The sequence below is a fragment of the Fibrobacter sp. UWB16 genome, assembly GCF_900215325.1.
In the GTDB taxonomy this organism is placed as follows: Bacteria; Fibrobacterota; Fibrobacteria; order Fibrobacterales; family Fibrobacteraceae; genus Fibrobacter.
The window spans coordinates 518,198-633,540 of record NZ_OCMS01000002.1; the positions used below are offsets into that span (position 1 = coordinate 518,198).

The 115,343-nt window shown below is 47.7% G+C and carries 89 protein-coding genes, 1 tRNA gene and 2 pseudogenes (2 of these 92 running past the window's edge); 62 read left to right on the forward strand and 30 right to left on the reverse strand.

Annotated elements, in window-relative coordinates; genetic code table 11:
* The 6 genes from CRN95_RS07555 to CRN95_RS07580 form a co-directional block, all read left to right on the forward strand.
* Positions 1-2,656: the 3' portion of a TIGR02171 family protein gene (locus CRN95_RS07555; protein ID WP_097020526.1), read on the forward strand. 95 nt of this gene lie to the left of the window's left edge; only the last 2,656 of its 2,751 coding nucleotides appear in the window; its start codon lies beyond the left edge, outside the window; its stop codon occupies positions 2,654-2,656.
* Positions 2,657-2,659: 3 nt separating this feature from the next.
* Positions 2,660-5,404, forward strand: coding sequence for a TIGR02171 family protein (locus CRN95_RS07560; RefSeq protein ID WP_097020527.1), 2,745 nt, complete (start codon positions 2,660-2,662; stop codon positions 5,402-5,404).
* A 2-nt stretch (positions 5,405-5,406) separates the two neighbouring features.
* On the forward strand, positions 5,407-8,358 hold the full coding sequence (locus tag CRN95_RS07565; protein ID WP_097020528.1) for a TIGR02171 family protein: 2,952 nt from the start codon (positions 5,407-5,409) through the stop codon (positions 8,356-8,358).
* A 19-nt stretch (positions 8,359-8,377) separates the two neighbouring features.
* The gene (locus CRN95_RS07570) at positions 8,378-10,171 is read left to right on the forward strand and encodes a hypothetical protein (protein ID WP_097020764.1); all 1,794 of its coding nucleotides are present in this window, start codon (positions 8,378-8,380) and stop codon (positions 10,169-10,171) included.
* An 88-nt stretch (positions 10,172-10,259) separates the two neighbouring features.
* Positions 10,260-11,705 (forward strand): glycosyl hydrolase family 8, encoded by a 1,446-nt coding sequence (locus CRN95_RS07575; protein WP_097020529.1) that lies wholly within the window; start codon positions 10,260-10,262, stop codon positions 11,703-11,705.
* Between the two features lie 340 nt (positions 11,706-12,045).
* A complete protein-coding gene (locus CRN95_RS07580) occupies positions 12,046-14,337 on the forward strand; it encodes a hypothetical protein (protein ID WP_097020530.1) in 2,292 nt (763 codons plus the stop codon).
* A gap of 313 nt (positions 14,338-14,650) precedes the next feature.
* Here the strand turns inward: CRN95_RS07580 and CRN95_RS07585 are convergent, their stop codons facing one another.
* Complete coding sequence (locus CRN95_RS07585) at positions 14,651-19,096, reverse strand: acyl-CoA dehydratase activase (RefSeq protein ID WP_097020531.1); 4,446 nt, start codon at positions 19,094-19,096, stop codon at positions 14,651-14,653.
* Positions 19,097-19,282: 186 nt separating this feature from the next.
* Positions 19,283-20,251 carry an Rpn family recombination-promoting nuclease/putative transposase gene (locus CRN95_RS07590; RefSeq protein ID WP_235002936.1) on the reverse strand — a complete coding sequence of 323 codons (969 nt, stop codon included), beginning with the start codon at positions 20,249-20,251 and terminating at the stop codon, positions 19,283-19,285.
* Positions 20,252-20,410: 159 nt separating this feature from the next.
* Between CRN95_RS07590 and CRN95_RS07595 the strand changes: the two genes are divergently transcribed.
* From CRN95_RS07595 to CRN95_RS07610, 4 genes are all read left to right on the forward strand, one after another.
* Positions 20,411-20,917: a hypothetical protein gene (locus tag CRN95_RS07595; protein WP_235002937.1), complete on the forward strand. Its 507-nt coding sequence runs from the start codon at positions 20,411-20,413 to the stop codon at positions 20,915-20,917.
* Between the two features lie 36 nt (positions 20,918-20,953).
* Positions 20,954-22,699 (forward strand): hypothetical protein, encoded by a 1,746-nt coding sequence (locus CRN95_RS07600; RefSeq protein WP_088629223.1) that lies wholly within the window; start codon positions 20,954-20,956, stop codon positions 22,697-22,699.
* 200 nt (positions 22,700-22,899) lie between these two features.
* The gene (locus tag CRN95_RS07605) at positions 22,900-23,136 is read left to right on the forward strand and encodes an XRE family transcriptional regulator (RefSeq protein ID WP_097020532.1); all 237 of its coding nucleotides are present in this window, start codon (positions 22,900-22,902) and stop codon (positions 23,134-23,136) included.
* 78 nt (positions 23,137-23,214) lie between these two features.
* Complete coding sequence (locus tag CRN95_RS07610) at positions 23,215-24,543, forward strand: TldD/PmbA family protein (RefSeq protein ID WP_097020533.1); 1,329 nt, start codon at positions 23,215-23,217, stop codon at positions 24,541-24,543.
* 88 nt (positions 24,544-24,631) lie between these two features.
* On the opposite strand, the gene CRN95_RS14915 is transcribed toward CRN95_RS07610, so the two are convergent.
* Both CRN95_RS14915 and CRN95_RS07620 read right to left on the reverse strand, forming a co-directional pair.
* Positions 24,632-25,642, reverse strand: coding sequence for a hypothetical protein (locus tag CRN95_RS14915; protein ID WP_200816190.1), 1,011 nt, complete (start codon positions 25,640-25,642; stop codon positions 24,632-24,634).
* Positions 25,643-25,719: 77 nt separating this feature from the next.
* Positions 25,720-27,078 (reverse strand): LuxR C-terminal-related transcriptional regulator, encoded by a 1,359-nt coding sequence (locus tag CRN95_RS07620; RefSeq protein WP_097020534.1) that lies wholly within the window; start codon positions 27,076-27,078, stop codon positions 25,720-25,722.
* A gap of 572 nt (positions 27,079-27,650) precedes the next feature.
* Between CRN95_RS07620 and CRN95_RS07625 the strand changes: the two genes are divergently transcribed.
* From CRN95_RS07625 to CRN95_RS07725, 22 genes and pseudogenes are all read left to right on the forward strand, one after another.
* A complete protein-coding gene (locus CRN95_RS07625) occupies positions 27,651-28,199 on the forward strand; it encodes a DUF4255 domain-containing protein (protein ID WP_159462293.1) in 549 nt (182 codons plus the stop codon).
* The gene (locus CRN95_RS07630; RefSeq protein ID WP_088629217.1) at positions 28,199-28,933 is read left to right on the forward strand and encodes a hypothetical protein; all 735 of its coding nucleotides are present in this window, start codon (positions 28,199-28,201) and stop codon (positions 28,931-28,933) included. The genes CRN95_RS07625 and CRN95_RS07630 overlap by 1 nt, the downstream gene beginning before the upstream one ends.
* A gap of 18 nt (positions 28,934-28,951) precedes the next feature.
* Positions 28,952-30,523 (forward strand): phage tail sheath subtilisin-like domain-containing protein, encoded by a 1,572-nt coding sequence (locus CRN95_RS07635; RefSeq protein WP_097020536.1) that lies wholly within the window; start codon positions 28,952-28,954, stop codon positions 30,521-30,523.
* Positions 30,524-30,539: 16 nt separating this feature from the next.
* Positions 30,540-31,001 carry a phage tail protein gene (locus CRN95_RS07640; protein WP_088629215.1) on the forward strand — a complete coding sequence of 154 codons (462 nt, stop codon included), beginning with the start codon at positions 30,540-30,542 and terminating at the stop codon, positions 30,999-31,001.
* A 10-nt stretch (positions 31,002-31,011) separates the two neighbouring features.
* Entirely contained in the window at positions 31,012-31,473 is a 462-nt protein-coding gene (locus CRN95_RS07645; protein WP_097020537.1) for a phage tail protein, read from the forward strand.
* Position 31,474: 1 nt separating this feature from the next.
* Entirely contained in the window at positions 31,475-31,630 is a 156-nt protein-coding gene (locus CRN95_RS14825; RefSeq protein ID WP_159462294.1) for a DUF5908 family protein, read from the forward strand.
* Positions 31,631-32,266 carry a peptidoglycan-binding protein gene (locus CRN95_RS07650; protein ID WP_097020538.1) on the forward strand — a complete coding sequence of 212 codons (636 nt, stop codon included), beginning with the start codon at positions 31,631-31,633 and terminating at the stop codon, positions 32,264-32,266. It begins immediately after the preceding gene.
* Positions 32,267-32,275: 9 nt separating this feature from the next.
* Entirely contained in the window at positions 32,276-34,066 is a 1,791-nt protein-coding gene (vgrG, locus tag CRN95_RS07655) for a type VI secretion system tip protein VgrG (protein WP_097020539.1), read from the forward strand.
* A gap of 8 nt (positions 34,067-34,074) precedes the next feature.
* On the forward strand, positions 34,075-34,377 hold the full coding sequence (locus CRN95_RS07660; RefSeq protein ID WP_088629211.1) for a PAAR domain-containing protein: 303 nt from the start codon (positions 34,075-34,077) through the stop codon (positions 34,375-34,377).
* Between the two features lies 1 nt (position 34,378).
* Positions 34,379-34,786 (forward strand): GPW/gp25 family protein, encoded by a 408-nt coding sequence (locus tag CRN95_RS07665; protein WP_200816191.1) that lies wholly within the window; start codon positions 34,379-34,381, stop codon positions 34,784-34,786.
* Between the two features lie 16 nt (positions 34,787-34,802).
* The gene (locus CRN95_RS07670) at positions 34,803-37,877 is read left to right on the forward strand and encodes a baseplate J/gp47 family protein (RefSeq protein WP_097020540.1); all 3,075 of its coding nucleotides are present in this window, start codon (positions 34,803-34,805) and stop codon (positions 37,875-37,877) included.
* A complete protein-coding gene (locus CRN95_RS07675) occupies positions 37,877-38,701 on the forward strand; it encodes a hypothetical protein (RefSeq protein ID WP_097020541.1) in 825 nt (274 codons plus the stop codon). The genes CRN95_RS07670 and CRN95_RS07675 overlap by 1 nt, the downstream gene beginning before the upstream one ends.
* On the forward strand, positions 38,698-40,053 hold the full coding sequence (locus CRN95_RS07680; RefSeq protein ID WP_145993975.1) for a hypothetical protein: 1,356 nt from the start codon (positions 38,698-38,700) through the stop codon (positions 40,051-40,053). Before CRN95_RS07675 ends, CRN95_RS07680 begins: the two co-directional genes overlap by 4 nt.
* The gene (locus tag CRN95_RS07685) at positions 40,050-41,159 is read left to right on the forward strand and encodes a contractile injection system tape measure protein (protein WP_097020543.1); all 1,110 of its coding nucleotides are present in this window, start codon (positions 40,050-40,052) and stop codon (positions 41,157-41,159) included. The genes CRN95_RS07680 and CRN95_RS07685 overlap by 4 nt, the downstream gene beginning before the upstream one ends.
* Before the next feature lie 8 nt (positions 41,160-41,167).
* Complete coding sequence (locus CRN95_RS07690; protein ID WP_200816192.1) at positions 41,168-42,502, forward strand: ATP-binding protein; 1,335 nt, start codon at positions 41,168-41,170, stop codon at positions 42,500-42,502.
* Entirely contained in the window at positions 42,499-44,769 is a 2,271-nt protein-coding gene (locus CRN95_RS07695) for a hypothetical protein (RefSeq protein WP_235002939.1), read from the forward strand. The genes CRN95_RS07690 and CRN95_RS07695 overlap by 4 nt, the downstream gene beginning before the upstream one ends.
* 179 nt (positions 44,770-44,948) lie before the next feature.
* Positions 44,949-45,170 carry a hypothetical protein gene (locus CRN95_RS07700; protein ID WP_097020545.1) on the forward strand — a complete coding sequence of 74 codons (222 nt, stop codon included), beginning with the start codon at positions 44,949-44,951 and terminating at the stop codon, positions 45,168-45,170.
* Between the two features lie 187 nt (positions 45,171-45,357).
* Positions 45,358-46,539 carry a hypothetical protein gene (locus CRN95_RS07705; RefSeq protein ID WP_097020546.1) on the forward strand — a complete coding sequence of 394 codons (1,182 nt, stop codon included), beginning with the start codon at positions 45,358-45,360 and terminating at the stop codon, positions 46,537-46,539.
* 165 nt (positions 46,540-46,704) lie between these two features.
* Positions 46,705-47,004 (forward strand): annotated as a pseudogene (locus tag CRN95_RS15145) (DUF4157 domain-containing protein); the annotation flags it as partial.
* Between the two features lie 2,474 nt (positions 47,005-49,478).
* Positions 49,479-50,033, forward strand: coding sequence for a DUF1353 domain-containing protein (locus CRN95_RS07715; protein WP_097020547.1), 555 nt, complete (start codon positions 49,479-49,481; stop codon positions 50,031-50,033).
* Positions 50,034-50,176: 143 nt separating this feature from the next.
* Entirely contained in the window at positions 50,177-52,444 is a 2,268-nt protein-coding gene (locus CRN95_RS07720; RefSeq protein ID WP_097020548.1) for an HD-GYP domain-containing protein, read from the forward strand.
* A 40-nt stretch (positions 52,445-52,484) separates the two neighbouring features.
* Positions 52,485-52,557: transfer RNA gene (locus CRN95_RS07725), tRNA-Arg, on the forward strand.
* A 73-nt stretch (positions 52,558-52,630) separates the two neighbouring features.
* Here CRN95_RS07725 and CRN95_RS07730 read toward each other — a convergent pair.
* From CRN95_RS07730 to CRN95_RS07755, 6 genes are all read right to left on the reverse strand, one after another.
* The gene (locus CRN95_RS07730; RefSeq protein WP_088629202.1) at positions 52,631-53,218 is read right to left on the reverse strand and encodes an L-threonylcarbamoyladenylate synthase; all 588 of its coding nucleotides are present in this window, start codon (positions 53,216-53,218) and stop codon (positions 52,631-52,633) included.
* A 101-nt stretch (positions 53,219-53,319) separates the two neighbouring features.
* Positions 53,320-53,727, reverse strand: coding sequence for a YraN family protein (locus CRN95_RS07735; RefSeq protein ID WP_088629201.1), 408 nt, complete (start codon positions 53,725-53,727; stop codon positions 53,320-53,322).
* Between the two features lie 185 nt (positions 53,728-53,912).
* On the reverse strand, positions 53,913-55,418 hold the full coding sequence (locus CRN95_RS07740; protein WP_097020549.1) for a serine/threonine-protein kinase: 1,506 nt from the start codon (positions 55,416-55,418) through the stop codon (positions 53,913-53,915).
* On the reverse strand, positions 55,415-57,529 hold the full coding sequence (locus CRN95_RS07745) for an ATP-binding cassette domain-containing protein (RefSeq protein ID WP_097020550.1): 2,115 nt from the start codon (positions 57,527-57,529) through the stop codon (positions 55,415-55,417). The genes CRN95_RS07740 and CRN95_RS07745 overlap by 4 nt, the downstream gene beginning before the upstream one ends.
* Before the next feature lie 12 nt (positions 57,530-57,541).
* On the reverse strand, positions 57,542-58,732 hold the full coding sequence (locus CRN95_RS07750; RefSeq protein ID WP_097020551.1) for a pyridoxal phosphate-dependent aminotransferase: 1,191 nt from the start codon (positions 58,730-58,732) through the stop codon (positions 57,542-57,544).
* Entirely contained in the window at positions 58,729-61,146 is a 2,418-nt protein-coding gene (locus CRN95_RS07755) for an MMPL family transporter (RefSeq protein WP_097020552.1), read from the reverse strand. Before CRN95_RS07755 ends, CRN95_RS07750 begins: the two co-directional genes overlap by 4 nt.
* Positions 61,147-61,178: 32 nt before the next feature.
* Between CRN95_RS07755 and CRN95_RS07760 the strand changes: the two genes are divergently transcribed.
* Positions 61,179-62,630, forward strand: a complete 1,452-nt coding sequence (locus CRN95_RS07760; RefSeq protein ID WP_235002941.1) for a BamA/TamA family outer membrane protein — start codon at positions 61,179-61,181, stop codon at positions 62,628-62,630.
* 101 nt (positions 62,631-62,731) lie between these two features.
* On the opposite strand, the gene ruvB is transcribed toward CRN95_RS07760, so the two are convergent.
* Positions 62,732-63,769, reverse strand: a complete 1,038-nt coding sequence (gene ruvB / locus CRN95_RS07765; RefSeq protein WP_097020554.1) for a Holliday junction branch migration DNA helicase RuvB — start codon at positions 63,767-63,769, stop codon at positions 62,732-62,734.
* 38 nt (positions 63,770-63,807) lie between these two features.
* Positions 63,808-64,416: a Holliday junction branch migration protein RuvA gene (gene ruvA, locus CRN95_RS07770; protein ID WP_088629194.1), complete on the reverse strand. Its 609-nt coding sequence runs from the start codon at positions 64,414-64,416 to the stop codon at positions 63,808-63,810.
* Positions 64,417-64,740: 324 nt separating this feature from the next.
* On the opposite strand from ruvA, the gene CRN95_RS07780 reads away from it, so the two are divergent.
* The 4 genes and pseudogenes from CRN95_RS07780 (at position 64,741) to CRN95_RS07795 (ending at position 66,861) form a co-directional block, all read left to right on the forward strand.
* Positions 64,741-64,932, forward strand: a complete 192-nt coding sequence (locus tag CRN95_RS07780; RefSeq protein ID WP_088629192.1) for a hypothetical protein — start codon at positions 64,741-64,743, stop codon at positions 64,930-64,932.
* 137 nt (positions 64,933-65,069) lie between these two features.
* A pseudogene (locus tag CRN95_RS07785) lies at positions 65,070-65,249 on the forward strand (putrescine carbamoyltransferase); the annotation flags it as partial.
* Between the two features lie 73 nt (positions 65,250-65,322).
* A complete protein-coding gene (locus tag CRN95_RS07790) occupies positions 65,323-66,033 on the forward strand; it encodes a type 1 glutamine amidotransferase (RefSeq protein ID WP_072830128.1) in 711 nt (236 codons plus the stop codon).
* Between the two features lie 285 nt (positions 66,034-66,318).
* The gene (locus CRN95_RS07795; RefSeq protein ID WP_088629191.1) at positions 66,319-66,861 is read left to right on the forward strand and encodes a hypothetical protein; all 543 of its coding nucleotides are present in this window, start codon (positions 66,319-66,321) and stop codon (positions 66,859-66,861) included.
* Positions 66,862-67,685: 824 nt separating this feature from the next.
* On the opposite strand, the gene CRN95_RS07800 is transcribed toward CRN95_RS07795, so the two are convergent.
* On the reverse strand, positions 67,686-68,975 hold the full coding sequence (locus CRN95_RS07800) for an FISUMP domain-containing protein (RefSeq protein ID WP_097020555.1): 1,290 nt from the start codon (positions 68,973-68,975) through the stop codon (positions 67,686-67,688).
* Positions 68,976-69,649: 674 nt separating this feature from the next.
* Between CRN95_RS07800 and CRN95_RS07805 the strand changes: the two genes are divergently transcribed.
* Complete coding sequence (locus CRN95_RS07805; RefSeq protein WP_088629189.1) at positions 69,650-71,170, forward strand: hypothetical protein; 1,521 nt, start codon at positions 69,650-69,652, stop codon at positions 71,168-71,170.
* A gap of 92 nt (positions 71,171-71,262) precedes the next feature.
* Here the strand turns inward: CRN95_RS07805 and CRN95_RS14665 are convergent, their stop codons facing one another.
* Positions 71,263-72,723, reverse strand: coding sequence for a hypothetical protein (locus CRN95_RS14665; RefSeq protein WP_141099816.1), 1,461 nt, complete (start codon positions 72,721-72,723; stop codon positions 71,263-71,265).
* A gap of 282 nt (positions 72,724-73,005) precedes the next feature.
* On the reverse strand, positions 73,006-74,706 hold the full coding sequence (locus tag CRN95_RS07815; protein WP_088629187.1) for a fibrobacter succinogenes major paralogous domain-containing protein: 1,701 nt from the start codon (positions 74,704-74,706) through the stop codon (positions 73,006-73,008).
* Between the two features lie 281 nt (positions 74,707-74,987).
* On the opposite strand from CRN95_RS07815, the gene CRN95_RS07820 reads away from it, so the two are divergent.
* Positions 74,988-80,123, forward strand: a complete 5,136-nt coding sequence (locus CRN95_RS07820; protein ID WP_097020557.1) for a hypothetical protein — start codon at positions 74,988-74,990, stop codon at positions 80,121-80,123.
* A 213-nt stretch (positions 80,124-80,336) separates the two neighbouring features.
* On the opposite strand, the gene CRN95_RS07825 is transcribed toward CRN95_RS07820, so the two are convergent.
* Positions 80,337-82,688, reverse strand: a complete 2,352-nt coding sequence (locus CRN95_RS07825; protein WP_097020558.1) for a DUF748 domain-containing protein — start codon at positions 82,686-82,688, stop codon at positions 80,337-80,339.
* A 108-nt stretch (positions 82,689-82,796) separates the two neighbouring features.
* Here CRN95_RS07825 and CRN95_RS07830 point away from each other — a divergent pair, with 108 nt between their 5' ends.
* Positions 82,797-84,464: a glycoside hydrolase family 9 protein gene (locus tag CRN95_RS07830; protein ID WP_097020559.1), complete on the forward strand. Its 1,668-nt coding sequence runs from the start codon at positions 82,797-82,799 to the stop codon at positions 84,462-84,464.
* Between the two features lie 145 nt (positions 84,465-84,609).
* Here CRN95_RS07830 and CRN95_RS07835 read toward each other — a convergent pair whose 3' ends face one another.
* The 4 genes from CRN95_RS07835 to CRN95_RS07850 all read right to left on the reverse strand — a co-directional run bounded on the left by CRN95_RS07835 (position 84,610) and on the right by CRN95_RS07850 (position 87,814).
* Positions 84,610-85,611: an ElyC/SanA/YdcF family protein gene (locus CRN95_RS07835; protein ID WP_159462295.1), complete on the reverse strand. Its 1,002-nt coding sequence runs from the start codon at positions 85,609-85,611 to the stop codon at positions 84,610-84,612.
* A 5-nt stretch (positions 85,612-85,616) separates the two neighbouring features.
* Entirely contained in the window at positions 85,617-86,045 is a 429-nt protein-coding gene (gene rimI, locus CRN95_RS07840) for a ribosomal protein S18-alanine N-acetyltransferase (protein ID WP_088629182.1), read from the reverse strand.
* Between the two features lie 102 nt (positions 86,046-86,147).
* Positions 86,148-86,777 carry a tRNA (adenosine(37)-N6)-threonylcarbamoyltransferase complex dimerization subunit type 1 TsaB gene (gene tsaB / locus CRN95_RS07845; RefSeq protein WP_088629181.1) on the reverse strand — a complete coding sequence of 210 codons (630 nt, stop codon included), beginning with the start codon at positions 86,775-86,777 and terminating at the stop codon, positions 86,148-86,150.
* 2 nt (positions 86,778-86,779) lie between these two features.
* On the reverse strand, positions 86,780-87,814 hold the full coding sequence (locus CRN95_RS07850; protein WP_073424506.1) for a D-alanine--D-alanine ligase: 1,035 nt from the start codon (positions 87,812-87,814) through the stop codon (positions 86,780-86,782).
* Positions 87,815-88,041: 227 nt separating this feature from the next.
* Here CRN95_RS07850 and CRN95_RS07855 point away from each other — a divergent pair, with 227 nt between their 5' ends.
* Positions 88,042-88,962 (forward strand): NAD(P)-dependent oxidoreductase, encoded by a 921-nt coding sequence (locus CRN95_RS07855; protein ID WP_088629180.1) that lies wholly within the window; start codon positions 88,042-88,044, stop codon positions 88,960-88,962.
* 178 nt (positions 88,963-89,140) lie between these two features.
* On the opposite strand, the gene purF is transcribed toward CRN95_RS07855, so the two are convergent.
* Both purF and CRN95_RS07865 read right to left on the reverse strand, forming a co-directional pair.
* A complete protein-coding gene (purF, locus tag CRN95_RS07860) occupies positions 89,141-90,526 on the reverse strand; it encodes an amidophosphoribosyltransferase (RefSeq protein WP_088629179.1) in 1,386 nt (461 codons plus the stop codon).
* Between the two features lie 232 nt (positions 90,527-90,758).
* Positions 90,759-91,694, reverse strand: a complete 936-nt coding sequence (locus CRN95_RS07865; RefSeq protein WP_235002943.1) for a UbiA family prenyltransferase — start codon at positions 91,692-91,694, stop codon at positions 90,759-90,761.
* 210 nt (positions 91,695-91,904) lie between these two features.
* On the opposite strand from CRN95_RS07865, the gene CRN95_RS07870 reads away from it, so the two are divergent.
* The 15 genes from CRN95_RS07870 (at position 91,905) to CRN95_RS07940 (ending at position 103,687) form a co-directional block, all read left to right on the forward strand.
* The gene (locus CRN95_RS07870) at positions 91,905-92,192 is read left to right on the forward strand and encodes a hypothetical protein (protein ID WP_073424502.1); all 288 of its coding nucleotides are present in this window, start codon (positions 91,905-91,907) and stop codon (positions 92,190-92,192) included.
* Complete coding sequence (gene rsgA, locus CRN95_RS07875; protein WP_088629176.1) at positions 92,182-93,390, forward strand: ribosome small subunit-dependent GTPase A; 1,209 nt, start codon at positions 92,182-92,184, stop codon at positions 93,388-93,390. Before CRN95_RS07870 ends, rsgA begins: the two co-directional genes overlap by 11 nt.
* Positions 93,391-93,394: 4 nt before the next feature.
* A complete protein-coding gene (locus tag CRN95_RS07880) occupies positions 93,395-93,805 on the forward strand; it encodes a hypothetical protein (RefSeq protein WP_088629175.1) in 411 nt (136 codons plus the stop codon).
* 1 nt (position 93,806) lies between these two features.
* On the forward strand, positions 93,807-94,445 hold the full coding sequence (locus CRN95_RS07885; protein WP_088629174.1) for a hypothetical protein: 639 nt from the start codon (positions 93,807-93,809) through the stop codon (positions 94,443-94,445).
* 21 nt (positions 94,446-94,466) lie between these two features.
* A complete protein-coding gene (locus CRN95_RS07890; protein ID WP_088629173.1) occupies positions 94,467-95,096 on the forward strand; it encodes a nicotinate-nicotinamide nucleotide adenylyltransferase in 630 nt (209 codons plus the stop codon).
* A gap of 1 nt (position 95,097) precedes the next feature.
* Positions 95,098-96,063: an RluA family pseudouridine synthase gene (locus CRN95_RS07895; protein ID WP_097020560.1), complete on the forward strand. Its 966-nt coding sequence runs from the start codon at positions 95,098-95,100 to the stop codon at positions 96,061-96,063.
* 268 nt (positions 96,064-96,331) lie between these two features.
* The gene (locus CRN95_RS07900; protein ID WP_235002944.1) at positions 96,332-97,123 is read left to right on the forward strand and encodes a DUF3450 family protein; all 792 of its coding nucleotides are present in this window, start codon (positions 96,332-96,334) and stop codon (positions 97,121-97,123) included.
* Positions 97,123-98,682: a MotA/TolQ/ExbB proton channel family protein gene (locus tag CRN95_RS07905; protein ID WP_235002945.1), complete on the forward strand. Its 1,560-nt coding sequence runs from the start codon at positions 97,123-97,125 to the stop codon at positions 98,680-98,682. The genes CRN95_RS07900 and CRN95_RS07905 overlap by 1 nt, the downstream gene beginning before the upstream one ends.
* Entirely contained in the window at positions 98,682-99,314 is a 633-nt protein-coding gene (locus tag CRN95_RS07910) for a MotA/TolQ/ExbB proton channel family protein (RefSeq protein ID WP_073424495.1), read from the forward strand. Before CRN95_RS07905 ends, CRN95_RS07910 begins: the two co-directional genes overlap by 1 nt.
* Positions 99,311-99,715 carry a biopolymer transporter ExbD gene (locus tag CRN95_RS07915; protein ID WP_012819885.1) on the forward strand — a complete coding sequence of 135 codons (405 nt, stop codon included), beginning with the start codon at positions 99,311-99,313 and terminating at the stop codon, positions 99,713-99,715. The genes CRN95_RS07910 and CRN95_RS07915 overlap by 4 nt, the downstream gene beginning before the upstream one ends.
* 11 nt (positions 99,716-99,726) lie before the next feature.
* A complete protein-coding gene (locus tag CRN95_RS07920) occupies positions 99,727-100,368 on the forward strand; it encodes an energy transducer TonB (RefSeq protein ID WP_097020561.1) in 642 nt (213 codons plus the stop codon).
* Positions 100,369-100,561: 193 nt separating this feature from the next.
* Complete coding sequence (locus CRN95_RS07925; RefSeq protein ID WP_235002946.1) at positions 100,562-101,521, forward strand: lipopolysaccharide assembly protein LapB; 960 nt, start codon at positions 100,562-100,564, stop codon at positions 101,519-101,521.
* A gap of 56 nt (positions 101,522-101,577) precedes the next feature.
* Positions 101,578-102,336, forward strand: coding sequence for a hypothetical protein (locus CRN95_RS07930; protein ID WP_088629169.1), 759 nt, complete (start codon positions 101,578-101,580; stop codon positions 102,334-102,336).
* The gene (locus CRN95_RS07935; RefSeq protein WP_088629168.1) at positions 102,333-102,959 is read left to right on the forward strand and encodes a hypothetical protein; all 627 of its coding nucleotides are present in this window, start codon (positions 102,333-102,335) and stop codon (positions 102,957-102,959) included. Before CRN95_RS07930 ends, CRN95_RS07935 begins: the two co-directional genes overlap by 4 nt.
* Positions 102,956-103,687, forward strand: coding sequence for a hypothetical protein (locus tag CRN95_RS07940; protein WP_088629167.1), 732 nt, complete (start codon positions 102,956-102,958; stop codon positions 103,685-103,687). Before CRN95_RS07935 ends, CRN95_RS07940 begins: the two co-directional genes overlap by 4 nt.
* A gap of 113 nt (positions 103,688-103,800) precedes the next feature.
* Here the strand turns inward: CRN95_RS07940 and CRN95_RS07945 are convergent, their stop codons facing one another.
* The gene (locus tag CRN95_RS07945; RefSeq protein WP_097020562.1) at positions 103,801-106,386 is read right to left on the reverse strand and encodes a U32 family peptidase; all 2,586 of its coding nucleotides are present in this window, start codon (positions 106,384-106,386) and stop codon (positions 103,801-103,803) included.
* Positions 106,387-106,403: 17 nt separating this feature from the next.
* Positions 106,404-106,751 (reverse strand): hypothetical protein, encoded by a 348-nt coding sequence (locus tag CRN95_RS07950; protein WP_097020563.1) that lies wholly within the window; start codon positions 106,749-106,751, stop codon positions 106,404-106,406.
* Positions 106,752-106,783: 32 nt separating this feature from the next.
* Here CRN95_RS07950 and CRN95_RS07955 point away from each other — a divergent pair, with 32 nt between their 5' ends.
* Positions 106,784-107,002 (forward strand): hypothetical protein, encoded by a 219-nt coding sequence (locus CRN95_RS07955; protein ID WP_012819879.1) that lies wholly within the window; start codon positions 106,784-106,786, stop codon positions 107,000-107,002.
* Between the two features lie 293 nt (positions 107,003-107,295).
* Positions 107,296-107,925 (forward strand): hypothetical protein, encoded by a 630-nt coding sequence (locus tag CRN95_RS07960; RefSeq protein WP_097020564.1) that lies wholly within the window; start codon positions 107,296-107,298, stop codon positions 107,923-107,925.
* A 58-nt stretch (positions 107,926-107,983) separates the two neighbouring features.
* Here the strand turns inward: CRN95_RS07960 and CRN95_RS07965 are convergent, their stop codons facing one another.
* The 6 genes from CRN95_RS07965 to CRN95_RS07990 form a co-directional block, all read right to left on the reverse strand.
* Entirely contained in the window at positions 107,984-108,247 is a 264-nt protein-coding gene (locus CRN95_RS07965; RefSeq protein ID WP_088629163.1) for a Txe/YoeB family addiction module toxin, read from the reverse strand.
* Positions 108,247-108,516, reverse strand: a complete 270-nt coding sequence (locus CRN95_RS07970; protein WP_088629162.1) for a type II toxin-antitoxin system RelB/DinJ family antitoxin — start codon at positions 108,514-108,516, stop codon at positions 108,247-108,249. Before CRN95_RS07970 ends, CRN95_RS07965 begins: the two co-directional genes overlap by 1 nt.
* Before the next feature lie 171 nt (positions 108,517-108,687).
* On the reverse strand, positions 108,688-110,007 hold the full coding sequence (locus tag CRN95_RS07975; protein ID WP_088659043.1) for an SPFH domain-containing protein: 1,320 nt from the start codon (positions 110,005-110,007) through the stop codon (positions 108,688-108,690).
* Positions 110,008-110,043: 36 nt separating this feature from the next.
* Positions 110,044-110,880 carry an alpha/beta hydrolase fold domain-containing protein gene (locus CRN95_RS07980; RefSeq protein ID WP_235002947.1) on the reverse strand — a complete coding sequence of 279 codons (837 nt, stop codon included), beginning with the start codon at positions 110,878-110,880 and terminating at the stop codon, positions 110,044-110,046.
* A gap of 237 nt (positions 110,881-111,117) precedes the next feature.
* Positions 111,118-111,807 carry a ribose-5-phosphate isomerase RpiA gene (rpiA, locus tag CRN95_RS07985; RefSeq protein WP_235002948.1) on the reverse strand — a complete coding sequence of 230 codons (690 nt, stop codon included), beginning with the start codon at positions 111,805-111,807 and terminating at the stop codon, positions 111,118-111,120.
* On the reverse strand, positions 111,807-112,439 hold the full coding sequence (locus CRN95_RS07990) for a peptidylprolyl isomerase (protein ID WP_012819868.1): 633 nt from the start codon (positions 112,437-112,439) through the stop codon (positions 111,807-111,809). The genes rpiA and CRN95_RS07990 overlap by 1 nt, the downstream gene beginning before the upstream one ends.
* 69 nt (positions 112,440-112,508) lie before the next feature.
* Here CRN95_RS07990 and CRN95_RS07995 point away from each other — a divergent pair, with 69 nt between their 5' ends.
* The 4 genes in view from CRN95_RS07995 to CRN95_RS08010 are tightly spaced (at most 39 nt apart) and all read left to right on the forward strand, a layout consistent with a single transcriptional unit that may run on beyond the window.
* Positions 112,509-113,237 (forward strand): metallophosphoesterase, encoded by a 729-nt coding sequence (locus CRN95_RS07995; RefSeq protein ID WP_012819867.1) that lies wholly within the window; start codon positions 112,509-112,511, stop codon positions 113,235-113,237.
* Positions 113,238-113,699: a 23S rRNA (pseudouridine(1915)-N(3))-methyltransferase RlmH gene (locus tag CRN95_RS08000; protein ID WP_012819866.1), complete on the forward strand. Its 462-nt coding sequence runs from the start codon at positions 113,238-113,240 to the stop codon at positions 113,697-113,699.
* A 15-nt stretch (positions 113,700-113,714) separates the two neighbouring features.
* Positions 113,715-114,206 carry a dihydrofolate reductase gene (locus tag CRN95_RS08005; protein ID WP_088629159.1) on the forward strand — a complete coding sequence of 164 codons (492 nt, stop codon included), beginning with the start codon at positions 113,715-113,717 and terminating at the stop codon, positions 114,204-114,206.
* A 39-nt stretch (positions 114,207-114,245) separates the two neighbouring features.
* Positions 114,246-115,343, forward strand: the 5' portion of a protein-coding gene (locus CRN95_RS08010; protein WP_088629158.1) for a GGDEF domain-containing protein. The gene runs 594 nt beyond the window's last position; only the first 1,098 of its 1,692 coding nucleotides appear in the window; the start codon lies at positions 114,246-114,248; the stop codon falls past the right edge of the window.

The window sequence follows — 115,343 nt, forward strand, 5'->3', positions numbered from 1 at the left end:
TGCCGTTCCGACAAATCCCTCTGTTGTAAATGAGATAGATGGTTTTGTCTTTGTTAAAGCTGGAGGAAATTCAACTTTCCTGGGAACGGATGTAAATGGGGCTCGTACAAGTGAAACTCCTAGGATGAAAGTTCACTTTACGTATAATTTTTATATAAGCAAAAACGAGGTTACTCGTGGCGAATACAACGCCTTGCGAAATGGTGCTGGTGCTGAATGCCATGAAGCTTGCGATGACCAAAGCCCGGTGACGAACGTGTCCTATTTTGATGCCGTGCTTTATGCAAATGCCAAGAGCAAAGCTTATAACCTGGATACCGTTTATACGTACACAAAGGCGACTTTTAATCCCAAGGGCGGTTGCGATGACCTTGATGGACTTGTTTTCCGTGAAGATGTAAATGGTTTCCGCTTGCCGACCGAAGCTGAATGGGTCTATGCTGCAAGTCATGGCTGGAACCCCGAGGCGGGTTGGCATAGCGAAAATTCGGGCTTTGTGGCTCATGATGTAGCGACATCGCCGGCGAACACTTTGGGCATTTACGATATGGCTGGCAACGTTCTGGAATGGGTGAACGACTGGCTTACATATTTTCGTCAAGAGCCTGTCACTAATTTTGTGGGTGGAGCTGATGGCGGTGGCCTTGGAGAACGTGTGGTCAAAGGTGGAAGCTACCGAAATGACCCTTCACTGATCAACATTTATAGCCGTGGAGATATTTATACCGTTGTTTCTTCGGCTAAGGCAGATTATATCGGTTTTCGCTTGGCTTTGGGAGCTATTCCTAATGCGACGATGCTTGATGAACGTGGTTCTGTAAAAGAATCTGTAGTCAATTCGCTGGCTGAAACGAATGATGTTAAGCATCTGACGGGAACGTATGAATCGAAACTTGTATTCCGCAATGATGTGACGGGCAATCTGGCGTTTATCGAATATGGAACAGGATTCAATTCGGTGACAGAAATCAAGGACAGCTTGCAAGTATATCATCCTGATGTTTCTCCTGATGGAAAACGGGTTGCCTTTTGCACGGGAATTGAAGGTGGTGTCCGTCCCTCAAGCGTGTATGTCCGCAATCTGGATGCGACAGGATCTGGACTTGTCAAATTGGACGTCGAAAATGCTGTAATCCCTCGTTGGCGTATTCTTGAGAATGGCGATACCGCGATTGTCTATGTCTCGAGTGCCGCGGACAATAGCGATGATGCTTCGTTTGCGGCGATGAGCACTTGGCAGGTTCCTTTTAATAACGGACAATTTGGAATCCCCAAGAAAATTTTTGACGGAGCGTTTCATGGAGGCGTGAGCGCGGATAAGCAACTTGCGGTAACCGGCTCAAAGCTTTTGCGTGCTAAAATGGCTACAATAAGCAGTGTCGTGTTTAATGGCGTTGATTCCATTTGGTATGGTGGAGAACAGGCTTGCAATGTTTCGCTAGCTAATGACGGTAGCAATAGGACTTTGTTCCTTGATTTTGGCGGCGCTACGGGTGCCCAGTTTGTGGGACAATCTTACAACACCCATGAAAGGCTTTTGGTCATGAATAATCGCGGAGAACTTGTTCAAAGTGTTGCGGCTCCGGCTGGCTATACATTTGACCATACAGAATGGGCTATTGGAGGCTCTAATCTTGCGGTGGCGACACTTGCAAATGTGAATGGCGTCCATCAAAAAATCGTTCTTGTCGACTTTTCGGATGGATCGGTAAAGACTCTTGTGGAAGGCGACGAACTTTGGCACCCTTGCCTCTGGCATTCCAGAAATCGCTTTGACAGTGTGAATCTCGATACGGACAGCGCTGGCGTTTATTATCATCCGTCGGCTTCGTATGGCGCAATTGACCTCCGTGTGAAAATGGAGCGCTTCTGGGAATATCGCGATGAACTCACGGCTGTTGCTTTGGGTTCTTCAAGAACGATGTTTGCACTCTATGATAAAGATGTGAAGTCGCAGCGTATTTTGAACATGGCGTTTTCTTCGGGGCAGGTGACGGGTATGGAATACCTGTTTGAAAACTACGTCTTGAACCATGTAAAGAATCTGAAGGTCGTTGTTCTTGAAATGTCTCCGGCCATGTTGTGGACGGATCGTTACGACACTTGGAGTGAAGTTATTTACAACAGAGTTCCTGGATACAAGTACGATGAAAGTCACGGCTTTTGGGTCGATGGCTTGCCGGATCATTTCTTGGATGCTGTAAAGGCTTCGCCACGCCCTAAGACGGCGATGCTTTTTGATTATGATCTAGAGGACTTTTTGATGCCTTCAAGGAATTGGGGCGAGGCAGTCTGTGTCCGTGATTCGAACGTCCTTACTTTAGATTCGCCTTTGTTGAAAAGAAACCTTAAGACTTTTGAAGATATGGTTCAAAAGGCTCGTGCAAGAGGAATTACTGTTATTGTTACTGTCTTGCCCCAGAATCCGGGATATGCAAAAACGGGAACTTTTGGGATTTATGGCCCAAGGCGCAGTTATGCTATGGAAATTATCAATGAGATTGGGAAACTTGATGTGATCATGTTTGATGAAAATAAGTTTGGTGAGCATGACTATACTAGCGAAATGGCTTACAATACAGATCACCTGAGTGCTCTTGGCGCAAAGCAGTATACGCATAGGCTCGACTCGTTGCTTGCTACATTGGAAAATTGATCTATGCTGAAGTTCTTACTGGCCGCATTTGTTCTTCTTTTGGCATCGTGCTCGGATTCCGAGGGCGTATCTTCGTCTAGTAATTCGCGCTTCTTGCCGGGAATGGTGCGGTTCAGTGCGAAAAAGGATACTGTTTTTTTGGGAACCGATTATCCTTTGGCTAAGGCTACAGAACGCCCGCAAATGAAAGCGTTTTTAGATTATATTTTTTATTTGGGTGAGCATGAGGTGACATGTGGCGAATTTAATACGCTCATGAAATCGTCTTTTAAACTGAATTTGGCCTGCTCAAGTGAAAATATTCCTGCAACAGATTTGACCTATTACGATGCTGTTCTCTTTGCAAATGAACGCAGCAAGGCCGAAGGCTTTGATACGGCTTATACATATGTCAATGCGCAGTTTGATGGCGAAAAACATTGTATAAACCTAGAAGGCTTTGCGTTCCATCCCGAAGTGAAAGCTTATCGCCTGCCGACCGAAGCGGAATGGATTCTGGTCGCTCAAAAAAATTGGAACTTGTCTGCAGGCTGGACTGCCGAAAATTCAGGGTATGAATTGCACGACGTTTGCACCATTGTGGATTCTGTCTCTAAATTCTGCGACCTTGTCGGAAACGCTATGGAATGGGCAAATGACTGGCTCGGAAATTTCCGTGATACGGTGGTGACCAATTTTGTGGGCGCCCCTGATGCGGGCTCGCAGCGAATGCGCGTTGTTAAAGGTGGTAGCTATAGAAATTCCGCAAGCTCCATTGAACTGTATAATCGCGGTGACGTGTATATGGTGACTTCGTCGACTCACAAGGAGTATATAGGATTCCGCCTGGCGTTTGGTGCCATTTCGGAAGCAACTTGGATGAGCTCGGATGGTAGAATTGTGGAATCGCGAATTGTCCCGTTGACTTCGTCTGTAACCATGAAATCCCTGGTGGGGTCTTATCAAGCAAAACTTGCATTCCGTAACGACATTACGGGAAACTTGACTTATATTGACTATTTGAGCGGGTCCCCTTTGGTTAGGGAAATTGCGGATTCGCTTGAAGTCTATCACCCTGATATATCTCCGGATGGAAAAAAAGTGGCCTTCTGTACTGGGCTTGAAGGGGTTCAGGGAACTTCGGAACTGTACGTGCGTGACTTGAATGAATCTGGGACGAATTTGGTTCGCCTAAATGTCGAGAGTGCGGCTATTCCGCGCTGGCGAGTGCTTGAAAATGGCGATACGGTCATTGTCTATGTGACGAATGCTGAAAACAATGAAAATGATAAGACTTTCAAATCGGCCTCTACATGGCAGGTAAAGTTTGCAAATGGCAAGTTCGGTAAACCGGTAAAACTTTTTGATGGTGCTTATCATGGCGGCATAAGCGAAGATAATACGCTAGCTGTTACAGGTTCAAGCCGTTTGCGAGCCCGCATTGCCGAGAAAGGCTCTTCTGTTGCCGAAAACGCCCGAGATACCGTGTGGTACAAATATAAAGATGAGGCTGAACAGGCTTGTAATGCGTCTCTTGCCAAGGATAGTAGCAAGCGGACGTTGTTCCTTGACTTTGGCGGTAAAGCAGGTGTGAAATTTGTTGGAAAAGATTACGGGACGCACGAACGTTTGCTTGTGGCAAAATCTTCTGGTAAATTGGTGCAGTCTGTTGCCGCGCCGAATGGGTACACATTTGACCATAGTGAATGGACCATAGGCGGGGAAAATACAGCTGTTGTAACTCTTGTAAATGGCCAGGGCGCTCATCAGAAAATTGCACTTGTCGACTTGACGGACAGCTCGGTTGTGGAAATTGTCGAAGGGGAGGAACTTTGGCACCCTTGCTTGTGGATTAGGAACAACATTTCTGTCCGTGATAGCGTTCTTGATTTAGACAGCGCTGGCGTTTATTATCTTGAGGGCCAAGATGGAACTCTTGAAGCGATTGGCATAAAGCTTACGGTGATGTGGAAATATAAGGATGATATAGAGATCCTGTGCGTGGGGAGTTCTAGGACTGAAAAAGGCATTGTCGTGACAGAGATGAAATCTGGCTTTGCGACGAATGTCGGGCATATGGGAAATGACTTGAATGCGACGCTGTATGTTGCTGAAAATTATGGCGTGAATCATTTGAAAAAGTTGAAGTACATCGTGATGGCTGTAGATATTGACCTTTGGCTCAACAGGATGGAGTTTTCGGATTTGATATTTACAAAAGCCCCAGGCTACATTTATGATGCAAACCATGATTTCTGGAAAGACAATTTACCGGATTATTTTACGGAAGTCGTAGAAAATGCCGCCAATTATCCGGAAGCCGCAAGGACGAATTTTGTGGAATCCCGCGGGTTCTTTAGCGATGAGGGCGTTGAATGGGGCTCTCCCTTGGTGGAACTCGATTCAAATTGGTCAAAAGCGAATATTGCAAATGTGCAATGGAACTTGAACCGTCTTGAAAAATTTATAATTAAGATGGATTCTCTGAATTTAAAGATTGTAGGGGTAGTTTTTCCACAGAATCCTCGCTATCGTGAAACGGGGTCTTGGGGACGCTATGGACCGCAACGTTCTTTTGCGGAAGAAATTATGGAGACTTTGATGAATATGGAGCATAGGTATTCAAACTTTGTTTTGATGGATGAAAATAAAAATGGGGATCATGACTACTCTGATGAGATGGCCATAAACACAGATCATCTGAGCATTGCCGGTGCACAAAAGCTGACGCATAGGCTTGATTCACTGCTGTTGAAACTAGGAGAGTAACTATGGGCTTCTGTTATAAAAGAAACATCCTTGTCTGGAGCATGTCTGTCTTTGCTCTCTCTTTGATGGCTTCTTGCAATCATTATGATTCTTCGGTAGAAAGTAAAGTCGAGTCTTTTTTGACATGCTCCTCAAAGAAGAATTGCCCTGAAGTCGATTTACAAGATGAATTTATTTTGGTTCGCTCTTCTAAACAAAACGTGGCGTTGGGAACGAATTTGAAATCGGCCAAGGCGAGCGAACGCCCCGAAATGAAAGTCGAGTTTACTTATGACTACCAGCTGGGGCAACATGAAGTTACTTGTGGTGAATTTAATGATTTGATGGGGGGCAAGAAAGGTCGCGTTTCTCTAGATTGCGAAAAGAGAAACTTGCCGGCGGTAAATGTGACGTATTTGGATGCCGTGCTTTATGCAAATGCCAAAAGTAAAGCTGCCGGCATGGATACTGCCTATACTTACTCTTCGTTGGAACTGGATAAAAAAGGCCATTGCGTCTTGATGGAAGGCTTAAAATTTGATCCCGATGTGGATGCTTTCCGTTTGCCGACCGAAGCAGAATGGGTGTATGCCGCGGGTTTAGCGTTTAATGTCGATAATAGCTGGAATGCCAGTAATTCTGATTTTGAATCTCATGAAGTTTGTAAGAAAAAGGATGATAATGGCTTTTGTGACTTGCTTGGAAATGTGACCGAGTGGGTGAATGACTGGCTTGGATCGTTCCGCGAAGAAACGGTTACGAACTTCATTGGCGCAACCAATGGCGGGAGCCATGATGAACGCGTTATCAAGGGCGGTAGCTTTAATAGTATTCCTCAGACAATCAATCTTTATGCACGTGGTGACGTTTATACGGTCACGGAACAAACGGCTTCTAATTATCTCGGATTCCGCTTGGCGTATGGTAAAATTGAAAATGCCGTTTTGCTGAATACGTCGGGAGATGTCGTTTCTTCGAACGTCTCGGTTGTTGTTGGAAAAAATAAGATTTCGTCTATTTTGGGAACGTCGCGAGCAAAGCTTGCTTTCCGCAATGATGTGACCAAAAAGTTGTCCTTTATAGATTTTACGAAAATCACACCGACGGTTGTTGAAATCAAGGATTCGATAGATGTCTATCATCCTGACATTTCGCCAGACGGAAAACGTGTTGCGTTCTGCACAAGCGAAGAAGGTGTCGGCGGAAAGTCGGAAGTCTATGTCCGTGACTTGAATGAATCGGGGAGTAATCTTGTAAAGCTTGATGTGAAGTCAGCAGCAATTCCTCGCTGGCGTGTGCTTGACAATGGAGATACGGTTATCGTTTATGTCACCGATGCGGGAAACAACGAAGATAAGTCTTCGTTCTTTGCAAAAAGTACGTGGCAGGTGAAATTTGCAAATGGAAAATTTGATGGAACGCCTGTAAAGCTTTTTGATGGCGCTTATCATGGCGGTATCAGCGATGATTCGAAATTGACGGTGAGTGGAGCCCGTCTGCTCCGTGCTCGTGTTGCTTCGAAAAAATCGACTGTTGAAGAAAACGCTCAAGATACGATTTGGTATGCAAAAGAACAGGCTTGCAATGCTTCTTTGAATAAAACATCCAAGCAGACCTTGTTCCTTGATTTTATGGGTGAACCTGGAATTGAATTTGTTGGTGAAGATTATAACGTGCATGAACGTATGTTTGTTATTGATAGTACTGGCAAATTGCTCAAGTCGGTGAAGGCTCCTAAAAACTGGGCGTTTGACCATAGCGAATGGGTTCTGCATGATGAAAACAAGGCTATTGCTACGTTGACTAATGTTGATGGCGCTCACCAGAAAATAGTGCTAGTGAATGTTGACGACAATACGATTACAGAAATTGCAGAAGGCGAAGAACTTTGGCATCCTTGTTTCTGGAAATCTGTTAATAATGCATCAAGTGACCAGAAATGGAGTGCCGATAGTGTTGGTCAATACTTAACTCCTAAAAATCAGACGTATTACTTGCTCGCCAATAAAATGCCGATGTTCTGGCTGTTGAAGGATTCTGTAGAAGTTGTGGGGCTTGGAAATTCACACTTGTGGGTGGGCTTTGCGGCTCCTAAAATGAGCAAGCCTTCGATCAATATGGGGATTATCCCGTGTGATATGCATTGTGCCCATTATCTTTTTTCAAATTATGTTTTGAATCATTGTTCTAAACTTAAATATGTTGTTCTTGGCCTTGGAATTGACTGGTGGTGGAATGGTGATGAGCGTACCGATGTCAATATGAGTATGAATAGTGCACTTGGCTATGAATACGATAGAAATCACGAGTTCTATCCGGATGGCGTTGACGATGAGTTCTTGAAACTTATTGCAGAAAATGCATCTCCAGAAGCTGATTATGTCAAGTCCAATCTCGGATGGTACCCCACAACGGAAAATAGTGGATGGTATGATGAAAATGGCGTGGCTGGAATGAGCGGCGATTCTACATGGAGTGATTGCTTGTTTAACAAGAGTCTTGCCCAGTGCCTTGTCAATATGGATCAGGAAACTTGTGTTTCTAATTACCATATGGATGTTTGCGTTGCGGATTCGAGCTTGGATAAGTGCCTTGCAAAATCGGAACTGAGCCAGTGCTCTGCACTTTTCTCTGGTGAATTTGAAAAATTGAAGGATGTTGTTCGCCTGGCTAAAGAAAGGGATATTACCGTTGTTGGAGTCTTGTTCCCGATCAGTCCGTATTACAAGAAGACGGGGGCTTATGGCCGCCATGGCTTACGCCGCAGCCATGCCGAAAAGCTGATCGAAGAAATTGAAAATTTGGCTGATATCCATTCGAATTTTTACCTCATGAATGAAAATAATTTTGGCGACCATGATTACCCGACATCAATGGCAAGTGATTTTGACCATTTGAACAAGGATGGCGCCAAGCGTGTCACTGCAAAAATTGATTCTCTGATTAAATCAATAGACGGCAAGTCGAAAAAGTAAATAGTAGGGTAGGTTGCTTGTGCATTTGTCTTTAGTATTGGTTGCTGCTGCGGTCGCGCTTTTTGCGGTATTCCCGTTGACGGATACCGATATTTGGTGGCATCTGGCCTGTGCGCGCGATTGGGTGACGACTTGGACACCTGTGCGCGAACCCGTTGTGAATGTGCACGAGTATTTCCAGCAGATGGTAGCGTTTGTCTATGACATTGGTGAAGCTCCGTTGTTGGTTGCTTTCAAGGCTTTTTTGTGGGGCCTTGTCTTTGTACTGTTCTTGCTGCCCTCGATGCGCGGTTTTAATTTGAATAAAGAAAACTCAGTTGATTCTAGTGGAGAGATTTCTCCAGTAACGTTTGCTGGGATTGCGGTTCTTCTCTTTATTTTCCGCTATCAATTTGAAATGCGACCGGTGCTTTTGAGCATGCTCTTCCTTGGCATTTATTGGAACGTGTTGCCTTGGCTCTTTTACGGGTGGCGCGAACGTAAGATGGAACGCAGCTCGGTGTCCAAAAAATTTCATCATGTGTTTCACCTGACATTCCGTGATGTGACGAGCTTGTATAAGTTTTTAGGCGTGCTTTTGATCCTTTTTATCCAGTGGATTTGGTGCAAATGCCAGGGACTGTATGTCTTGGGATTGGTCTTGGCATTTGGCTTTTTCTCGTATAGCCTCTGGTTTAGGCGCTGGGTGAGGTTTGGAAAGGTAAGGCTATGGAATGGGACTCGAATTCCGCTCAAGACGATTGCGTGGCAGTTGCTTTTTGTCATTTTGCTGTTTGCGATGCCGTTTTTCCATCATGACGGCCTGAATTTAATTCCCTATCCGTTTGAGCTGTTGGATCGGTTGCTTGGCCTTTCTCCTTCTGCTATAATTTTTTCGAATGAAATTGCGGAAAACCGTTCGCCGATTACGCTTTTGCTAAATGGTGAAAATGTGTTGCAGTCTGCTTTGATGCTTGTATTTTGCGTGGCCGGAATTGTACTTGCTATAGTCCGGTGGTATTTGCAACCCTCGCCGGATTCTTCGTGGCAGTTGTCTTGGCAGACGAATGAACGTGTCGAGGCCATATTTACCCGCAGGCTGCTTCCATCCTGGCTTTTCATCACTGCGATTCTCGCTCTTGTTGCCGAACGCAACTTTGTGCTCTTTTTGCCGGTTTTTGTGGCTATTGTTGTGCATTTTTCGATGCGCCCGTCGACATCTAGTTCGAAACTCAGGAATACTAGCCTGAAAATCAAAAATACAGGCTTGAAACTGAAAAAACATCTTGCTGAAAAGTCTCGAAAGATTGGCTCTAAGTTAAGGCTTAAGGGAAAACTGGCTCAAAAAACTCGCAATTTGGGTCATTCGTTTAGCCCGCTTTTGACATCGGAGTTTTTGCTTGCTGCCGTTGTTTTGGCTTTTGTGCTTGGGCATTGGAGCAAGTCGCTCTCATCTTACGATTCCATGATTGCCTACCAGCGTGTGCCTGTGGGGGCTGCGCATTGGATGATGGAAAATCCGCATCCGGGCAGGTTGTTTAACGATGACCGTGCGGGCGGCTATTTGGCGTTTATGAACCCGCTCGATTCGATATACATCGATGGGCGTTTTATCTTGAAAACGGCAGATTTCTTTGAACGTTACCTGACTTATGCGACCATGCCGCGGCTCTTTTTGGTGGATGCCGATTCGCAAGATATCGATCGCGTGGTGCTCCCGCTCCGCTATTATGCCAGATGGGATAAGTTGATTGCAACCCTTGATTCAAGCGAAAAATGGCACGTAGCGTACCGCGACTCTCTTTTTGTCGTGATGGACCGCACACAGCATTAAAACGTAAGACTAAAAAAATTTAAATTTGGTCGCTAATAATTTATTTTTAGATAGATTTAACGGCCCTGTGTGGGCATTGGAGTTGTGTATGAATCGTTTGGTAAAAATGGGACTTGCCGGTTTGTTCGCTTTCGGGCTTGCCCAGGCTAAGGTCAATTTCCCGTTCCCGCAGATGTCGGATTACGGTGGAAATGCAACGCTTTTGAGCGACAAGGCCAAGGCCTCCGAAGAATTGAAGTCCCAGTTTGCCTACTGGCTCAAAACCATGTACAATGAAAATGGCGATGTTGCTGGTGTCCGTTCTGATCCGGGTTCTGATACGTATTTCTCGGAAGGTGTCGGTTACGGCATGCTTTTGATGGTCTACTTTAGCGATAACACGACGAGCTATCAGCCGCAATTCGACAAGATTTGGAACTTCTACAAGAAGATGATGAACGAAAACGGCCTCATGATTTGGAAGGTTGGTAATCTTTCTCAGTCGTGGGATGCCGGTAACGGTGCAGCACTCGATGGCGATATCGATGCCGCCGCTGCTCTTGCAATGGCTTACTTCCAGTTCGGTGACGAAAAGTACAAGGAAGATGCCAAGAAGCTTATCCAAGCCATGAAAAAGTCTGAGTTCGAATCGAACGGTTTGCATTTGCCAGGCGACAAGTGGGGTGATGCCGCTTTGAACCGCAAGAACCCGGGCTATTTTGATCCGGCCTACATGCCGATTTTTGCCTTGATCGATACGGACAATGCGGAATTCTGGAACAAGACCGCTTACGATGCCAACATGAAGCTTTACGAAGCTAGTTCTGCAGAAGTTACGACGGGCCTCATTGATGACTGGACTGATAAAAACGGCAAGAGCGAAGATGACTACTATAGTTACGACGCTTCCCGCGCTCCGTGGCGCAATGCCAAGGCTGTTTGCTGGCATGGCGATACGCGAGCTCTCGCTCTCGACAAGAAGATGGCTGAATTTGTTTCTACTGTCAGTGCCGCCAACATGAAGGGCCCGGTCCTCAGATCGTCTGGCAGTCTTGGCAATGATCACAACAGCACGTTCGTGACATCCCTCATGACGGCTTTGATTTCTGATGCCAAATATCAGGCTAAGCTCGATGAATACTGGAAGGAAGCGGTTGCTCTCGGTGACGAAAACTACTTCAACCAGTCTCTCAAGCTTTTGAACGGTTTGCTTGTTTCGGGTAACATGCCGAACCTCGCCGCTGCAACGCCTTCGCAGCCGACTTCTAGCTCTTCGACTCCGGCAAGCTCTAGCTCTGGCGAAGGCACGACGGTTTTGCCGACTCTTGCTGCCAAGGCCCCGGTGATGACGCTTGCTGGCAGAACGCTTCAGCTCGATGTCAATGGCGATGTCCGCGTAGATTTGATCTCCATGACGGGTAGCGTGTTGAAGTCGTTTGACAAGAATGCAACGGGCTCTGTCTCTGTTTCGCTGAATGGCGTTCCGAGTGGCCTCTACGTTGTGCGTGTCAAGAACGCTGGTGTTACGAGCCTCAAGAAGATTAAGCTCGACTAAGTGGCTTGATTTAGATTTTGAATCATAAAAGTCCGGGAACATGCGTTCTCGGACTTTTTTGTTCCTTCTGTATGAACTAAAGTATTCTTGACGAACTATTTTGTACAATCTTTGCTTGTAAAGATTTGTTTGCTTTTTTATGGACAGGTGCTCATAAGTAAACTAAAATTATGTTGTCAAATAGTAAAAATAAAATTACATTTTGTGTGATATTGCTCAAATTTTAAAAATTTAAGCGTTTTGTCCATATAATATATAATTTTTGTATGTTTGAAATTATTTTGTATGATTCATTTACTAAATTTGTACGACCTTAAAAACAAACTAAAAGGTCAAATAAATGAAAACAACCAAAATAACAACCCTCTTCTTGGGCTTTGCCTCTGCAATGGCTTTGGCTCAGGAAGGTTCTGCTTGCATTCCGTTCGTCAACGGAACCGGCGATTATACCAAGAATTGTTATAATGCTGGCCTCCTTGAAATGACTGAAGGCAAGTGCTATGCTCTCAACCCGGACCGTTACCGCGATGTTGAAAACCAGCTTTGGATCAACAACGTTGCTACCCAGGAATGGTGGTGGGTTGAAACTCCTTGCATCGCAGAAGTTTCTAGCTCTAGCGAAGAACCGGAATCCAGCTCCAGCGAAATCGTTGAACCGGAATCTAGCTCTAGTGAAATCGTTGAGCCGGAATCTAGCTCCAGCGAAATCGTCGAACCGGAATCCAGTTCTAGCGAAATTGTTGAACCGGAATCCTCCAGCTCCCACGAAGCGCCGGTTTCTAGCTCCAGTGCTGAACCGATCGTTGTTTCGAACTGCATTGAGTTCGTGAACGGTTCTGGCAACTACACTGAAAACTGCTATAATGCAGGCCTCCTCGAAATGGAAGAAGGCAAGTGCTACGCTATCAACCCGGATCGCTATAACGATGTTAAGAACCAGCTCTGGATCAACAACGTTGCTTCTCAGGTCTGGTGGTGGCAGGAAGTTCCGTGCGGTACGGAAATCTCCAGCTCCAGTGCTGAAGAATCTTCCAGCTCTGTCGAAGAATCTAGCTCTAGCGTTGAAGAATCTTCTAGCTCTGTCGAAGAATCTAGCTCTAGCGTTGAAGAATCTTCCAGCTCTGTCGAAGAATCCAGCTCTAGCGTTGAAGAATCTTCCAGCTCTATCGAAGAATCCAGCTCCAGCGAAGAATCCTCCAGCTCTGTTGAAGAATCTAGCTCCAGCGTTCAGGTGGAACTCGTTGAACTTTGTGTTGCTTATGGCAAGACAAAGTTGTCTGCCAGTGTTGTTGCTAATAACTGCTACAACGCTGATTTAAGAAACATGAAGGCGGAAACTTGCTACGCCATTAATCCGGAAATCAAGGCTCAATTTGGCTCTTATTCCGGATACACTCGCGATGTTACCGCTTCTAAAACAAGTGGACATGGAAAAAATAAGAAGTCCATCAACTGGTGGATCGAAACTCCGTGCTACGAAGAAATCGTCGTCTCTAGCTCCAGCGTCGAAGAATCTTCTAGCTCTGTTGAAGAATCCAGCTCCAGTGTCGAAGAATCCTCCAGCTCTGTTGAAGAATCCAGCTCCAGCGAAGAATCTTCCAGCTCTGTTGAAGAATCTAGCTCCAGCGAAGAATCTTCTAGCTCTGAAGAATCTAGCTCTAGCGAAATCGTTGTCGCTAAGTGCATCGAATTCGTGAACGGCTCTGGCAACTTCACTGAAAACTGCTACAACGCAGGCCTCCTCGAAATGGAAGAAGGCAAGTGCTACGCTCTCAACCCGGATCGCTATAACGATGTCAAGAACCAGCTCTGGATCAACAACGTTGCTTCTCAGGTCTGGTGGTGGCAGGAAGTTTCTTGCGGTGATGTGATTGAATCCAGCTCCAGCGAAGAAAGCTCCAGCTCTGTTGAATCCAGCTCTAGCGAAGAATCCTCTAGCTCTGTTGAATCTAGCTCTAGCGAAGAATCCTCTAGCTCTGTTGAATCCAGCTCCAGCGAAGAATCCTCCAGCTCTGTCGAATCCAGCTCTAGCGAAGAATCCTCTAGCTCCAGCGAAATCGTCGTGTCTACTTGCATTGAATATGTGAACGGCACTGGCGACTACGATCAGCATTGCTACAACGCTGGCTTGAGAAACATGGCTGAAGGCAAGTGCTACACCATGAATCCGGCTCGTGTTGCTGAAGGTGTCCCGCAGTGGATTAATGACGATGCCACTCAGGATTGGTGGTGGGTCGAAACCTCTTGTGGTGAAGAACCGGTTGTCGAAGAACCGATCGAAATCGTCTGCAAGGGTGATGACTGCGCTGATCTCAAGCCGATTCTCAAGGAACCGAAGCCGGCTCCGTCTTTCTCTGTTGGCCGCGACAACGGTACTTTGGCTATCGCCGAAGCTGTTGCTTCCAAGGCTAGCATGGCTGTTGCCAACAACATGTTGAGCATTGCAACGACCTCCAACGGCGTGAAGTCTGTGAAGGTCTTTAGCGTTCGCGGCGACATGCTCCTCTCTGAAACATTCTCCGGTGCTGCAAAGACCGTTGACATGGCTCAGTTTGCTGGCAAGGGTGCTGTGATTGTTCGCCTCGTCGAAGGCCGCAAGGTCCTCGCCACGAAGCGCATTGCAGTCCGCTAATTCGCTAACGATTTAATGTCAAAGTGAAAAAGGGCTTCCTCGAAAGAGGAAGTCTTTTTTTTATCGTCATGTTGAGGGACAAAGTCCCGATATACGACACTTGCTACTTAAGTAGCTTAGTGGAGTTATGCCCTTTGGGTAAACATCCAGTTAAATCTTGTAATGAGAAAGCTGGATTTAACTGGATCCTTCCGCTTCGCGTCAGGATGACGAGAATGTGGGATGACGATGCAAAAAAAAGGAACCCCGTCGGGGGTTCCTTTGTGTAATGAAGGGTGATGCCCGCTCAGCGGCGGGCATGACAAACTACTGCCTAGCGACTAACGTTCACCTTGTTCGCACGTTCGAGTTCGCGAGCGTTGATGATGAGCATCTGCAAGCGGTTCTCGATGTTGGCGAAGCTGGTATCCGGATCGTAGTCCAAGCTCAGGATTTGCACGTGCGGGCAACGTTCCTTTACAGCCTTCGTGAGGCCACGGCCACTGATGTGGTTTGCGAGGCAGGCGAATGGCTGCACAATGATGTAGCTATTGATGCCGTGCTTCGAGTTGTAAAGGATTTCTGCCGGGATGAGCCAGCCTTCACCCGTGTTGTACGTCGGGTCGATAATGCCGTCGATGTAGTTCACGAGTTCGAAGCAGTCTGCGTGGTGTTCGTAAAGCTTGAACGACTGCATGACCTTATTGGCGGTTGCTGCGGCGTGTTCAAAGAGCTTTGCGGTAATGCCACCTTCGAGGCGGTCTGAAATCGGATTGGCCGAGAATCCGCGCTTGATCTTTTCGGCGCGCACAACTTCGTCGACGCGGAAGAAGTCCATCATGCCCGGGAGGTAAACTTCCATGCCGTTGTCCATGAGGTAGTCTTCGACATGTCCGTTGGCGCTCGGGTGGAAGTTCATGAGGATTTCGCCGAGCACAGCGACGCGCGGCTTGCGGATGCCCTTCTTGCGGCTTTCCGTGATTTCGACCTTGTTGAATTCCTCGATGCACTGGTGCAGCATTTCGACAAGGCGCTTGGCAGAGCCGAGTTCCGTCTTCTTGAGCGTTGCTGCAGTCTTCATGAGTTCCGGCATCCACTTGCTGTAAATCTTCTTGGTTTCACCCTTGTTGATTTCGTACGGGCGGAGGGCGCGGTAAGCCGTTTCGATAGCGTCCATGAAGGCGAGACCCCAAAGCGTATGAACGCGGAAATCGAGACCCAGCTGGAAGCCCGGATGCATGCCCTTCAGGTCGACACCGGTCGTGATGATGGAAACGTCCTTGTAACCCGCTTCGTCAAGAGCTTTACGGCCAAGCACGGAGTACTGCACAGCGCGGCAGTTTTCGCAGTTCTTGGCAAGGCACATGGAAACTTCTGTCTGCGGAACGTTCGGGTGTTCTTCGAGCCACTTGAGGCATTCGCCGATGTTGATTTGGCAGGGGAAGCAGATGTCGTTGTGCACGTACTTCTTGCCAAGTTCAATAGCGCGTTTGTCTGCAACCGGGAGGTAATCCGAGAGGTAACCCTTGCCCTGAATGTAGCTACTTGCGAGAATGGCGAAAGCGGGGGAGAGGTTCGGCGTCAAGATGATACGCTTGTTCTTGTCGCTTGCCACGTACGGCGTGTGGAACTGCGGTTCGTTCGAAATCGGCTTTTCCGGGAGGTTTGCCGCACGGCGGGCCTTCACGGTTTCGATAAAGCTCTTGATGCGGATGCCCACCGGGCCTCTTGCGTCGCCTTCGTCGAGCTTGAGCATGAGCATTTCCTTGTTGGAATCGCGGTGCATCATGCGCATCATTTCGTCGGTCAAAACGGAGTCATGTCCGCAGCCGAAGCTCACGATCTGGGCAAGTTCAACATGCGGGTCTCTCGAAGCAATCATCGTTGCGCCGAGCATACGCAAGTGGAACGTGTTCTTGATTTCTACGCGGGTGTGGCTCGGCACATCTTGGTCGTACACGCCCGGGAGCGATTCGGTAGTAAGCACCGGAATGCCCATCGCGGTAAAGTGGCTTGCGATGTTGTGGTTGATGAGCAAGTCGGCATGGTAGGGGCGGCCTGCAATCACAACGGCAAAGCTGTCGTTCGCCTTCACGTCGTCGAGAATCTTTTGGCCTTCTTCGAGGAGTGTGGTGCGGTAATTGTTGAGTGCCTTTTCGCCTTCCGTGACGGCCTTGTCCAAAATCTTCTTGTCGATGTTCCAGTTGTCGTGGAACCAGTCGATCGTCTGGCTTCTGCGGAGCTTGGTGTTTGCCCAGTGGAAAATCGGCTGGTCCATCGGGATGCCGTAATTCTTTTCGGGTTCGTCTGTGTTTTGGCAGATGTTCGGGTAACCTTGCACGACCGGGCAAACGGTTGTTGCGTTAAACTTGGTGTGGTCGCTCGGGAGCGAAATCATCATCGGGAAGAAGATGCGATCGACCTTCTTTTCGATGAGGCTGAGCACGTGGCCGTGGACGAGTTTGGCCGGGAAGCAGACCGTATCCGAAGGCACGCTGTGGAGGCCTGCTTCGAACATCTTGTAGTCGCTCTGGCGGCTCACGACAACGGTATAACCGAGGGCCGTGAAGAATGCTTTCCAGTAGGGGAGGCTGTTCCAGAATTCGAGCACGCGCGGGATACCGATGGTCTTTCCGTTTTGCGGCAAGAGAATCTGCGGAGCGTAGTCCTTGACCAAGAGTTGGTTCGTGCGCTTGATCATGTCCGGCACAGCCTGCATCTTCTTGTTGATTTCGGCAATGAGCTTCTTCGTTGCCGGATCGTTCGGGTCGGCGGTAACTTCGCCACGTTCGCAGCGGTTGCCCGTCACAAAGCTCTGGCCGTCACTGAAGGTGACGATGGTACGGGAGCAATGGTTGGTGCAGTACTGGCAGAGCTGACCCGGCTGGTTGTGCCAGCTGAAAGTCTTCATGGCTTCGAGGCCGATAAACTTACTTTGCACGTTCGGGTCGGCGGCACGCTTTTCTTCCATGAACTTCTTCGTGAGGAGTGCGATACCGATAGCGCCCATTTCGCCCGGTCGTTCCGGACGGATGGCCTTGAGACCCGTGTACTGTTCGAAGGCGCGGAGAACGGCGTTGTTCTTGAACGTACCGCCCTGCACCACAACCTTCTTGCCGAGCGTGTTGAGGTTGCGGATGCGGATGACCTTCGTAAAGACGTTGTTGATGATGGAACGGCAGATGCCAGCGATGATGTCTTCGGGCTGCTTGCCGTCGCGCTGTTCCGTGATGATGGAACTGTTCATGAACACGGTGCAGCGGCTGCCGAGCTGAGACGGGCTCTTGGAGTTGAATGCGAGTTCCGCAATCTTTTCCATCGGGATACCGAGGCTGCGAGCGTACGTTTCGATAAATGAACCGCAACCCGAGGAGCAGGCTTCGTTGAGGATGATGCCCGTGACGACACCGTCTTGCACGGAGATGGCCTTCATGTCCTGACCACCGATGTCCAAGATGAACGAGACGTCGGGGCAGAGGCGCTGGGCGGCATTTGCGTGGGCGACGGTTTCCACAGTGTGGTAGTCGGCGTGCACGGCCTTTGCAAAGAGCTGTTCGCCGTAACCGGTTGTACCCACGCCCAAGATGTTGAGCTTCACGCCGTATTCTTCGTAGCGGTCGGCGAGGTCCACCATGGCACGCTTCAAGACGGCGAGCGGTTCACCGTCGTTACTGGCGTAGAAGCCGTCGATGACCTTTTCGTTTTCGTCGATGAGCACGAACTTCGTGGTGGTAGAACCGGCGTCAATGCCCAAGTAGGCGTTGATGGTCGTGCCGGAAGGCGGCTGCGGGTAATGGTTGTCCGCCATCTTGTGTTCTTCGAGGAACAGCTTGTATTCCGCTTCGCTCTGGAAGAAGAGGTCGGAGGCTGCCTTAGCCTTGTTCTCGGCCTGGCGGATTTCGTTAAAGTGCACGAGAGCGTCGAGAGAACCCTCTTCGCGGTACATGCATTCTTGGTTTGCGAACATGGAGCCGTTAGCGAGAGCGGCGCCCATGGCCACGAGCACTTCGGAATGTTCCGGGACGATCGCCTGTTCGTCGGAGATGCCCAAGCGTTCCTTGAAAGCCTTCACGAGAGTCGGGTTAAATGTGAGCGGGCCACCTTCAAAAATGACAGGCGGCTTGATTTCCATGCCCTGGGCAAGGCCACCGATGGTCTGCTTCGCGATGGCGTGGAAACTTGAAAGGGCGATATCTTCCTTGGCGATGCCGTTGTTGAGCATCGGCTGGATGTCCGTCTTGGCGAACACGCCGCAACGGCCCGAGATTTCATAGACTTTTTGGCCACGCTTGGCGTAGCTTTCGAATACTTCCGTCTTGATGCGGAGGAGCTCCGCGACCTGGTCGATAAATGCACCCGTACCGCCGGCGCAGACACCGTTCATGCGCATGTCGGAGGCGATTAGTTTACCGGTGGTCTTGTCCTTTTCGAAGAAGACGACCTTGGCATCCTGACCGCCGAGTTCGATGGCGACCCTGGAATCGGGGTAGGTGGCACGCACCGCAAGTGCGTTTGCGACTACTTCTTGCACAAAGAAGGCGTGAGTGGCCTCGGCGAACGGCTGACCGCCGCTACCGCAGAACGTGACCCTGAAGTTCTTGCCCGGGAAAAGGGCATGGGCTTCGCGCAGGACCTCGTAGACCTTTTTCGCCTGCATGGCGTTATGACGCTGATATGTATAGTGTAAAAGCTTAGATGTCTCGGGATCGACTACAGCAATTTTCACAGTGGTGGAGCCTACGTCGACACCCACCCATAAATCGTTCATAGAAGTATTCATAGTGAAGCCAAATTTAGTTTTTTTTCATTATTTGAAAATGTTTTTTGGCGTTTAAGGCGATAAAACGCGCAATTTGGCGAATTTTAGGTAATTGCTCGCATGTGCAGATTGTTGTAAGGGACCGCGCAAAACAAAAAGAGGCCTGCAGACCTCTTTTTATATGCACTTCAGGGGTGGATTGAGCTGTTATTTGATAGAAAGCGCCTTGGCAACGCTGTCTTCCGAAACACCTAACGAACGAAGATACTCGGCAATTTTCTTGTCGCGAGCGGCTTTTGCAACTTCATTTTTAGCACGTTCTTGTTCTCGTCCTTTAGCTTCTGCTTTGAGCCAAATTTCGGCTTCGATAGCTTCATCAGCGTGTTTATCGAACATATGTTCCTCCAAGGCTTTAAGCAGTTCAGGGCTTATGCGGCTTACGCGCAAACGGTTGAGCGCATCCCTAAAGATCGGGTCCTTCGATTCGGGAACTTCAAGTGGCCCTTGAGACAAGAGTTTCAGCCAGTAGTCCTCGCGTGAACTGATGCTCTTGCGAATCCTCTTAAAGTTCGGTAAATCAATTACAATATATCTATTTTTACTGAAAATGGGAAGAGCCCGATGTGTTGAGTCGCTGTGGTGAACCTCGTCCTCGCTATAGACGGCCCAAGTATCCTTAAAAATATCCTTTGACTTGAGAATTTGGAAATTACAAAGCCAGATGGAAACCGTTTCGGGAAGTTCATAAAAATGAACCTTACGCTCCTTTTCCTCCATCAATTTGAAATACGTTGACCTGTTATATTCGTACTTGCCACGTAACGTCTGGTAAGAATTGTAGAGTTGGAGACGGTCAAGAAAGAATGGATGGCTCCTATTCTGCATCTCTATGTTGAAATAACGGTGATCCTTTGTAGTTACCCACACGTCAAGTCGCGCGGAATCATCTTCCGGCATGAAAACGTCAATGGGCTTTTCGAACTCGTAGTCGAGATCAATGATTTCATGGTCGCGGTCTAGCCCAAGCAAACAATTGAGAATATCACGAATGGAGTCCTTGTCATCCATCAGCACACGGAACGTTTCGCTGTAATACGGAAGCAAGAATTCTTCTCCCTGCGCGTTCGTGACGATGTAGTAGGCCTTCTTTTCTGAAGTCGTATTATTTTCGGTCATTTACTATTCCTTTAGAGGGTTGGTTATGATTTGCCCCCTATACTATTAACACGCTTCAGCAAGCCTTTTGGTCTAAGAAATCTTTGTAAAATATTTTTAGGCAGGAGCGGGGCATGCGTGGACAATTGCAAATGACGTTACTTTTGTATATTCAACTGTATGAAAAAAATTTTGTTGTTCCTAACGATATGCGTTGCGCTTGCGAATGCACAATTCTATTACGACAAGCATGGAGAATGTCGCGGTGCGTATAAGGACAGCTTGGACTACGCGACGCTTGTTGGGCTTGCAAAAAGATTCCATGGCCCGATTTTGGTGAAAAAGCCGGTTGAAGGTGTCAAGCCGAGAAAGAATTTGGAAAAGATTCCTGAAAGTAAAATTCAAAGAACTTTTGAAGTGAACCGTGATTCGTTGCGCAAGGAACTTTGGCTCGAAGTGGAGAAAAACGAAATCGTCAAAATTTGTGTTGACGCGCCTGTTGTCGCATGGGAAATATCATTAAAGGCGATTATATCTAGCGATTCGTGCCTTGCATTTCAAACGCCGACGCTTATTGGTGTTGAAACACTTAGGGTGCATTTCTATAAAGAATACATGCCTTACTACATCAACTTCTATAACGACATATATTCCTACGATATATCACTAGAAACTACTAACTATTAACTAGTAACTACTTCACAAAATTCTATCTTATCTCCCGTGAATAAGAAATACATTATCCCTGTCGTTATTTTTTCGATTTTGTTGTTGCTCCCGTTTGGCGTGCAGGCGGTTGCCGACCTGCGTGGAGAAAAGCGCTTCCAGCCGTTTGACATTTTCAAGGACGTGGTTTACACTCCGATTGTGCGCGAGAAAAAGGTCGCAGCGGCTGCGGACTCGCTCGATGTGAAGTGGCGTGCGGCCCGTGAGGCGATTGCGGCTGGAACAGAGACGGCTGATGCGTTGGAACCTGTGGTTTCTGCGCTTTCGGACTTGGAAGCGGCGGTGCTTTCGGTGAATACGTATGCTGAACTCGATACGGCTGAAGCTCGTTACAAGAGCCTCAAGTTGGCGGATACGCTCCTCTCGAAGTTGGAGGATGAACCGGAATCTTTCCCGCAAGCGGATTCTTGCATCAAGGCTCTCGTGGCTGACCTTGGTCATGTGTCGCTGTGGCGCGCGTTCTTGGATGTGAAGCATTACGGCGTATGGACGAGCCGCTATTTGCGTGCTTTTGAAAACAAGATTGACGACGAAAGTGCTATTGTGTTGGCGTTGCGTCCGAAGTACCAGCTTGCGGTTTGGAACCTCTTTAGCGATCCAGGCGAGAAGGTCGTTCTCGGCGCTGCAGGCGATTGCATCGGCAAGTCGTGCGGCAGGGAAAATGCCAAGCCCGAAGATAAGTGGCTTTTTTACCGCCAGGATGTGGAATTCCTGGTGCAGCCGTCTCCGCTTGATGTGCGCAGTGCAAAGCTCGACAATCCGGTGAAGGCGATTGAAAAGTTCCGTGATCAGCTCAAGGCGAAGGGCGTGGAACTCTTGGTGGTGATTACTCCGGGCAAGCCGAGCATCTATACCGAACGTTTGACGGGGCTCGATGAAAATGCCGCCGGGCTCCAGTCGCACGGCAAGAATATTTTGGATTCGCTCACGCGTGCTGGCTTTAACACGGTTGATTTGTACACGCCGCTGTTGGCTGCAAAGTCCCGCGATTCCGTTGAAGGTTCGCTCTACCTGAACGATGATACGCACTGGACACCGCGCGGTGCTGAACTTGCGGCGGCTGAAATCGCGGCTGCCGTAAATCGTTTGGAATCCGAGGGTAAAATTAAGTTGAAAAAACTCCAGAAGCATGAGGATGGTAGTTATCCTTTGAGTTTTGTAACAAAGGATTCCGTTGCAGACCGTATGGGCGACGTGGGCGAGATGAGCGGCCTCAATAAGTTTGGTGTGTTCAAGGTGCAGAAGGTGACCGGGCACGTCGTGATGCAACAGAATATCAAGATACGAGATGAGGAACTTCCTGAAGATACCGTATGCATTGATTCTGCATATAAAGAATGTATGAATCGGAAAAAGGCTGATAGAAAGGATGCTGAAACGACTGATGTTTTTTGCCTTTTGACGAGCCAAACTGCTTGTGCGTTTAAAGCTATTAAGTACGACACCACAATCACTCCGTTCAAAGACGATTTCCGCAAGTCCGAAATCTTGATTCTCGGTGACAGCTTCAGCCGCATTTACCAGACCGATTCGCCGGTGAACGCCGGATGGATTGCGCACTTCGCGAAGAACATGAACCGCCCGGTCGCATCCATCGTGAGTGACGGTGGCGCCTCGACGCTCGTCCGTGAAAAGCTCGCCCGCAAAGCAAGCGTGCTCAAAGGCAAGAAACTCTTGATTTGGGAATTCGTGGAACGTGACCTCCGCTTCGGCGCCGAAGGCTGGAAAGACGTAGAATTTTAAAAATCGGACGCAGGAATTAAGATGCTGCTGTACTTAGAATCGATGCATAGTGTCATCCTGAGCGGAATGTAATGGAGTCGAATGATCCAGTAAAATTATTCGCTAGAAATAACTAGATTCTTCGTCCTGACGGACTCAGAATGACATTGTTTGCTTCATTTCTAACTATTAACTATTGACCTTTAACTAGTGACTAAGATATGCCAAGACATGGAACACCGACGCCGGGACAGGCGATTCTCGAAGGTATTGAATGGCTCAAGATCGATAAGCCGGAATTTGCACGCAGGGTGGGCGTTTCTGTAGAAATGCTCGACCAGCTCATTGCGGGTGAAATCAGCATCTCGACCGAGATGGCGAATGCGCTTGAATCGGTAACAGGAAGCCCCGCCGCCTACTGGAAAATGCTCGAACGCAAAAGCCGCACTTCTCGATAAATGGGAGATGCCCGCTCGGAGGCGGGCATGACAAATTAGAGTAGTTTTGCCTGACTATATAATTATTATACTTGCGATATGAATATTAAAGATGCCGTTTCTTTTATGTGTGACCTCGCCAAGGGCGAAGCCGAACAGTTCGATGTTATCGCTTCTAACACCCATTCCGAAGGCTTGTCCGTCTTTCAGGGCCAGGTGCAGAATACCGAAATCTCGGATTCCGTAGGTCTCGGGGTCCGCGTCATCAAGGATGGCCGTCCGGGTTACGCGCATACAGAACGCCTCACCGACGAAGCCTTGCGCCAAACGCTCAAGGACGCTCTTTGCCACACGCAGTGGACCGAAAAAATCGACATTACGCTCCCGCAGGCCGTTGAACTCCCGAAGGGCGAACCGAACTACAACCCGGCGCTCGAATCGCTTGACCTTGCGACGATGAAGGACTTCTGCATCGAACTTGAAAAGGCGACTTTTGCAAAGTCCAAGGAAATCGAGAACATCCCGTACCTCGGTGGCGATATCGAAAAGGATTATTCCATCGTCGCAAACAACACGGGGCTTTTTTATGAGGCTCGTTCAAATTGCGCTTCTGCGGGTGCCGGTGCAGTCGCAAGCCGGGGTGGCATCAAGAAGCTTGGCAACTTTGTCAAGAATGGCCGCGACTGGAACGAATTCTCTGTTGATGAAATTGCAAGCAAGACTGCCGAATATGCAACGGAACTTTTTGGCGCCCAGAAAATCGAGAGCGGCAAGATTCCGGTGATTCTTTCGGAACGCATTTCCGCACGTTTCCTCGGTATGTACAGCCAGCCGTTCTTCGCCGAAACGATGCAGAAGGGCCAGTCCCGTCTCGACGGCAAGGAAGGCGAAAAAATTGCCAGTGACATGTTCTCGCTGTGGAACGATCCGACAGGCGAAATGTTTGAACACAAGTTCTATTTCGACTCCGAAGGTTGCCTCACGAAGCGTGTGAAGGTCGTCGAAAACGGTGTCTTCAATTCGGCGCTTTACAACCTTGAAACGGCTGCTAAGGCGGGCCGCGAAACGACAGGCAATGGCGCTCGCAGCTTCGGTAGCAAGATGTCCACGAGCTTCTACAACATGCTCGTGCCGCCTGGAAGCATGACGACCATGGAACTTTTGAAGCTCTTCCCGAAGTGTTTGCTTGTTGTACGCCTGGAAGGCAATTCTGGCTGCAATTCCGTGAGCGGTGAACTCAGCATCGGGGCGCACGGCTTCTGGTGCGAGAACGGGGCTATTAAGCATCCAGTCGATGGCGTGACACTCAGCGGAAACTTCTTCGACATCATCAAGAACATTGTTGCTGTCGGTAATGAATACCGTGACCCGTTTGCAAGCTATAAGGTGCCTGCTCTCGCGGTAAGCGAACTCAGCGTAAGCGCTTAAAAATAGAAATGCTGCAAGGTTAAGAATCCGGAGGTGGCCAAATTCGTCCCTTGCAGCACTATGTTTGAGGTGTAAAATCTTTCCCGTATTACGGGGTGTAAACGTCCTCGTAACGGTACAGCATCAGTTTCCCGATAGATTCCGTGTTTGTCGTGTGGCAGTACAAGTCGTTCGGCGTGACGAACATGGCTTGCTGCTTTTTGGCGTTTTCGATTAATTCCTTGACATTCTTGATGGTGATGCCGTAGGCATTCATGAGCGCTTTCAAAAATTCTTCAATGGCGTGGCTCAAGGCGTTCCCTTTAACCAGGCTCACGTGTTTTTCTTCTTTGTTCACGAGATTGTCGAGAATTTCGTCGAGCGTTTCCGTAACGGGCTCGTCTTTTTCGGAGGCGAAACTTTCTGTGTTGTAGAGGTATTCTGCGGCGTGTTCTGCGTAAAGGTCGAGTAGCGTTGCTGAACGTTTTGCCTTGTAGTTCGGGTCGAAATCGGCGTCTCCGTTCTTGATGTTGATTTTCAAGTCCGGATTGTTTTTGGAGGCGTCCAGGTAGCACTGGTACACGTAAGACGAGCAGACCATCGTATGCTTGCCGTCATGGAACTTTTCGTCGATGATTTTTTTCAGCTCGGCAGTTACGGCCTTCAGCAACTTGATGATGGCCGCCTGTTTGAGGCTTACATCCGAGACGTCCTTGTAAATGAGGATCATCGCAAGGAGGACGAGATCGGAATAGGGGTAGGGAAGGTCTTGGCTGACGTAATCACGGGCAGTGTCGAGTACCGGTGATATGGTCTTGTCGAAGTCTTCACCAAAGCCGCCTTCTTTTGTGATGCGACGGACATGTACAAAACGAGAGCCATCATGCTCTTCGACCTTGTGCATGTGGATGCCGCCTGTGCCGGCGTCAGCAATGGCAGCTATATCGCCCCCTTGCATGAAGAGAGCGCCGTGGGTGACATTGGAGTGCGTGAATTTTTTGATGAGGAGAGATATGCCGTGATCTTCACCGTCAAAAATCAGGATATCGCCTGGCTTCAAGTCGCTTATTTTAATGGACTTTTCGTTGCTCTCGTCAAAAAAAACACTCTGTTCTATCATTGATCAACCACACTAGGAAATGATAGCCCAAAATTATATTTGAATGGAGCTTGAATCAATAGCCCATTTGGGTAGTTTTATGGGTTACTGACAGAAAAAAGATTCTGGAGGTTGTCCATGAACATCTGTTGCATTTGCGGGTTGACGCCCTTCAGGATGTGTTCGACGTAGGGCCTGCCAAAATCCGGGTGTTCTTTGTAGAGTTCCTTGATTTCGGCTTGGCTTTCGGTGAACTTGCCGAGCTTGTTGTAACAGAAAATGATGAACAGGTAGAAAATTGTTGTCTTTGGCGTGTAAAGCAAGATCTGTCTAGAAAGCTTGATGCATTCTTCGTACTTGCCTTGCAAGAGCAATATGAGAGCCTTGCCTTGCTTGATGGAGGCTTGTGCCGCAGTTGCTGGAATCAGGCGCTCGCATTCGTTGATGAGGTTCAACGCGTTTTCGTTCTGGCCAATCAGCATGTAAATCTGGATAAGGATGGTACGTGCGATGATCGTCTGCGGGTTTGCCTCGATGACCTGCTTGAAATAAGCAATTGCTTCGCTCTTGTTGCCGATAACGATGTTGTAAAAGGCCATAATCATTTGCGAGTAAATGGAATATGGCGCATTGAACATGGCCTTGCGGGCGAATTCGGCCAGCTGCATGGTGTATTCTTTTGTGTCGCCCCAGTTGTCTAGAATTGCGATGTAGTAGACAAGTGAAAGTGTATAAAGCGCTTGTTCGCTGTAGATATCGCCAGTGGCAAGAGGCGTGAGCATGTCCTTGCAGTAGTTGAATGTTTCCTTGCTGCGGTTTTCGAACTTGATGTTGCAATGCGCGGTCGCGTACCACCAATAGGGAATGGGACTTTGGGGAGTATACTTTATATTGGCCGTTGCAAGCACGATGTGTCGGAACAAAAGCATTGCCGCTTTCTGGGCAATCTCTAGAATGTTGTCTGAGCTGATTTTGACAGAGGTTGTCCAAAGCATCTCGTGCGTTGAACCGAGCCTTACCGATAAGAATAAAGTTTCGTCTTTGTCTTTGGCCGCCGAAACGTCAATTGAAAAGGCGGGGTCAAAAGAGTTGTCTTCTGTATCTGTAATGCGGAAGATGCGGTATTGGTGAATGGCTTCTACCAGAGAATAGTAGAGACCATTAGCCTTCGGGTATGCGGAAAGGTCTTTCTGTTTGAGAAAAATGATGTTGAGGTCTTTCTTGACGTCGCCTGTGTTGGGGGCTTCTTCGCTATTTCCGTCGATTTTTGCGGATACAGCCTCTGTTCTGTTGGTGACTTCAAGAATTTTGTAGATGTTGGCTAGGTGCGCTTTGACCGTATTTGCCGAAATGTTCAAAGTCTTGCAAATCTCGTTATTCGTTAGCCCCTTGCGCAAAAGGGCTAATATCTCTTTTTGACGAGATGTTAATTCAGACTGACATTTATGCTCAAACATACCTGAAAATTTAATAAAGCATGTTCCATTTATATGGAGAATATTTCTGTTTTTTTTATGTTTTTTGTGAGAAAAATGGCGTTTTTGTGCCTTTTTGGCCGATTTATGTCCTTTTGGGTTGGAAAAAAGAGGTGTGATTTGGTGTAACCCTTGAAATGGCGCTTTTTTACGCTGTATTATAGGGGTGTATCATGTTATGATACGTATAGTATTTACCTATGGTTTTTATCTGCATTGGTAGTTTTTTGTAAGAAAAATAGCATTTTTGACTTTTTTGGTGTGGAAACTTTTGTTGACGAGTTGCTTCCTACTTTATGTACAATGTTTGCAAAATTTGTATTTATAAATAAAATTTGCGTAATTTATTCGTCTTTCTACAAACATTTATCTTTAAAAACAACTGAAAATGTGAAAAATAAATTTTACAATTTACAAAATGCTGAACTTATAATTATATTGCCGCGTTGAAAGTTATAATACGAACGAAATAATACATATAAACATATATATGTATTGCAAACAAAGGGTGGGCATCTTTTGTTATGATCGGGGCTTCGTTGCAGTTTTTGGCTATGCAACTAAATCTTCACTTGCGGCGTACAATGTCGATACGTGAAGATCTTGTTGTCGTGTCTAGAATGCTTGAAAATGATGGGAAAGAATATGAAGGGGCTACGAACAAACTGAACATATTCCTAGTGAATATGGAGCGCGATAGTATGGTGCAAAAACATGCTGTTCCAGAATTTAGAGGTGACAGAGCTGTTGTTCCGCAGAAAAAAGTATTCTTGAACTTGTACTTTGTTATTGCGGCCAATTTTAAAGGTGGAAACTACGTAGATTCGTTACGTTATTTGTCCAAAGCTGTCGCTTTTTTCATGGATCATTCGTTCTTTGACCGTTCGACTTCGCCTGACATGCCTGATGGTTTGGAAAAAATTGCCATCGACATGGAAAACTTGAATATGCAGGAACTGAATAATTTGTGGGGAACGATAGGGGCAAAATATGTCCCATCAGTGGTTTATCGTCTAAAGACGGTTGCTCTTGGCGGAAACTACTCGTATTACCAGCCGTATGTTATACGGCTTCCAGAAAACTCAGAATTGGGGTTGCTTTAATGGAATACGCAAGAATTGTAGATGTCTCGCTTTGCCACGAATACTACAACGGGAGTTCTTGTGGCTTTAAGGTCGTACCGTCTGCGGAAACGGCTGAAATCCTGAAGAAAGAAGAAGCTTTATGCCGCATATACGATGGAAAAGTGCGGCTTATGGCGCCTGCGACCTCTTTTGCCCAAGAGGTAACGCTCCTTTTTTATGTCAAGGCGTCAATTGCTGAAGTCTGGAATGTGACAAATTTCGATGGAATTGCCCATGACGAGTTCCCGGTGGCTATAGTTTCCTGTGATGGTGGGGTGCGTTTTGAAGGGCGCAGCAAGGACTCTTTGCCCGAACTGCAGCGTATGTTTGGCGTTGTTTTTGCCCTGGAACTCCATTTGACTCCCAAACAGCCGCTTATGGGCACTGTAAAGGTGCCGACTAAAAAATTGAGGTGGTGCTATTGCGTCTCAGGCATTTATGCTGAACGCGATTTGCAAATTAACGACTCGCTGAAGGTTGATGACCCGGTGCAGTTTGATTGTGTGGAAAAGTCGTCACGTATGTCGCTTTATGTTTCGCGGACCGAAATCCCGATTGTAAGCGGATCGCCTCCTCGTTTCCAACTTTTGGACAGTGCAACTTCAAAGGTGTTGATGAAGTGCCTTCCGAATGCAAGTGCAAAGTCAATTGCCAAGGCGTGTCTGGATGATGGCTCAAGCGCCATTGTCGCTGAATGTTTTATTAATCCATAAAAAATAGGAGAATCATAAATGCCTGCATCATACAAAACCCCAGGCGTCTATCTCGTTGAGAAAGATGCTTTCCCGGGCTCGGTGGTGGAAGTTGCTACTGCTATTCCCGCATTTATCGGCTATACCGAAAAGGCGGAATACAATGGAAAGGACTTGACGAACAAGCCTTTCCGAATCACTTCCTTTGCTGAATACCTGAACATTTTCGGTGGCGCTCCCAGTGTGCGATTCACATATGCGGCTGAATCCGCATCTGCTGCTCCCGCAGAAGGCGAGGACGGTGCCGAAGCAAGTGCCGAAACGAAGTCCGAAGGCAAGGCTTCGCTTAAGGCAAAGACCATGTACCGTCTCTACGATTCCATGCGCATCTTCTTCCAGAATGGCGGTGCCGCTTGCTATATCTGCTCTGTTGGCGGTTATGACAAGAAGATCGAAAAGAAGCCGTTGTTCGAAGGTATTGCCCCGTTCGTGAAGGAACAGGAACCGACGATTATGCTCGTGCCGGATGCCGTTTCGCTTGGCGATGCTCAGGAATGCGCCGATATCCAGAATGAATTGCTTGCGCATTGCAACAAAATGCAGAACCGATTCACCATTCTCGATGTCTACGATGGCTTCAAGGAACCGCTGGAATGCATCAACACGTTCCGCGAAAAGGTGACGGATTTCCTCAAGTATGGTGCCGCTTACTATCCGTGGATCAATACGAGCGTTGTCGCTTCGAGTGAACTCTCGTTTGCAAATATCGAGCCGGAAGCCGAAGGCGAAGGTGCCTATGCGACGCTTGCACTTGACCTTGCAAAGTCCGTGGTTCCGAAGATTGAAAGCCTCGATATCTCGGACGATGATGCTAAAAAGTTGGAACTTACGCCGAAACAGAAGGAACTCGTCAGCTTCTTCAAGGCTTTGAGCAATTTTGATGTCAAGAAGGATCCGACGGATTTGCACAACACGCTTACGGTTGTCTGCCCGAAGTATGCCGCTATGATGAACACCATGAGCGAAATGCTCAACTTGATGCCGCCTTCTGCTGCAATGGCTGGTATCTATGCCCGCGTCGATAATAACGAAGGCGTGTGGAAGGCTCCGGCCAATGTCGGTATCAATGGCGTTGTCTCTCCGGCAGTGAACTTGACCAACGATGAACAGGAAGACTTGAACGTTCCGCTGAACGGTAAGGCCGTGAACGCAATCCGCTACTTTGTTGGCGATGGCATCAAGGTCTGGGGCGCTCGTACGCTTGATGGCAACAGCCTCGATTGGCGCTATGTGAACGTTCGCCGTACCATGATCATGCTCGAAGAATCAATCAAGCAGGCATCTAAGGCTTATGTGTTCGACGCTAACACGTCTACGACTTGGCTCACGATGAAGAACATGATTGGCAACTTCCTCAATAGCGTTTGGAAGCGCGGCGGCCTTGCAGGCGCTACGCCGGAAGATGCTTACGAAGTGCATGTGGGTCTTGGCGATACTATGACTCCGGAAGATATTCTCGAAGGCATTTTGAGAGTGACCGTGAAGGTGGCTTTGATTCGCCCGGCAGAATTCATCGAACTCACATTCCAACAGCAACAGCAGAAGTCGTAATAGGAGGTAAATCAATATGGCTGATGAAAATGGCGCAGCACAAAGTGCAAGTGTATGGCCCATGCCCAAATTCCACTTCAAGGTGATGTGGAATGATGTCCAGATGTCCTTTCAGGAAGTTTCTGGTCTTGATGCTCAGTCCGAAGAAATCAAGTATCGTTCGGGAGACAGTCCGATTTTCTCTCCGGTCAAGATGCCTGGCCTTGTCAAGTACAGCAATGTCACGATGAAGAAGGGCATTTTCAAGGGCGATAACAAGTTCTGGGACTGGTTCAAGAAAATCAAGATGAATACCATTGAACGTACGACCGTTACGATTAGCCTCCTCGATGAAGGTGGCGCTGAAACGATGGTTTGGACGCTCAAGAACGCTTGGCCGACCAAGGTGACGGGGACCGATCTCAAGTCCGAAGGCAACGAAGTTGCAATCGAAACGATTGAAATTGTCCACGAAGGCCTTGAAATCAAGAATGGCTAGTAGGTAGAATATGGCGCCTCCTGATCCGATAGAATGGTCTATACCAGTTGCGTTTCACTTTTCTGTTACGATTGAAAAAAAATCGGTTTCCTTTAGCGATGTTAAAGGAATTGATTTTTCGCTGGAGACGATTCCTGTAAGTTCAGGAGGCGACAGTTTTACAAAGTATTATCTTCCGAAAGGAAAGAAATATAACGATTTGATTTTATCTCGTGGAATCCTAAAAACGGGTGATGACTTTTTTAAATGGTGCAATGATACACTTAGCAGTCCGCCTAAAAAGGATTACATAAAACTGAAGAATCTTCTGGTTGCTTTACTGGATGAAAGTGGTCAACCGATAAAAACTTGGATTTTTAAACAAGCTTATCCGGTACAGTGGTCTTTGAGTGATTTTGGTGCCATGAAAAATGAAGTCGTCGTAGAAACGGTCCATATAAGGTACAATTCTTTCTTTATTCAGCAGGGTTAGTATGTCGCTTGAAATAAAAAATTTTGTAGTAAATATCCATGTGGCAGGCTCTTCTGAAGATAATAAGCAAGAAGACTTGGAAAATTTGCGTTCTGAAATATTGGATGAATGTCGAGAGATGATTAGTGAATCTATTGAAAAGTCGAGAGAACGATAAATGGGATTAGAAAAGCTTAAATTGAAATCAAGTGGCGGCGAATTCGCTGTCATGCTGAATCCAGAATCGTTTTTGCAAACGGATGGTATTAATTATTCTAGAACGAAACGTAAGAAAAATCTAAAATTCAATCAATATGAAAGAAAAGTAATTAAGATTCCAAAGATCATCTTGGATACGACGGGGGCTATTCCCAAAGATTTATGGCCTATGGATGGGACCATAGAGAAAATGGTGGAACAGCTAAGAAAGGTTGTTTACACATTTGATGGGAGTAAGCATGAACCTCCAATTGTAACGTTAAGTTGGGGCTCTTATGTGGGCAATGTTCGCCTGAATAAGATGACTTCGAAATACACCTTATTTGATGTTCATGGCGCACCCCTCCGAGCTGAAATTGTCCTTGAGTTTTCCGAGTTCATGACGCTCAAAGAAATCGAGGCCAAACAGAATAAGCAATCTCCAGACCTAACCCATATTATCGAAGTTAAATCGGGTGATACGCTCCCGAACCTTTGCAATAAAGTTTATAACGATCCGTCGTATTACATGCAAGTGGCCCGAATTAACGGGCTCTCCAGTTTTTGCCGCTTAAAGCCGGGGACGCGTCTTGTGTTCCCGCCACTTGTCGATTGAGGTGTTTGAATGTCAAGTAAGTCGCCCATATTTAAAGATGAAGGCCCGTTAGAATGTGTCATTCTGGGGAACGGAAATGCTCTCTCGTCTGTTCTCCCGATTGTTTCTGTCGACGTTTATTACGGCATCAACACGATCCCGAAGGCTGTTGTCGTGATTGAAGATGGCGAAATGAGTAATGGCAAGTTCCCGCTGAGCGATGGTTCTGATTTGGAGCCCGGTTCAGAGGTGACGATTAAAGCCGGCTATGCTACAAACTCTTCGCCGATTTTCAAGGGCGTGGTCGTTCGCCATGGCGTTTCGATTTCTAAGCGTGGGCGTAGTTGCGTTAAAATCGAGTGTCGCGACAAGGCGATTGCAATGACATGCGCTCGCAAGAATGCGAATTATCTCGAAAAGACCGATGATGCCATCGTCAAGAAGTTGGCTGGCGATTATGGTGTTTCGATAAAGTCTAGCATGGGCGGCGAAGCGCATAAAGAAATTTTGCAGTATTACTGCACCGATTGGGACTTTATCATGACTCGTGCCGAGGCCAATGGCTGCTGGCTCATTGCCGATGACAAGGGAATGTCCATCGAAAAAATTGCTGCCAAGGGTGGTGCCGATGTGGAACTCACTTGGGGCACGGATATTATCGAGTTTAAGGCCGAGGCAAATGCGCTTTTCCAAGTCAAGAATGTCGAGGCGAAATCTTGGGACATTACAAAGCAACAGGTTATTTCTGGAAAGTCTGGCATGAAATCGCTTGGCGGCCAGACAAATCTTGCTAATAGCAAACTTCAGGGCGTCTTGAAAGTATCATCGAACACGTTGCAGAGCAATTCTCAAGTTTCTAAGGGAATGCTTACATCTTGGGCCGAAGCGGAACAGCTGAAAAATGAACTTTCGAGAATTTGCGGCTCTGTTGTTTGCCTGGGTTCAACAACGGCGAAACTCGGCGGGCTTGTGGGCCTAAAGAATGTGGGCGACCGCTTTAAGGGCGGAGCGCTTGTTTCTGGAATCCATCATCACATTTGCGATGGCTTGTGGACTACGGAATTTACGTTTGGTATGCCCAAGGAGTGGTTCTCGGAAAAGTTTGAAGTCTCTTCGCCGATTGCATCTGGAATCAACTGCGGCGTACATGGGCTCATGACGGGTGTCGTGATGCAGATTCACGAAGATCCGGAAAAACTGAATCGCGTCAAGGTGAAAATCCCGCTGATGCAGAACGAAAAAGAAGATGTCTGGGCGCGTCTCGGTGGCGTTTACGCATCGAATAAGTTTGGTTGCCTGTTCTTCCCGGAAGTGGGTGACGAGGTGATTCTCGGATTCTTTGGCGGTGACCCGTCGAGTCCGGTAATTCTCGGGAGTCTTTATAGCGGCAAGCATGCAACTCCGCAGGCGCTTGAACAAAAGAATAACATCAAGCAGATTCTGACGCGCGAAAAACTGAGCGTCGAATTCAATGAAGAAAAGAAGTCCATCACGGTGACGACTCCGGGCAAGCGCAAGTTTGTGTTGGATGATGATGGCAAAAAGATCACGGTCGAAGACCCATCGGGCAACAAGCTCGAAATGTCTGATAGCGGCATCAAGGTAGAATCGAAAAAGGATATTTGCTTTGATACCAAGGGCAAGTTCAACGTCTCGGCTGTGGGCGGAATCGCCTTGAGTTCAAAGGGTGACCTTAAAGGAGAGGGGATGAACGTGGAATTTAATGGAAAGGTGGGATTCACCGGTAAAGGGAGTGCCAAGGCCGAAGTTTCTGCTTCAGGGCAGACGGTCATCAAGGGCGCTATGGTGATGATCAACTAGGAGTTTTTATGCCGTGTGCTGCAAGACTTACTGATATGCATACATGCCCCATGCAGACTCCTGCATGGCCATCGCCCATCCCACATGTGGGTGGCCCCGTTGTGGGGCCGGGCGCGCCGACGGTTTTGATTGGCGGGCTGCCTGCTGCTGTGATGGGGGATTCTTGCGTATGCGTTGGCCCTCCGGATTCCATTATTAAAGGATCTGCAACGGTCATGATTTGCGGAAAACCGGCGGCGCGCATGGGCGATTCTACAGCTCATGGCGGCTCGATTGTTTTGGGATGCCCGACGGTGATGATTGGAGGCTAGCGTGCTGGATGCTTCTTTTTTAGGTCGCGGTTGGTCGTTTCCGGTCTCTTTTTCGAAATCTGGACATGCCAAAATGTCGGAGCACGAAGATGATATTGAAGAAAGCTTGCGCATTCTTTTGAATACGTACCCTGGCGAGCGCACAATGCAGCCGGAATTTGGCTCGCGTTTGCGGGATTATTGCTTTGAAGCGTATTCGTTGAGGACAGAAACTCTTATCAAGGACGAAATTAGCAAGTCGATTCTGCTAAATGAGCCCCGTGTAGATGTTGAGGATATTGTCGTTGAACAGACCGATGCTGTGGGCGTTCTTAGAATCAACATCGTCTATGTTGTACGCTCGACGAACAGCCGAAGGAATCTAGTGTTCCCGTTCTACTTGAATGAAGCGACGGATGCAAGTGTATAGGTAATCGAATAGTTTTATGGCGGATAAGTTTCAGATTCAAGATGGATTGAGCCAACGCGCTCGCGAGTTCCCGGAACTTGCGACGGGCTTTTTTGCTGTAGATTCCATGTCTACAGAATCCATTTTGTATTTGATGAAAGAGTATGCCAGAGAACACGGCAAGCCGCATTTCTTCGATGATATAAATTTATCGAAAGTTGTGGCGATGATGGAGGGCGAAGCCGACGGAAAAACCGACCCGGCTGCCGCTTTGTATGCGGTTTGCGCAAAGCTCATGGGACATGTTCAGCAATCGCTCAACACATTCCCTGATAAACGCATTGATTTTTATTACCGCAAAATCCTCAAGCAAGAAAATCGCGAAGCCGAAGGCGACCGCGCTTTTGTCACTGTAGATGTCGATAATGATGATGTCTCGTATGTGCTCCCCAAGGGGACCCGCTTTAGCGCTGGCGAAAATAGCAAGGGCGAAAATATTGAGTTTGAATCCGTCTGTGATTCTCCGATTAACAATGTAAAGGTTGCTAAAATCTTGACGGTCTCGTGCGTGAAGGGTTACCCGATTGCACAGGCCGAAATCCCGGTGTACACGCCTAAGGATGCAAGTGAACAGAAGATGCAACCGTATCCTTTGTTTGGACTGACGCGTTCGAATGAAGTGCCTGAAGGAACGGTTTTCTCGCAAGTGGGGCTTTGCGTTTCTAATCGCATTTTTTATATGTCGAGTGGCGTGCGAAACGTCAAATTGAATTTTGTATTTGCACGTGAATCCTTGCGCCGTACGGTGGCTGATGTAGACTACGGCTCGGCGAGCGAATTCTCGGCGGCGTTCATGAACGCGTTCAAGATCTCGCTTACTACGGAAAGCGGCTGGATTGACATTGAAGATTATAAAATCGGTTGCAATATTCTGAATTCGGAATGCCCTGAAAATGAACTGTCGCTTGAATTTACGCTGAAAGATACGGATCCTGCGATTGTCAATTACGATCCGATAATTCACGGTGAACGCTACCGTTCGAAAAATCCGGTGCTTCGGCTTTTAGTCTCTCCTCGCAAGTCGCGTACGCTTTGGTTTGCTTTGATGAGGATGCATTTACAGAGCGTACGCATTGCGGTTGATGTCTCGAAATGCCGCGATATTGCGGTCTCGAATGAATATGGCCCTGCCTCTACATTGCTGCCTGTGCAGCTGTTTGGCGCTGTTCCGAGCGTTGGGAGTTCGTTCATTGTGGGCTGCAAGGAAATTTGTGGCAAAAAACTGAACTCGTTTGATGTTCGGGGCAAGTGGTGCGGCCTCCCGAACTGTAAAGATTTTTCGGAATGGTATTCGCAATACGATAACCCTCCGAAAACGTCTGATTTTACGGTTTCGTTGAGCGGCCTTTATGGCGGCAATTGGCTCCCGTCCGATGAAAATAGCGTGACAAGCTCGCTGTTTAATGCGATGAACGCTGATTTCAAAATGTCGTTCAATAGCATTGTCTGTTCGCGAACAAGCGAAATGATTCCTGAAGATGAAAACTTCATGTATTCGCCGATGATGAAGGATGGGTTCTTCAAGATGAAACTCATTGCGCCATCCAAGGCGTTTATGCACCAGGAAATGTCGCGTGCGGTCTGCAATTCGTTCTTGACGCAGATTCTCAAGAAAAAGAGCGCCGATGAAATGCCGAATCAGCCGTACACGCCGAGCATCGAAGACTTGTACGTGAATTACACATCGTTTGCCGAAGTGGCGCTTTCGACGAATGATGCGCAGAATTCCGATAGCATTTTGTTTGTGCATCCGTATGGCTTTAGCGCAAAAGAACCGTATTTTGTGCATAACGGCGAACTTTTCTTAGGACTCCAATTTGCGGGGAAACCGAAAAAAGTAAATCTCTATTTTGTACTCAATCGTGACTCGGCGGCGCGTGGCCTTGAAAAGGGAATGTGCAATTGGTCTTACATGGGACCGCTTGGCTGGAAGATTTTGCCCGATGAAAATCGATTGGCCGATACGACATCGCATTTTACATCATCAGGCATTGTAACGCTTGATTTGCCGAGCGATATTTCGAGCGAAACGGAATTGATGCCGAGTGGCTATTACTGGATTCGCATAAGCCCGAAGGGCGATTTTTGGCGCGAGTGCTCAAGACTTTTGACGGTCTTTACGCAGTCGCTCGAAGTTAAGCGCGTTTGTGGTTTTGAAGATGGCCTTATTCAAGACCATTGCAAACCGAAATGCATCAAGGAACTCACGAAGAGCGTTGCCGGAATTTCGAGCGTTTACCAGTTCGAAGAATCGTTTGGCGGCAAGGTGCGCGAAACCGATAACAAGATGCGTATGCGTGTGGCAGAGTATTTGTACCACAGGAATCGTGGCGTTTGCACGGAAGATTACGAGCGGTTGATTCTCGAACATTTCCCCGAAGTGCTTAAGGTCAAGTGTTTTCCGCATGTGCGCATTGATGAATCTACGGGCCGTTATGATTGCGCTTGCCCGGGCCACTTGCTTGTCGTGCCGGTTTCGCCGATGTTCTGCGATGGAACATTCCAGTGGGACCCGTGCGTGAGCGGCTCGGTGCTTTTGAATATCCGAGATTACTTGCAAAGTAAAGTCTCTCGCATTGCAAAAGTGCAGGTGGTGAACCCGTTCTTCGATAAGTTGCAAGTCCGTTGCAATGTCAAACTAAAGCATCGCGAAAACGAAGGTGAAATCCTTTTGGACTTGAACGAAAAAATCAATCGCTATTTGTCGCCGTGGTTCCCGCAGGTGGGCGGAATTACTAAGCATTTTGGCTGGAAACTCGATAAAATGGAACTCAAGTCCTATATCGAAAGCCTTGATTACGTGGATCAGGTGATGGACGATTTCACCATCATGAAAATTGCTTCTACGGACGAACAAAGATTCTTGGTGAATTTATTTGAGCAGTCTGAAGAGCGCTTGTTGCATGGCTCATTCCCATGGAGTATTGCGGTGCCAATGCGCAAGCACTTCATCAACGATATTGATTCTGCGAATAATTTGGGTTCACGCCGTGTCAACAACGGATATGGTGGCCTTGAAATTGGTCAAACATTTATCATAAGGAGAAAATGATGGCAGGACAGAGAATGGAATACATCGGGCTTAACCGAAGCGAGTTGAAATATCGCTTTACGGCTGGGCGCATGCCGACAGAAGAAGACTTTATGAGTCTTATCGATTCCATGGTGAACGCTGTGGATGATGGCTTTAGGGTCTCCGAAGAAAACGGCCTCGAAATTAAGCAGAGAAGAGATAACAGCCGCTTGGCGAGCTTTTTCTCGAACTTGGCAGAACGCAAGCCGGAGTGGTTTGCGAGTGTCCGCAAGAACATTGAGCAGGGCGAGACTTGTTTAAATATCAAGACGCCCGAAATGAAAGAAGATGAGACTGCCGTAACGCTTTTGAGCAAACGTTCGGCCGAAAATCCTGAAGGTGCTTCTGAAATCCGCATGGGCGTTGGCTGTGTTACGCCGCAAAGCGAACTTGACGTTAATGGCGTGATTGCATCGAAGGGCCGTCTCGGTTACGAAAATGAAAATCTCGAAGTCGTTGCCGATGGCGAATGGCACGATGTGACCGAAGTTTTGACCGGTTGCCAGTGCTTTGAAATTGTTGCAGGTGTGGGTGGCAACGAAGGCGATGGCAAGTTTGCGCTTGCGCATGCGATTGCAGTCAATACGTTCAATAAAAATCCGTCTATCAATTTGACGCAGTCGTATAGCGGTGGGCGAGGCTCCAAAATCGACATCCGCTGGAAAACGGCTGCGAACAAGTTTGAATTCACGCTCCAACTGCGTGTACATCACAAGTACGATGACGAAGGAAAAGTCAAGGTGCGTTATCGCTTGACCAAGCTCTGGTACGATACGCAAATGATTGGATCAATTGGTAAATGAGTGAATTCAACTCCATAACGATATCTCGTCAAGAGGTAAGACCGTTCGATTATGCGACTCTGCGGCAAGAGGCCATAGGGCTTGCGCAGAAGTTGAGCGGGAAAATCTGGACCGACTATAACGTTCACGATCCGGGCGTTACAATTTTGGAACAGATGGTCTTTACGCTCACGGAACTCGGCTACAAGACGGGTTTCGATGTCGAAGATTACCTCGCTTCGTTTGACGGGAATATCGATTATGAATCGCAGGCACTTTATGCGCCGGCGCTTGTGATGCAGGAATTCCCTGTGACTCAGGATGAATACGCGTCATTTTTCAAGTCGCGCATTTACTGCGAAAGACACTTCACCAAATTGCGCTGTTATCCGCAAAAAGTCCGTTTTACAACGGACGATAACGGGTGCTACCGCGTTGAAATCTATATGGCGGGTAGCGTCAATGACCACGTGAGCGGTGAAATCTTTGAACGTTTTTGGAGACTCTGGCGTAAGTGGCGCTGCATGGGTGATTACGTCTCGGATTTGCGTATCAAGTGGATGGGTGGCGAACCGAATTTTGTAGAAAGTGACGTTCGCGCAAACATTCGCTCAGTTGACGCTGATGACGATGAAGCGGAAGAAATTTTTCCAACTGGAACGCATCACGATGTCACCGATTTTACGCCGATGATTGAACTTTTCCCGACGATTTATAGGGAAGGGGAGAGTGCTGAATCGCTAAAAGGTTATCTCGCTCCGATTGAGTTCGTGTTCAAAAAGTTTTTGGATGTTTTGGACCATTTCCCGGAGCTTTTCTCGATTCGTGGGGCGCGTTCGGCAAAGGTCTTTGAAAATCTGGAACGCTACAATTTGGCGCTTGACCAGATGCTAGCCATGTACGGCGTGCATTTCCCGAAGTTTAGCTTTATTGCGTTGCCGCGTCTCGTGAGTTGCAAGGTTGCTTTCTTGCAGCACCTCCCGGAATTGTTATTGCATCGCGTTGGCTATGCCTGGCGCCGCCGTGTGGAATTGATGCTCGGAATTCTCCGAGACCGCCTAGATAAACTTGAAATTTTCAACATCGATGGATTGCTTGTTGACGAAAAGGTTGGGCGCGTCCACATTGTAATGTTTGCCGATGATGATTTGACTCGCGAATCGCTTGACGATGTAGAACAGTTCATTTGCAATGAAATCCCTGCCCATTTGCTCCCCGTGATTTACTGGGTGCCCAAACGCGAAAGCCATGCCTTTGCTGAACTTTATAAGGACTGGAAATTCGATGGTCCGATGAAACTTACGATGTCGCCGCGCATGGTCGATTGGCTCTTGGCGCATAAACAGTTCATTTCAAAGAAGGTTTGGCTATGAGTGAATCGCTGAACATCATTGAAAACATGAACATGAATATTACCGTTGAAGATTCTTCTTTACCGGTCGCTTCGGAGCGTGAATTGCACAGCTTTGCGCATGGTGCGTTGATTGAAACGCTTGATGACGTGCTCGCTGAAGTGAATGTGGATGGTGATGTAGAGCTTGATTCATTGACGATTGATTTGAACATCGAAGCTTCTGGCGATGTGTTTCAGCAAATTACCGATGCGTTGCGTGATGCGCTGAAATCGAAACTCGGTTCGGCTGTATTCAAGGCGCAGAGTAAGCCCTTGACGATGATGCTTGCCGATGTTTACCGCCAGCACATGCCGATAGACAAATCGAGCAATCTCGAACATCGCTTTGATGCGCTTGCCGAGAGCTGGAATGATGAACATCAGGGCCAAAAGTTCAATCCGCTTGCGTTCTCGGAATCTGTAATCAAGAAAATGCAGGCCGAAAATCCGCAAATGGACGTTCAGCAGATTGCCTACGTGGTTTACCAGCGTATTTTGCAGATGAAAAATGCGAAAGCCGCGCATGCTCCCGATAAAAATGCTCGCACGAACGAACAGAATTCTGCGCACTTCTCGAATACAACGCACGAGGTTATGGATTCAGGCTTGGTGCTGCTTGCTCCGTATTTGCCTGCACTTTTCGAGCGCACGGGATGCATTGAAAAAGGCGCTTTCGTAAACGAAGATTCTCAGCACAAGGCCCTTGCGGTACTCAAGTATGCGGCTTTCGGTAATTATGCGGAACCGCCCAAAGATGCCGCTGTGATGAACCTCCTTTGCAATTTGCCTGTGATGCCCGTGCTCTACGCCGATGAACTCCCGAAAGTCTCGGATAGCGAAAAGGAACTTGTCGATTCGCTGCTCAAGGCCGTTGTGGCGAACTGGAAAGCAGTGGGCCATATGTCGCCCGATGGGTTACGCGGTACGTATTTTGTGCGAAACGGAACTGTTGAAACATCGGGGGCCTCGGATATGCTGACTGTTGAAACGAAAACATTCGACATCTTGCTTGACAAGCTCCCGTGGGGCTACTCCATGATAAAACACCCGTGGATGAAAAAGGTCTTAAATGTTAAATGGAGATGAGGCGCGCGATGAGTCTTGATTTGACAAATGAAATTGATTGGTGCAAGTCGGTGATTGACCTGCGTTTTTCGCAGTATTTTTCGGCCGACGATTCCGAAGATAAAAAGCTCCAGATCGAAATGCTCTCGCCGCCGGAACTTGATGACGATTCTCCGTATGGACAAGTTGTCGCTGATTTTGAACTTGGATTTTATGAGCGCTTGGTTATTGCACTTGCGCTGCTCCCGCACCTTTGCCCGCAGGCGCTCGATTCTTTTCTGTTGAACAATCGCACTCTTGGCCGCCCGTACACGGAATTTGGTGGCTGGCGCAGCAAGAGCCATTCGGGATTCTTGCCCACGTGCGAAACGGCGCTATTTTTGCTTGCGGGGAACGATATCGAAAAACGATTGCAGATGATGGCGCTGTTCGATACATCTTCTACGCTTTTTGCAGAACGCATTTTGCAACTCGAATACGGTGAACCGGGCGAACCCGCGAACTCGGCGGCACTCCGCGTGTCATCGGAATACTTGCAGTACTTTACGACCGGCGTTAAAAACAAGCCTGATTTTAGCATGCATTTCCCTGCAAAGCTCATCACGACGAATTTGCATTGGGATGACCTTGTGCTCGGCGAAGAGACTCTTGATGATATCAATCAGCTTTTGGCGTGGATTGAAAAAAGCGAAGTCGTGCTGGACGATTTTGGACTCCGCAAAAACCTCAAGCGCGGCTACCGTGCATTGTTTTACGGCCCTCCGGGCACCGGCAAGACGCTCACTGCAACGCTCATTGGCGCGAAGGTGGGCATGGATGTGTATCGTGTAGACTTGTCGCAGGTGATTTCGAAGTACATCGGCGAAACTGAGAAGAACCTCTCGAACATCTTTGATCAGGCGGAACACCGCAACTGGATCCTTTTTTTCGATGAGGCCGATTCTCTCTTTGGTGCCCGCACGCAAACGAACAGCTCGAATGACCGTGCGGCCAACCAAGAAATCTCGTATCTCTTACAACGTGTCGAAGATTTCCCGGGAATCGTCATCCTTGCAAGTAACTTAAAATCGAACATAGACGAAGCTTTTTCGCGCCGTTTCCAGAACGCCATTTACTTCCCGCTCCCAGAACCCGAAGAACGTATGAGACTTTGGTCTAACATATTTTCGAAAAAATCTATACTTGAAGATGATGTCGATTTGAACAAATTTGCCGAAAAGTATGAACTCGCAGGGGGAGCGCTAACAAACGTTGCACGTTATGCAGCGCTTTGCGCTGCTCAACAGAATCGCAAGAAAATTTGTAATGAAGACATCGTTAGGGCCTTGGCCAAGGAATTATACAAAGAAGGAAAAATCCTATGAAAATAAATTACCTCCTTGTTACACTCATTGTGGCTTTATTTGCCATATTCTCATATGCGGATGGCGTGCCTATGAGTTACTATACGATTTCGCCAGAAAAAGTGGAAAAGTATGCAGAACAGGATTTGCTGAAAGATACCGCTGCGGTGTTTGATACGCTTAATCAGCAGAAGGCTTTTAAGTATGAAAGCCGCTCGCAGATGGCCGAAAAAATCAACGAAAAGTTTAAGGCTTATCCTCAGCATCAGAAAATTGTAAATAACTTCATTCAGACTTCGTGGACGGTCCGAGAAGATACCGTTACAGACGTTATGGGTATGCTCAATATGCAGGCCTATTTGGATGATAACTCTATCGATTCGTTGAAATGGTATATCATTGATGATGCTACAAACCAGATGGTGTTTTCTCAACAAGCGTATGATTTTGTAAAACAGATGGAGGGTACAGAATTTTTGGATTCTACTCAGCTTCATCGTTACGCCAAAAATCTCTTGGCCTCGAGTTTTAAACTTTGTAGCGGAAAAGTAAATAATCTGGACAAGTATATTGATGCAACTCTCGAATCTTTTTTTACCAAAAAGAGAAAGAACCTTGTCGATTCCATAAGAAATGTTCAGAGCGAAAAATGCAAAAAAGAAAAAGATTATGGCGCATGTATGGAGAAAAAATGCAACATGCGTCAGATATACAGCAATGTAGGGAAAATATTAATATCTGATATTCATCGAGAAAAGAGATTTATTAAACGCTATAGTGGCCGAATCTGCTCGGATGACCTTTGGAAAAAATCTTTCGATAGACTTGATACCCTTTATTCCCTTTACTTAAGGGATGTTGTAGACTCTACGCTTGTTAAAATCGATAACTCTGAAGATGCCCCGATAAATTTGAATATTAAAACGTGCGGATGCAGCCATAAAGAGGAACTGAATGGCGGTGTTGTTGGATTTTATCCGTACTGGTATGCCGGCGATACGACCAAATGGGTTGACTTTGAAGGGATTACTCGACTGGCCTATTATGGCCTGCAAATTGATGAAAGCGGAACTCTCCATACCGCATCTGGAGCGCCTGCGTTGGCCTATCTGGACAAAGAGGAAAATTATGAATTTGTCAATGAAGCCCATCGCCACAATGTAAAGTTGGATTGGGTCGTCTTTAAGGAAGATTGGAAGGGCGTTAAACTAAAAGAATTTTTTAATAAGCTCTCTTTTGAAATCGATGCACTCTTGAATACAAAGGTTAATTCTTATTTCCAGCGCTTTGTGAATGCCTTCACGTTCTACACCGATGAATTTGAAAATCGAGGCAACGGCGTGACATTGTACTTTAAAAATTTCCCAAAGGATGAAGAAAGTAAATTGAGCTTCAATGAATTTTTTAAAGGTTTGAAAGATAGCCTTATCAGTAAAAATGAGTATGTACATGTGAATTTGATGATGGATCGCTCTGATTTGGCAATTGACAAACGTCAGCTGTTTGCGGATAGCCTGATACAGGACTCTCATAGCGGAATTTATAGCTACAACAATTTCTTGGTGTTGCTTAACGCTCAGGATGCTGACCGTAAAATTAGCCGAAAGCAGATCCGTGACGAAGTGAAAAATTACTTGTTCGTTGTGCTGGATGAACCGGCATCTCGGAATAAGCAGATTCTCCTGAATGATTTGAATTTGCAGCTGGACAGCCTTGATCGCCGCAATATGTTGCATTCTTTGGTCCCTGTCGTTTGGTTTGACAATGTCGGGTGGAGCCAGTTTAGCAAGGATGCTCTGTATTATAACGACACGTATTACAACCTGGGTGTTGGACCGTATGCGACTGCCCTCGATGCCGAAGAAAACTGCGCCGTTTCTGGAAACTTGGGTGATTGCATGCTCAAGCATTTCGAGAATGAGGAAGGCGATGGCTTGCGCCAGGGCGCGGTCGCGTCGTTCTTCTGCACGCACCGCTGGGTGTTCCGCTTCCTGAACATCATCACGTTCCTTATCGCAATCGGCGTACTCGTTGCGTACTTTACCTCGTTCAGGGTCGCAGATTTCTTCAACGGCAATTTGGCGCTCTTGCTCGGCATTGTCGTGGCACCCTCCGCCGTGATGATGACGATAATCTCCCGCCTCGACCCCTCTGTGGCTGCTTACCGCGGCACCTTCGGGCTGATTCCCATACTCCTTTTGCTCCTGACCGTCATCGCCATCATCTTGATACAGGTCTACCGCAAAAACGATTTACCCAAACGCCGAGGAATGTACAAAGGAAAGTAACTTCATTGTTGTAGCCACCTTTACACGGTTTGGACCACCCACCCCGCGAGCCTCCTCCAGCATTGTCATCCTGAACCCCGCAGGGGTGAAGGATCCAGTAAAGTCTCGCTTGGCAATGTCATGCCGGACTCCGTTCCGGCATCACCTTACACAGTTTAACAAAAGAAGGAACACAAAAAATGACCTCTACATACGCTCAAAAATCCGATGCCCTCCAGCGCATGGCCTCCCACAACGCCACAAGCATCATGGACTCCTCCGCACAGGGCGCAAGCCTCCAGCGCAAAGCCGACATGATGGGCGGGCCCATCCAGTGCGAATCTCTCGAAGATGAAGAATTGCCCGCCCAAGGCAAGTTCATCCAGCGCGCCGCCATCCCCGAGGAAGAAGAACTCGCGTAATAGTGCACCGTCCCCAAACCGCCACTTGGTAATGCGTTGTCATTCCCGCCTCCGAGCGGGAACCTCCCTCTCGTCACCCTGTAGCGCCTCGTCATCCTGACGCCGAACATGCCATTCATGCGTCATCCTGACGCCGAAGGCGGAAGGATCCAGTCAATTCTCGTACTCGCAATAAAAGGACATCCCCATGAACTCTACATACGCACAAAAGTCCTCTACCGCCCAAAAGGCTGCCGCTCCAAATGCTGCCTCTGTCTTTGATTCGTCCGCACAAAATGAATCCCTCCAGCGAAAAGCGGATATGGCGAATAATGCTGTGCAGCTAGTCGTGCGGAATATTGGGAACGTGGTGCAAAGGGTGGGGGAGGCTAATGAGGCGTTTGAGTATTATCCTGATATAAGCGGCGATGTTTATAAGGATCGAGTTCCTTATAACCCTCAAAAAATTTGTTTTACTCCTTATACGGGGGGCGAAGTTAAAAGTGCTGGTTTTTGTGGGTGTTTTATGATGGTTTTTCATTTTGTTGATTGTGGAAAAGGTTTGGATACTTATCGCCTTTTGATATCTAAAGAATCAGAACCTTTTACACCAGTATTTGATGTTCCATATGTTGCTCATGTGCCGACAAATGATCGTAATCAAAATATGCAAAAGGCTTTAGTAGAACTCGAAGATCGTGGCCTTATAAAAATAGAGGCTCTATTTAGACCATGTTGGGATGCCAAAGCTGAAAGCGAAAATTTAGAAATAAGTGATGAGGCTAATGATTTGTTTAATCAAGATGAAAGCAAAAAAAATCTTGATTATGTAACGAAAAAAGGGATACTTGCCTTAATTGCTTTTACTGCAGGAGTTGAGAAAAATGCGGATAATCAGTGGATTGCAAAAAAATATAGTCAAGAAAAGCGATTTAATTCGGCGGAAGATCAAAATGTAAATACACTCAATTTTAGATGGAAAAATTCTTTATTGGAAGAAAAAAGCGCAAAACAGTTGGATGAAGAAACTTTAGCAACAAGAATTTGTCTTTATGCTGAAGCTCATGAAAATGAAAAATTAAAAAATAATGTATTAAAAAAAGATAAAATTGAAAAAATTTATGGTGCTTTATACAAGGCTTATTCTTTGTTGAAATATAATGAAATCATTAAATATTGGATGCAGATCATAGATAATGTATTGTATGCGTCTGCTGTAGTTTCCGCAGATCCGACTTCTTCAATAGACAAATATAAAGATTATATAAATATCTTGTTTGATTTGATGGATTCTGATGATAATGTGAGAACTTTTGTATTTGAAAGTGTTGATGAAAATTTAGACGTGCTACGAACGAAGTATTTGGATTATAAATTATCAAATGTGTGATGGCTTTATATGCAAATGACATACTCTAAAAAAACTGAGACAACCCAATGTGTTACTGATTGTACCGCCGCCTCTGTCCTTGATTCGTCCGCACAAAATGAATCCCTCCAGCGAAAAGCGGATATGGCGAATAGTGCCGCCCAGCGCGCGGAGGCCCCGCGACCGAACAATACGGGAATGCCGGACAATTTGAAGGCCGGAATAGAGAGCCTTTCGGGGTTTTCTATGGACGATGTGCGTGTGCATTACAACAGCTCTAAACCCGCGACAGTTCAAGCACTTGCGTATACGCAGGGAACGGATATCCATGTCGCCCCCGGTCAAGAAAAGCACCTCCCACACGAAGCGTGGCACGTTGCCCAGCAAATGGCGGGTCGTGTATTGCCAACCACGAATATCAACGGATTGCCCGTCAATGACAATGCGGGGCTGGAACACGAAGCCGATGTCATGGGCGAGAAGGCGGTAATGCAGAGAAAGGGATTGGCTGTTGATTATGCAAGTGGTAAAGTGCAAGGCTCTGTTGCGCAAAGAATGGCGTTTTATAATCCGGATTCTCCAACCGAAACAACTCAAGTTGAAGGGAATGAAGAATTAGCGGTAAAACTTGGTCGTCATAAGGGTGAATCAAGGCCGGTTGAAGTGTCTAGATATGTGGATCAATTTAAAAAAGAAATGTTGACGTATATTGCTAGTTGTATAGCCGATTGTCAAGAAAAAGATTTTTATGGACCGCATATTTCTGTTGTTATAACTGGTGGTGTTTGGTATATTGCGGTTAATAGTGATTTCGTTGATTCGCAAAAAAATGTAAAAAAAAGGCTTTTAGAAGATGCATATGCTGTGCAAAATGAAATTGTAAAAAAGAGAAATGCTTTAGAAGAAAAAGAAGGCTTTATAGAACAGCTGAAATGTGAAACAAGTAATGTTCCTGATGATATTGCAAAAAAACAAGCTTTATATATCGTTTATAGATGGGCTGGAAAAGGTAAAGGCATAGTAGTTGAACAAAATGAAAGCCGTCAAAATGGTGTAATGCATGGGGAAATGCAAACAATAGAAATTCTCAATAATAAGGTAATTGCCTTTCGTAAAGCTGCTACGTGTTTTGATGGTGTGAAAGGGGAATTCTCGGATTCGGATACTGAAAAAAGTATTGAATTGGCTAGCTTTAATGCTAGCAGGGCTGCTTCTTGTGTTGATGAAGCTCAAATTGCTAAAAAAGCTGCAGATGAAGCTGATAAAAAAGGCAATGTAGAATCAGATGCTGATTGCAAAGCTGCTGTTGCTGCTTATTATGCTGCTGAAAGTGCAAAAGATGCTAAAACTGCGTCAGATGAGGCTGAAAAAAAGGCTGAGAGTGTAGTTAAGTTTACTGAAGCTAATGCAAAAAAAATGGCTGATTATTATGGGGAATTTGATGAATATAATAGATACAGTGTTGATGCTTCGTATACTGTTATTAAAATGATTGAATCTTATCATAAACTTAAATCAGCTTGCTCTATTATTGATTTCCAAATAGAATCAAATGAGAAGAGGAATGGCGTTGTTCGTGTTGGTGGTACTAAGACTCCTTGCTATGATTGTGCTTATGAAATGCATGTTCATGAAGATCACAATGCAGAAAATGAAATTACTGTTAAACAAAAAGATAAAACTCAAAAGAAATGTAAAGTTCATTCGGGGCATCAGGCGGAGAATATAGGTGGAAAAAAAGTCGTCACGATGACTCCAAATTTTGGAAATCCTTATTATAACTGGATGTTTAAAAATGATGCTCGTCCCAAAGGTGATAGTTTTGCAATTGAAGAGTTTGGGTTTGATGATCAACAGGATCAAGATTACAATGAACTTTGCGGTGCTTTTAATTCTGTGTTTACGGATCCTAATCAAAAAATGCAAATTACTAGTTCGATGTTGGATGTGTGGGAACGTAGAAAGACTAACTTGGAAAAGTTAAAAAAAACTAAAAACAGTATTGATTTGTCTTGTTATACTTCTTTGGACCTTCAAAACTCGTTGTTGTTAAAACGGTTGATAGAAAAAGAATTAAATAAAATTTGTATAACAAAAGATGTAGCTTCAGTTAGTAATTTTGATGAAAACCATGCTACACTGGGAAATTGCTTGAAAAAAATAAATGATGAAAAAGAAAATGTGCGTAAGGGGAAAGAAAAAATATCTGATTTTGTTTTGTATGAACGGCTTGTTATTAATCAATTAGACGTGAATGTTCAAAATAAAATTGCTGAAAATGAATTTATACGTTTATTTAAAGAAGATGATTATGGTAATAATTTGTCAAGGTATCAATTAGAATATGAATTGCTTGTGGATTTAAATAAAATGAATCAAATATTAGAAAGCTTTTATAAATTGTGTGATAAATCTCAAAAAGAATTTAATGGTAAATCTAGTATGACAAAAAACAATTGGAATAGCTCAAGTTCACGAAAAAATGTGCTTAATTATGACAATTTAAAAGACAAGATTGTTGAAAAAATGACTAACCTTAATCTTAATTTTAGTAATTTTAAAAAGGAAGCTGAACATGTAAAAAAATTTGCTGATGGGAGTTTAAGTGGAAATCCTCTTATTGTAGCTATTAGGACTGGGAAAATAGTTAGTGAATCTGTAACAATGGATGTTTATAAAGCAGATATAGAAAAACTTCAATCTACGATGAAATCCTTTGTTTCAAAATTAGATCCTATTTATAAAATAAAACTTGCTTCTCTTATTCCTTTGAATCCGCAATCCGTGCGTTCTTCACAAGGACCTTCTTCAGTACCCACAAATCCAAATAATCCCGATTGATCAATTCCCTTTCCCCATCTCGTATTTTTCAAAATGTACGCGCATAGTCCGCTCGTTGCAAATATTTTTAGTATCTTTAACAAAGCGTGCGGCATTAGCGCTGCACCATGAAGGAGCTTATGGCTAACTTAAAGATGTTTATCGACAAGATGACGAGTCGAAAGAATTTTCAGCAAGATCGCAATTCCATCACGGTGGAATCTGTCGAAATTGATTATCCGCTTGTATTCGAAGGTAACGGCAAGATGTATTTCTTCAAGTTGGACCGTTACGTGTATGTCAAGGGTTCGCGCTATACCAAGGCTGATAAAAAGTTCCGTGACTTTATGCTGACTGTCCGCTTCAAGAGAGGCTTCATGTCAGACGGCGCGTCTTCGCCTTCGTTTGCCCAGAGCTTTGTTCCCGATATCAAAAAGGGCGACGACGTCTACAATGCTGCACCGTTTATTCACGATGGCCTGTACATGCACCGTGGCGAGACGGATGGCTGCAAGCTGAGCCGTGAGGAATGCGATGACATTCTTCGTGGTATTTGGAGAATCGCTGGCATGAGCCGCCTTGTGGCTGGGGCCGCTGACCTCGGCATTCAGATTTTTGCCGGTTCGTCTGAGCATTGGGGTAACGACAGTAATAACTGCAAGCACCTCTTCGAAGCCAAGTTCGAATACCGCTAACCCTCTCCGTCATCCTGAACGGATGCTTATGTCATGCCCGCCTTGAGCGGGCATCTCCTTTTATATGATGTTTTTTACAACGAATCCGTGTTGGCTACCTTTTTTTTATTTATTTTATGTAAGTTAAAAGGAAGAATTTGGGTATGAGAAAATATGTTTTGAAAATGAAACAGGGCTTGATGAATAAGTGGGCGGCAGTCTGCGAATTTTTCTCGCGTTCGAGGAATATTCTCCTGCTGATGCTCGTTGGCCTGCTCCTGAACGTTATCCCCGCTAAGCTTGCAATTTTCTTCGGAATTCCCTTGTTCTTGGACTGTCTGGGCACCGTGCTTACGGCTATGCTCGGCGGTTACCTGCCTGCGGTCATCGTGGGCTTCAGCGTGAACGCCATCAACGGAATTTCCGAGCCGGTCGCGACTTACTATGGCGTCCTGAGCATTTTAATTGCGACGCTTGCGACATTCCTTTTCCGCCGCGGGTTCTTCCACAGCATTTGGAAGTTGCTTGTTGTCATTTTGCTGTTCGCGCTGATTGGCGGTGGCATTGGCTCCATCTTTACTTACGCTTTGTACGGGTTCAATTTTGGTGAGGGCATCTCTGCGCCGTTTGCGATTGCGTTCCACGACGTTTTTCATTGGAACCGCTTCAATGCGCAGCTCGTTGCCGATTTCGTGATAGATATTTTTGACAAGAGCGCAATTGTTCTGTTGTCTGCGCTTATTTATAGGTTTATTCCTCGCCGGGTCAAGGACGAACTGAAGGATGTCCAGCTCTTCCATCTTAAAGGATCTGAAAAGGGATTTTCTTCGGACAAAATGTCGATTCGCCATTCCTTGCTGAACAAGGTTGTAATCATGGTGATTGTTGCGGAAGTCCTTTTGGGCGGGCTTGCGAGCATGATTGGATTTTTCTTGTACCGTGACAACTGCATCAATAATTTTGTCAGTATCGCCAATGGCGTGACCGAAGCGGCGTCTATTGCCGTCGATGCCGAAAAGGTGGATGATTACCTGGCTCGGGGTTACGAGGTCGAAGGCTACCAGCGCACGCGCAAAGTTCTTTCTGGCATCCGAGAAAGTTTTTCGCAGACAAAGTATATATATGTGTACAAAATTTTGCCTGATGGCTGCCATGTGGTTTTTGACCTCGATACCGAAGGCGTGCCGGCTAACGCACCGGGCGAAGTCTTTGCCATTGAACCTTCGTTTAAAGAATATCTGCCGAAGCTTTTGAACGGCGAGGAAGTTGAACCCATTATTTCGGATGACCAGTTTGGCTGGCTCCTCACGGTGTATAGGCCCCTCAAAAATGCCGCCGGGAAAACGGTTGCTTATGTGGGCGCGGACATTTCCATGGAATCCATCATCCGCGACGAGGCGATGTTCTTTATCAAGCTCCTTTCGCTGTTCTTTGGGCTTTCGCTAATTATCATGATGGTGATTATCGAAGTTATGAAGTATGGCTTTGTTGCTCCCGTGAACAAGATGTCTTATGCGGCCATGAAAATTTCTGGTGCCACGATGCGTGCAAACTACGCTTTGGATATGGGGGCAAATTTGGACTTGTCCAATATGCGCAAGGCCGTGAATGATGTGGCAAGCCTCGGGATTAATGCCAAAGATGAAATTGGACATTTGTACGAATCGCTCTATACGATGGCAGAGACTGCTTTTGGCCTTATTAAAAACGTGCATGAGCAAAGCGTGAACATCCAGGAACAAAATCGACGTATTCAGCGGATGCAAGAAGTCCTCATTATGGAATTCGCCGAGATGGTCGAAGCCCGCGACAAGAATACGGGGGACCATATTAAAAAGACGGCCGAATATGTGGAAGCTATCGCGCAAGAACTTAGAGCCGAAGGCCAATTTAAGGACAAACTTACGGATGGCTATGTTCGCAAGCTCAAGCAGGCTGCGCCGCTTCACGATATCGGTAAGATTGCAGTCTCTGACTTGATCTTGAATAAGAATGGCAAGTTGACCGACGAAGAGTTTGCAATCATGAAGAGCCATACGACCGAAGGCGGCAAGATTCTCCAGAAGATTGTCGATGATGGCAAGGGCGCGTTTGATGCCGATTACCTGACGGAATCTATCGAAATGGCGAGCTACCACCACGAAAAATGGGATGGCTCCGGTTACCCGAACCACCTCAAGGGCGAAGAAATCCCGCTCTCCGCGCGAATCATGGCCGTTGCCGACGTGTTCGATGCACTCATTGCCGAACGCGTGTACAAGAAAGGCTTTAGCTACGAAAAGGCGATGTCGATTATCACCGAAGGGGCGGGCAAGCATTTTGACCCCGTCATTGTCGAAGCGTTCACGCGTATTTCTAAAGCGCTCTACGATGCTCGCACAAAGCTGACGCCGGAAAATGCTGAACCTGCGGGCGACGAGAAACCCGCTTGATGAAATGCGCATTTTTTACTATATTCGCATGCGCTTACTCGCCTGGTTAGTTCAGATGGATAGAACGAGTCCCTCCTAAGGATTAAACTCGCGTTCGACTCGCGAACCGGGTATAGCAAAAGGGCCGCATCGTGCGACCCTTTTCTCATATCTTGTCATGCCCGACTTGATCGGGCATCTCCCTCTTTAGACGAGTTCTCCGCGGATCACTTCCACGCTGTCGCCGACGAGGCTCACAACGTTTGTCGGATTGATTTCGATATTGCCGCAGTCCACCATCATGTCTACGGAATGCTGGAACGTTTTCCAGAGTTCGTCTGTCTCGTAGATGTCTTCGTCGCTCAGCTTGGCGGCGGTGCTCAAGATGGGCTTGTCAAAGTGCTGGAAAAGTTCCTTGAAAAACGGGTGCGTCGGAATGCGGATGCCGATTTCCGGGCGCTTGACGTCGAGCTTGCGCGCAATGTGCGGATCGGCGGGGAGGATGAATGTGTACGGGCCGGGCACGCGCTGCTTGATGATGTTGAATGCAAAATTGCTCACGTGGGCGTAACCGGTGGCAAAGCGGATATCGGGGACGATGAGCGCCATGAAGAACTTTTTCATGGGCTTCTTGAGTGCATAAAGCTTGTGGATCGCCTTGGAAGATTCGGCGTTGCAGCCAATCGCGTAGCCGGATTCAGTAGGGTAGAGGACGAGACCGTCGTCTTCGAGAATTTCGGCCGCTTGCTTGACGATACGGGCTTGCGGATTTTCTGGATGTACTTCGAGTCGCATATTATTCTTTATCTGTATTTTCGCTTTTTGAGGAAATAATATACAAAAAAAGTCGGGAAAAAGCTGTGACGAAAATCGCGTTAATCGCGATGATGCTTCCGTTAAATCCGCGGGAGGACTTCGCGCCCTTCGAAGGCGTTTTTAAGGTGCATAAACTGGACCGGTTCCTGGTAGGCGCGGGCGCTCAGAACGTCGAAACGGCAAGGCTCTTCGAAGCTTTTGGGCGCGATTGCTTTTTGCGTTGCCAAGAAGTGGCAAGCGGTTTGCCAAATTTTCTTTTGCTTGAGAGCGTTCACGCGGGCGGCTGGGTTCCCTTCCTGACTGTTCCAAACGGATTTGACTTCGACAAAAACGAGCGTTCCGTTATCGCGAGCGACAATGTCGAGTTCCCCGCCATGGTAAGCGTAATTGCGGGCGACAACTTGATAGCCTTCGCGCATCAAGTACGCGACAGCATGCGTCTCGATAAAATTTCCCTTCGACCTGTTTTGCGATTTCTTCAAAACCATTCGCTCCCCTTTTTACAAGACTTTACTGGCCCCTTCACTTCGTTCAGGGTGACATTTCATGTTTTCATCACGTCATTCTGAGGCTATTCCAACTGCGTCATTCTGAGGGCGAAGCCCGAAGAATCCAGTTAAGTTTATATCAAGACTTTACTAGACCCTTCACTTCGTTCAGGGTGACGGTGATGCTATTTCAATTCCATCCCAAGCAGGCGAATTTCCGAAATAGCGTAGTCGTCGTTGTCGGCTTCGTGCACATCTTCGAGGTAGAAGCGGAGCTCCGTCGTTTCTACCGCCTGAATGTTCGGGTACTGCATCCCCCTGATATTCTCAAGCTTAACGCGCTGCTTGAACCCATCCTTCGTCTCGATGGTGAGCGTGTGCGGCTTCTTGAAAATGCGGAAGCGGTCGCCAAAAGCATCGTCCACGGACTTCTGGTATCCAACAGCAATGCCGATGTTCGTGATGAGTGTGTTCTGGTCGAAGTACATGGCGAGTACAGGGTTCAACGGCTTGAGCGGCATCTTGTTGAGCCATGCCGTGGTGAGGTCGCCATCGGTCAAGTTCTCGATCGGGTAGCCCTTTTTCATTTCGGGCTCGATGGCTCTCGTTTCGTAGTTCGCAATGACTTCGTTCCACTCGATTTCGTGTAACATATTCTGCGGCTTGTGCGTGAACATGAGCAGCATGAGCAAAATCACGATAAGCGGGAACAGCACCGAGAATGCCACTAACATGAGCTTGTGCGGAGTGAGGTTGCTGCCGAATCGCTTGGCGGCTTCTGCAATGGACGGAACGCTGCGGTGGCTTCCGGTCTTGCGGCCGAGAGTCGAATTCTGGTGCGGCGTATCGTGCTGCGGGAACACCTGGTCGCATTCGTCCAAAAATTCCTGCATGTCGTGGAAGCGTTCGTTCAGCTTTTTCTTGAGGCACTTGAGGATGAGCGCCGAAAGTCCATCCGGAATATCTTCGCGGAAAAGTTCTGGAGCCGGAGGCGGTTCCTGCACATGCTTGAGCGCAATTTCTACAGGGCGGCTGCCTTCGAACGGCAAACGTCCGCAAGTCATTTCGTAAAGGATCACGCCCATGCTGTAAATGTCAGACTGGAGCGTAACTTCGTCACCGTGGCACTGTTCGGGCGACATGTATTCGGGCGTACCCATCGTCATGCCGGTGCGGGTGAGGCGTTCCTTTTCCATCTCCTGGATGTACGAAATGCCAAAGTCCATGATGTAGACGCGGTTGTCGCGCGTGAGCATGATGTTCGATGGCTTCACGTCGCGGTGGACGATGCCCTTGCTGTGCGCGTAAAGGAGGCCGCGTGCAATTTGCTTGATGATGACTTCAATTGCCTCAAACGAGAGCTTGCTCTTGTTTTGCAAAATTTCGGCGAGCGAAATCCCTTGCACGTAAGTCATCGCGATAAAGAGCTGCTTGCCCTGCTGGCCAAAGTCGAACACGTGAACAATGTTCTGGTGGTCGAGTTCCTTCATGGCCTGTGCTTCGAGGTAAAAGCGCTTGATGGCCTCTTCGTCGGAGGTCGAGTCGAGAATCTTGAAGGCTACTTCGCGGTTTAGCCTTTTATCGAGAGCCTTGTAGACATAGCCCATTCCACCTTTGCCGAGCGTTCCCAATAGTTCGTAGTTTTCGTTAAAGGGGTACGGAAAAGTTAGCGGTTGTTCTGGACGTATCATCTTGGCTTCTTTAATTTGTGTAGTAAAATTGCAGTAACAATATAGAAACTAAGTGCGATGGCGATGGCGAAAATCGTGTTAAAAATATCGTCTTTTCGTTCTAGCAAAATGTTGAGGAGCGATGCTTGGTTGTAGCGCGACCAGATGACGCTCGAAAGCGCGCGGCCAATGGGCTGCATTTGGTCAAGCGGCACGAGGGCTCCGGCGAGGGCGACTTGCGGGATGATGAGGAGCGGCAAGAAGGCATTTGCCTGGCTCGTGTTCTTGGCGAGCGTACTCGTGAAAAGCCCGACGGTGGTTGCAGGGATGGCAATGCAGGCGAAAACGCAGGCGATAAGCGCAATTTGGGGGTGGGGAGTAATGCGACTACTGATAAACGCATAAACAATGGCGGTCTGCATCATCGTGAAAATGATGGGGAGCGTGCATTTGGCGGTTAGCGTCGAAAGTGCTGAAACTCCTCGGCGGAACTTGTCGCGGAGAATGTCTTTCTCCTGCACGATTTCACGGATGGAAAGCGAAAGCGCAAACCAGTTCGCACAAAGGATGATCGCAAAGGCGACGGTCCAGAGTGAACTTTGGTTGGAGAAAATTTGCGAGAGTAAAAATCCTATAATCGCGGGCTGTACAAAAAGTGCTGCAATGCGGCCCTTGTCGCGGAACCACTGCTTTGCGGTGATGCGCACGGTGTAGGCAAAATTGCGGGGAAGCTTGGTGCGTTCAAAGTAATACTTGCTGTCGCGCACTTTTTGCTCGTGCTTGTAGCTCTCGTGAAATTCCGCCGCCTTGCTTTGCGTGATGCTCGTGAGGAGCGCTTGCGGATCGTTCGTGTTGAAGTGCGTGTAGGCAGCCTGAACAGTTCCGAAGAACGCTTCTTCGCCCTGGTGCAGTACGAGAACTTTATTTGCAATTTGCAAAGCCTCGTAACTGTGAGTCGTGAGGATAATCGTGTGTCCGAGGAACGCTAACTGCTTCAAGTGCGTACAAAGGATTCTCGAATTGTACGGGTCAAGACCCGAGAGCGGTTCGTCGAGAATCACAAGTCCCGGATTGCCCATGAGCTCGCGTGCGAGCGCGACGCGGCGCATTTCGCCGCCGCTGAGCGTCTTCACTAGGTTATGCTTGCGTCCGCTCAGCCCGAAAAGTTCGCAGAACTTTTCGAGTCGCGCAAGTGCATCTTGCTTGAAGTTCCGCACGTCCATCGACGAACGCGCACCGTCGAGAATAGTTTCCTCGACGGTCAGCTCCGGGCGGAGCGGCGGGTCTTGCGGCAATATTGCAATGCGCCTGCGAATCTCGTTTTTGCGGTAATCGACACCGCCGATGCGCACAATGCTCTGTTTGTCGCAGCTGTTGATGCCTTGAATCATCTTCAGAAGCGAGGACTTTCCTTGTCCGGAACGCCCGATAATCGCAAGAATCTCGCCGGCGGGGAGTTTGAAATCAATCTCCTTTAATAATTGCTTTTTACCAGCAAAGACATTCACGTTTTGCGCGAAAACATCAAAGCCCGAATTTTGCGCTTCAATCAGCAAATCGTTATTGCGGAAACCGACTACGGCGGATTCAAAACGGCAGGCGTCACCGCTTGCAATTGTAATCGTGCGTGTGCGCTTGCCGCCCTCGTCTACAATCGCTTTCGCGAACTTGATCTCGGCACGATTTTCGCGGGCATTACCAGAATTCCCGCCAGCATTCCCTGCATCTCGCGCATCTCGGCTCATAATCCCGCGGCACTTCGCTTTCCCAATTCCAGGAATTTCAATTTCTCTCCATTCCGTCGAGAGCGTTACGGTCTGCATATCGCTTTCCGCTTCTCGCTCCATAATCAAAAGCGTCAAATCTGCGCCACGGAGCGTCGCTCGCAACTGCCTTGGCCCAATGAGAATCACGTCGCCATCGTTTATCACGGCGGTCGTCACGTCTTTTCCGTTCAGCATCGTGATGCTGTTCTGGGTCAAACTTTGCAAAATCCATTTGCCGTCCGTAAAATTCAGAACCGCATGATACCTCGAAACCATCAGGTTGTCAAATTGCAAAACGTTATCCGATTTGCGCCCGATGGTAAACGGTTTCGATGGGTCTGGATTGACGAGGCGGAATGGGAACATCGCGTTTGTCCGTTATTGTAGTTCTTTCACGAACGCTTCAAAGCGGTCGCAAGCCTTCGCGAGATTTTCGTCGCTTGCTGCATACGAGAATCGAACGCAAGTGTCGTCGCCAAAGGCGGCGCCAGGCACAATCGCAAGTCCCTTGCTTTCCAAAAGTGCGCTGCAAAAATCAATCGAGCCTGCAATCACCTTGCCGTCCGGAGTCTTTTTGCCGTAGTAATCGCTTACCGGTGCAAACAGGTAGAATGCTCCTTCGGGTGCGCGCGGCTTTGTCTTTAAGAACGAAGTGCGTTCGAGCATGTAGGCTCTGCGCTTGCGGAAGGCTGCTTGCATGGCGTGCACATTGCTCTTGTCCATGTTGAGTGCGCCGAGGGCGGCGTACTGCGCGATATTGCTCGGGTGGTGCGTGGCCTGTCCCTGAATCTTTCCGATGATTTTTGCAATCGGAGCGGGGGCGGCATCGTAACCGATTCTCCAGCCGGTCATGCAATGCGATTTCGAGAAACCGTTAATCACAATCGTGCGTTCTGCCATGCCGGGGAACACTGCGGCACTTGTAAATTCTGTATCGTAGACAAAGTATTCGTAAACTTCGTCCGAAATGCAGTAGATGTCCTGTGCGACAATTTCTTTGGCGAGTGCTTCAAGTTCGCTCTTGCTGTAAACGGCGCCAGTCGGGTTGCACGGGTTGTTCAAAAGAATTGCCTTCGTGCGCGGCGTGCAAGCCTTGCGCAAATCTTCGGCGTCAATCTTGAAGTTCTTTTCAATGCCTGCTTCAACAAACACCGGCGTACCACCTAGCCACTTCACAAGTTCCGGATACGTGACCCAGTACGGGGCAGGGATAATCACTTCGTCGCCCGGGTTAATCAATGCGGCGAGCGCGTTGAATACGGCGTGCTTTGCTCCGCTTGTCATGATGATTTGCGATGCATCGTAATGGAGCCCGTTTTCGTCTTCCAGTTTCTTTGCTACGGCCTTGCGCACATCGAGAATCCCGACAGGTGCGGTATAGCGCGTCTTGCCTGCGCGGATGGCTTCGATTGCCGCATCTTGAATGGGTGTGGGCGTTCCAAAGTCGGGTTCGCCTGCGCCGAGACTCACGACGTCCTTGCCGTCTGCGATCATCTGTTTTGCCATCGTGTCGATGGCGACGGTGAGCGATGCTGCAATATTTTGCGTTCTATCGGAAAGCGATTTCATTTTTTTGCTTCCTTTTTCCTGTGCTGTCTCAGACGGTATTGGTCGAGCGATCCTGCAATGAGGGGAAAGATGGTGAACTGGGAGATGAATATGCAGATAAGCCCTGTCAACGAGACGTAACCCATGCTGCGAAGCCCCGGGTGGGACGAAACGAGCATGCCGTATGTACCGATGAACGCGGCCATCTGCGAAAGGAAAATTGTAAAGAACTTGTCCCTGAGGATTGTAAGCGCGGTCCCAGTTTGTTTCTCGTAATAAGCCGAGAAAAATTGGAGGGAACCATCGACGCTTGCGCCAATCAAAATCGGGAAGGTCAGCGCGCTGTAAGCCGAAATCTGTACGTCAAATGCGTTGAGCGCTGCAAGGAACCAGCATGCCGCAAACACTGACGGAAGTGCCGTGAAGAAAGCCCTGCTCAAGCGGTTGTAATACACGAGCAAGAACAGGAACACGAGAATGGCGCCAATCTGTAACGGCCTGCTAATGTTGTTTGTAATTCTTTCGAGGAATATGGCGCGAGTAATGGGTGTCCCTGCGATTTGATAGGTGCCCTTGGCAATCCCTTCAATCTGGTGGAGTTCCTTGAACAGCTTTGTGCATTCGCTACCATAATTTTCTTCGATGTCGGTAAAGATGAACGCAAAGCGCCCTTGCTTGCCCTGCTTGTCACGGAATTTTTTTGCGATGTACTCCGGCGGTTCGAAATCGTCACTCTCGTCAAATTCGAGTGCCTGTTCGACCTTTTCCAGATTGTCGAGTTCGCTTTTAGAAAGCGCTTCGCGGAATTCCTGTGTCACCATGTTGTGCAAGTGGCGGAGCTTTTCCATTTTCCTCTGCTGCAAGTTCGGCGAGAACTGTGCAAGCGTAAAGATGGAATTGACCGTAGAAAGCTTGCCCTTGTTCTTGAGCTCGTTGAATCGCATCTGCAATGTTTCGCTTTCGGTATTGTCCGGGAGCATGACGATGACAGGCGTCTTGTTCATGAATCCTGTTTGTGCAATCAGCGAATCAATAGTTGCATCTTTGTGGTTGATTTCTGTTGCCGAGAAATCGTTGCGGATGTGGATCTTTGTTCCGCCGATGTAGAGCCCGACAAGGCTTGCTGCAATGATAATCGAGAAAATAATCCAGTTGACCTGATTCGATAACATGTAAATTCTGTGCTTGTGATGAATTTGCGCATGCGTTACCGAGAAAGGCTTTTTGCGCTGTGTCACTTGCAGAAGTGCCGTCGAGAAAAGGAGCGTAATGGCCCAGTTCAAAATGCAGCCCGTAGAACCGAGAACGCCAAGTTCCTGGAGGCCCGGCAGCGGAATCAGAATAAGACTGGCAAACAAGGTCGCAAAAGTGAAACTCGAAACTGCGGTCGAGGGGCCAATGCCGAGGAGTGCGCTTTCGATGCAAAGTTGCGGGCTCAATTTCTGTTCGCGTTCAAGGAAGTAACGGTTGAGCACGTGGTTGATAATCTGCAATGCCTGTCCGGGGAGCACAATGGCAAGCAAAAGCGTAAACAGGTTGATGCGCCCGTAGAACATGTACGAGCATGCCATCGTCGTGAAAATTGGCGTTGCAATTGGCAGTGCCGAAATAAAAATCAATTGCGGCTGCTTATAGAAATTGAGGATGAGCAAAAGCAGAATAAGCGTTGCCGTGACAATCCCGACCATTTTCGCTTCGGGCAAAAGGCGCTTGCCCGTCTGGATGGATTCGTAAACCTTGCCTGCATAATGGATGCTCAAGTCGCTTGGCTTTTCTTCTTTTTCAAGAGTCCTTTTGACTTTGGAATAAAGGTTCCTGTTGGCCTGTAATTCCGAAATGGAATGCGACGGGTAAATCTCGACGATACGGATAGTTCCGTTTTTGTTGGAATGGCTGGTAGAAAGCTTGTCGAAATATTTCTTTTCGAGATCGCTTAAAAGCTGTTCGCGCTCTTCCGAGGTCGTTTGCGTGATGGAATCTATCGCGCTCTTGAGGTCTATGAACAGCGGGTTGTTCTTTAAAATGTAGTCGTGCCTGAGCTTGCGAATGCGATGCACCATGATGTCGATGTCGCTTTCGCTTGCATAAAGGAACTTGTTCTTTTTGTAAAATTCAATGTCGGTTTCGAAGTCCGCAAAGTGGACCTCTGGACTCTGCTGCATTGTTTGCGCGAGATTCTTAGCAATGCGGTAGTTCGCGCTCGAATCGCCCGATTGCAGAATGACGATGAGGCTCCCGAGGCCGCCAAAGGCGTCTTCGATTTGCTGAACATTGCTGGGCTCACGCGCGCTTGTGATGGTATCTTGCAATTGCAAATCCCAGCGCAAGTGCATGATAGGGTAAATACTTAGGATACCAATCGCCAAGAAAACCGTAAGGATAATCTTGGGGTAGGTTGCTAATTTTTTGATTATTTTTGCAAACAGAGAAAACATCACTCTCAATATAACTATATATTTGGGTGGAAATGATACGTTTGGTGACATTACTGGTGCTTGTAGGTGTATTGAGTTTGCCTGCGCACGCGAAGGAGTCGCGCGAGACCGTGCAGGACACTTCTTCGAGTTCTATGTCATTTTTCGAAATTATTTCGTGGCCCTTTATCCATGTTATCCAGCCGTTCTTTGGCTCGCTCGTCTATCCGATTTCGGCCCCGTTGCATTACGCTGTTGATAATGGCGTTGCAGACAAGGCGGTGGACCTGATTACCTTTGGCGAAAAAAGGAACATCCTCATTTATCCGGTGTTCAACCTGAAGCCCGGGAGCTCCACGATGATCGGCGTGAGTTACCGACACCGGAACTTGTTCCAGAAAGGCGACTATTGGGTTTTTGAAGGCCATTTCTATGCCAATAGCGACGTGGATTTGCAATTACGTTATTCAAAACAAGCGCTGTTCGGGAAGCGGATGTACGGGTCTATGGGGTTCAACTTCTATATGGACCGCGACGATAGCTTTATCATTCCGGGAACGAGGGAATCTTTTCAGCAGGCCGATACGACAATCAACCTCACGGGGCGAATTGGGTTCCCGCTTACGGAATCGAGAAACCTGAACCTCAGTTTTGGTACTGGTTTTGAATACCATATTACCGATTTTACGGATACTAAGGATTCGGTGCTGGATGACCCGAAATTCCCGATTGAAGATCGTGCCCTTTACCAGAACCATTTTGAAATCCCGTTTTACGCGAACCTTGTCTTTGATAACCTGGATTTCCCTTATGCACCGTCAAGGGGCCAGCGCCTGAGCCTCAAGGCAACTTATAATTTGGTAGGGAAGTACGGCGGTATTGATGCCGATGACTTTATTGCTTCCGGTATAAATCGCAAGGAAGATTTGAAAGATGGCGGCATGAATCACGATTATGTGAGTGTTGAAGCGTTTTACCAGATATACTTCTATATAGGGAATGCCGACAAGTACGTGCTTACTGCAAAAGAAGGCCGAAAGACAAGAAGGTTCTATACGGACTTTTCCTTGAACGAAGCGCTTCGCGTGTGGCGCCCGGAAAACTTGGTAGAAACGCTTTTTGAACGTCGCGTCTTTGCGTTCCAGTTCCGATTCCAGGGAATGTGGGAAATGGAGAAGGGCGGAGCCCCTTATTCGGCGTTCCCAACGTTGAATGCCAGGTTCCCTTTGCGTGGGTACACGAGTTCCTGGACGTCTCCGTTTATGATGGGCTTGTCAACGGAATACCGCTGGCCGGTGGACCGCCTGGTCGATGGCGTCGTGTTTGACGAATACGCCATCATCAGCGATAAGATTAACCATTGGTCAACGAAAAATCTGTATAACTCATGGGGCTTTGGCGTTCGCGTGCGCAAGCCCGATATGTACCTGTTCCGTGTGCAGTTCGCCTTTCACAGTTGGCATGGCATAAGCCTCGTCATTACGATTGCCCCAGAATTCAGATAATTCCTTACAGCAACAGTTCTGAGGGCTTGCGCATTTCATCATTCTGAGGGCTTGCGCATTTCGTCATTCTGAGGGCGCAGCCCGAAGAATCCAGTGACTTTTTACAGCAATAGTTCTGTTTGCTCGCTGTTGAATGTTTTGGGAATGGGCTTGTGCAGCATCTTGTAGGCGTTTGCTGTGGCGACGCGCCCGCGTGGAGTGCGTGAAATAAGCCCCTTCTGGAGCAGGTACGGCTCGTAGACTTCTTCGAGCGTGTCCGGCTCTTCGCCCATGGCGGCGCTGATTGTTCCGAGACCCACCGGGCCTCCGTTGAACTTGTCGATCATCATCGCGAGAATCTTGCGGTCGGTCGGGTCGAGGCCTTCGCTGTCGATGCCGAGCATTTCGAGCGTCTTGAGGGCAGCGCGCTCGTCGATGATTCCTGTACCGCGCACTTGAGCCACGTCTCGGCAACGCCTGAGAACTCGGTTTGCCACACGAGGTGTCCCGCGGCAGCGCCCGCCGAGAATCTTGGCGGCTTCTTCCGAGAGTTCCACGCCCAAAATGCGGGCGCTACGCATTAAAATCTTGACGATATCTTTTTCGTTGTACAGTTCCAGGCGGTACTGCAACCCAAAACGGTCGCGGAGCGGCCCGGTCAAAAGCCCACTGCGAGTGGTCGCGCCCACAAGCGTAAAATGCTTGAGCGGGAGATTCACGCTCCTTGCCGCAGGGCCAGAATCCAGCATGATGTCGAGGCGAAAATCTTCCATGGCGGGGTAGAGGTATTCCTCGACCACGCGGTTCAAACGGTGGATTTCGTCGATGAAAAGAATGTCGTTCTCTTGCAGGCTTGTAAGGAGCCCCGCTAAATCGCTAGCCTTTTCGAGCACGGGACCGCTTGTAATGTGGATGTTGACGCCCATTTCCTTGGCTATGATGCTCGAAAGCGTTGTCTTGCCAAGTCCCGGAGGGCCTGCAAACAGGCAATGGTCCAGCGCATCGCCGCGCTGCCTTGCGGCTTCAATCGCAATCGAGAGACTTTCCTTGATGTCGTCCTGGCCTGTAAATTCGCTCAGGCTGGGCGGTCGCAGATTGCGGTCGGAATCGCCCTCGTCAAAAGAGCACTTCTGTGGAAAAATTATACGCTGATCTTCCATTTTTGTTTGTCATGCCCGGCTTGACCGGGCGTCTCCATTTACAAATATTTTAACGCCTCTGGGATAAGTGCGGCGGCATCGGCGCCATCCCCAAGAACCTCGACGGCCTTCACGACGGCCTTTTCTGCTGTTGGGTCCTTCACCCCGAGCGTATGCAGAGCCAAAACCGCTTCCATCTTTGCGCCCGTCAAAGCGCCGACACTTGTAATGCCGCTGCCTTCGACATCGCCGAGGGCCTGCAGCATGTTTGAAGCCTTTTCCTTGAGCGTAAGCGTCATCTGTTCGCAAGTCTTTTTGCCGAGCCCCTTGATTTTCCCGAGTGCCGCCTTGTTATCGCTGGCAATCATGTTCAAAAGGTCTGCCGGTGTGCTCCCGCTTAAAATGCGCTGGGCGAGTTTTGGGCCGACACCGTTTACATCCAAAAGCATCAGGAACAGGTTCTTTTCGGTCGTGTCAGCAAAGCCAAACAGCGTCATGGAATCCTCGCGTACCACGAGATTCGTGTGCAATGTGACCTCGGCCCCTTCTTCGGGCAGCTTGCCTGCAGTAAATGCCGAAATATTGATGCCGTAACCGACACCGGCGCATTCTACAACGACAAATGTGGGCGTTTTCTGCACCAGAATTCCACGGATTCGCTCAATCATAAAATCTCCAAATATGCACTTTTGTGCTACTGCACAAATATACAGTTTTTAAAGGGCTCTGTCAAGCCATTTTATACATCTAGGCGGGCTTAGCAAACATTTTCCATTTTGTCAGCCCATCGAAAACTGTATTTTCGCTTCAAAATCGCCGTTTTTAGTCTGTTTTGGCCATTTTTGGTTTCCGCAGCGTTTCCGTAGCCATACGATTTGGTGTGACAGAGCCGTGGTGATTTTTGCAGCCTAAAAACAGTTGGAATGCAGTGACCATGCAATTTTGTAAAAAAATACAGTTTGGCTTGACAGAGCCCCACAAGGAAGTGCAACATGAAAAATTCCGAAGTAATCAAGGTCACCAAGGGCCGCCAAAGAGAAGCCCTCAAAATCGTCAAGAGAATCGAAGCCAGGCTGATGGCATTCCAGACAAACAAAAAAAACAACTGGGGCCACGCCGGTTCCATGGGCGCTCTCTGGGATAAACTCATTGAAACCGAAACCTTCACCGACTTTCTCAAGTAATAGGAGCGACGCCATGACCCTCGAACAAAAGATGGATTTCCTCATTGAGAACGGAATCGCCACCGAAGAAGAAATCAAGCTCGTGACCTGCATCAACGGCTGGAACGACGAAACGTTTGACGACATCTACTATGCCCGCGCCGGCCCACTGCAAGGTCAGCCATTGCTTGCCCGCTCACCGCGGCGAAGAAATCACGGACTCCGTGATGGACAATCTCGACGTGAACATGAGCTTCGAAGAAGCAGAAAACCGCTTGCATGCACACAAGGCTGTGCTGTGGCAGGTCATGAAGCCGACTAGCGAATTCGGTAAGTAATTTTCGGCAGGCAAACCGCCCGCTCAAAAAATTAGCCCGCGAGAAATCGCGGGTCTTTTTTATATTTGCGGTTATGGAAACCTATATTTTTCAGCATGTTGAATACGAAGGTCCGGGAGCGATTCTCCCCTACCTGCAGGCCAAGGGGCACAACGTTCATATCGTGCGCCTTTACGCCGGCGACCCCATTCCTCATGAAGACGACGTGGACTTCGCCATCTTGATGGGTGGGCCCATGAGCGTTCTGGACGAAACAAAGTACCCTCATTTTGTTCGCGAAAAAGAACTTTGCTGCGACATGGTGCAGCTGGGCAAGCCCCTTCTGGGAATCTGCCTCGGTGCCCAGATGATCGCAAGCGCCTTTGGCGCGGCCATCAAGAAAAATCCCGAAAAGGAAATCGGCTGGTTCCCCGTCACCTTCACCGGCGATGCAGTCGAAGAAATGAATTTGCCCGAAAGCCTGGACGTTTTCCATTGGCATGGCGAAACCTTTGACATTCCAGAACTACCGGGCATTGCAGAACCATTCGCCTTTAGTGAAGCCTGCCAGAATCAGGCATTCAAAATCGGCAGCGGAATCGCATTGCAGTTCCATCTAGAAGCCACGCCCGAATCCATGGAAAGCATGTTAAAGAACGGCGACGACGAAATCAAGGCAGGCATTGCCGCAGGTTTTGACTACGTTCAAAACCCGAAGGACATCCGCATTGCCGGTAAGACCGCCATGGGCCCCGCCAACGAATTGCTGGTAAAAATCTTGGATTACCTGTTGGAAGAAAAATAAGCAGGATGATTTTGAATAAAGGCAAATAGGTTCTGTGACCGTTGGCTCTGTCAGGCTAATTCGTACTTTTTTACAAAGACTGCCAAAACGCTGCGAAAATGACCTGACAAAGCCTAACTACCAAGGCCAGTAGAAGAGTGCGACAAGGAAAATGACTCCGATTTTGCCTCATGATGTTCACTTTCTGCAAACACATGCACTCAGCTGCCGTTTAGACGCTCCGCCCGGACCACAACCGCTAGCACCACCAACAAAATAGACGGTCAGATTGCTATTTTATTGAATATGTCAAAGCAATTTATCGTTTCATTTCTTTTTATATGCGCCATCTCAATGGCGTTTGCGCATCCTTACGATGACATAGACTGGGAAAAAGCAAAAGCTCCCAACGGCTGCTTCAACAGTTCAGGAGCATTTTGGTGCGAAGATAAAGCAAAAGGTTTTGTCACAGTCACCATGCCTGCAAAAAGGATGCAATATCTTTATGCAAAGATAGATGGTCATTCAGGGTTCTATGTCAATTATTGTAAAGACCTCATTACCTTGCCGACAAAAACGGACAAACAAGCTGCCGCCGCCCTAAACAAAGGTGATTACGAAAAATTTCATGCCTATCTCACAGAAGCTATGATGACAGGTGATTTTACCTGGACTTGCATGGGTGAGCGAAAAATCAAATCTGTTTTTTGTCTTGGAAATAAAGATTGGAGTGGTAACTATTACATAAAAATTTCCAAGTATGATGAATATGGCATTTTGGACAGCGAAAAAGAAACCAGTACCCCAGAAAAAGATTACTGCAAAAAATTGTTAGACGCTGTTGAATAACTTACGGATTATCTACTGATTGCATACATGCTCACCATTATTTCGAATAATGCAGAATCTCTAAATATGAAAAACTGCTAAAAGCTAAACATCTTCTTTAGATAAAAAATAGGTCGTCAGAATGTGGATTTATAACGTGTGCAAGGTTCGCAAGCCGGAAGGCAACGGATATGAAATCTTGGAAAGGTTCACTGACAGAACCGCGGCGTATATGCTGATGTTCGCCTTGATGAAGGCTGACAAATCAGACTCAGTCTATTTCGTTGAGCGAATCTCGGATAAGAAACTTCGTAAATAGTAGAATAAGTAGTAAGTCATATCATTATATACAATAGTGGACACGAGCTTTTTCCAGGGTTACGAAACGGGTGTAAAAGCCCGTTTTTTCGTTGCTTCTGGCGGTCTTTTTAGGACTATCGAAAGAGACTTTATTTGTGATTCCACGGTGCGATTCTAGGCTGATTTTGGGGCTAAAACCATGTTCAACTATTTGGACTATGTTTCGCGAGTCCAGAAGTGCTCCAAAACGCGAATATGGCGATTCTAGCCTAAAAACGGTGATGGACTATTTTTGACGGGCTAGATATAGTGAACAGAAAGACATTAATAAAAACGGCTCTGTCAAGTCATTTTATACGGTTCCATTGCCATAGCAAAAAATGTCGGTTTCGTAAGCCCCTCCGAAGCTGTTTATTCACTACAGAATTGCAGAATTTAGACTTTTTTGGCCATTTTTGGTTTCCGCAGCGTTTCTACAGCCATACGACCAAGCTTGACAGAGCCCCCAATAAGACTCTGTCGGGTCAGCATTGGATAGGCTTACGCTACTTACAGTACCACATGGCCGCCCAGAACATAGTGTAAAGGTCATCTTCGTTGTTTCCGGCGCTTGTTCTGCTTGTGGATTCTGAATGGGGGTCTTTTATATAAACAGATATTGAGTCACTGTCGTCGATAAAGTACTTGAATTCTTCTTGCTTACTGTTTTTGAAATGCCAGGTGTTTATGTCGTCCATCAGCATTTCGTCGCACTGGTAAATTTTATCTGGATCATGGGGGATGCCTGAATGGGGTGCTTCTTGTTCGGGATAATCCATGAGGCAGCGAATGGAAAAGGCAAATTCCTTATTTCCCATCGACAATGGAAAGACTTTGTCGAGGCTTTGAAATTGTATGGTAGCGATTGATTCCGTTCCCATTTCGTTGGAAGACCAAAAGACTGCATTGTGATCAACCGGATTGAATACATCCGCTCCGTATTTAGGTCCGTTAGGGATCACGCTAAAGCCGTACTTGTCAGTACCTTTTGCTGTGTCGGCCCAAACCTCTGCTGACTTGAGGTCGCGGGCCGCAATGCTTTCACCGCCAACGGCGTTGAAAAGCTTTTGCCATTCCCAGTAAGAGGGTATGTGGAATCCTTCTGGGCAGATGCCTCGCGCTTGGCTTTGTGGCCTGCATAAATAGCCTTGTTGGCAGCTTGTATCAGTCATCGCGATGTCCCAGGTGTACAGGTATCCTCGTTGATTCTGGCTTTGGAATCCTTTTGAGGTGTACCCGTACCATGAATCTTTTGTGTTGGCATATTGGCTAGCTTTGTATCCCAGGTTCTCGGCCATCCAGGTGTAATCGCCGATTTTGACGGTAGCATAGTATTGATTGTCTCTGGAATCCTTGAAACAGCCATACTGAACGTTTGGGTTCAAGTATTTCCAGTTTTCTTTAAGCGCCGGGGCCTCGCTGCAGGGACTGAATAAGCTGGAGGAGGAAACAGTTGCAGACGAAGATTCTTCGGAAGACGATGATTTACCGGAAGAAGACGACTGTGATGACGAAGATATTTTGGAAGATGAAGATTGTCCAGAATGTGAGGATGTTGTTTTTGAACTGCTGCTAGATACAGGACTGCTAGACGTGGGCTTCGTAGAACTGCTACTTTTTGTTGATTGTTCTTTGCGGGAACTTGATACGGCATTGTCTTTGAAAGAGCTGCTACTGGTTTCTTCTGCAGAAGAAAAAGTGGCTATTTGATTGTCCGGTGAAGTAGAAGAATCATCGCCGCAACCCCAAAGGAGGATTGCGCTAGCTGTGTACAAAATGCTCAAAATTTTTTTCATAAGGTTTTCTTTTGTGAGAAAGTTCTTGTTATGTTGTAAAACTAGATAAATTTACTGTTAGCTTAGCCAGTACAACCCGAACTTTTTCCCGAGATTTGCGAAAACACAGCAAAATAGGCCGTTCGGCTCCAGTGAACCCGTAACATTGAAAAAAATACAATTTAGCTTGACAGAGCTCTTTGAAGGGCTCTGTCAAGCCAAATTGTATAAAAAAGCCCCCAAACCGTCATGATTTGGAGGGCTTTCTTGTTTGCCAAGAGCCTATAGCAACCCGCCGCCAGTTGTTGGAGGTTCCGACCCTGATGTTTCCATCAGCTGTGCCTGATGCTTGAGCTCAACCACTTTCACTGTAGGGGTTGAGTATTCCTTTTTCTGGTTACCCAAGCAAGTAAGGCCCGCCCAGTCGCAAGAAGTATATCTGCCAGAGCTGGTTTTGCAAACTCTTTCGCTAGTGCCGTTGATTGTCGCATCACTAAGAGTGACCGTGGCCCCATCGGCGATGGAAATCTTGTAAGGCTGAGATTTTCCTTCAAGCGTTCATACAAATTCTCCCGGTCGTAATGACGCCATTAACGTGTTTCGAGTAAAAAAAAGTTATACAATGAAAAAATAAGTTATTTAAAAGTATTTTGTTTAATACAAACAGACTCACCTAAGAAGGAATCAATTATTTTATGAACAACAAAGGCTTAATCATCACAGCTTCTGACGAACTCTCTTCAGCAAATGGCGATGCTGAAAAAATTAAGAGTTTAAGAAACGAGTACACTCGTCGTGCAGCGAACAGAACAATCATGGAGAACATGTTTAAACGGAACTGCATCACGCCAACTAGCATTCATAACGTAACTCTAGACGTGCTCAAAAGCACCATCAAAGAAACATTTCAAGACGCAACTGATTCAACATACAGTTATATTTACATCAACTGTCATGGATCCACAAATGCTCTGTGGCTATACATGAATGGCGACAGGACGGCCTCTCTTTCTTTTGCAGATTTGCGAGATATTTTGGACGAAATACCAGGAATGAAAGTACTACTTATCGAGTCCTGCCATTCTGGAGCAAGCATCACTCCCAAAAGTACTCTCAGAAAAAAAATCAACATTACCAGAGACGATCTAAGGGCATTCAGTCAATCCATCATTTCTGCATTCAAGCCTCGCGCAAAAGCAGCGATAGCTACAAGATCCGCAACAGTTAAGAAAAGCGCCCTACGATATGGCGAATTCAAAGTAATCACAGCTTGTCAAGCTGCCGAAAGTGCATGGGGTAATTTAAGCGGCAATAGATTCACGAAGCATTGGGCTAAAGGCTGTGGCTGGGACTGGGAAAACAACCGCAGTCAGGACCGTGCCGCAGATACCAACGGCGACAATCTTGTAACCCTCCCAGATTTGGTAGCCTACTCAAGACATGAAGTTATACAACAAAACGAAAACGGAAAAGTCGTAGAATATGATCAAGACGACGCGTGTTATCCAGAAAACGACTTTGAGCCGGTTTTTGGAGACAAACCGCTAAGCGCACGTGACGACGCCATCTACAAATACTACATAAGCCAAGGCGGAGTTGATAGCGTTTACAAGTACCCTATTGGTCCCATAACCAAATCGTCGTCCGGCATTACTTATCAGGAATTCGAAGGCGGTGTTATCGTAGAAAATAAAGATGGTTCCGCAGAAGGATATTCTAAGATTAAATTAGTCCTAAAGCACGTCGCGCAGGCTCACAAAATCAACGACGGCAAAAAGAATACAGATGCCGAATTATTCCTCACGATAAGCATAAAGCAAGATGGCAAAACAATCGTCGATGCTGAACGCTGGCCAAAACTGAGCATAAGAAAACATGGGGGCAAGGCGTTTGACATCGTTTACGAAGGAGCCGGCACTAACGCGCTTCACATTCCTGGTAAGAATGTATTCTATGTTTCTGACATTCTCAACGCCCAAAGCAAAATTGATGTAGAAATTGACGTATGGGATTTTGACTTACACAATCAAGCCGATAAGATCAGTTCTTTCAAGTATTCTCTTGACATGGACAACGGATGGGGATATGGCAAATCTCTAACAACAGATTTCAAAAAAACGGCTTTCAGAGGAGATCGGCGCATTAGAGAATATCTCCGCATGTCAACCGCAAATGATAAAATTCATCTAATTTTTGATATTGAAAAAATAGGCTAATTGATCCAATTAGTATCTCCGAAAATTTATCATACCAAAAAGAGCCGGTGAATGTACATCACCGACTCTTTCTTTAATATAAAACGTTTAATTTACTTCAAAATAACGTTCTTGGCGTTCACCATGCCATTCTGTTCAATTTTCACGACATAGCGGCCGCTCGGCACCATCCCGGCATTCCACTTGATTTGATGGACGCCCGGCTGGAGATTCTTTTCTGTGATGTTTGCGACAACGGCGCCATTGATTCCAGCGATGGAAATCTTCGCGTCACCAGCAGACTGGAGCTCGACTGCCACGGCAGAACGGTTCAAGCCCTTGATTGCCGGAGCGAGCGGAGCAATTGCAACATACGAGCTGTTCACAGAATTGTGCGCGTCGGCAACTTCGGCAGACTTGGCAAGATTCTGTTTTCTAGTAACCAAGTGATAATCTGTATTGTCGTCTCCATCCATAATGATCTTCATTCGGTCTATAATTTTCTTTTCATTGGCTTTATCTTCAGAAAGCTCGTAATAATACCAAGAATCGCTACTTCTCCCACTATCTTCATCATCTACATGAAGAGTACTAACAGCAAGATTTGGTTTGTTCACGTTTGCAAAAACGGATGTATTGTAATCGCTTGTATACGTGCCATCGAGTGGGTACACTCGAGTAGCATTTGGGTCTTTCGGAACAAAGCAGTATTCTAGAGTGACGTCTTTGCCAATGACGTTCGGCCACGCAGGGCCTATCACAGTATTCGAACCATTACTGTTTTCCGTATCATGGGTACGACTAAAAGGGATAGACCCAATGGGGCAGTTTTCGTCTAATCTTAAAACGGCATAATCATAGGAAACCCTAGGAAGTTCGTCAAATTCATAAATACAATATTTGAAATTAACATTGCGTCCCGAAACATAAACACCATTCGGTATCGGACCTGAAATTGCCGAGGTGCAACCAGATTTCTCGGAATTAAGACTTATCATGACATCTTGGAAAACTGTTGTTCCACCAAAAGTATTTCCACCGCTTTTGCATACCGAGCCGTTTTTACTAAGAATTCCAACCCTAGAACGAAGATTCGGATGTTGTCCATCTAAAATTTCTCCGTCCTTCGATTCAACAACGGCATTGTGGAAACCTTTTCCCCAAGGGTAAGGTCTCAGGGCATGATTGTACTTATTTGCTCCATTAATCAACGCCGTAAAGAATACTGTAGGTGATGAAGGATAGTAGCTATTTGAAGGAATATTTGTATTGCTAAAATCTAACATCACTCTCCACACATGCGAAGATACCCTCTGAAGTTCGATTTTTTTTGCATCAGCAGCGTAACCGGTTTTTTCCGGGATGAACAAGGGCATTTCGTTAGCTACATCATTCGAGAAATAAAAATAAACTTTAAATCCGTTCACGCCAAGGCTTCTCTGTGTCGAGATTCTAAAAGACGGTGAGAATATACCACCGCTCGTGCCAACTTGGTCATTAGGGCTGCCAACCACTGTTAACGCAGAGCTCATTGAAACGGCGGCCAATAAGACCGATAAACATAGTTTTTTCATTTTCTTTTCTCCTTGTTAAAGAAAAACTACGTGGTGAAATATAACAAAGACAAATTAAATGTCAATATGTTATCTATAAATTATTACAAATAATTTTATATATATAACGTTTGTTTGAAATAATGGCGTTTGAAAAGTGATATAATACAGTTGTTATACAAAAAGAGCCAAAATTGGTAAATTTTTCAGCAAGTTGCTGAAAAATTAATCCTATTCCCCAAAAAACGCGAAAACCCGCTTAAAAGAGCGGGCCTCGTTGGAATGTCCTTGTAAATTGGATCCTTACGGAATCTTTTTTACCTTGATACAGCGTACGCTAAAGTAATTATTCTTGTACTCATATCCTGTACTTGCGTCAATGCCGTAGTAGCTAGCGAATAGATAGACTCCATTCCAGGAATCGCTTTCAGAGGCGCTCCAAAAATATGTAAAACGGCCTTCGTCGCCCGAGACTCCGTGCATGCTTGTTGCTCCTGCAGCCAAAGCAGTGAAACCGACTGCATCGATACCGTTGCCGGCGTTTTTATAGGGGTCCCAGCCGCTTGTGGATTTCAGTCTGTGACCAGCGAAACCATTTCCGCCTACATCTTCGAGCAGTGTTCTGAATTCGGACGATGTGGGCAGTCTCCATCCATCAGGGCAGATGTCTTTGGCCTTTTCTGTAGAAGTACATTTTTGCTCAAAACCGCAATTGGGGTCGTTTCTAGCGTCCACCCATGTGTAAAGGCGTCCGTACTTATCGCATTTATCCGTTGAATTTTCGTAGCAAATACTTTCCTCTGTCTCGTAATTCAAGTTTTCGGCCATCCAGGTGTAATTGCCGATTTTGATGGTTTTATAGGTTTTTCCATCGCGGGTGTCTTTAAGCGTACCTTCTATAGGCTCTTCTACGAGATCTTTGACGCAGCGGACTGGTTTTGCTGCTTCTCGGGATCTTTCGGTGACATCCCCCCAGTCATCGCCGTCCCTGAAACGCATGGCGTAGACATAGATGTTTGATTCTTCCGTAGAAGACCAGAAATTTAATCCTTCGCTATCGTATGTGCCATCGCTATCCCTATATCCGCTCGGAATTGCGGAAAAACCGTAATCATTCGTGCCTTTTATGCCACCAAAGCCGACCCAGGCTTCCGATTTTAGTTTTGTACTAGCGTAGTCTTCGCCGCCAATATAACTTATTAGTCTTTCCCAGTCGTTTTTGCTGGGTAAACGCCAACTTTCCGGACAGATGCCTTGTACTGGTGCTATAATTTTGCATTCCTTTCCGGCTCCACAATCAATGCCTTTGTCGGAGTACGTCCCGGTAGAATCCATAGCTGCGCCCCATGTGTAGAGCCTTCCTGTGGTATCGCAATTTGCAGGTTCGTCATTTAAGCAGAAGCTGCCACCGCCATCCAGGTATTTGAGGTTTAGGTTTTGCGCAAACCAAATCTGGTCGCCAATGACAACCGTCTTGTAAATTTGCTTGTCTCTGGGGTCCTTGAATTCTCCATAGCTTATGGCCGGATTCAGGAATTTAGAGATGATTGAAGGCTCGGAACTCGAGCTACTCGACTTTTCTGAGCTGCTGGAGCTTGATTTTGCAGAGCTACTAGAACTCGACTTTGTAGAACTGCTGGACTTGTCCGATTTTTTTGAACTGCTAGACTTATCGCTCTTTTCTGAGCTGCTAGAACTCGATTTTTTCGAGCTACTGGACTTGTCCACCTTTTTCGAACTGCTTGATTTTTCGGTTTTCTTGGAACTGCTTGACTTGACGGAAGAAGAACTCTTCACCGGTTCCCTGTCAACAGTCCATTCTCCATCGACGCACGTGTAAACGACGTCATCGACTTCGGCTTCTTCCTTAGAGTCGCAGGAATCTGGGAGTTTCTTGTATTTGGGAATTTCATCCTTGGCGCTGTTGGAACTGTCGTCCCCGCAAGCGATTAGGGTTGCCATAAACAAAACTGCGGAAAAGGAGCAAAGATAAAACTTTGACATAATTCCTCCTTGAATTTTTGTTTGGGATGATACCTTTTTATTAATATATCTTTTTTATTACAAAAATGATAAAAATATATTCCAGTTTGGTATGGCTGCAATACTCCCTTATAGACATTAAATACGTAGGCACAACGCTTTAGCGATCTTATGGCGTTTTAAAACGGCATTTTGGCTGAAAAAAAGAGAGCCAAAATAAAAAACAAAATGCTGTTTTTTTTTATATCTTTCACTTTTTTTTATAAAAAAGCCCCTAAAAAAGACGAAAAAATGGAGTAAATATGGTTGAGAGAAAATGCTCACTTTGGATACTTGTCCTGGTTGTAGCGAACGTTTGGGCCGCTAATGTTTGGGATGGCTCGGTTGCAACAAGCTTTGCTGCCGGTGAAGGAACGGCTGCATCGCCTTATCAGATTTCGAATGGAGCGGAACTAGCGCTTTTCGCTCAGAAAGTCACAGCTGGCGCGACGACTTTGTGCGCTGTGCTTACTGACGATATTTACTTGAATGAAAATAGTGAAAACTATGCGGAATGGGGCGAAAAGCCGCCGGTGAACCACTGGAGTACACCGATTGGTCTTGCTCAAAAACAATATCAAGGTGTCTTTGATGGCAAGGGCCATAAAGTTTATGGTGCGTATTTGGACACGGGCTTTGTGGCTGGATACAACGGTATTGGTTTCTTTGGCACCATCGGTGCTTCGGCAACGGTGAAAAATTTAAGTGTTGAACAGTCCTATTTTGCCGTTCAAGGGGAAATTAATAATAATCCTCATATCGGTATTTTTGTTGGCGTTTTGTCGGGTGGTAAATTGGAAAATGTCAGCGCTAATGGCTTTGTTTATTCCAATGTTAATAACACTACGACTTCAGCTATGTATTCTGAAGTTGGATGCCTTATTGGCTATGCAACAGGCAGTTCCGCTGCGCATTCGGCTGTGAAAAATGCAATCGCAAATTGTAAGATTGTCGCTGCTATTGAAAAGGGCTCGACGGGAGGTAACTATCACAGTATTGGTGGCCTCATTGGTAAGATGGGTGAATTGACCCGCGTCGAGAATGTCTATTCTCGCAGTTCTCTAAAGCATGCTTCGAAAACAGCTGTTGCAGGTTTGTATTATGGTGGAATTGTTGGTAATATGGCCTTGAATACGGACACGCTGTACAATGCTTATTACAACATTAGTGAAGTGGGGGAGACTAATGCCCCGCAGGCTGCAGTTGGTTCAACGGGTGGCGTGAGGAGTAATGTCCTTGGCAAGTTGACGGTTAACATGAAGTCCGAGGATTTCGCGAATGTCTTGGGTACTTCGTTTACCTACACCGCAAAGCAGAATGATGGCTATCCGCAGTTGGTTGTTTTTGAAGGTGATTCTGCATTTGAAGGCGGTGATGGTTCGGAAGATAAACCCTTCCTGGTTGGTTCTGCAAAATCTTTGCGTGCTGTTTCTGGTCTTGTGAATGGCATGAATGATGTGTATGCTTCCAAGAGCTACCGAATGGTTGATGATGTTGTTTTGAATGAAGGCGATGATGCCTCGACAATGACCTATTTATGGGAACCTGTGGGTGTGTCTGATAAAATTACTTTTGAGGGCCGATTTGATGGTGCTGGCAAAAGCATATACGGATTGATTGTCCCGGGAAAATACATTTATGCAGGTTTGTTTGGCGTAATTGGGGCTAATGGCATTGTCGAAAATCTTTCTATCAGGGATTCCAAGATTAGTGGAATTGCTGTTGCTGGTGCCTTTGCGGGTTGGAATATTGGTTTAATTCGTTACTGCTCGAACTACTCCCTCGTTGATTCATATTCTACTACCAGAAGTGTCTATGCGGCAGGGATTGTCGCTGGGATACGTCAAGGTGGGCGCGTAGAGTATTGCTCAAATTATGGAAAAATTCACGCGGATGCGGCTGGGGCAACCTTGCATGGTTATGCTGGTGGTATCGCTTCGGAGAATATAGGGCTTATTTCTCGGAGTATAAATGAAGGCGAAATTGCTTGCGATGCTTATGCTGGCGGTATTGCATCTTACAATTATTTAGGAACCATCGAAAACAGTATTAATACGGGTAAGGTTGATTCTCAAAATAAGGCTTTAGCGGCTAAGTATAATGATTCGAATATGGCAAAGTATTCTTCTGCAGGTGGTATATGTGCCATAAATAAAGCCAATTCCACGGTTGTAAATTCGTACAGCATTTCTAATGCCGTGATTGGATCCAAAATTGCACAAATCGTTGCAGAAAACTCTGGTACAATTGATAATTGCTACTTCGCTTCGGGCAAGGTTTCTGGTGCAAATGTGTATTCTGCTAATTCCGGAACGGTGACCAATAGTGCTGCAGAGCTTGTAGGCCGAATGAAAACGGGAGCATTTGCTTTGGTTCTTGGCAACGCTTATAAACAAGACGATGCCGTTAATGATGGTTACCCGACATTCCTTGCCGAAGGCGAAACGTTTGGCTCTGCAAATCTGTTTGAAGGTGGCGATGGCTCCGAAGGTAAGCCTTTCCTGATTGCCACTGCAACGCAGCTCCGCAATATGGAATACTTGGTGAACAAGAAAAACAAGGAATACGGTGCAAGCCATTATAAGTTAATTGCTGATATTTCTTTGAATGAAAATAGCGAAAACTACATTAATTGGCATAAGGTGGCTCCGGCCAATTCTTGGACTCCGATGGGATCCGATACGACCGTTGGTTTTAAGGGTGTATTTGATGGTAATGAATTTAGCATTGGCGGTATTTATGCAAATGCTAAGTTCAGCGGCCTTTTCGGTGTCATTGATACTGGAGCCGTTGTAAAGAATTTGACCATTAAGGAATCGTATATTACGACGACGAACCGTTCGGGCATGGTGGGAAGTGTTGCTGGCTATGGCAAAGAAGCAACTTTGGAAAATGTTGTCAACGAAGGTGATGTGTTGGGCCTGTATGCTGCAAATGTGGGCTATGATACGTTGAGTTCGGTTGGTGGTATTATTGGACGTATGCATGGTGGCATTATCAAGAATGTTTCTAATAAGGGTAATGTAAAAGGAATGGGAACTGCTTTGAAGTCCAAAGTAAGCAAGGCTCTTTCTAATGTCGGTGGAATCAATGTCGGTGGAATTACAGGCATTGAATATAAAGGTGTGATTGAGAATGCTTCGAATTTCGGAAGTGTTTTAGGCAGAAACTATTCCATGGATACGGTATGCTCGAAGGTTGCAGTAGGCGGTATTACGGGTGGCTTGTACGAAGCTACTTTGAATAATGTTCAAAATTCCGGGGAGCTTTCTATTCAAGGCGCAGATTCTGCTAAAGCTGCTTTGTCTTGGCCTCGCATGGGTGGAATTGCAGGATGTGCATATTCCTCAAAAATAACGAAATGCCTTAATAGCGGAAATATGACAGGCTATGTTTCGACTGCTTTTACGACTTCGGGTACATCGATTGCTTTGGGTGGAATTATTGGTCGTGCTAATAGTGGTGAAAAAGATCTTGTTGTAAGACAGTGCAAAAACGAAGGCGATATCAATTCAACTAGTAAGTATGCATATTCTGCAAACTATGCGGGAGGCCTTGTGGGATTTATTGATAATGCGAAAATTTCAATTGAAAATTCCTATGCGACTGGAAAGTTGAACTTGCAGACAACTGAAACTTCGAATCCTAAAACGGCGGTTGTTTATGCGGGAGGTCTCGTTGGTAATCTTAATAAAGATGGCTACATAAAGGGTTCTTATTTCAGCGGAACCATTTTGAATACTGTCTCTGCATCGACAAAGGATATTCGTGTGGGCGGTGTTGCTGGTACAAATGCTGGCACAATCATTGGCTCTTACTTCGACAAGACCGTTGCTGGAATTACTAATGTGGCAGGAACGAATGCTGGTACGCTTACAAAGGTTCTCGCCCTTACTACAGAAGAAATGCAGACAAACGAGTTTGCTTGGAAGCTCAATACTCTTGGCGGTGATGCAGAAAATGCAGGCGTATTTACTCGCTACAATGATTATCCGGTATTTGCTGATGAATCTTATTTGCCGATTTACCGAGTTGTCTTTGATGATGAGGTGAAGATTTATAACCATTATACGAGTCATAAGGGCTATGTAGATGCCCCTGCTGAACCGGAACCGGCTCCTGGTGAACTGTTCGTGGGCTGGACCGATGGTGATAAATATATGCTCCAGAACCGTCAAGTCATTAGCAAGGATATGACGCTTTATGCCTTGTTTACCTTGGTGACTGAGCCTGTTTATTTTATCACGTTTGTCGATGGTAGCGATGTCTATGTGAAGGCTACTGAAAATACGGGAATGATCAAGACTTTGCCGACTGCAAAGAACATTCCGATGGGCCATCATTTTGATGGTTGGTTTGATAACGTGACGAATAAGGAAGTGACTACGGAAACAATCTTTACAGGGATTGCGACTGTCGTTGCCAAGTATTCGACAAACCTTTACAAGATCATGTTCCTTGATTACGATGGCTCTGAAATTTCTAGCCTTGAAGAACCTTATGGCAAGATGCCGACTGTGCCTAAGGCTCCTGTTCGCGAACCTGTCGATGGAACTGGTTACAAGTTTACCGGTTGGGATAGCGAAGTGGCTATTGTGACGGGTGAGGCTTCTTATAAGGCTGTTTATGAGTCTTATGAAATCGTCTCCAGCAGCTCGGCGAAATCTAGCAGTAGCTCGGAAAAGTCGAGTTCTAGCTCTAGCGACGCTAAGTCCAGCAGCAGTTCTGCAAATTCTAGCAGTAGTTCCGAAAAGTCGAGCTCTAGCGACGCTAAGTCCAGTAGCTCAAGCGTTGAATCGAGTAGCAGCGAAACGGTTGTTTCGAGTTCTTCTAGCTCTCGCAAAGACGAAAGCTCTAGTAGCTCGGCGAAATCTAGCAGTTCGAGTGTTGTATCGAGCAGCAGTTCTGAAAAGTTGAGTTCCAGCTCTAGCGAAGCTAAGTCTAGCAGCAGCTCCGTAAAGTCCAGCTCCAGCACGGCCAAGTCTAGCAGCAGCTCCGTAAAGTCCAGTTCCAGCACGGCCAAGTCTAGCAGCAGCTCAGTAAAGTCTAGCTCCAGCTCCAGCACGGCGAAGTCTAGCAGTAGTTCTGTGAAGTCAAGCTCTAGCTCCAGTAAGGCGAAATCTAGTTCTAGCTCTAACAAGGCAAAGTCCAGCTCTAGTAAGAGTAAGAGTGCTTTGCCGGTTATTGCCCAGATGCCGCACCTCAAAATTACAACTCTCGGTCGCGATGTTCAGATATCCGGTGCCAGCGAAGGTGTCGCCTATGATGTACTTGACTTGCAAGGCCGTGTTGTAATGCAGGGCAGCGCCAATGCCGCGAACTTCAACCTCTCCATGCCACGCGCTGGCCACTACTTGGTACGTGTTGGAGCTCGTCAAAAGCTGGTTGCTGTAAAGTAATCCTTAGCGATTTCCATTGAACTCAAAAAAGGTCCCGGCTGATTGCCGAGACCTATTTTGTATAGATTCTACAGTTTTTTAATTTGTTATTTAATTGAAAATTAATCCAAAATTTGGGATTACTTTGACCATATTCTGTTGCGTACAAATACAACAAAAAATGGCGGACAAAAGTCCGCCATGATGCTTTTTATAGCCTTGTGTCTGCGTTTTTTACTGCACGTCTACAGTGACTTTGTACATCGGCTTGCCCTTGTAGCCGCGGAGGCCATCTCTCGGGGCTGTGATGACTTTCAGGTTCTTCTTTGTGATTCCCGGCTGTGCACGCAAGACCTTGAGCAAGTCTGCATTGCGCTGGGCAGCCATCTTGGGGAGGACCTTCATCATGTAATTCTTGTCGATTTCTGCGGAGTGTTCCTTGACGTATGCCTTGAAATCCTTGTCGCTTTCGTCCATCTCGTCGATGGCTCTGTGATCAAGTTCATTCAGTTCAGTCTTGTTGTTCTTTTGCTTGTAGAAATCAATCTTGAGCTGCTTGATCTTGTATTCCCTGGCCGTCTTTCTCGGGTTGTAGTATTGCGTGAATGTGAGAATGAGGTTCGGATCTTTCTTGATCATTTCCGTCATCTTGATGGCTTTGGCGTATTGTTCGCTTGTGAACGTTTCTGTGTTTGCATCGATTATCACTTCATCGTTCTTGCCGAGGTCAAAGCCGAGAGCGTTGGCGCCTGCCATGGCGAGATTTCCGACGAGTCTGAACGGAGAGATGGCGACCTTCACGAGTAGGTTCACGATGGTCTTCCAAATGATCTTGCCGTAAGAGAATTCCGGGTCGTCCAAGTTGCCCTTGACCGGCACATCGAACTGAATTTTGTCATCCTTGTCCTTCAAGATGTAGAGACCAATCTTCATCGGAACAGTGTATTCCGGGTCGATGTCGTCTACCTTGTCGCCGACGGTGATGTTGTAGATGTCGATTGTGTTTTTGCTATCGAGGTTGCGGTCTACAATCTTGTTCTCGCTAGCGAAGGCGAGCGTGCCTGCCTTAAGCGGATAGGCTGTGTAATGCAGAGAATAGTTCGAGAAGTGCTTGAGGGCAAGGTTCTTGATGCTGATGTAAATGTCCATCGTCTTGAGGTTGCTGAGTGCCCCGTGGTACTTGAGTGAGAGGCTGCCACCTTCCGGGAATGCTGCCGTGACGGTCACATTACAAGGCGTGTCGTAGTTGATGTTCTGGCCGCTAACGGTAATGGCGCTCACCTTGTAGTTGAACGGGCGGATGATGGTGTGGTCCGTTGCGGTAACGACGGTGTTCTTCACGAGCAACTTGTTAATCTTGGCCTTGAGCTTCTTTGCGGCTGCCGGCTTTTCTGCAGTAGCTGCTGCGCTAACCGTGTCTGCGGTGGCCTTTGCCGTGTCGGCGGATTCTTGCTTGGCAGTTTCTGCGGTTTCTGCGGCCGGTTCAGCTTGCGTGGAATCGATTGCAGCGGAATCCGTGGTGCTTGCCTGTCCCTTGTTCATCGGGGCGAGGAGCACGTCGAAGTTCGTCTTGCCGTCCTTGTACAAATCGATATGGGCGAACGCTCCGTCGACGATGACGGAATCGATGAGGAATTCGTTATCGGTCAAGTTGGCCTTGCCAATGCCAACGGTGACGTTTTCGGCACCGAGCTTGCTTCCGCTTTTTTCGGTAAGGTCCACCTTGTCAAGCTGGACTTGGCCCTTGACGTTAGAAGAAAGGATGCTGTTCAGGTTGCCGCTGATGGCGATGTTTGCAGAGAGGAAACCGGAGAAGTCCTTATAGCTGATGTAGTCGTTCAGGTAGGGCTTGATGCAGGCGAGTGCAAAGCGGTTCAGGTTCAGGTAAATGTTGAAATCGTAAGTCGCCATGTTGGCATCGACCTTCACGTTCAGGTCGCCACCGTCTGCAAACTTGAAGCTCACGTCAACGCCGGTTGCGTTATCTTCGAGGTAGATTGCCGGAATGTTGATGGAGAAGTCCTTGAGGTGGAACTTCGAGCCCACTTTTGTGTCTTGGTAAATAATGTTGCCCTTTTCAAAGACGATATTGCGGAGGCTGAGCTTGACCGGGAGCCCGGCTGCGATTTCTGCAGCGCTCTTGCTTGTACTGTCCTGGACCTTCTTTTCGTCCGGGTGTTCGGCGTAATAGAGGCTGTCTTTTGTGGCGAGGTGCTCCAGAATGCTGGAGAAGTTGAATCGCTCACCATGCTGCTTGACGCGCACGTAAAGCGCCTTCATGTAGATGTCGCTAATGTCGAGCGTCCTCGTAAAGAGCTGCATCGGGTTGATGTTGACGCTGAACTTCTCGAATGCGACAAAGGGCGTCTTGTCGTCCGATTCCATGACCGCGAGCGTGTCTACGTCCAAGACGTAGGTGAACGGGTTCAGGCTGATGTCCTTGATGGTGATGCTTCGGCCAATCATTTCCTTGGAGTGCTCTTCGATGTAGCTACGTGCAATCTTGGGCGCTACGAGTAGTGTGACGAAGTAGAGGAGGATCAAAGATCCTATAACGATAAGGGTAATTTTGAGTGGCTTTTTCATAGTATAAAATCTAAATATAATTGTGATAAAAATGTTATGTTCCCTGTAGTAAACACGTCTGTCGAGATTTGTTTTCCGTCTTTGTCCGAAAAAAGTTATTCTTAGGGTATGAACGCGAAAATCCATTATTGTCATCCCGGTTACGTTCCCTCGGCTTCCAAGATTTTTTTAGTGGCTTTTTCGGAGGACGTTTCTTTGTCTTCGGTCAAGTTCAAAATTTTGGACAGCGATTCTCGAGAAGTCTATAAGGGTGCAACCGAAAAAATCTGCCGTTGTGCATATACGGGCGAGTTCTTGTATAAGGGCTTTTTTACAGCCGTTACTGCACCGGGGCGTTACCAGATTGTCCTGGATGACTTTGATGTCAAGTCGCATTGGTTTGAAGTTTCGGATGAATGGCTTGTTCGCGAACTCAAGGCGAATATCAAGTCGTTCTATTACCAACGGAGCGGTGTCGAATTGCCGGAGCGTTTGGCGGGGATTTGGGCCCGCCCTGTGGCGCATTTGGACGATAAGTTGGAATTCCACCCGACGATGGAACGTGCGGGGCTTTGGAACGCTCATGGCGGCTGGTACGATGCGGGCGATTATGGCAAGTACATTGTGAATGGTGGCGTGAGTGTTGCGACTCTGATGCTTGGCTGCGAGCTCATGCAGGCGCATTCTCAAAAGTCCTCGATTGTTGGTGGTACTGCGTTCAAGGAAACGTACGAACTGCCGGTAAGCTTGCTCGATGAAATCCGTTTTGAACTGGAATTTTTCTTGCGCATGCAAGACGAAGATGGGGGAGTGTTCTTCAAGGTGACGCCATACCGTTGGGATGGCTTTGTAACGCCGTCGGAATCGGATGCTTCACAAAAGCGCTATATCCTTGGCAAGTCTACGTCTTCGGCATTGAATTTTGCGGGTGCACTTGCTCAGGCGCATCACGTTTACGCGAATGTCGATCGCGAATTTGCTGAAAAATGTTTGTTCGCTAGTATCCGTGCTTTCCTATGGGCCGAGAAAAATCCCGAAGTCGATTGGCCGCACAACACCGAAGGCAGTGGTGGCTATGGCGATTCGGATTTAGGCGATGACTTTTTCTGGGCGCGGGCCATGCTGTATCGCGAACTGAAAAATGTTGAAAGTATCGCAGACGTGGGCGTTGCGGGTATGCTCGAACGCATGGAAAGTCAATTGTTGGTGGATATGGATACGTACTTGCCGACGTACGGTTTGCAATGGCGCTCGACGCAGAACTTGGCTTGGTTTGCTTTGGCTACGACGGATTGCAAGTGGAAAGACCGCGCTCGAATGGCGTTCAAGTACACGGCTGATGAAATTTTGCATTTGCAAAATGAAGACCCGTATGGACTTTCGATCCGCAAGTTTATTTGGGGTAGCAATGGTGATATTGCAAACCATGCGCTGACTTTGTATTTGGCGTATGAATGGCTTGATGATTTGAAGTACCGCAATGCGGCAATGGAACAAATTGAATTTATTTATGGCAGGAATCCTGTGGACGTGAGCTTTGTGACGGGCTCGGCCTGGAGTTCTCCGAAGTTCCCGCATCACCGCATTAGCCATTCCGATGGAGTTGAGGCTCCGGTGCCAGGGCTTGTCGTTGGTGGCATTAACGAAGACCGTCAGGATACGCACAGAAACCCGCATTACATGGGCGAATCTCGCGGCATGTCCTATGCTGACGAACAATGCTCTTTTGCAAGCAACGAAGTCGCTATCAATTGGAGCGCGCCTCTCACCGCAGCACTGTTGCTCCTAAGCGTTTAATCCACCGCTTCTTCGTCATCCTGAAGCCGCTTCTCCGTCATGGGGCTTTGCCCCATCCAGTCAATTCTTGTCGTTGCATCGCTAGATTTTACTGGGTTCTTCCACCTTCGGTGTCAGAACGACGTAATAGGGGGTGTCTCTCTAGTTATTTCTTGCCTTGCTTCGCAGGCGTCTTGTTTGGCGCTTTAGCATCAGTTTTCTTTTCCGCAGCCTTGTCCTTCGGCGTTTCTTTAACTGTAGCTTTGGGCGCGTCTTTAGGCTGCTCCTTGACTTTTGCCGGAGCTTTTTCCTGCGCCTTACTTGAATCTTTCACAGCTTCTTTTACAGTCGCTTTTGTACTTGTTGCGACAGAATCCTTGAGGTCTTCTTTCTCCGATTCAACCTTTATCTTTTCTTCGATCTTCGGGAGAATCTTTTGCAAGTTCACCTTGGGGCGCATTTCTTTCTTGTATTCGGCGTAAGAACGGATGGGCTTGTAGTAAGAAGAATCACCTGCGCTAAGCGTATCGATATTGAACAAGTCAAAGTACGAAGCGAATAAAGCAGCCCAGCTACGGAGCCAGTCTTTACGGGATTCTCGGTTGTTGTACCAGCAGGCCGGATTGAAAGTAATGTGTTGAATATTCGTTGTCAGAAATACAGGGCCGTTTCCAGAAAGCTTTTGGAAAATTCTTTTGACGCGGTATGTAGATGTTGCGCTTGTGATGAGAAGAACCGTATCAATATTACGTGCTTTTAACCATGGAATTAATGTGTAAGCTTCGCTGATGGTGGAGGGGTCGTTGTGCGGAACGAGAAAAACGGCATTGCTATCAAATGATCCGAGTTTCATGAAATCGTCCGCGTAAAATTCAGAATTGCTGCGGTCTCTGAAAACGCGACGGCCTAAAAGCAGCACGGAATCCGCTTTGCCTTCTTTTAAAAGATTGGCGGCAAAGTCGCTGCGTTCCAAATCCGATGTCTGACCGTCCAAAACGGCAACCCATTTGACATGCTCAAAGTCGTCATCTTCAACAAGCCACAGGCCACTTTTCTCGAAGATGACATAAGTCAATACTGCGATGACAAGCAAAATGAGCAGCGCTATGCCCACGCTGAAGTTCTTTTTCTTACGATCGTTCTTGTCGGATTTTCGAATTATTGACAAAATAATTACCTGCTGAATTTGTACAATGCGGCGTCTTCGCCATCGGAATAATATTTTTTGCGGACGCTATACAACTTGAATCCGTGCTTCTCGTAAAATGCTCGAGCCTTGGCGTTCCCGTTGCGGACTTCCAAAAAGCATTGATCGCCGCTTTCGGTGAGTTTGTCTAAACCCGCTTTCAAAAGTTGACTGCCGATGCCCTTTCTCTGTTCAGATGAACGAGTCGCAATGCTCAACAGTTCGGAATCAGGTCCGAGCAAATGGAATATGGCATAACCTAAAAGCTTGGCTTCATCTTCACAAACAACGCAGTATGCGTAACTTGCGCGGATTTCCGACAGAAACTGCTTCTCATTCCAATCCTGAAACGCAAGTTCCCGTTGCAATTCGAGAACTTGTGGCAAATCGGATTCTGTCATATTTCGCAGTTTCATTATTGCAATCTCAAGACTTTACTGGATCCTTCGTCGCTTCGCTTCTCAGGATGACGCTTTCATCCTACAGCAAACATTCTTCTGCCTACTGTCTACTTCCTACTACACCTTCAACTTCTCGAAGTACGAGGGCTGGATGTAGTTCGCTTCTTGAATGAGCGAAGGCTTCACTGTATCAAAAAGCGGAGCCCACATGTTGAGCTTCTTGTCGGTGTCGAGAACCGTTGCGATTCCCTTGTCCTTGAACACGGCGACGAGTGCTTCGTCTGCAAGTGCGGCTGCATCGACGACGGCGTTCTTCACAGAACTTGCCTGGAGTCGTGCTACAACGTCTGCGGTTTCGATAAAGCTCTCTTCGTTGTTCAAACGCAAGTACCAGAATCCATTGCGTGCGCGAATTACGACCGCAACAGATTCATCGGGAGCGCCGGCGAAGCAGGCAAGTGCTTGCAATGTCGTCACACCATACAAATTGCGTTTGCCACTAAAGCAAAGTCCCTGGCAGAATGCAACGCCCGTACGCAGTCCGCTGAACGAGCCCGGCCCGACAGTCACCATGACGCGCTTCACGTCATCGAGAGTGGCGCCGACCTTAGCCAAAAGGTTATCCAAGCTTGCGCTCAGGATTTCGCCCTTGGCAGATGGATCGACCATTTCTTCGTACACGGAGTCCGCGCACAGCGCCATTGCAATACCCTTTCGGGATGTGTCTACAAAAAGATCGTAGTTCATGACTAACGCTTAATCTCCAAGCTCTTGTCGATGATGAGGTCGATGAGCTGGCTGTAGGTGATGCCAACGCAAGCTGCCTGTTGCGGCAACAGCGATGTCGGGGTCATGCCCGGGAGCGTGTTCGTTTCAATTGCAAAGAGTTCTCCGTCCTTCGTGATGCGGACGTCCGTGCGGCTGTAGCCTGCGCCGCCCAAAGCGTAGTGGGCATTCTTCACAAGTTCCTGAATGCGTGCGGTGAGTTCCGGTGCAAATTCAGCCGGAGTGACTTCCTGGCATTCGCCGTTGTACTTCGCTTCGAAGTCGAAGTATTCGCGGGTCGTCATGCGCATTTCAGTCGGCGGGAGCGGCTTTTCACCTTCGATGTAGCCGCAGCTAGCTTCGCCACCGGCGATGAACTTTTCGCAGAGCAAACGGTTAGAATCCTTGAACAAGTCCTGTGCAATCTTGCCGGCTTCGTCGAGATTCTTGGCGATACCAATGCCGATGGAAGAGCCTCCCAGCGGGTCCTTGATCACAAGCGGGTATCCGAGTTCGTCGGCAACGCTTACGAGTGTGTCACCGGTAAAGTCGTGCTTCCAGATCACGCGGTAAGGCGGAGTCGGGATGCCGTTTGCACGGTAAATTTCTTTGGACTTGATCTTGTCCATGGCGAGTGCCGATGCCAAAAGGCCGCAACCCGTGTACGGGATGTTCCAGTTTTCGAGCATGGCCTGGATGTGACCGTCTTCGCCCCACTTGCCGTGGAGGGCGAGGAATGCGATGTCAGCCGACGGGAGTTCCGAAAGTGCCGGAGACTTCTTCTTGTTGGCGGCTGAACCTTCGAGGCTGTGGAAATAGTTTGCCGAGAAATTTGCTTTCTGGTACGGAGAAAGTTCACGGGAAGACCAGTGCCAGGTGCCGTCCTTGTCAATGAGCACCGGGTGGATGTTGTACTTTTCCGGATCCATGGCGCGCACAACGCCAGTACCGCTAACGACAGAAACATCATGTTCAGTAGATGGACCGCCCATCAATACCAAAACGCGTAAACGGGACATAAAAACCTCACTAGAATTTTTCCGTGATTTAATCTAGTAAATTAGTTATTGGTCAATAGTTGCTGGTCAATAGTTATTAGTTGATAGCTGGTAGAAATCGCAATGTTAAAATCCCTAAAAACTACCTGAAAAGCTCCCTAAATCAGCAAATAAATTTTTATGAATCTTGCCGGATTGAACTGACATAATCTATATTGAAAAAGATAGGTGTTGAAAAAGGAGTTCTTATGCGAGTTTTTGTAACGGGTGGAACTGGTTTTATTGGCCATTACGTGGTCAAGGCGCTTTTGGAGAAAGGTCACGAAGTTGTTGTCGCAACGCGCCACCCGAACAAGGTGCCGACATTAAGAGCTAATCCGAATGTCTCGTTTGTCGAGGCTGCTCTTACGGATTTTGAAAAAATGGGCGAAGGCCTGATTGGTTGCGACGCCTGCATTCATGTGGCTCTTGGCTGGGGCGATACCCCGAGTGCCATGCTCATGAACGATACGCGTGCAACGGTGGCTCTCCTTGAAATGTCTGCTAGGGCTGGTTGCGACAAGTTTATTATGACGAGTAGCACTTCGGCAATGGGTCGTGTGCGTTCCGAAATGCGTGAAACCACGAGCAATTTGCCGATTGATCTGTACGGTGCAACAAAGGCTGCGGGTGAAGCTTACGTGCTTGGCTTTAGCCACGGTTACGGAAGCCAGTTCCCTGAAGTCAAGATGAAACGCAATATCATTCGTCCGGGCTATACGTTCGGTAATCCGGCGTTCCCCGATGGTTGCTCGCAGCCGGACCGCCGCTTCTTTGAAATGGCTTACGCCGTCAAGGAAAACCGCGATATCAACATCATCAAGAACGACGGTACGCAGTTTATCCATGCTTCCCAGCAAGCTGAAATTTATATGAAATTGCTGGAATCCGACTACAACGAAGAAATCTTCTTGGGGCTCGGTTCCGAATGGATCAGCTGGAAGGAAATCGCACAGAAGATGATTGCTCTCAAGCCGGGCTGCACTTCCAAGATTGTGGAAACCGACATGGGCTGGGGCGATGAACCGATGCTCTATGACGTCCAGAAAATCAGGGATTGTTTCGGTCTTGCGTTTGACGCTCACGATTACTTAGACGAACACATCCGCTGGACTTTCGAAAACGCATAAAAAAAACGCCCCGCTGGGGCGTTTTTTTGTTACTGTCATGCCGGATTTATTCTCTTTGACCACTTAGAACTTTAGTTCTTACGTGGTCATGATCCGCGAATGGGGACGGCATCTCCTTTTACAGTCATCCTGAACCAGCATTTTCGTCACCCTGAGCAACGCGAAGGGTCCAGTTAAATTACCCGCATCTCGTTTTTTCGGCGTGCGCCCCGATGTAGTCGGGGTAGCAGTTGTCAAAGCATGCGGCGCAGTAGTTTTCACCTTCGCCGGTGCAGTTCTTCATGCCTTCGACGCTCAGGTAGCCGAGGCTTTCGACACCGAGCATCTTGGCGATTTCGTCGGGAGTCATGGAGCTTGCGGCAAGTTCGCCCTGGCTCGGGAAGTCCATCCCGAAGAAGCACGGGTGGGCGACCGGAGGTGATGCAATGCGGATGTGCACTTCGAGGGCACCCGCATCGCGCAGCATTCTGGAGAGAATGCGGAGCGTTGTTCCGCGAACGATGGAGTCTTCGACAACACAAACGCGTTTGTTCTTAAGCACACCTTCAATCGGGTTGAACTTTAAGCGGACTTTCTGTTCGCGCACGTTTTGCGTCGGGTCAATGAATGTACGGCCCACGTAATGGTTTCTCAAAAGTCCGATTTCAAAACGGATGCCGCTAGCTTGTGCGTAGCCGAGTGCTGCTGTGGTGGCGCTGTCCGGCACGGAAATAACGATGTCGGCATCGACCGGGCATTCCTTGGCGAGCTGCTTGCCCATCTTGCGGCGAATCTTGTCGCAACTCTGTTCGAAAATCTTGGAGTCCGGGCGGCTAAAGTAGATGTATTCGAAAATGCAGTGGGCGAGGCGGTCTTTTTGCGTAAAGCGTTCGGAATGGAGACCGTTCTTGGTGATGGTCAAGAATTCGCCGGGCTGGATGTCACGAACGTAGTTCGCGCCGAGCAAGTCGAATGCGCAAGTTTCGCTAGCGACGCACCAAGATTTTCCCATGCGGGCAATCGAGAGCGGTCTAAAACCGTAACCGTCGCGGGCGACGTACATCGTGTCTTTGCTTAAGAATACGAGGCAGAAGCTGCCGGTAAATTTGCTGATGGCAATCTTGATGGCTTCGCCTAAAGTGTCCGCCTTGGTGCGGGCGATTTCGTGCAGGAGAATTTCAGAATCGGATGTGGTCTGGAAAATGTGACCGTCGGCTTCCATCTCGGCGCGGAGTTCGGGAGCGTTTGTGATGTTCCCGTTGTGGGCGACTGCGATTTGCCCCCATTTGCAGCTGATCAAAATCGGCTGAGCGTTCGCGAGGGTCGAGGCTCCGGTCGTGCTGTAACGCACGTGTCCAATGCCTGCAAAACCTTGCAGTTCGTCGATATTGTAATCTCTTAAAAGGGTGGAAACCAGACCCATGGACTTGCGGACTCGGACTTTGTCTCCGTCAGAAACAGCGAACCCGGCACTTTCTTGACCGCGGTGCTGCAATGCGTAAAGTCCCATGGCTACATTGCGGGCAACATTATCACCGTTATAGATACCGATGACGCCGCATTCTTCATGCAATTCTTCGAGCATAACGCCTCTTTGAAGTGGAGCCTCCCTTGCCTCGAGGGCCTTAGCTCACCCAAACGGGTGCAAGCGGGGAAGCGGACGCCGCGGATTAGCAAAATACGTGCCATAAACGTAAATCTCGCTTTTTGAGAACTGCGTTACAAAAATTGTAAAACATAAAATGTAAAACATTACATAAAATGAAAAACTCCTCGAAAATGAGGAGTTTCATGGAAATCGTTAATAGCGCGGATTGTTATTGGACTATTGAGCAAAATAGGAGTGAAATGAGCCCGAGTAACATTGCAAATTTTGTGAATGTCTGTGCACGACGGTAATTTTGGCTGCTTGCACTCATGATGACGATGAAGAAACAAGGGGTTAGTGTCGCTGCTGTCATGGCGAGGAAAATCGGCGGATAATTGTGGTTGAAAAGTTTGTCTAAAAAGAAAACCGGGACTGGGAGCGAAATCCACGTGAAAATGATGATATCGCCAGCAAGTCTTCTTGCTACTTTGTCTCCAACAACGAGCGGGAATGTCATAATGCCAGCCTTGAGGTCTCCCGTTTTGTCTTCCAAGTCCTTGTAGATTTCACGGGCGATGGTCAGCAAAAACGCAAATGGAATCGCGGGGATGATGGCCCACATGTGTTCTTCAGGAAAGTCGTGGTTCGAAAAGTTAAAGAAATGTTGAACGGCATACAGTAGCGGAGTTGTGCAAAGGAACGCGACTGTGATGTTCTTGAGTGCTGGAGAACGCTTGAGCGTGCGGTTGTATGCAACGAGTAGTGCGCAAAGCAATGCAAAGAACCACATCGGGAAAGACAAGATGAGTGCGCCCATCCAGCCGAAATCAAGAGCGTGTTCTGGGTCTTTAACAATATCAATGAATCTGATATTTTGTATGACGCTATCGCCAATTCCGCAAAGAAGTGTTATGGCTGCCAAGGTATAGCATGTTATGCGGGCTGCCTTGACCGAAACTTCGCCGGTTGCAAGGGGGCGTTCCGGGTGGCTCAGCTTGTCGCACTCCAAATCGAGAATGTCGTTTTGGATGTTTGCAAATCCAATGGCGGTGGCAAAACCGAGCATTTGCAGGATTAAAACAGGGAGGGTGGGGTTGTGCTGTAGTAAAGTGTAGCCCACGAGAAGTGTGATTATGGCAATCACGATATTCACGGGACGAGTCATCTTAAAAAGCTTATAGATCGTAGAAATCATTGATTTTCCCTTCGATTATAGCAGAATAATAGACAAAAAATACCTCTGTGAAAAGAGTCATGTCTTTAAAATTGCCTTAAATGTGCGAAAAAGTACATCTGTTGGTTCCATCCCTTGCCGATATCTTTCTTCTTCCTACTTCTAACTTTCTACCGTCTACTGATTAACTATCTTTACACTATGCCTTTTTTTACGAAGAGTAATTTGGAAGATTTGAGAAAGGAAGCGGAACAGCTTTCTATTTGTGTCGAGCATTTTCTGTACGCCTCGGAACATATTCCCGAAAGTGACTGGAAAACGAAAGGTTTTTATGACAATTGCATCGAAAAGTGCAATGGCCGCCTGAAGGCGATTCATTTTTTGATGGAATCAATTCGCCGTGGACGCCCGGTGACTGAAGAGGAATTGGAAGAAGCGCGGGAGCTCGAAGACGAAAAACTTTCTAAATTGAAGAAAGATGCGAAATAACGATTTTGATTCCGACGAAAATGAAGCTCCATTGAAGAGTGTTCGCACGTCCAGACGCGAACACAGAAGCCGCCGTATCGACGTGATGCGAGAATTGGAATCGGGAGTCGTTGATGAACGTCCGATCAAGGAGCGTTTCAGCCGCGAATTTAAAAAGGCGAAAATCAAGCGCATCAAGAATCCGGTCGAAAACATCGGTGAAGAAAATTGCGTGGAAGGGCTTGTGCTCGAAGTCCACCGCCGCACCTGCGAAGTGAGATTAAACGAGAAGGAGGTGCCCGCTCAAGGCGGGCATGACAACCTTCCTACTTCCGACTTCCTACCGTCTACTGTTACCGCCATGTACCGTGCGACCACGTCCAAGACGCTCGGGGAATTCCCTGCCGTGGGCGACCGCGTTTTGCTCGGACTCGTGAACGATGCTGATGACGAAGGCGATGGTGTCGGTTCGCAGAAGTATTGCGTTGTGCGAGTGCTCCCGCGAAAGAGCGAACTCAAGCGCCCGGGTCCGCGCGATAGCTTCTACAAGCAGCAGACGCTTGCCGCGAATATCGACCAGGTCGTGATTGTCGCGAGTGTGACGCTGCCGGAATTCAACTACGGGTTCATGGACCGCTTTTTGCTTGCCGCAAACTTGAACGATTTGCCGTTTGTGCTGGTGCTTACCAAGATGGATTTGCTGCCGAATGGCGAAGCGGACCTATCGACGGATATTCGCGACTTTATGAAAATCGTGGACAAGGTGATTCCCGTGAGCGTTAAAAGTGGGGATGGTCTCGAAGTCCTGCGCAATGAACTCGTCGGTAAATCTTCGGTCTTTAGTGGCATGAGCGGTGTCGGCAAGTCTACGCTCATCAATGAGCTTGTTCCGCACGCCGAACTGCGCACGGGAGATGTCCGCGAACGCGACGGCAAGGGTCGTCATACGACGACCTCTTCGAGCTTGTTCGATTTCCCGGGTGGCGGTTACGTGATTGACACGCCGGGTATCCGTAGCATTGGCCTTATGGACATGGAACCCGAAACGCTCGCCAAAATTTTCCCGGGATTTTTTGAAAATGACTTGTTTACATGCAAGTTTAGCAACTGCAAGCATCTCAAGGAACCGGGCTGTGCCGTGCGTGCAGCCGTCGAATCGGGTAAAATCTCCGAAGCCCGTTATGCAAGCTATGTACGAATTTTGAATTCAGGAAAGTAATTCAATGTCTGATTATGTTGTAAAAATTGCGCTCATCGCTTCGATTATTCTGATGGGCTATAATATTTCGGAATTTGTGGCTAGCTATAAGGTCGTTTCTGAAAAAGCAAGCCAGTTCTTGCAAATGGCGAAAGACTCTACGGCTACGGATTTTGAATTACGTCGGTCAAATTTTCTGTTGACTGCAGGCTTGTCTACAGTCTATTGCGTGCTGATTTTCTTTTCAGGTGTGGTCTCCTGGCTTGTTGTTTTGCTGGTCGCTAAATTGCTTCTTTCGGTTTTTATTTCAGATTGGTCCTTGGTTAACGTTTGCCACGAAAGAACGCTTTCGCGTAAGAACTATCTTGTGTCAAAATTCGATGCGCTTTTTAACGCCTTGATGGGCCTTGCTTTTGCCTTGATTTTGGTTTTGTAATATGAAAAATTTATCGACTTTGTTTAAACTCTTCATGAGTATAGCGGTGCTTGCTCTTGTGGGGGCAACGTCTTCTTTTGCGCAGGGACTTCCGATGGGGGGCTCTTCTGCCACAAATCCGCTTGGAGCTTCGGCTCCCGCTAGTGCAGGTGCAGGGACGAATATGCGCTGGCCGTTGATTTTGGGAGGCTCTTTTGGAATTGGCTCTGGAACGGGCGTGGGCGATGGCCACGGTGTCGGTCTTTGCCAAATCAAGCCGATGATTGGTGCCTGGATGCCTGGGCTTGCCTTTATTCGCTTGGGTTACGGCTTTTCGGGCTATCAAGAAAAGGATGATGACGGCAAAAAAAATGAAGTTGAAACTTCGGACTTTAACGTAGACTTGGGTGTTCATTTATTTAGCGAATTTTATGTAATGGGCTCGTATTCTAGATCGAGCGCGCTCAGTGAAAATGGTGACATTGCTTGGAATGAATGGAGCGCAGGCTTTGGTACGTTCTGGATTGTTTTCTCGAGAACGTTCCTGACGCTCGACATTGGTTACCATTGGGTACTTGAACATTACGACCCGATTGTCGATAAAGATGTCTCGGGTGGCCGCTGGCAGATGAATCTCGGATTCTCCGTGTTTGTCTATTAATAAATACTGACGAGTTGTGTTATGAAGAATGTTGCTGTTTTGGGTGGTGCTTTTGATCCGGTCCATAAAGATCACATGCGTGTGGCGCGAACTTGTTTGGACCGAGGTTTTTGTGATGAAGTCTGGTTTATGCCGAGTCCCGACCGTTGGGATAAGCAGCTGAACGCTTCGCCAGAAGACCGCTTTGCAATGCTCGAACTTGCATTCTCGGGCGATAAGCGCTTGTTCCTTTCGAACCTAGAAATCCAGCAGGGCGATTATCGCGGCTCGTACGTGTTCTTGATGAGCCTCAAGGAAAAATTCCCGGATATCAATTTCCGCTTGCTCACAGGTGCCGATACTTACGAAGGTATCCCGCATTGGCGCGACCCCCTGAATTTTTACGGTACGAACTACAACGGCCATTTGCTGCTTCGCGATATTGAACTGATTGTCTTTGCTCGCAATGGTTACCCACAACCGGATATGGAACAACATAAGCGCAATGGTTACGCTCCGCTTTACTGGCTTGGGCCGGAACAGGGCTTTAACGGCGTTTATTCAAGTACCGCCATCCGCAGGTCGCTTTTGCTGAATCGGGGAGTGTGCCCGCAGGGGTTGGAACAGTCCGTTTACGATTACATCATCAAGCACGATTTGTACAGGGAATAAAATGGGCAAGGCTCCGTCAGATATGTTCTTTGAAAGTGAAGTGCGCCCGGAATACGAAGGCCGCCTTTTGCTCGATTTCCTTTGCGACCGTTTCACGTACCACAGCCGTGAAGACTGGGTGGACCGTCTGACGCGCGGACTCGTGACGATTAATGGTGCAACAGCCAATGTTGAGACTGTAGCGCATCGCGGCGACAAGGTCGTTTACCACGTCGAAAACTACAGCGAGCCCGAAGTCCCGACTGATTTTGAAACAGTCTTTGAAGATGATGAATTTATTCTAGTCGCAAAGCCGGCTGGCGTGCCTGTACACCATACGGGTCGCATTTTCTACAACACGTTTGCAGCGATCATCCGCCGTGAATTCGATTCCGAGACGGCAACGCCGATGCACCGCTTGGATCGCGATACGGGTGGACTTATCTTGTTTGCAAGGTATGGCGAAACGGCCGCACGCTTCCAGAAAAATCTGGACCGCATTTTGCTCCGCAAGTTCTACCTCGCTGTCGTGCGTGGAAAGTTCCCGGAAGGCGAAGTGGAATGCCACATGCCTTTGCGTGAAGACCCGGAAGACCCGATTCGCTTGCGCATGCACCACCGCGAAGATGGCAAGGAATGCTTTACGCGCTTTAAGCTCGTGCGCCATTTGGATTGCCCAGAAATTGCGCCGGAGCTTTCGCTTGTCGAGGCGGAGCTCATTACGGGACGTAAGCACCAGATTCGCGCGCACCTCGCTGAGATGGGTTACCCGATTGTGGGGGACCGCCTGTATTACCGCGATGGTGAATTTTACCAGAAGCTCGCGCAGGGCGGTGAACTCACCGACGAAGATATCAAGGTGCTTGGCGCCCACAACCAGATGCTTTTTGCGTACAAGGTTGAACTCCAGCTCCCGTACTGGAAAGAACCCCGCACCTTCGAAAGCCACGCGTACCCTGCTGACATGAAACGACTGCTGGAAAAATAAGACTCCCTACAGCGTCATCCTGCTGCCTTCCTATTACGTCATCCTGCTGCCTTCCTATTACGTCATCCTGACGCCTTCCTATTACGTCATCCTGACCCTTTCTTTTAACGTCATCTTGAGCGAAGCGAAAGATCCAGTTAAGTCTAAAACATAATTGACTGGATTTTTCACCCCTATAAGGGGTTCAAAATGACGAGAAATCTCGATTTTACGTTATTTTTGTAGAAATTCTAAATTTTTTAGGCTAACTTCTTTGTATTTTATGCACATGAAATTTTCATTCCTTCCTAAAGTATTGTTGTGTCTGGGGCTTTCTGGCGTTTTTGCCATGGCCCAAGAAACGGTAGAAAGCGTTCGTCGCCAAATCAAGTCGGTCGAAGCCGAAACCGCTCGCGAAAAATCCATGCACGAAGCCGAAAAAAAGCGCCATGCTGAATTCGTTGAAGTCGGTCGCAAAAAGGTGCAGAACCTCTCGGCCCAGAACAAGTCCTTGAAAGCCGAAATTGATTCGCTCAATGTAGAACTCAAGAAAATTTCTGCTGCTCGCGCCAAAACGAATGGCTCGATTCGCTATTTCGAAAACCGCAAGACGAAGTACGCCGATTCTCTTGCAACGGTCATCGATTCTCTCGTGCCGTTCTTTGAATCGGATTTCCCGTACCGCACGGACGAAGCCGTCAAGAACATCCAGGAAATTGCAAGCATGTTGCACAAGGGCTTGATCGAAACGGACGACGCCTTGAACCGCACGATGGAAGTCTTTTACGACCGCATTCGCCTGGGTTACACCACCGAAGTTTGGAAGGGCTTTTTGCAGGTGGACGCTCGCAACGTGGCCGGAACGTATTTGCGCTACGGTGCAGTCGCTTCGATCTTTGTCAGCAATGACGGTAACGATGTTCTGTTCCTCACTCGTAACGGCCTCGGCTACTCCTGGAAGAACGTTTCTGAAGACCTCACGATGCGCACCATTCTCAAGGACGTGATGAAGGTCGCCGAAGGCAAGACCGCACCAAGACTTGTGACTATCCCAGTATCTTTCCCGAAGGAGGCTAACTAATGAAATTCGGAATTCGGAATTCGGAATTAGGAATTAGCCTCAACCGTCATCCTGAGCGAAGCGAAGGATCCAGTGCACGTTTCTTATTGCCTCTTGTTGTAGCAGCTTTCGCAATTTTTGCACCTGCTTCTCATGCTCAGCAGAACACGACTGTCGATGCCGTCAAGAAGCGCGCCGAACTCAACAGCGCGAAGGCCGACCTCGAAGAAGCTCGCCGCAAGCGCGACATGGCTGTCGCCGCCCGCTGGAAGGACCGCGAAACGTTCAACAAGGAACGTGAACTCTTCAATGAAAAGTATCAGCTCGGCAAGGAGCGCGTGGACGCTTTGATGTCCGAACGCACCCGCTTGCTCGAAGATGTGCGCGTGGCTCGCGAAGACTTGGCACAGGTCAAGCTCCAGGCCGAAAAGGCCCGTGCCGAATACCTCTCGCTCGCTGCAGGTCCGGAACGCTTGGAAATGCTTGCCAAGTTCCAGGAACAGGGTGTGCCGTTCAAGGTTGCCGATCGCGTCGAAGCGCAGAACAAGGTCAAGAAAGAGATGGGGCTCTACCGCGATGACCCGCTCCGCATTGCCCGCTCGATGCTCGACGTTGCCAAGAAAGAAATGAAGTTTACGCGTGAAGTCCGCACTGAAAAGGCGGACCTCATGTTCGGTAGCTCGGTTGCCGAAGGCGACCGCATGCGCTTGGGCGGCCTCTTTGCCATGCAGATGGCGAAGGTCACCGATATCAACGGTTTCCATCCGTCGGCTTTGATGCTCCCGGTGGCAGGCGAAAAGAAGCGTGTCTATAGCTGGCAAGAAAATCTCTCTCCCGAAACGCGCAAGGATGTGGCAAAGGCTTTTGCTGGTGCAAATGATTCTGCATTCGTGATGGTGCCGGTTGATGTCCTCCTCAGTACCGAACTTTCGAGCGAACTTGCAAACCACCAGGAAACCACGTGGAAAGAAGACTTTGCTGAATTTTTCCACAACGGTGGCATTCTGATGTACCCGATTGCAACGCTCTTTATCCTCGGCCTTGTCATCTTCCTCGTGCGCCTTGTTTGGCTCCTCATCCTTGGCTTTGGTGGCCGTGGTGCCCGCAATGCGGCTAAGGCTCTCGCTAATAGCGACCTCCGTCTTGCAACTGCTGAATCCCAGAGGGCTCATGGCGAAGTGGGCAAGGTGTTGCGCTCTGTGCTTGGCAAGAATTTCAAGGACCGCGCGAGTGCCGAAAAGTCTCTCGAAGTACTCTTCGCTGGCGAAGTGCCCAAGCTCGAAATGGGTCTCAGCTGGATATCCGTGTTTGCCTCGACGGCGCCGCTCCTCGGTCTTTTGGGTACCGTTATGGGTATGATTGAACTTTTCAATGTCATCACCATGCACGGCACGAGCGACCCGAAGCTTTTGGCTGGCGGTATTTCCATCGCCCTCGTGACGACGGAAGCAGGCCTTATCGTGGCTATCCCGCTCCAACTCTTGCACACGCTCCTCGTGAACATCTCGGATTCTGTCCGTACTCGTATGGAAAAGACGGGCCTTGCCGTCCTCAACGCTATCTGGATTAAGGAAAAGTAATGGACGAATATTCCGTCATCGAAGCGACCATGAGCATCCTGCTGCGCGGCGGCTGGGTGTTGCTCCCGCTATTCCTGATTGGGTGGCTGGGTTGGTTCTTGATGTTTGAACGATACGGCTATTATTTTATGCTGAAAGGCACTTCGACTTCGAAGTTCTTCAAGGATTTGGACACGGTGGGCGAGGAGGCTGCTTTTGCAAAACTCCGCAAGCGCCGCTTTGGCTACTTCTTGGCTCTTGTCGAAAATGTGCGGAAGTACCGTAACGATGGTCCTGTGGCTGTGCGCAATGCGATGCTTGCGACGCGTCACGAACTGGACGTGAGCCTTTCCAAGTCGCTCAAGACGATTGTGACTTGTGCCTCGATTGCTCCGCTCCTTGGACTTTTGGGAACGGTCTCTGGCATGGTGCACACGTTCGAGACGATTAAGCAGTTTGGCTTTGGAAACCCGGTGCTATTGGCTGACGGCATTTCCGAAGCGCTCCTCACGACGCAGGCGGGCTTGCTTGTCGCGTTCCCGTTGATGCTCGTTTATAACTATCTCGAAAGACGAGTGGATTCTATTGGTGATTTTGCCTGGAGCGAAGCGCTCAAGTTCGAAGAACGCTGCTTTGCCAAGGAGGTTGAATGAGTTTTATCCGTAAACGTTCGAGAAGCGGTGGTGGCATTGATGTCTCTCCGATGCTCGATATGGTGTTCATCCTTTTGATCTTCTTCATCGTGACTTCGACGTTCACGCGCGAAACAGGCGTGGATGTGACGAAGCCGAAGGCGAGTACCGCAAAGGAACTTGCGAAGGAAAGCATTTTGATTGGTGTCACCCGTCAGGGGACCATCCACATCAACGAGACGCAGGTGAACCTCTCGACTTTGCAGACCGTGCTCCGCCAGATGATGGCCGAAGCACCGGACCGCCCGGTGATTATCGTGAGCGACCGCGATGCCCCCAACGGTGTTGTTGTTGATATCCTCGATGAATGTAATTTGGCGAAGGTGAGAAAAGTCTCTATTTCCGCGAATAAGGAGGAGTAGCTCTCGCTCTCATGCTTGACTTTTGTGCGAAATATTTCCGATTCCCGGTGGCGTTTGTGCTCTCGTTTGTCGTGGGCGCAGTGTTCTTCCTTGCAATCCCGGTCATCAACGTGTTGTTCTTCGATAAAGGCGTGAAGTCCGAAAAAGTTCTCGAAGAAGTGACCGAAGTTGAAGTCCTCGTGAGTGAGAAAAAGCCCGAAGTGAAGCAGAAGGTCATCCGTACGGTGGCGACTCCGAACACGTTCAAGGTTTCGGCGCACATGGGCGTATCCCGTAGCCAGAATTTCCAGATGGATTTGTCGCTTGCCCGTGGTGCCGCTGGCGATGGCGTTGCCGTGGATGCAGGTACGATGGAAAACGTAATTTACGAGGCTGGCGAAGTGGATGAACAGGCGCAAGTGTTGCGTGAAATCCAGCCGAAGTTCCCGGACCGCGCCAAGAAAATGGGCGTTTCGGGTTACGTGAAAGTATTTATTGTGATTGATGTGAACGGCGATGTTTCGCAGGCTCAGGTGCTGACACAGGACCCGGCTGGCTATGGCTTTGATATCGAAGCGCTCAAGGCTATTCGCCAGTGGAAGTTCTCCCCGGCGCAGTTACGCGGCTTCCCAGTAGCACAGAAGGCTACAAAGGAGTTCCGTTTTGTTAAGTAATTTTAATTACAAATTTGGGAACTCTTTGAGTAATGCTACCCGTACCGCATGCGGGCGGGGCCCCAGCTCGGAGTTGCGAAGGCCGCACGGGCCCCTCCCTGCACCCTCCCCATCCTTGGCCGACGCGAATGTAGTGATGAAAAGTTTATCTCAGAAAGAAATGTTTTTTATTAAGAAACACATCTTTCTTTCTGTGCTTTGCTTCTTGCTGTTTTTGCCGTTGAATGTTTTTGCTGCGGATGATTTCTTCTTCAAGGCGAACGAACTTTACGACCAGGGGCGTTACAAGGAATCGGTGAAGTATTACCGTGCTGCGATTGACGATGGCCGTTACGAGCCTTTTGCGTGGTTCAACTTGGGCAATGCCCTTGTGCAACTCGGCAAAAAAGAAGTCGCGATGGTTGCTTACAAGCGCACTGTTGAACTCCTTCCGGACTTTGTAAAGGCTTGGATGCTTCTCGGCGACCTCTATTATCTCGCCGAATCTCCTAGCGATGCGATTGTCGCCTACAATCGTGCCATTGAACTTGGGACGGAAACGGACCACATCCATTTTGCCCTTGCGGAATGTTATATGAAAGGCAGCGACTGGACGCTTGCCCAAAAGCATTTTGAACGTGCGCTGGCGCTAAACCCGGACCGCATGGATGCCTGGTACGGCCTTGCCGAAGTCTATGAAAAGCTTGGCGATTACGAATATGCGGTGAAGACGCTCAAAAATGCGCTCCAGATGACAGCGACCGCTGGCGCCGACGTACATTACACGCTCTCGTATTATTACCGCAGCATGGATTCTACGCGGCTCGCTCTCAATGAAATGGAAAACGGCATCATGATGGATCCCGAAAACGTTTCCGCTCGCCGTTATCTCGCTCAAATGTACGTCAAGAATGAATCCCCGTGGATGGCGATTTTCACGCTCGAAGAAGGCCTCCGCCACAAGAAAGGAATTGCGGACTTGAATCTTGATTTAGGGCAGATTTACTTTACGCAAAAACGTTACGACGAAGCGTTTGAATGTTACATGAAGGCTTGGCGTGCAGGCAATTCTCAAGGTCGCATCGGTGCTGAAAACGTTGGCCACATCTTCTCGAACGCTGGCGACACCGAAAAAGCCGAAACCCTCTACGCCCGCATCCGTGATAAGAAATAAATGAAGAAAAAAGAATGCATCACTAGGTTTCTGTTTTTTTTGAATTTATTAGCGGTATGTTAAAGATGAATTGGTTACCACTAAGATTATTTTTATTTAGCATATTCTTTGTCTCACTTTCTGTTTTTGCGACAGAATCGTGTGATTATTTTGTAAATGAAGTGAATTCTTTAAAGCCTGAAGATACTCAGGCTTTTTTTAAGGGAAAAATTGATTATTCAAAAGCTTATATAGAGGTCCCTTTTTTAGAAAAAATGGAACCGGGGATATATTTACATGTTAGAGAACGTGTTGTTGTAAATGCTTATATTCCCAAAGAATCGAAAAAAATGTGGATATATAAAGAACCGCTTTTGTATCGTTCTGAAATAGAACGGTTTACTCCTTGTATTGATAAACATGTGAAGGCGAATATGGATTATTTCCTAAAAACATGCCTTTATGATAAAATTCTCTCTCATGAAGATGTATTTGATCAACTTGCTTCATTTATGAGAGAAAAATATGAAGAATTAAGTAATTACTGTAATCGAGAAGATAAAATAAAAGTTGCAATTGTTTATGTGATGGATGATCGAAGTGTTCGAATGAAACAGTTCGACAGTCCGACTTGTTTAGATGATTCCTTCGATGTTGATCCAGTTGTTCGAGAATGGCGTGCTGTAGATTCTCTAGTCAAGGAACTTGTCGAGCCTTTCGATGATAAGTGTGATTGGCGGAATTTAGTTCCGAACCCTAAACAATTTTCGGATGAAAAATATAAACGGGATGGTTGGTCGCTTGTTTTAACAGAAAAGGATTGCCCAGAATTATGAAACATCTAATAGTTTATTTGTTGCTGGCCTGTTCATCTGTCTTGGCTTATAATGATAGTCTTGTTTATTCGTTTTATTCATTAAAGAATATGGTAGCTCCGAATGAATACCGTAAAAACGACTTTTCTGCAGTATTTGGAAATACTGTATTTGAACAAAATGGTTTGTTCATTTTTTACGAACGTTTAGGAATTCAACGTCTGTATGTTAGAAGTGATGAAAATCGTGAAAGGGAATGGAATGTTTATCAGTTGCCTGAAACACATATGCTACCGTGGCTTCATCCTGAAAAATACATGGAAAAAAGAAGTCAATTGCTAAAAGAAAATTTTTTTGTTGAAAAATGTAAGACGCAAATACCTTCAGATGAACTTCTGCTTGCTGATTTAGATTCTTTACATATTGATATGCATCTCTATGTTGTGCCAGGAAAATCGTATAACCGAAATTTAGATTATGTAATAATGGGCTTTTCACAAAAAAACGGGAAACGACGTTATTTTTATTATGTCAAATATAATGACTTTTGGGAAAAGAAAGAAAAACGTTTTGCAGTGTATGCGAATGTGTTCAAAATTATGGAAAATATAGACGAAAAGATTGTTTTCCCGGAGTGTCGATGAAAATATTTTGTTTTGTGCTCTTTGTTTTTTTAATGGCTTCGTGCAGTTTGTTGCCAATTAATACTTACAAAGGCGATTTGTATGAACGAAAATTTTTTGTTGAAAAATTGAAAACAGATTATTTTGAAGAATGGGGTTTAATCCGTACAACAGGATATGGCGTTAATGTGAAATGGAATAAAAAAGTTGTTCCCAATGATTCTTCTGTTAAATTTGTATGTCGAGATGTTTCTGGCATTAAAGGTTTCTTTGCTGGAAGATTGATTCATGATGAAAAAAAAGAAAAAATAATAGTGGAGTGTTTCAGTCAGCCGGAGAAACCTATAAATTCTTATTCTTTTAATGATTTGTTGATAAAAAGAATGTTGAACCAGCATCGTCTCGTATGGACTCTTAAGGATTCGGTTTTCAAGATTCTTTATGGTGGTGATAGTATTCAAATTCTTTCTGGAGAGTATTACAACCATAGATTAGTTTGCTCTGAAAAAGACCCCCAAGAATGTATGTTTGATTCTGATTTTGAAAAAAAGAAAGATGAAATATATTTTGATGGTCCTTTCTACGAAATTTCTTTACCCACAAAAGGTCGTGTTCGTTCTTTGAAAATTCTGAAAGATTTTAAGAATTCTTCCGCTTACGAGCACCTAAAACTCGACCCATCTATTCTCCCGCTCGAAAGCCCTGGCTATAAGAAACTCCGCGAACAGGAAAATGCGTTAATCAAGTAAAAACTTGCGAGATAAAATAAGCGAATAAAATGAGAGCGCACAGCAATTTTTCGATGTTGATGAATATTGTATATTCATTTAGAAAATATTTACTGTCTACTTCCTACTAATCTCTAAACACAACCTTTCTTTCGGTCTTGCCAGACGCTTTGATTGAACAGCTGACCTTCGGAGAGTCCGTACTTTTCTTCGACGCCTGCTTTTGAAATGGCGGTATCAATGTCGAGCTTGCCGCGGATGGCTTGCGTATAAATGTCGATCTTGCGGCGGACGGATTCGGGCTCTTCATCCAAGAGTTCCAAACGGTAGCTGCTCACGTTTTGTGCGATGAGCCTTGGCAAAAGCTTGAGGGCGGATTGCGGCTTGCCGACAAAGAGCGTGTTGCGGCATTCGGCATCGGATTGCAAGAAGTGGCGTTCGCCCTTGTGGTCGAGAATTTCGACTTTGTGCTGTGTGCAAATCTTTTTGCATTCGGGGAAGCGGCGGCCGGTCGTGAGGGCGCGTGCAAAGGCGCAGTATTCCGAGTGGAATGCGGGCATGTACTGGTGCAGAGCGAGTTCGAGCTTGCTTCCGTCAATGTTCTTGAGCAAGTCAAAAAGCTGGGTGCTGTTGAGGTCCCACGACGGGTGCAATTTTTCAAGTCCTTGTGCCAAAAGCCAATCGTAGCTTGCGCTGTTAGTGGCATTTAAGCTGTAGTCGCCGACCATCGGGATTCCGGAATCCTTGAGGAGCGCGAGCGAACCGAGGTTACGCACCAGAGCAAATTCCGGCATGAGCGTAAGAATTTGTTTGATGTAATGGTTTTCGCTTGGCTTGTGGATGCGGAGCGTGGCGATGCCTGCTTCAAAGCCGAGTTTGTGGATGTGTTCGAGCGGTTCGTCGTATTTCACGCCCCAGTCAAAATCCATGACGACTTTGTCGATGTCGAGGCCTTGCAATGCGTCAATTTGTTCGGGACGGCGGACGAGAACGGTTATCGTGCGACGATTCTTGGAAGTGCTCGTAGTGCTGCCGGGAGTGCCCGCGACCATGCTTGTACTGCGTGCGACGCTGTGTAGGAATGCGCGACCATTGTCTGCAGAAGGGGCGAGTTCTTTCCACTGCAAGCGCTTTTCGTCCAAGGCTTGAACGGCTTCTTGACGGAGCGTTCGCAAGACTTTGCCGGGGAGGAATGCGTTTGCTGGCAACTTGATTTCGAGCTTGTCGAGAACGTAAGCGGTCGCGCTCAATCCAGAAAGTTCTTTCTTGGCGATGGCTTGGAGTGCATCGGGAGCGACTTCGTTGCGGGCTGCTTCGAGGATGGCTCCTTCGACGGTGACCGCGCGCGTCTCGTTATCTGATGCCGATATTGTCAATTTCAGTGGTTCGCCAATTTTCCCTTCGAGTGTCATGCAAACAGGAATGTGCTTGGCGAAACTCTTATCCGTAAAAGTCTTGTGGAGTTCTTTTTCGAGAGCGGGGGAGTCGTTGCGGTATGCTTTCATGCCGTAAGAGACTTTGCGCAAGTTGAATTCTCGGCCGAATTCCAAACGGACTTGCGACTTCCCGGCGCGGCTAGCAAACGTCGCTTTGTACAGTCGGCTTCCCGTTTGTCGCGGTTCCGGCTCTGCCCTATATTCCTCAAATAAAATCCCGTCGCCCGGCAATAAAGTGCATGGAACAGGCTTGTCTTCAAGTTCCACAATCACGCCGTTGCGGTCTACTTGAACGACAGTTCCGATAAATTCACCATGGTGGTTCGAGAACGATCCGTCGACGAGTTCCTGGTGATTTACGCCATCGAGCCAACCTGTGTTGAGCCCGCGGGAGAACAGGACTTCCAGCGGTTCCAAGTCCTGTGCGGTAAGCTCGGCGGCATTTCCATTCGCACACTCGGCATTTGCTTTATAACCTTTCTCGCTCAGAATTTCCAATGCCTTGCGATACGCGTGCGAAACGGCGGCCACATATTCCGGGCTTTTCAAACGCCCTTCGACCTTGAGCGATTCCACGCCGATTTCCTTGAGCTCTTCAAGCTTCGGAAGCGCACACAGGTCTCGCGTGCTGAACAAGTAGCGAGCCTTCGGGTCCTTCCATTCCTTGCCGTCCACAAAAATGCGGTAGGGAAGGCGGCAGCTTTGGGCGCACTGCCCGCGGTTTGCCGAGCGTCCGCCAAAGTTTTCGCTGGTAAGGCACTGCCCCGAGTACGAGACGCAAAGCGCCCCGTGGATGAAAACTTCCAGTTCCAAGTCGGTGAGGCTCTTGATTTGCGCAATTTGTTTTGCCGAAAGTTCGCGAGCCAAGACCGCTCTTGAAAATCCGATGTCCTTGACCAAGTTCACGGCTTCGGAACTCGCGAGCGTCATTTGCGTGCTCGCGTGGATTTCCTGTTCTGGGCTAATCGCCTTGATGAGCCTTGCGAGCCCGATGTCCTGGATGATGAACGCGTCCGGCTTTAACGCAATCAAGCGTTCCAAAAATTCCGGCAACTCCTGAATTTCGCGCTCGAAGATGAGGATGTTCATCGCAAGGTACGTCTTTACGCCGCGAAGCCTTGCGTAGCGGATCATTTCTTCGACATCTTCAAATGAAAAATCTTCGGTTCGACCGCGTGCGTTCCAGTGAGGTACACCATAATAAACCGCGTCCGCCCCGTTGTTAATGGCGGATTCCAGCATGTCGCGCGTACCGACAGGCAAAAGAAGTTCAGGATTGTTCATACCCGCAAAAATAGAATTTACACTTCGTCTAAATTGTAGCCGAATTGCACAATGGCGCCGGTATTGGCTTCACGGAAAATGCGCAAGTGGGCAAGCCCTTCGAGGATGGCGTTGTCAAGCGTGTCTTGGTTTTGCGCTGCATCGAACCCAAGTCCAATGGTAGGTATGTCCTGCGAACCTTTGTAACCCTCGTGGATGACCTTCACGTAAGTGTATTCCGGATCCATCTCAAGGATGGCTTCGTGGATGTGCTTGTCGTTATAGCCCGGATCGCTCTCGAATGATTGCTCGGAACGGCTACGGATCGTAAGAGAACCGCAATAGCCATCCTGTTTAAATTTCAACCATTTTTGTCCGACTGTCATAATTCCTTCAAAAAATAATCTAATTTTGCGATATGTTCAAGAAATCCCTTATTTTGTCGTCTTTAGTTTGCATTTCAATGTTTGGATTCTCGGGCTGCTCCAACCAGGAGGCTGAGTACAAAATTGCAACTCTTACCGAAGAAAATGCCCGTCTGGCACGTCAAGTCCTTGTTCTCAAGGCTACTTTGGATTCATTGAACGCCCACAACAAGGCTGTGGATCACTCGCTCAAGTCTCTGGACATGAAATAAGAGAACCTTTGGGCGCATGTGCTCAAAAAAACATACAATTTTCTCTCATTTTCTTACAATAAACCGAATTTCTGCAAGAAAAATTTGTTAAATTTGCGCTCGTGACTGGCCCCGGTTTGTCGCCACGGCGAAAACCATTTTTGCTTCCCACGTGAAGCCCCCGCGACCGTCAAGTCTCCAAGGAGGCGCTAGTAAGATGGTCTTTAATTAACCCACACATTCCAGTCACCCCGCCTGCAGGTTATTTTCCAGCCTGCTCGTGTGGTTCAACCCTTACTTTATGAGGTGCCCACATGGAAATAATCGCTCTCGCACTTTCACTCCTCGCAGTGATTCTGTGCATTGTTATCCTTGTTAAGGTTAATAAGCTTCTCACGATGCTTCGTACCCCGATTTTCAAGAAGCTCACCCCGGACATGAACTTGAAGCCGTCCGCCCGTCGCCCGATCAGCGCACAGGAAATGGCTCAGCGTGGTGGCAACAATAAGGAAAATCGCCAGAACAAGGAACGTCCGAACAACAATAATAAGGACAACCGCAATCAGCAGCAGGCTCAGGCTCATGCCCCTGCAACGCGTGATCGCAATGAACAACAACAGCGTCCGGAACGTGGCCCGCGCCGCGAACGCCGCCCGGAACGCCCGCATCGTGAAGCTAACGCTGAAGCTCCTGTTGCTGCTGCAGAACAGGCCGCTCCGATTGCACCGGCTGCTGAAGCTCCGGTCGCCGAAGCTCGTCGCCCGCTCGCTCCGCGCATTCCGGTTGAAACTCCGGCCGCTCCGGCTGTCGAAGCTGCCCCGGTCGCTCCGGTTGCTGAAGCCCCGGCAGAAGCTGCTGCAGAAACCGCTTTTGATCCGTCCAAGGTCCGCTATGGCCGCCGCAACGTGATCAAGAAGGCTCCGGAACTCTCCGAAGAAGCTTAATTCTCACGAGAATTTGCAAAAAATCCCAGTCCAACCGGACTGGGATTTTTTTTGTATGCTAAACGTTTTCGTAGTGACCTTTGCAAGAAAGAATGTCGATAAATTCACCATTAATTCTGTAGATTAGCCGATTGCCATCGTCAATTCGTCGACTCCAAAATCCGCTGAGGTTTCCTTTCAATGCTTCAGGCTTGCCTAAGCCTTCGAAATGGTTTCGCTCGATGTCTTTTACAAGTTGGTTAACTCTTTTGAGCGTTTTTTTATCTTGGGCTTGCCAATAGAGGTAGTCGTCCCAAGCTTTATCGGACCAAATTTTCTTCATTAGTCGTCAACCTCAATGAGTTCATGTTCAACACCCTTCCCGGCGTTAAGCTGCTCGATGCCTTTCTTAAGAGCTTCGATGTCGTTTGCTTTGGCGTTGTAACGGGCAGAAGGTTCACGGACTTCAAAGGGAATGCGATGCTCATTGATGACGTTCTTGATGAACATGTAGATGGCTGCAGAGGTGGACAGCCCTACGTTATTGCAGAACTCGTCAAAACGTTCTTTGTCTTTGCTGTCGATTCGTGCGGAAACTGTTGCCTGTGCCATAAAATGCTCCTTTTTTATATTACTCAATTTACAAAAATGTAGTGCAAAGTGCAATAGATTGAATTTGATGCTCTGCAAAATAATGCAAATTGCGTGATTTTGCAGAGCTTTCTGCGGCAAAAAATCCCGCCTCGTTGGGCGGGACCTTTGCTTTTTAAACCTTTTCAGCACTTACTTCGAGAGCTTTTCAGTAAGTCCCATAAGCATGTTCAAGCCTACTGCGTCCATGGCAGTGCTTGCGCCGCCCTTGGAGTCGCCGGTCATCATGATTTCCGGGACGAGCGGATGTGCGGACTTGGCGAGAGCTTCAGCAACACCGACCTTGGTCTTGTAATCCCATTCGGCGCGTTCTTGCGGAGTCAAACCGGCGCTGACGAGAGCCCTGTTGGCGGCTGCTTCTGCTTCTTTTTCGGCTTTGATTTTCTTAGCGACTTCGAGAGCTCTCAAAGCTTCGAGGCGTGCCACTTCTTGTTCTTTTTGCGCCTGGAGAACGGCAACATCGCGTTCCTTTTCTGCCTGCGTCACAGCTTTGATTTTTTCCACTTCCTGGTCTGCTTTTGCCTGAGCAATGCGAGCCTTGCCTTCGGCTTCGGCGGTGATGGCTGCCTGCTTTGCCGTTTCTGCTGCCGTTGCGTTAGAGACGCGCTTCATTTCGCGGTCCTTCACGATGTCGAGCTGCTGTTGAGCTTTCTGATCGAGGCGGACGTTCTGGATTTCGAACTGCACCACTCTGATGCCGTAAAGACGGAGTGCCGAGGGCTTTGTCAAGATGCGGTTGCCGTTCTTATCGAGTTTCAGCTTTGTGACCTTGTATTCTTGCGTTTCGGCTTTCTTGATGATTTTGCCTTCGGAATCGTAATCGTCTTCGCCGGCCTTTTCGGTGAGCACTTCGATTGTGGTGAGGTATTCACCTTCCGTGAGTTGGTCTTCGGCGATTCTTCTGAATTCAGCAATCTTTGTCACCTTGGCTTCTTCGGCGGTGAAGAGCGGTGCGGTCTTTCTAACGGCGGAGAGCACGGAGTTACGGACAAGGTCATGCTTGAGTTTCTTGTCGGAACGTTGTTCGCGGTGGATTTTCACGAGGTCTTCGCAGTCCGTGGGGAGCTGGTATTTGAGGTAGCCACTGATTTCGGCGTTTGCATTTCGGGACAAGGTAACGGAAATATCGTCCTCGTCGTCGTCGCCGCCTTCCCAGCCTTCGCCCTTTACCTTATCGGTAGAGGAGTTGAAGTAGAAGTCCTTGGTTCTGTCGTAAGAGTAGATGCTTGCAAAACCCTTGAAGTAGAAACCGGCGTGGTCGATGCAGGAGAGGGTACCAAACGGAGACTGCTTCACAAGAAGCTGCGTTGCGCTATTGTAACCGATATTACATTTGAGCAAAATAAGAGCGATAACAACGATGACCGCGACAATGATTGCTTTTGTGTAATTCTTTTTGGGAAGCTGTATTTTGGGTTGCACTTTGGGCTGTAATTTGGATTCTGTTTCCATTGTTTTTTCCTTCTTTAGTTTATGCAATAAATATAGTTATTGCATAAGGCTTGTCAGGGAGAGCGCCGTCGTTCTTTCGGTGCTGCTCTTGACAATGTCCGCAATCGTCTGGCGGGCTTCCTCGCCTTCGGGGGCGGGGTAGAGGGGGAACACGTGTCCCAGTTCTTCTCCGACGTGGAGCGTGACGGATACGCCTGCAGACTTCATTTTTTCACCGCAATTGACGATGTCGGGATAGAATACTTCCCAGGTGCCGACGAAAATGTCGGTGGGCGGGAGCCCCTGCATGTTGCCGTAGAGTGGCGATACCATTGGATCGTGTGCATCCATGCCGTTAGCCCAAGATAGACCAAATTGATGTAGTTCGTCGATATGAAGCCAGTTGTCGTATTCTGCTATGGATTCATCGCCGCCAGTGATGTCGACCCACGGTGAAATCAGGATGAGGTGCATGGGCGAGGGGAGCGATTGCTCTAGGATTTCTTCGGCGAGCGCAAGCGAGAATCCGCCACCGGCACTGTCTCCCATGATGATGATTTTGCTTGCGGGGAAGCGTTTCAAGAGTTCGCTGTAGAGCTTTAATACGAGTGTATGGGCTTCGAGCGCCGTATGTTCCGGCAAAAGGGGGTAGTCCGGCATCACCAAGCCGCAACCAGTTGCTTTGGAGAGATCGGCTAGCATTTTCCAATGGAAAAGTTGAAAGCCTTGCCTGTAGCCACCGCCGTGGAGGTAGAGAATGACGGGCTTGGTTTCGTCTGCGGCCGCCATCTCAAGAACTTGCATGCCCTCGATTTGGTATTCTTTTAAGGGGCGCTTGAACTTGACCTGTTTTGGAATCAGCGGATTGCTTTCGCCAAAGTTATAGACGTCCACCAATGAGACTATTGCTACGAGCGCGAGCAACAAACAGGGCACGAATATCTTTGCAAATTTCATACGAGGGGGCAATTACACCAGAGTTCTCGACAATATACTTTTTCCGTCGTGTAAACTCAAGTAAAAAAAAGAAGACCCCGGAATAAATCCGGGGTGACAATTCACTGGATCCCCTCCCGCGCTACGCTTGGTCGAGGATGACAATTCTAATAACTATTGACTAATGACCAATGACTAGAATTCGATCAAGCCCTTGGCTTCGTCAGCGAGGATGACCTTCGTTGCCATGTTGATGAACAGGCCGTGTCCGACGATACCCACGATGTGTTCCAGATCACGGGCGAGCTTGTCCGGGTCTGCGATGGGGGCGAACTTCGCATCGGCGATGAGGTTGCCTGAATCGCTAATCACCGGACCGTCCTTGCCAGGAGCGCCCATACGGACCTTGACTTCGCCACCGAGCTTTTTCACGCGTTCTGTCACGACGGCGATAGCTCCCGGGATGATTTCAAGAGGGACTGCGAACTTGGTGCCGAGCAGCTGCACGGCCTTGCCGGAGTCTGCGATAATCACGTAGTTATCCGTCATGGAGGCGACAATCTTTTCGAGGAGGTGAGCGGCTCCGCGTCCCTTGATTAGGTTGCGGTTCGGGTCAATTTCGTCTGCACCGTCAATCACCATGTCGAGGTGGCTCACTTCGCCCATTTCCTTGAGCGGGATGCCGAGGCTACGGCATTGGAGTGTGGTGCTCCAGCTGGTCGAAACGCCCGTCACGTGGATGCCTTCGGTCTTGATGCGTTCGGCAAGGCGGTTCACCATGTGAGCTGCCGTGCTGCCTGTGCCGAGACCGACAATCATTCCATCCTTGATCATGTCTGCGGCACGAACGCCTGCAGCCTTCTTGAGTTCATCCATCGATGCCATTAGCGCCATCTCCTTTCGTTTGAGTCAAAATTGTCGTCGCCCATGCGATTGTCGTAACTGTCGTAGTTATCGTATCCATCGTTAAATTCGTCTTCATCCGGGAAGCCGGACTCCTGTTCGGTGAAACTTGCTTCGACGATGTCTACAACTTCGACGTTAAAAATCAAATCCTTGCCTGCAAACGGGTGGTTTCCGTCCACAATCACGGTGTCTTCGAGAATTTCCTTGATGGTGTAAATGCCGTCGCACTGGTCGTCATCGCCATCCAGGTTCAAGTCGTTTACAAATTCCTCGGCGGTGTCCGGCAGCTGGAATTCGCGCATGTCGTTATCCTGGTACATTTCGAGTTCCATGCCGAGCCAGAGCTCTCCGACGTCGCGGAGTTCTTCTTTCGGGACTGTGAGGATAAGGTCCTTGCGGTATTCGCCATAACCGAGATTTGCCGGAATGCTCACCGTAAACTTTTCGCCCAGACGACGCCCCGTCAATGCGTCTTCGAGTCCGGGAATGATATTGTTGTATCCGTGGATGTACACGAACGGCTGGGAGGCGGGAACTTCTTCAAGAATTCGCTTGCCTTCTCTGAGGGTGTAGGCTATGCTCACCTTCATCTTGTCTTGAATGACTACCATACGGGCGTAAATGTAGTAAAATTGGTCAATTTCGCCACTTATATTAAATTGTTTTTCTAAATTACGGACATGCTTTACGGTATTTGTTCAGATATCCATTCCAATGCCACCGCTTTCGAGGCTGTGCTCCAGTCCATGCGCGAAAATGGCGTGGAACGGAGAGTATGCCTTGGTGATATTGTGGGATATGGCGTCGATACCGATGAGTGCGTCAATTTGGTTAAAGAGAACATGGATGTGTGCCTGATCGGGAACCACGACAGCGTGGCGGTCCGGTACGAATCCAGCGCCGGGTTCAACCCGTACGCGAAGCAGGCGATTGAATGGACCCAGAAGAACCTCTCTAAGGAGTCCGTGACGTATATCCGCTCGCTCCCGTACATCCAGGAAGAAAACGATATCTGCTTTGTGCATGCGTCGCCCTTGTCTCCGGCAGATTGGGTCTATGTGACCGATCTCGAGGATGCGCTGAACGCTTTTGACCATTTCTCGGAGCGCTACTGCTTTGTGGGGCATACGCATAGCCCGGTCATCATTGCTAGCCGCCCCTTGGCGATCCCGAAGATTCTGGACGAGTACGAGTACGTGATTGCGAATACCGAACGCTTGCTGGTGAACGTCGGCAGTGTGGGGCAGCCCCGCGACCGCGACCCGAGAGCCTGCTGGTGTCTGCTCGATACCGAGACCAAGTGCGTGCGGCTCATTCGAGTGGAATACGACATTCGTGAGACGCAGAACCGCATGAAAAAGCAGGGGATGCCCTCGTTTTTGATTGACCGACTATCGGTGGGGCGTTAGATGAAGTGGGTGTTGGCGGTGTTTGGTAAGGCTGGTTCCCCGTTCATTGCGGACGAGGTGGAAAAGTATGTGAAGCGTTTGCGCGGTTCCGCGATGCCACTGGAAGTGGTGGAGCTCAAGGAATCGAAAATTGACGACCACGCCCAGGCGCTTGCTCAGGAAGCCGCTCTTTTCGAGAAAAAATTCCCGCGTAACGAGTTCCGCCGAGTGATCCTCTCCGAAGAGGGCAAGCTCATGACGACGGTTAAGCTCGCCGATACGTTACAGGCCCGCTTTACGGGAAATATTGTGTTTTTGATTGGCTCCGCGTACGGCATCGACGAGAACTTGAAAAAGTCCGCCGACTTGCTCTTGAGCCTTTCTCCATTGACTTTTACCCACGACCACGCCAGGATTATTACGGTAGAACAGCTCTACCGCGTCCAGATGGTCATGCAAAACCACCCATATCATCACCGATGAGACGAGAGACGAAAGATGTTAATTTCTGCAATTGTAGCGGTTTCTGAAAACAATGTCATCGGGCGTGACGGTCACTTGCCGTGGCACCTGTCTGCCGATCTCAAGCGCTTCAAGGCGATTACCTCGGGGCATGCCATCATCCTCGGTCGCAAGAATTATGACGATATCGGACGCCCGCTCCCGAACCGCACGAACTACGTGCTCACCCGCAACAGGGATTTCCAGGCCCCGGGCTGCATTGTCTGCTCTTCGCTCGGTGAGGCTATTGAGGCCGCTCGCGCTGCAGGCGAGACGGAATGCTTTATTATTGGTGGTGCTGCCGTGTATCGTGAGGCGATGCCGCTGGTCGAAAAGCTCTATTTGACGAGAGTTTTGTCGCACGTGGAAGGCGATGTTTTCTTCCCGGAGTGGAACGATAAGTTCCAGAAAGAAAGCGAAGAATCTTTCCCGGCAGACGAAAAAAACGACTTCCCGACAACCTTTGAAATTTGGGTACGAAAAAAATAAGGTTCTATTGCCCTTAGAATTACTTATTATATACTAGAGATGTTGTTGAGGAATGGAAAGAAAATACTTAGACTTCTCATTGCAGTGGTTGCCGCTGTAATTGTTGTTCTATTTGTCGTCAGTTTTAACGGCATGTGCCGTCATGGTTCGTGCAACAATGTCATCGCCCTTAACGATGGCTGGTCCATTTCTTTTGGCGGCATTCATCTTCCGCCGATGGAACATGTCTCCGATTTCCGAGTTCCCTCAAATATTCAGCCCGGCGATACGATTATCTACGAGCGCGACATGCGGAATGATTCAATTCCCTTGCCGACAACGCTCCGTTTCCATGCGTATCACGTTGCTGTAGCTGTCTATGTTGACAGTGTTTGCTATTACCGTTATGGTTTTGAACGCTTTAAAGAGGGTAAACTGGTCGGTAGCGGCATCCACCTTGTGAATATGCCGGAATTTCTTGACGACCATGTCATTCGCGTGGTGACGATTGTGACCGAAAAAGCGGCCGCAAAATCTGTGGCGCAGATTGAACTTTTGCGTTCAAATAGCATGACAGACTATTTTTCGCAAAATTCTGATTCCATTACCATTGGCATATTCCTGATGTTCTTTGGGGCCATTGCCTTTATTACGGGCTGCTGTGCCGTCGGCTTTGACAGGGCTTATTACCGCCTTGTTCTGATTGGCTTGTTTGCTGGTTTGATGGGACTTTGGACGCTGAATTACGCGAAGGGTATCCAGATTGTTTCCACGAACTATGCGCTGGATACGACGTTGGAATACGTTTCGCTTTACCTTGCAGCAATCCCGTTTGGCCTTTTGATTATCAATATGCGTGCGGGCAAGATTTCGACCTGGAAGTTGAACGTGCTGAAAGTCATTGTCGGCTTTGGTGTGCTGTTCTTCTTGGTGACGACGATTTTGCATGTGACCGATATTGCGCATTACCCGACATTCTTGCTCGTTTACCATTGCTATATCTTTGTATCGTTCCTGTTCATGGTCATTTTCAAGGTGCTTTACGATCGTGGTGCCGGAATGCAAGAAAAGATTCTTGCGTCGGGAACGGTGGTGTTTGTGCTGTTTGGCATTGCCGATTTGTTCCGCTACAATGTGCAGAATTTGTTCGGCTTGGAA

What these genes read in the sequence shown, in the direction of transcription:
- CRN95_RS07560 (WP_097020527.1), top strand. Translation starts at nt 2,660, where the DNA reads ATGCTGAAGTTCTTACTGGCCGCATTTGTTCTTCTTTTGGCATCGTGC.
- CRN95_RS07565 (WP_097020528.1), top strand. Translation starts at nt 5,407, where the DNA reads ATGGGCTTCTGTTATAAAAGAAACATCCTTGTCTGGAGCATGTCTGTC.
- CRN95_RS07575 (WP_097020529.1), top strand. Translation starts at nt 10,260, where the DNA reads ATGAATCGTTTGGTAAAAATGGGACTTGCCGGTTTGTTCGCTTTCGGG.
- CRN95_RS07580 (WP_097020530.1), top strand. Translation starts at nt 12,046, where the DNA reads ATGAAAACAACCAAAATAACAACCCTCTTCTTGGGCTTTGCCTCTGCA.
- CRN95_RS07585 (WP_097020531.1), bottom strand. Translation starts at nt 19,096, where the DNA reads ATGAATACTTCTATGAACGATTTATGGGTGGGTGTCGACGTAGGCTCC.
- CRN95_RS07590 (WP_235002936.1), bottom strand. Translation starts at nt 20,251, where the DNA reads ATGACCGAAAATAATACGACTTCAGAAAAGAAGGCCTACTACATCGTC.
- CRN95_RS07595 (WP_235002937.1), top strand. Translation starts at nt 20,411, where the DNA reads ATGAAAAAAATTTTGTTGTTCCTAACGATATGCGTTGCGCTTGCGAAT.
- CRN95_RS07605 (WP_097020532.1), top strand. Translation starts at nt 22,900, where the DNA reads ATGCCAAGACATGGAACACCGACGCCGGGACAGGCGATTCTCGAAGGT.
- CRN95_RS07610 (WP_097020533.1), top strand. Translation starts at nt 23,215, where the DNA reads ATGAATATTAAAGATGCCGTTTCTTTTATGTGTGACCTCGCCAAGGGC.
- CRN95_RS14915 (WP_200816190.1), bottom strand. Translation starts at nt 25,642, where the DNA reads ATGATAGAACAGAGTGTTTTTTTTGACGAGAGCAACGAAAAGTCCATT.
- CRN95_RS07620 (WP_097020534.1), bottom strand. Translation starts at nt 27,078, where the DNA reads ATGTTTGAGCATAAATGTCAGTCTGAATTAACATCTCGTCAAAAAGAG.
- CRN95_RS07625 (WP_159462293.1), top strand. Translation starts at nt 27,651, where the DNA reads ATGCAACTAAATCTTCACTTGCGGCGTACAATGTCGATACGTGAAGAT.
- CRN95_RS07630 (WP_088629217.1), top strand. Translation starts at nt 28,199, where the DNA reads ATGGAATACGCAAGAATTGTAGATGTCTCGCTTTGCCACGAATACTAC.
- CRN95_RS07635 (WP_097020536.1), top strand. Translation starts at nt 28,952, where the DNA reads ATGCCTGCATCATACAAAACCCCAGGCGTCTATCTCGTTGAGAAAGAT.
- CRN95_RS07640 (WP_088629215.1), top strand. Translation starts at nt 30,540, where the DNA reads ATGGCTGATGAAAATGGCGCAGCACAAAGTGCAAGTGTATGGCCCATG.
- CRN95_RS07645 (WP_097020537.1), top strand. Translation starts at nt 31,012, where the DNA reads ATGGCGCCTCCTGATCCGATAGAATGGTCTATACCAGTTGCGTTTCAC.
- CRN95_RS14825 (WP_159462294.1), top strand. Translation starts at nt 31,475, where the DNA reads ATGTCGCTTGAAATAAAAAATTTTGTAGTAAATATCCATGTGGCAGGC.
- CRN95_RS07650 (WP_097020538.1), top strand. Translation starts at nt 31,631, where the DNA reads ATGGGATTAGAAAAGCTTAAATTGAAATCAAGTGGCGGCGAATTCGCT.
- vgrG (WP_097020539.1), top strand. Translation starts at nt 32,276, where the DNA reads ATGTCAAGTAAGTCGCCCATATTTAAAGATGAAGGCCCGTTAGAATGT.
- CRN95_RS07660 (WP_088629211.1), top strand. Translation starts at nt 34,075, where the DNA reads ATGCCGTGTGCTGCAAGACTTACTGATATGCATACATGCCCCATGCAG.
- CRN95_RS07670 (WP_097020540.1), top strand. Translation starts at nt 34,803, where the DNA reads ATGGCGGATAAGTTTCAGATTCAAGATGGATTGAGCCAACGCGCTCGC.
- CRN95_RS07675 (WP_097020541.1), top strand. Translation starts at nt 37,877, where the DNA reads ATGGCAGGACAGAGAATGGAATACATCGGGCTTAACCGAAGCGAGTTG.
- CRN95_RS07680 (WP_145993975.1), top strand. Translation starts at nt 38,698, where the DNA reads ATGAGTGAATTCAACTCCATAACGATATCTCGTCAAGAGGTAAGACCG.
- CRN95_RS07685 (WP_097020543.1), top strand. Translation starts at nt 40,050, where the DNA reads ATGAGTGAATCGCTGAACATCATTGAAAACATGAACATGAATATTACC.
- CRN95_RS07690 (WP_200816192.1), top strand. Translation starts at nt 41,168, where the DNA reads ATGAGTCTTGATTTGACAAATGAAATTGATTGGTGCAAGTCGGTGATT.
- CRN95_RS07695 (WP_235002939.1), top strand. Translation starts at nt 42,499, where the DNA reads ATGAAAATAAATTACCTCCTTGTTACACTCATTGTGGCTTTATTTGCC.
- CRN95_RS07700 (WP_097020545.1), top strand. Translation starts at nt 44,949, where the DNA reads ATGACCTCTACATACGCTCAAAAATCCGATGCCCTCCAGCGCATGGCC.
- CRN95_RS07705 (WP_097020546.1), top strand. Translation starts at nt 45,358, where the DNA reads ATGAACTCTACATACGCACAAAAGTCCTCTACCGCCCAAAAGGCTGCC.
- CRN95_RS07715 (WP_097020547.1), top strand. Translation starts at nt 49,479, where the DNA reads ATGGCTAACTTAAAGATGTTTATCGACAAGATGACGAGTCGAAAGAAT.
- CRN95_RS07720 (WP_097020548.1), top strand. Translation starts at nt 50,177, where the DNA reads ATGAGAAAATATGTTTTGAAAATGAAACAGGGCTTGATGAATAAGTGG.
- CRN95_RS07730 (WP_088629202.1), bottom strand. Translation starts at nt 53,218, where the DNA reads ATGCGACTCGAAGTACATCCAGAAAATCCGCAAGCCCGTATCGTCAAG.
- CRN95_RS07735 (WP_088629201.1), bottom strand. Translation starts at nt 53,727, where the DNA reads ATGGTTTTGAAGAAATCGCAAAACAGGTCGAAGGGAAATTTTATCGAG.
- CRN95_RS07740 (WP_097020549.1), bottom strand. Translation starts at nt 55,418, where the DNA reads ATGATACGTCCAGAACAACCGCTAACTTTTCCGTACCCCTTTAACGAA.
- CRN95_RS07745 (WP_097020550.1), bottom strand. Translation starts at nt 57,529, where the DNA reads ATGTTCCCATTCCGCCTCGTCAATCCAGACCCATCGAAACCGTTTACC.
- CRN95_RS07750 (WP_097020551.1), bottom strand. Translation starts at nt 58,732, where the DNA reads ATGAAATCGCTTTCCGATAGAACGCAAAATATTGCAGCATCGCTCACC.
- CRN95_RS07755 (WP_097020552.1), bottom strand. Translation starts at nt 61,146, where the DNA reads ATGTTTTCTCTGTTTGCAAAAATAATCAAAAAATTAGCAACCTACCCC.
- CRN95_RS07760 (WP_235002941.1), top strand. Translation starts at nt 61,179, where the DNA reads ATGATACGTTTGGTGACATTACTGGTGCTTGTAGGTGTATTGAGTTTG.
- ruvB (WP_097020554.1), bottom strand. Translation starts at nt 63,769, where the DNA reads ATGGAAGATCAGCGTATAATTTTTCCACAGAAGTGCTCTTTTGACGAG.
- ruvA (WP_088629194.1), bottom strand. Translation starts at nt 64,416, where the DNA reads ATGATTGAGCGAATCCGTGGAATTCTGGTGCAGAAAACGCCCACATTT.
- CRN95_RS07780 (WP_088629192.1), top strand. Translation starts at nt 64,741, where the DNA reads ATGAAAAATTCCGAAGTAATCAAGGTCACCAAGGGCCGCCAAAGAGAA.
- CRN95_RS07790 (WP_072830128.1), top strand. Translation starts at nt 65,323, where the DNA reads ATGGAAACCTATATTTTTCAGCATGTTGAATACGAAGGTCCGGGAGCG.
- CRN95_RS07795 (WP_088629191.1), top strand. Translation starts at nt 66,319, where the DNA reads ATGTCAAAGCAATTTATCGTTTCATTTCTTTTTATATGCGCCATCTCA.
- CRN95_RS07800 (WP_097020555.1), bottom strand. Translation starts at nt 68,975, where the DNA reads ATGAAAAAAATTTTGAGCATTTTGTACACAGCTAGCGCAATCCTCCTT.
- CRN95_RS07805 (WP_088629189.1), top strand. Translation starts at nt 69,650, where the DNA reads ATGAACAACAAAGGCTTAATCATCACAGCTTCTGACGAACTCTCTTCA.
- CRN95_RS14665 (WP_141099816.1), bottom strand. Translation starts at nt 72,723, where the DNA reads ATGAAAAAACTATGTTTATCGGTCTTATTGGCCGCCGTTTCAATGAGC.
- CRN95_RS07815 (WP_088629187.1), bottom strand. Translation starts at nt 74,706, where the DNA reads ATGTCAAAGTTTTATCTTTGCTCCTTTTCCGCAGTTTTGTTTATGGCA.
- CRN95_RS07820 (WP_097020557.1), top strand. Translation starts at nt 74,988, where the DNA reads ATGGTTGAGAGAAAATGCTCACTTTGGATACTTGTCCTGGTTGTAGCG.
- CRN95_RS07825 (WP_097020558.1), bottom strand. Translation starts at nt 82,688, where the DNA reads ATGAAAAAGCCACTCAAAATTACCCTTATCGTTATAGGATCTTTGATC.
- CRN95_RS07830 (WP_097020559.1), top strand. Translation starts at nt 82,797, where the DNA reads ATGAACGCGAAAATCCATTATTGTCATCCCGGTTACGTTCCCTCGGCT.
- rimI (WP_088629182.1), bottom strand. Translation starts at nt 86,045, where the DNA reads ATGAAACTGCGAAATATGACAGAATCCGATTTGCCACAAGTTCTCGAA.
- tsaB (WP_088629181.1), bottom strand. Translation starts at nt 86,777, where the DNA reads ATGAACTACGATCTTTTTGTAGACACATCCCGAAAGGGTATTGCAATG.
- CRN95_RS07850 (WP_073424506.1), bottom strand. Translation starts at nt 87,814, where the DNA reads ATGTCCCGTTTACGCGTTTTGGTATTGATGGGCGGTCCATCTACTGAA.
- CRN95_RS07855 (WP_088629180.1), top strand. Translation starts at nt 88,042, where the DNA reads ATGCGAGTTTTTGTAACGGGTGGAACTGGTTTTATTGGCCATTACGTG.
- purF (WP_088629179.1), bottom strand. Translation starts at nt 90,526, where the DNA reads ATGCTCGAAGAATTGCATGAAGAATGCGGCGTCATCGGTATCTATAAC.
- CRN95_RS07865 (WP_235002943.1), bottom strand. Translation starts at nt 91,694, where the DNA reads ATGACTCGTCCCGTGAATATCGTGATTGCCATAATCACACTTCTCGTG.
- CRN95_RS07870 (WP_073424502.1), top strand. Translation starts at nt 91,905, where the DNA reads ATGCCTTTTTTTACGAAGAGTAATTTGGAAGATTTGAGAAAGGAAGCG.
- rsgA (WP_088629176.1), top strand. Translation starts at nt 92,182, where the DNA reads ATGCGAAATAACGATTTTGATTCCGACGAAAATGAAGCTCCATTGAAG.
- CRN95_RS07880 (WP_088629175.1), top strand. Translation starts at nt 93,395, where the DNA reads ATGTCTGATTATGTTGTAAAAATTGCGCTCATCGCTTCGATTATTCTG.
- CRN95_RS07885 (WP_088629174.1), top strand. Translation starts at nt 93,807, where the DNA reads ATGAAAAATTTATCGACTTTGTTTAAACTCTTCATGAGTATAGCGGTG.
- CRN95_RS07890 (WP_088629173.1), top strand. Translation starts at nt 94,467, where the DNA reads ATGAAGAATGTTGCTGTTTTGGGTGGTGCTTTTGATCCGGTCCATAAA.
- CRN95_RS07895 (WP_097020560.1), top strand. Translation starts at nt 95,098, where the DNA reads ATGGGCAAGGCTCCGTCAGATATGTTCTTTGAAAGTGAAGTGCGCCCG.
- CRN95_RS07900 (WP_235002944.1), top strand. Translation starts at nt 96,332, where the DNA reads ATGAAATTTTCATTCCTTCCTAAAGTATTGTTGTGTCTGGGGCTTTCT.
- CRN95_RS07905 (WP_235002945.1), top strand. Translation starts at nt 97,123, where the DNA reads ATGAAATTCGGAATTCGGAATTCGGAATTAGGAATTAGCCTCAACCGT.
- CRN95_RS07910 (WP_073424495.1), top strand. Translation starts at nt 98,682, where the DNA reads ATGGACGAATATTCCGTCATCGAAGCGACCATGAGCATCCTGCTGCGC.
- CRN95_RS07915 (WP_012819885.1), top strand. Translation starts at nt 99,311, where the DNA reads ATGAGTTTTATCCGTAAACGTTCGAGAAGCGGTGGTGGCATTGATGTC.
- CRN95_RS07920 (WP_097020561.1), top strand. Translation starts at nt 99,727, where the DNA reads ATGCTTGACTTTTGTGCGAAATATTTCCGATTCCCGGTGGCGTTTGTG.
- CRN95_RS07930 (WP_088629169.1), top strand. Translation starts at nt 101,578, where the DNA reads ATGTTAAAGATGAATTGGTTACCACTAAGATTATTTTTATTTAGCATA.
- CRN95_RS07935 (WP_088629168.1), top strand. Translation starts at nt 102,333, where the DNA reads ATGAAACATCTAATAGTTTATTTGTTGCTGGCCTGTTCATCTGTCTTG.
- CRN95_RS07940 (WP_088629167.1), top strand. Translation starts at nt 102,956, where the DNA reads ATGAAAATATTTTGTTTTGTGCTCTTTGTTTTTTTAATGGCTTCGTGC.
- CRN95_RS07945 (WP_097020562.1), bottom strand. Translation starts at nt 106,386, where the DNA reads ATGAACAATCCTGAACTTCTTTTGCCTGTCGGTACGCGCGACATGCTG.
- CRN95_RS07950 (WP_097020563.1), bottom strand. Translation starts at nt 106,751, where the DNA reads ATGACAGTCGGACAAAAATGGTTGAAATTTAAACAGGATGGCTATTGC.
- CRN95_RS07955 (WP_012819879.1), top strand. Translation starts at nt 106,784, where the DNA reads ATGTTCAAGAAATCCCTTATTTTGTCGTCTTTAGTTTGCATTTCAATG.
- CRN95_RS07960 (WP_097020564.1), top strand. Translation starts at nt 107,296, where the DNA reads ATGGAAATAATCGCTCTCGCACTTTCACTCCTCGCAGTGATTCTGTGC.
- CRN95_RS07965 (WP_088629163.1), bottom strand. Translation starts at nt 108,247, where the DNA reads ATGAAGAAAATTTGGTCCGATAAAGCTTGGGACGACTACCTCTATTGG.
- CRN95_RS07970 (WP_088629162.1), bottom strand. Translation starts at nt 108,516, where the DNA reads ATGGCACAGGCAACAGTTTCCGCACGAATCGACAGCAAAGACAAAGAA.
- CRN95_RS07975 (WP_088659043.1), bottom strand. Translation starts at nt 110,007, where the DNA reads ATGGAAACAGAATCCAAATTACAGCCCAAAGTGCAACCCAAAATACAG.
- rpiA (WP_235002948.1), bottom strand. Translation starts at nt 111,807, where the DNA reads ATGGCATCGATGGATGAACTCAAGAAGGCTGCAGGCGTTCGTGCCGCA.
- CRN95_RS07990 (WP_012819868.1), bottom strand. Translation starts at nt 112,439, where the DNA reads ATGGTAGTCATTCAAGACAAGATGAAGGTGAGCATAGCCTACACCCTC.
- CRN95_RS07995 (WP_012819867.1), top strand. Translation starts at nt 112,509, where the DNA reads ATGCTTTACGGTATTTGTTCAGATATCCATTCCAATGCCACCGCTTTC.
- CRN95_RS08000 (WP_012819866.1), top strand. Translation starts at nt 113,238, where the DNA reads ATGAAGTGGGTGTTGGCGGTGTTTGGTAAGGCTGGTTCCCCGTTCATT.
- CRN95_RS08005 (WP_088629159.1), top strand. Translation starts at nt 113,715, where the DNA reads ATGTTAATTTCTGCAATTGTAGCGGTTTCTGAAAACAATGTCATCGGG.